The organism is Paenibacillus paeoniae (genome assembly GCF_003388735.1).
Lineage (GTDB): Bacteria > Bacillota > Bacilli > Paenibacillales > Paenibacillaceae > Pristimantibacillus > Pristimantibacillus paeoniae.
In genome coordinates this window covers 115,343-222,035 of the sequence record NZ_QUBQ01000007.1, presented here as the reverse complement: position 1 = coordinate 222,035, position 106,693 = coordinate 115,343, and the positions used below count along the sequence as shown (strand labels likewise).

Here is a 106,693-nt window from a genome sequence, read left to right as displayed (position 1 = left end):
CGTGTTACTCACCCGTCCGCCGCTAACTATCAGAAGTGCAAGCACTTCTTCAAGTCCGCTCGACTTGCATGTATTAGGCACGCCGCCAGCGTTCGTCCTGAGCCAGGATCAAACTCTCCATAAAAGTGTTTGACTTGCTCAATTCGTTACTAGCTAAGATGTCTTCCAATTGGAATCCATCGTATTGTTGTTTGGATTTTGACGTGATCCATTTGTTCAGTTTTCAAGGAACTTTCGTCACGCACGTTTGCCGTGACAAGATGTTATGTTATCAGCTTCCGTTCTTCGTGTCAAGCGTTTGTTTCACATTTTATTGTGGCTCATTCGGTTGATGCGATGTCTCAGAAGCGACAAGAAATAATATACCACATCGAAAAACAGAATACAACTTGTAGTTTTTTACAATTAACAAGTAATTAAAAAACCGGCCTCCCTACAGGACCAACCCTGCCTTGCTGGCAGGAATCAGTATCATATAGAAAGGAACCGGCTATACAAACTCATAGGTTATCTCTTATTCACCAAGCAGTCGCCGCAGCTCTGCCTCGTCATCAATGACGGTGACTCCCAGATCGCGCGCTTTGGTCAGCTTGCTGCCCGCACTGTCGCCTGCAACAACGAAATCCGTTTTCTTCGACACGCTGCCCGATATTTTTGCCCCTTGCGCTTCAAGCTTTTTCGCCGCTTCATCACGCGTCATCGTAGGTAGAGTTCCCGTCAGCACGACCGTTTTACCGCTGAATATACTGTCCGTCCGAACTTCAGTCAGTTTCTCCGCTTCCGCCTTTACACCGGCTGCTCTCATCCGCTCTATACTATTAATCATTATAGGATCTGTGAAAAACCCTACAATACTGTCCGCAACAATTCCACCTATATCAGGGAGTGAGACTAGCTCCTCTGCAGTTGCCTTCATGACTGCGTCCAGATCACGGTAGTGGTCCGCCAGCATTTTTGTCGTCGCTTTGCCCGTATTCGGAATACCCAGAGCGAAAAGGAAGGCAGCCAGCTCACGTTCCTTCGACTTCTCCAGCGCATCAAGCAGCTTCTGTGCTTTCTTCTCCCCGAATCGATCCAGCTTGATCAGATCATCAAAGATCAGCACATATAAATCGGCTGGGTCCCTGACCTCGCAATCAGAATAAAGTTGCTCGGCCGTCATAATACTGAACGATTCGATATCCATTGCATCCCGGGAAGCAAAATGTGTGATTCTCCCAATAATTTGCGGTCTGCAGCCCAGCTTGTTGTTGCAGAACAAATGCGCCCCTCTTTGCTCTAGCTCAGTACCGCAAGAAGGACAGGCAACAGGGAATTGGATTTCTACTCCAGGTTCTTCATCTGCTTTGCCTAATATTTCAGGTATAACATCGTTAGAACGGCGAATCGTAACCAGTGTGCCCAGCGCGTGCTTTAAGTTTTTCCGTTCAATATCTCCAATATTGTTCAGTGTACAGTTCTGCACCGTAACACCGGCCAGATCAACAGCCTCCACACGAGCGACTGGCGTTATCTTGCCTGTACGGCCTACTTCCCAAGAGACAGACTCCAGCACGGTGGAGGCTTCTTCTGCCTCGAATTTGAACGCAACCGCCCAACGCGGGAATTTGTCCGTATAGCCAAGCGCCTCCCGCGTCCGCATATCCGTCAGCTTCACGACGGCACCGTCGATCAGAAAATCAAAGAAGTCCCTTCGCCCCGCAATTTCGATTAACTCAGCAGCCACTTCTTCAATAGTATCCGAATACTTCACATAAGGGTTCACCTTAAAACGGTTATCCTTCAGAAATTGCTGCATCTCCCTATGGTCCCTAAACGATACATCTTCAGCGTAGCCAATATTATAGATAAAAGCATCCAGCTTGCGCTCGGCCGTAACGGCGGGATTCAAGTTGCGAAGAGCCCCAGCCGCCGCATTGCGTGCGTTCTTGAGCGGATCGGCAGCTGTCTCGTTATATTTGGCAAGGACAGACAGTCCCATGATGCCTTCGCCTTGCACTTCAATAAGGCCATCAGTGAACGGGATCGTCAGCGGAACGGAACGAATCGTACGCACTTGCGGAAGTATTCCCTCACCAATCGTGCCATTCCCGCGAGTAGACGCCTGAATAAGCTCACCGTTCTCGTAGGTCAGGTTCAGCGTAAGGCCATCGAACTTCAATTCGATGACATAGCTTGGCTGCGGCAACGGCTCCTGATCCGGGTTTTTGACGTTATAATCTGCAATGGCCCGCAGCACTCGGGCGTTCCAGGCTAGCAGATCCTCCTGATTTTGTGCTTTATCGAGACTCCATAGACGTGCTCTATGACGATGCGGCTCGAAGCCCTTGAGCAAATCCCCGCCCACACGCAGCGTAGGAGATTCCGGCAACGTCTCTCCGAGAGACTCCTCCAGCGCAATCAGCTCATCGTAAAGCTTGTCATAATCCGCATCGTTCAGCCGAGGTTCGTCCAGCGTATAATAGTAATAGTTGTGCTCCGTAATAAGAGCGACAAGCTCCTTCATCCGTTCCATGCCTGCGTTCACTTGCAAGCCTCCTTCATAGATCCTCATACTCGATTATGTTCAACGTCACCGTGCTTCATTCCTCTTGCCGGCAATCGAAACCCTACAATTTCGTCAACGGGGCAAAAGCAGCGAGCAGACGTTTGATGCCAACAGGCGCAGGGAATGCAATCTGCAGCTCCATATCATTGCCCGCTCCCTTCACGGACACAACGGTTCCCTCGCCCCATTTGCCATGCGCGACACGATCGCCTGCGGCAAAACCCGATGGTGACGATGCTGCTGCTGATGCACCTGCAGCAGAAACAGACTTGCCGCTTCGGGCAGCATCCAGCGGCGTACTTACACGTACGCCGGCTCCTGACGCCCGGTTGCTTCCCGCTCCGAACCCTGGACCGCGCTGAGCGCTGGAAGGGGATGGTGCTCCCGTCCCGATTCTTCCGCCTCCGGAACGCGCGTAGCCACTGCCGCCAATGCTGGTGGATACGCCTTCCCTTACATCCTCCGGTATTTCTTCAAGGAAGCGCGATGGCATGTTCATTCCTGTCCGGCCGAACAGCGTACGCATCCGCGCGCATGTCAGATAGAGCTTTTGTTCGGCACGTGTGATGCCTACATAAGCAAGACGCCGCTCCTCCTCCAACTCCTCATTGTCGGCGAGAGCACGGCTGTGCGGGAAGACAGACTCCTCCATACCAATAATAAATACCATCGGAAACTCAAGACCCTTGGCACTATGCATCGTCATCAGGACAACCGCATCGCTGGCCTTATCTTCCCCCTCTTCATCCTTGTTCATGGAATCAATGTCAGCGATCAACGCTAGATCGGTCAAGAAGGCTACGAGCGATTTGTCCTCATTCCGCTGCTCAAAATCCATCGTTACCGACAGGAACTCGTCGATATTCTCTACCCGGGCTTTGGATTCAAGCGTATTCTCGCGCTGAAGCTCTATACGATATTGGGACAGCTCCAATACCTTCTCTGTTAATTCGGTTACCGTCAAATAATCGACCATCGCCGTCAAATTGTAGATCAGTCCATAGAACTCGCCCAGCAGCGTGCGCGTCCGGCCGTTCACATCCAGATCACCCATGTCTGCAAGCACTTGATAGATCGAAGTTCCTCGGCGACCCGCCTCGTCAGCCAGCTTGCCGACCGTCGTATCGCCAATGCCCCGCTTCGGCACATTAATAATGCGTGTCAAACTAATATCGTCATCCGGATTGGAGATCAGCCTCAAATATGCTAGCAAATCCTTAATTTCCTTACGATCATAGAACTTGACGCCGCCCACGATCTGATAAGGAATATCCGATTTTATTAAAATTTCCTCGATTACCCGTGATTGCGCATTGGTACGATACAAGATGGCATGATCGGAGAATCGACGTCCTTTGCCTATATTTTTACGAATCTCGCCCGTTACATAATAACCCTCATCATGTTCCGAATCAGCCTGATACAAGGCAATCCGATCGCCAGGCCCTTGATCTGTCCATAGCTTCTTCGGCTTGCGTCCTGTATTGCGCTTAATAACCGCGTTGGCCGCATCCAAAATATTAGAAGTTGAACGATAATTCTGTTCCAGCATAATCGAACGAGCTTCAGGATAATCACCCTCAAAGTTTAAAATATTGGTGATATCCGCCCCACGCCAACGATAGATAGACTGGTCGCTGTCGCCGACTACGCAAATATTGTGATGCTTGTCCGCCAGCATATTGCATAGCATATACTGCGCACGGTTCGTATCCTGATATTCGTCCACGTGAATGTATCGGAATTTGTTCTGATAGAACTCCAATACTTCCGGCATCTCTTTGAACAGCTGGATCGTCTTCATAATTAAATCATCGAAATCGAGTGAGTTGTTGCTCTTCAGACGCTTCTGATACATCGTATACACCTTGGACACGATGCCTTCGAAATAATCGCCGACCTTCTCTTCATATCGCTTAGGGGTGATCAGTTCGTTTTTGGCTCCGCTTATCGAAGCTTGAACCGCTTTGGGTTCAATTTTTTTCGTATCGATATTCTGATCCTTCATGCAATTCCGGATAACGGACAATTGATCCGATGAGTCCAAGATAGAGAAATTGGAGGTGAATCCGATGCGGTCGATATCCTTTCGTAGAATACGCACGCACATAGAGTGGAAGGTGGACACCCAGATATCTCTGCCGGATGGCCCGACAAGCGAGCTGACCCGGTCTTGCATTTCTCTTGATGCTTTATTGGTAAATGTAATCGCCAGAATGCTCCACGGTGCTACCCGCTTCTTCTCAATTAAATAAGCAATACGGTGCGTAAGCACACGGGTCTTGCCGCTTCCCGCTCCCGCCATAATGAGCAAGGGACCGTCCGTTGCCTGTACGGCTTCGCGCTGTGGCGGATTAAGTCTCTGTACCGCTTCATCGATCCCGATTTTATTGAACATATTGAACATGCTTCTAACTCCTTTGTTCGCCATTTGTTCGCCTTATTTCAGTTTAGACAAGGACCCCATTCGTGTCAATTTGAGCTTTCTGATTATCGCTGGAAATTCGGCTGACCGCACGCACTTCTTTTGCAACAAAAAAACCGAAACCCCGCAGCAAGTGATCCTTGCTTCAGGGTATTCGGTTCATGCTGCCCTACTATTAGAGGCTGAGATTGGAGAGGACTCCCACTCGTCTTTAGCTTTGCAGACTGTCTACCGCAACAACCGTTGACAGCGCAGCAGCCAAATCTGTATAAATGACATTCCCGACCACGATCGTATGCGCCCACTCTGCTGCCTGTTTCGCTTTTTGGGCAGAATCGATTCCGCCACCGTAGAAAAGCCTTGCATCGCCGGATACCCCTCTAGCGCTGCGCAGCATCTCCATATCGCCGAATCTTCCGCTGTATTCTATATATATGACAGGAAGTCTCATCAATTGCACAGCCATGCGGATATGGGCAACCAGCTCATCTCTTTGGAGATCGGTCTTGGCACCCGTTAGCTTGGCTGCAGTGGCAGCTTCATTCAGAATGATATATCCTTGTGCAGCAGTCTCTTCCCATGGGATAAAAGTGCCGTACTCCTGCAAGCCTTCAATTTGCTTGCCGATAATCCATTCCGACCGCTGCGTATTGAGCACAAGGGGAACAAAATACCCGTCAAATCCCGGGACCGCTCCGTCCATGGTGGACACCTCAAGCACACAATCCAACTCATAGCGACGAACACGGGACATTAGATCCACCGTATTCTCAAAGGTTACACCACTGGAGCCGCCTATAATAATGACATCCGTACCAGAGGTGCATAAGGCATCCAGCGCTTCATCTGACAATTCCTTGTCCGGATCCAGCTTAAAGGCATGCCGCCACTTCCCAAACCACTCTTCCCTCATCTATAAGTACGCCTCGCTTCTTATTCTATCGGAATGCCGCAATTCGCTATTGTCCATCGTATGAACGTCTGCACAGTCGCTGCAGCTATATTCCTCTATGCTAAGACAGGGCATGACGTCTGTCAAACTTACTTCTGCTTCGAAATGCGTTCGCGGAGCCAATCCATAAAGGTATGATCCGAGTCCCATGGATCTTGAATGCGTTCCATATAGGACAGCGCTTCTCTTTGATCTCCATCTTCTGCCCCGATGCCTTGATCCGCCAACCTCGCCAATATGCGAAGCGCGTGATCATTGTCTCCTTCTCGCTTGTATGCTTCGATCGCTTCTTCATAGCGAGCCTCCATAACAAGCCGATCCCCTTTCTGGATATCAGCTTCCGCTACTCGAAAGATTGGCGTAACAGCATCCTCATGCAGGAAATAACCAGCCGAGCTAGACAGCTTGCGGTCATGCTCATCGTATGCATCTACCGACCAGGCAAACTCGCCGCCCGGGTAGAGCATTCCAAGCAACCCGGCTGTATTTAACGTAACTTCCCGATTTTGCCCGTAACTTTTTCCGATCATATTATTGTCTCGATTTAGTTCACGGATAGAGAATACAGCTTCATAACCGGTAAATCGATCTTCCGATATGGAGGTTGTCGTAGCCCCTGAGTATTTGCCGATCCGATCCCTGTGAATCGAGCTAATATTAAGCATGTAATAAGCCGCCCCTTCATAGGGCTGCCATTGAAGCCGAAGTTCATCACCTTGAATTATCTCTTTGCGCGCTGGAGATATCGCAATGACTTGCGGCACAAACTGCACGTTCTGAACCGCAGTAGCGGCGCCACCCACGACCGTCTTCTCGGCTTCCAATTCCGTCATGTAATATCCGCTTATCTGCTCCTTCCGCACTCCAACCCCTATTTGGTAATCACCGGGCTCTAAGTTATAGAAGCGATACTGTCCATTCTCATCCGTAATGGTTGCCGGATAGTAGGTTAACGGGGGGGAATAATAGGTCGTTAAATCGGCCCGTTGAACATATACAAATGCATTCGGCACAACCTTGTCTCCGATACGGACGACGCCTTCCAGGGACGCCTCCTCTCCCGCTCTATGATGTCTGGATTCCAGAATAGCCAAATACTTTTCAAGTTCATCGCTACTAAACCAACCCTCGTCCCCGCGACTATCAATCTCGCGCAACAATTGCTCCGCCCGATTCCAATTGCCACTCCAAAAATGCGTCAAAGCGAGTCTATAGGCGACATTAGATGTTTGTTGCGTATGCCCATATTGCGTCAGCAACTTCTCCAGCTTATCTATAGCGGCTGTTCGCTGCTCGAAGGCCAGCCTTTTGGATGATGAAGGTCCGCTGGACGATGCGCCTCCGGACGACCTAATAAAGATGTAATCCGTCTCCCCTCCCTCCAAATTTTGAATCATATCCATCGCAAGACGATTCATTGCAGGTCTCGCATTTTCATCATTCGGAAACCATTGCAATAGCGCTTGATAATACCCTGTATGGTACAAAAGGGACGGAAGTTCTCTATAAACTATCACCCCTAGCAGCAGCAGTGTGGCCAGCATTCCTGCCAATGTTCTTACTTTTAGCCGCATTAGCGATTCTCCCCTTCCAATTGCGAGGCGTAAAATACGCCTGCGGCCGATACGATAATTCGTTCCTCCTGCGAAGCGTCCTTCCCGGTGTTTTTAGCAACCATATCCGTTTGCATGGAATGGGCTTGCTGCCAGCCGTACGCCGGAATGGCGAGGATCAGAAGCAGCAAAGCTGCAATGAACGGCGTCGGAATTCGGACTTCCCGATTCCACCAAGAAGGCTTTGGCTCAGCTGCACGGCTCAGCACGGCCGCTTGCATCTCTTCATGGAAGACTACCGACTCCAGCTCTCCACGAAGCTGATCCCGTATTTTTCTATCCTCCCCAGCTTGATTCATATTCCCAGCCTCCTTCCTCCAACTGCAGTTTCAACCGTTTTCTCGCCCTATGGAGCTTGCTCTTCACTGTGCCCTCGGACTCTTCCAGCACAGCTGCGATCTCTGCGGTAGACATCTCATGAAAGTAATAAAGAACAATAACTTCTCGATAAATCAGCGGCATTCTTCCAATCTCTTCGCGTAGCGTCATCCTGTTCATCCAGCTTGCTGATCCAGGCTCCAGACTGTCCGGCCAAGCCGCATTTCCATCCAAACCCTGATCCACATCCACGCTCTCTCTCAAAAACAACCGTCGCCAGGACGCAAGCCGCATTTTGCTTCGGCACAAATTAATGGCAATTCGAAGAAGCCAGCCCCGAAGCGTTCCGTCCCCCCGATATTGATAAGCCTTCCGGAATGCCGTCAGAAAGGTTTCCTGACTTACATCCTCGGCCCAATAACGATCCTTTAGCAGCAACGCAGCCGTACGGAGCACATCGCTGCCATAGCGCTCCATCAGCCATGCCAATGCGGTCTCGTCGCCGCTCTTCAGTTGTTCGATCCGCTGCCGCTCCTCGTCCATCCTGTCACCTGCCTAACCGACCATGCCATATGGCAATCCATTATAGTGATTCAACGTTCGATAGAGGTGAATATTTCCAAGCACCCTCTCTACTCTATACGATGCATGGAGCATGCCGTCAGGTTGCATAAATATAAAAAAGAAGCCTTCCATCATCTCGGAAGGCCCTCTTTATCCTTGCTACTTCACCAATTGTCCGCGCGTTACACCAAGCTGATTCGTCGCTTTCAGGCTGCGCCATACTTGCGTACCGCTAATTCGTCCATCCAATGCATCGCGGTACAGAGCCAATACCTCAGTCACTTTGTCGCCGGATTCTTCAAGAAACTCGACACGGAAGTGCGATACGCCAAGGCCTACGAAATTGCGGATATATTCCGCACCTGATTGTTCAACCGCATTGTATACCGTGTTGCGGCAGCCTTCATCCACACGAATAGGGTGAGACATGCCAATACGATCCTGCAGGGACGCCCGATGCTCTTCGCAAGGTCTTCCGCAGTTTGTATAATCCGTACCTTCACTCATGAATGTACAGTAGACGCAATGCTCCATATGGAACATAGGCAAATGCTGATGGATAACCACCTCCAGCATAGACGTATCCGAACGCTCCAGCAGATCGACCATCTGCTGAATATTCAAGTCGTAAGATGGCGTGATCAGGTCAAGACCTGCCTCTGCAAACAATTTGACCGCTTTATGATTGGCCACGTTCAGCGAGAAGTCACCGATCAGCTTAGGGAACGGCTTGTCCGGGTTCATCGCACGTTCACGCAAATAATAATATAGCGCACCTGTATTCCGAACCAGCACCGCATCCGGCTGCAGCTTCAGAATATTGGCATGGTATCCATTCTCGCGAGGCATATGAATACGAGGTGTCGCCAGCGCTATCGGAGTACCCGCCTTACGCGCCGCTTCTACTGCCGCAGGGAATTGCTTAATAAATTCGAAGTCGGCATAAATATAAGACACACCTGCGCGAATCGCTGCTTCTACCTGTTCCAAGCTGCGGCATAGCGCCGTTAGTTGTACATTCTTTCCATTGCGGGACGCTACCAGATGCTCCTGACTATTCAGATGCGCGTCAGAGAAAGCATCTACCTCATGCTTTATATATTTTGGCGGCTTTGGCCGCTCTCCTGCCAGCAATTCCACTGCCTCACGACGAATTCGGTTCAACTCACGAATCGGCACGATGGAGTCGCCTTGCAGTCCAACCTCAAGCGAATCAAGCTGATAGACCGTTCCGCCCAGGCGTCCAAGCTGATCTTCCAGAAGAGCCGCATCCATGGGACGCTTCTGCGCCACTTCCAGCGGCATCTCAGAAACAACCTCTACTGTCGTTCCCTTCTGCACATCCGTCCATACGGTATGAAGCGGTTCGCCGACCGTTCCTGTCACACGGACATGAAGCGGAAATACGCGATACGGCTTCTCGGTCTCAAAGGTTGCTCGAAGACGCTTGTCCAGCGCGGGATCGCTAGTCTTCCATACGCGATCGCCTACATGGACTTTCCGCAAGTCGACATCATTGCGACCAGGCACAATCTCGATCAAGGCCCCTTCAGGCGCTTCGCCTTCCAGCTTGACACCTTGACGGCGCAAGTCGTAGATCCGTCCGCCCTCTTCCTTCTTCGTCGGGTCGCCCGCATCGAATACGATGCCGTCACCGCGCTTGGCCGGCGCATCTAGTCGAATCGTAACCGCGTCGCGCATGACGCGCTCTACTTTGCCCAGATAGACGCCGCGACTCTTCGGAAACGTTCCTTCCACAAGCTCCTTATTGTTCGTTCCACCCAGGAAGCCATGCGTAAAGCCGCGGGAGAAGCTCTGCTGAAGCTCTCGTACGTCTTCCTTCGACGGCTTGGAACGATCTCCGTCAAAATATTTGTCAATCTCCGCACGATACTTGCTTACGACATTCGCTACATATTCAGGACTTTTCAGTCGTCCTTCAATTTTAAAGGAGGTTACACCCGCCTCAATCAGCTCTGGTACAAGATCAATCGCCGCCAGATCCTTCGGAGACAGCAGATAAGCCACATCGCCCATCGGCTTATGCTCGCCATCTATCATCAGGTCATAGGGCAACCGACAGGCCTGCGCACATTCGCCGCGGTTCGCGGAACGTCCGCCCCACATCTCCGATGTCAAACATTGTCCGGAATACGATACGCAAAGTGCACCGTGTACGAATACTTCCATAGGAAGCTTCGCTTGCTCGCCGATCGTGCGGATTTGCTTCAAATTGTTTTCCCGTCCCAGCACGACACGCTCCATATCGAACGGCTTCGTGAACTCTACAGCCTCCGGCGATGTAATCGTCATCTGGGTGGAGCCGTGAATGGGGAAGTCCGGGGACAGCTCGCGAATCAGCTTCACCAGTCCAAGATCCTGGACGATGACGGCGTCTACGCCCGCGTCGATACACATCTCAATCAACCTCTGCGCATCCCGAAGCTCATCCTCGAATACGAGAATATTGAACGTCAGAAACCCCTTCACTCCATACGTATGAAGGAAGGACATAATTTCCGGCAATTCTTCGGAACGGAAGTTGTTCGCCCGCGCTCTCGCATTAAATTTCTCTACACCAAAAAAAATCGCGTCTGCGCCATTGGCCACAGCCGCTCGCATACAATCCCAATCGCCGGCGGGAGCCAGAAGTTCTATATCCGATCTTGTTATCATCTATTTTCGATTCCTCTCATCGCAAGATTATCTCTACTTGCGCTCCATCTTTCTTCTATAAGTATTGCCTTTTGCTTCTACTATTTTAACAAACAGCGCCATTTGATTCCACAACACATTGCTGCCAGCTCATTGCTGACATCGCTTTTGCCCAGTTATTATGCTATTTTGTCAAATATGATGTTGCACACATCTCTTGCACAATGGGAAATGCTATACTATACCTGACTTTGAATTTGATCCATTCATATGGATTTAGGAGGATAATCATTCATGAAATTAGGCGTATTTAGTGTACTGTTTTCGGGACGGTCTTTGGATGATGCGCTAGACTATATCGCTTCCAAGGGACTCGAAGCTGTCGAAATCGGGACAGGCGGATATCCAGGCAATGCCCATTGCGATCCTGACACGCTGCTTGCAGATGCAGGCAAGCTGAAAGCGTTTAAACATGCGGTAGAATCGCGCGGACTGATGATCAGCGCACTGAGCTGTCACGGCAATCCGCTTCATCCGCAGAAGGCGCTCGCCAAGGAGCATGATGAGCTGATTCGCAAAACGATCGAGCTGGCCAACCGTCTTGAGGTTGGTGTCGTCAACACGTTCTCCGGCTGCCCGGGAGATCACGAGGATGCCAAATATCCGAACTGGCCGGTCGCTCCGTGGCCGAACGAATTCCAGGAAATCCTGGCATGGCAATGGGAGAAAAAAGTTATTCCATATTGGTCTGAGATTGGATCGATCGCGACGAATGCCGGTGTCAAAATCGGTCTCGAGCTTCATGGCGGCTTCTCCGTGCATAGCCCGGGCACATTGCTTCGCTTGCGCGAAGCAGCTGGGGATGCCATCGGCGCCAACCTTGACCCAAGCCATATGTGGTGGCAAGGCATTGATCCGGTACAAGCGGTTCAAATTCTGGGCCGCGAGAATGCGATCCATCACTTCCACGCTAAAGACACAACCATCGATCCAATCAATGTGAATCGTCATGGCGTTACCGACATGCAATCCTACTCACTCATGCTCGACCGTGCATGGCAGTTCCGTACAGTAGGATTCGGTCACGACCTGAAGGTATGGGCGGATATCATCAGCGCTCTCCGCCTCGTTGGTTACGACTATGTCGTCAGCATCGAGCATGAAGATGGTCTCATGTCTATCGACGAAGGCTTCACCAAAGCCGTTCAAAACCTGCAGCAAGTGCTGATCCGCGAACCGGTTGGCGACCTGTGGTGGTTGTAAGTTCTTCAAAACAGAAAGCACCGCCGGAGCAATCCGGCGGTGCTTTCTGTTATTCTGTCCTGCTTAACCGATAACGCGGTACAGACCAATCTTGAAAATCATCACGTAGTCAATAAACAGAAACAATCCGAGTGCTGCAGCCGTGAAGCCGATAGCGAACACGTTCTTTCTCGGGCGTGCCATCAACAGACGCACGAAACCGATTGCAATGATTACTGTAAAGGCCAGCATAAAGTAATCGAACGGTTCGATTCCTTTGACAGCTTCTACTGCTTCTTCCGCCAGAAACATAAGGGGACCTCCTTTAGTCACACGTAACCTAATATTAATCTATGTTAGCCTCTTGACGCTCCCGATGCAAGTCTGAATCTATATTCGTAACAAGTTTGTCACGATTTTACTGGCTTATGTACCTTTTTATATCCTTACATCATCAATCAAGGTTTCCTGCTTTTATAAAATGTCCATCTGTTCCTCTATCTATAACGCGAAACGACATGTTTTTCGCATACGCTTCTCTTTTTGCATATTTGCAACATCAATCGACAGCACCAAAAAAAATAAGAAGCCATGAATAGAGAAATAACTCTTCCTACCCACGACTTCTTTTTACCTAAATACAACCTTCAATAACGAAGATGACTAACCTGACACATACAGCAAAATGAATTATTCTGCCGCTCCTGCGCCAACCCGTTCTTTATGGCTATAGCGCTGCTGCGTCCGCTCTCTATCCCGATCCAGGATCGGCTTCAAGTAGCGCCCAGTATACGATTGTTCGACTTTAACAACTTGCTCCGGCGTCCCTGTCGCAACGATCATACCGCCGCCATTGCCGCCTTCCGGCCCCAGATCAATGAGATAATCAGCCGTCTTGATTACATCCAGATTATGTTCTATGACAAGAACCGATTCTCCGGAATCAACCAAACGATGCAGAACCGTAAGCAAGCGATCGATATCATGCACATGCAAGCCCGTCGTTGGTTCATCCAGAATATAAAGCGTCTTGCCTGTGCTTCGGCGGTAAAGCTCTGCCGCCAGCTTCACACGCTGCGCCTCGCCGCCGGAGAGAGTCGTAGCCGGCTGGCCTAGCTTCATATAGCCAAGACCTACATCCAGCAGCGTCTGCACTTTGCGGTGAATACGCGGAATATTCTCGAAGAACGTACAGCCATCCTCAATCGTCATCTCCAGCACTTCGGAGATGTTCTTGCCTTTGTACTTCACTTCCAGCGTCTCCCGATTGTAGCGTTTGCCCTTGCAAATCTCGCAGGGCACGTAAACGTCGGGCAGGAAATGCATCTCAATCTTGATAATTCCATCGCCGCGGCAAGCTTCACAGCGGCCGCCCTTTACGTTGAAGCTGAAGCGGCCTTTCTTGTAGCCGCGAACCTTCGCTTCATTGGTGCTCGCGTACAGATCGCGAATATCATCGAATACACCCGTATAAGTTGCAGGGTTGGAACGCGGCGTACGACCGATTGGAGATTGGTCAATATCAATGACCTTCTCCAGATGCTCCATGCCTCTGAATTCCTTATAGTGGCCCGGACGTACTTTCGCTTTGTTCAAATCGCGCGCCAGCGTTTTATACAAAATCTCATTCACGAATGTAGATTTACCGGAACCCGACACTCCAGTCACGGCAGAGAACACGCCAAGCGGTATCTTCACATTCACATTGCGGAGATTGTTCTCCTTCGCACCTCGAACCTCGATCCACTTATCACCAGTCGCACGGCGTTCCAGCGGAACTTCAATGAACTTGCGTCCGCTAAGGTACTGGCCCGTCAACGAATTCTCGTCGTCCATGACTTCCTTCGGCGTTCCTTCTGCAATAATCTGGCCGCCATGAATACCTGCGCCTGGGCCGATATCAATAATGTAATCGGCCGCCAACATCGTGTCCTCGTCATGCTCCACTACGATTAGCGTATTGCCCAGGTTGCGCATATGCTCCAGCGTCTGAATGAGCCGATCGTTATCACGCTGATGCAGCCCAATGCTCGGTTCGTCCAATATATAGAGGACACCCATCAGGCTTGATCCGATCTGAGTAGCCAAGCGGATCCGCTGGGCTTCGCCGCCAGATAATGTGCCGGCCGCTCTGCTTAGCGTCAAGTATTCCAAGCCTACATTGACCAGGAAGCCTAATCGGCTATTAATTTCCTTCAAAATCAGGTGAGCGATCGTCTTCTCCTTGTTGGTCAGCTCCAAACCATCAAAGTAACGTTGGGCTTCGCCAATCGACAGCTCTGTTACATGCGAAATGTTTTGCGAGCCTATCGTAACGGCCAGCGTTTCTTTACGAAGGCGCTGTCCTTTGCAGCCTCCGCAAGGCTTCGCACTCATGTAATTGGCAATATGCTCACGCATCATGTCGGAAGCTGTATCGCGATAACGGCGCTCCAGATTATTCACGATGCCTTCAAAAGGCACATATGCTTCCTTACGGTGGCCAAAGTCATTTTCGTACAGGAATCGAACCCGCTCCCCGCCCGTTCCGTAAAGCAGCTTCTTCATCTGCTCCGTCGTCAGCTCCGACAATGGCACGTTTTGAAGAATGCCGTAGTGCACGCATACCGCGCTCAGAAATTGCGGGTAGTAATTGGACGTGCTTCCTGCCCATGCAAGGAAAGCTCCCTCTTCAATCGACTTACTGTTGTCCGGCACAAGCAGATCAGGATCGACAATCATCTTTGCCCCAAGTCCGTCGCAATCCGGACAAGCCCCGTAAGGACTATTAAACGAAAACATCCGTGGAGCCAGCTCTTCGATACTGAATCCGCACTCTGGGCAAGCCAGGTTGGAGCTAAATAGCAATTCCTCTTTCTCCATCACATCTACGAGAACGCGACCATCTGCAAGCTTCAAGGCGGTCTCCAACGAGTCCGCCAGACGCGCATGAATGTCCGGTTTCACAACAATCCGGTCCACAATCACTTCTATCGTATGCTTCTTGTTCTTCTCCAGCTCGATCTTCTCGCTAAGCTCTCGCAGCTCGCCATTCACGCGAACACGAACGAACCCTTGCTTCTGCACATCAGCCAGCAGCTTCGCATGCTCGCCCTTACGTCCCGATACAAGCGGAGCCATAATCTGAAGCTTGGTACGCTCCGGATACTCCATGATGCGGTCAACCATCTGCTGAACGGTCTGAGACGATATCTCAACACCATGATCGGGACAATGAGGCCGTCCGACGCGAGCGAACAGGAGCCGTAAATAATCGTAAATCTCCGTCACCGTACCTACCGTGGAACGAGGATTGCGGCTCGTGGTCTTCTGATCGATCGATATAGCAGGTGACAGCCCCTCGATGGAGTCCACGTCCGGCTTCTCCATTTGACCAAGAAACTGACGTGCATACGCACTCAGCGACTCAACGTAGCGGCGTTGTCCCTCTGCATAGATCGTATCGAAGGCAAGGGACGACTTCCCCGAACCGCTTAGGCCTGTTAGGACAACAAACTTATCGCGGGGAATCGTTACATCTATATTTTTTAAGTTATGGGCGCGTGCGCCCTTTACTACGATTTTGTCACTTGCCACTGGTTTCTCCTCCTACTATCCCATCTCGGCGCGAATTTCAAGCAATGCGTCGCGAAGCTCGGCGGCTCGCTCGAACTGCAGGCTCTTGGCTGCTTCTTTCATCTCGCTCTCCAGGCGCTCGATAAGCGACTGGCGATCCTTCTTCGACATCTTATCCGTTCCGGCTCCGGCCAAGTAATCAGCCTTCTGCTCGGCGACTTTCGTAGCCTCAATAACATCATGGACCCGCTTGCGGATCGTTTGCGGTTCGATGCCATGCTTCTCATTAAATGCGATCTGAATGGCCCGCCGACGTTCCGTCTCCTTAATCGCACGATCCATAGAATCTGTTATTTTGTCCGCGAACATTATGACGCGGCCTTCACTATTCCGTGCAGCACGGCCGATGGTCTGGATTAGTGCCCTGTCCGAGCGGAGGAAGCCCTCCTTGTCTGCGTCCAGTATTGTAACCAGCGATACTTCAGGAAGGTCGAGGCCTTCTCTGAGCAAGTTGATGCCAACCAAGACATGGAACACGCCAAGCCGAAGATCTCTTAGAATAGCAAGCCGTTCGAGCGTCTTGATATCAGAGTGCAGGTAACGAACCTTAATGCCTACTTCCTTCAAGTAATCCGTGAGATCCTCCGACATCTTCTTCGTCAGCGTTGTGATCAATACACGCTCGTCCTTGGCTATCCGGTCCCTGATTTCCTCCAGCAAATTATCGATCTGGCCTTTCGTTGGACGAACCTCAATAATGGGATCAAGAAGTCCTGTTGGTCTAATAATTTGCTGGATCATAGTCGGGCAATGCTCCAGCTCATAAGGTCCGGGGGTCGCAGATACGTAAATTAATTGCTTTGTTTTTTCCTCAAACTCCTCAAACCGAAGCGGACGGTTATCCATCGCAGACGGCAGGCGGAAGCCATGGTTGACGAGCATCTCCTTCCGGGCCCGGTCGCCATTGAACATCGCGCGAATCTGAGGCAACGATACGTGGGATTCATCGATGACCACCAGCATATCCTCCGGGAAATAATCAAGAAGCGTATACGGCGTCGCGCCCCGTTCCCTGAACGTCAACGGACCTGAATAGTTCTCAATCCCCGAGCAGAAGCCCATCTCCGCCATCATCTCCAGGTCATACCTTGTCCGCTGCTCCAGCCTTTGCGCCTCCAGCAGCTTGCCCCCTTCACGCAGCTCGGCCAGCCTCTCCTCAAGCTCCTGCTCAATATGGACGAGCGCCACTTTCATCGTCTCTTCTTGCGTAACAAAGTGAGAGGCCGGGAATATCGCTATATGCTCTCTCTCCCCTATGATCTCGCCAGTCAGCACGTCAATCTCTGAGATGCGCTCGATCTCATCGCCGAACAACTCCACACGAATGGCTCGCTCGTTATTGGCTACCGGGAATATTTCAACAATATCCCCTCTCACCCGAAACGTACCCCGCGTGAAGCTAATATCGTTTCTTGCATATTGAATATCGACGAGCTTGTGCAGAATCGCATCGCGGGACTTCTCCATGCCCACTCTGAGCGACAATACCAAGCTTCCGTATTCCGTAGGCGAGCCTAAGCCGTAAATACAGGATACACTCGCTACAATAATAACGTCGCGACGGTCGAACAGCGAGCTCGTTGCCGCATGGCGTAGCTTGTCGATTTCATCATTAATGCTGGAATCCTTCTCGATAAAGGTGTCAGTGGATGGAATGTAGGCTTCCGGCTGATAGTAATCGTAGTAACTGACGAAATACTCAACCGCGTTGTCGGGGAAAAAAGATTTGAATTCGCTACAAAGCTGTGCGGCCAGCGTCTTGTTGTGAGCAATGACGAGCGTAGGTCTGTTGAGTTCCTCAATTGCATTGGCAATCGTGTACGTCTTCCCTGTACCCGTCGCTCCCAGCAGCGTCTGATGGCGCTTGCCGGCCTTCACGCCTTCGACCAGTTCCTTGATCGCCCTCGGCTGGTCGCCCTGAGGTCTATATTCGGACTTGATCTCAAATAATCGGTCGCTCATTACCTTATCCGTCACTCCATGTCCCCCTAACCTTCAATACCTATCATCATTATAGTCAAATGCTCTTCCCAAAAATCAGGCATGGCATTATGGCATTCCATAAGAATATGTGTTCCCATTTATTATAGCGGCTAGCTTTTATTCGCGCAACGCATGATCTAACGTTATTTTTTCCAGATTGCTTTTTCCCAAGTGTCGGAAGATGCCAAAAAGCCGCTCGTATCCTCACGAACAGCTCTCTGCGCTTCTATATCCCCGCTTAAAGATTACTATCACGCGGTTCTCCCTTGCCTCTACGGTTCGCAGCCCGCATGCCGCGAAGAAGTCCGACCAGCGACGCCGGCCCGCTCGCTGCATAATAATTCGCTTGCTCATCAGGAGCCAGAATGACACCAAGCTGATGATGTTCCCCGGCATATCTGGCCTTCTGGGCAAATTTCAGCTCGCCTTCGATATTATAGACCTCCAGCTTGCAGAATGCCGAATTGATTGCCAAGGCGCTGTACAGTTCTTCTTTCGTCAACACGCGCGTCCCGTTCACTTTATGCAAAATCTCGCCTGCCGCCAGTCCCATAGCTTCGGCAGGCGTTCCCGGCACAATGCCGAGAATCCGCAATCCGCGCGTATCATGTACATATAGCGGCTTAAGCTTCGACTCTGCGAGCTTGCTGCGCCAGACGATAGCCTCATGCAGCAAGATCGCAACCGCTGCAGCAAGCGGCAACAGAATGGGCTGCCACCAAGCCGCAATGGCCGCTCCGGCCAGAAGGATACTGTATAGCAGCAGTCCTTGCGCTGCATGTCTCGCTTTGACCTGCGGAAGCATAGTCCGCGTCATCTCCGTAAAGCCGATAATCATCGGCAGTGCGACGAATGTCCAGCCTTGCGACCAATCCGCTCCGAATAGCGGCGTCCAAGGCAAAGCCGAGGTGGAGACGCTGCCGCTTGCCGAACCGGCTACCGGAACGAGCAGAAACAGGGGGACCGGCCAAAAGCCTTGGAGCAAGTAGCCGCCTACCAGCTTGCCGCGCTTGCCTTCCAGGAACAGAGGCGTCGCCAGTCGATCACCCTGCATCTTGACCAATATTGCCTCTGCGAGATGAAGCAAAGCTACAAGCAGCAGCAGGCCGACTGCATCCACTCCAGCGAGCGATACGGCCATGCTGCCAATCCAATCCGTCCGCTCCGCAAGCGGGGTGAAGGCGAGGACCCATTGCATAATGGCAATGATACCCGCGCTATAGGCGAAGCATAGGTACCGAATTCGAATCAGCATCAATATAGCCGCAACCACCCATAGCCATAGGACAGCCGAGGGCGTCAATGTCGTGCCGATAAACGCCCCTGCGATCGATACCGCAAGTCCTGCCAATAATCCGGTCAACATGGCCTTTGCGGTCAAGTTCACCCAACTATGCAGCTTCACGGCGAATAACTGCCGTTCCATTCTCATCTGCCTGCTGTATTGCAATATAATAAATAAGACCGCTATATAGTAAAAAGGTTGTATCAGCAGCTGCAACACCGATTCCGCAAGCAATTGCAGCATAGCTAGCGCCGTCTCCAAGCGAACACTCCCCCATCTATCCCTGTCTCCAATGAAAAAGGCTGACCTCGACTATGCGAAGCCAACCCTGTATTCATTCGACACACGCCACGCTATTTCCTGCTGACAGCTTTTACCGCTTCCAGAAGCTGTGCGTCGTTTTCTTTATTCTGAATCCACTTCACAACGGCTTGCTCCAGCAGTACGGCCGTCTTGGCGTCGATCTCGCCAGTCGCTGGAAGCTGGTGCTGAGCCTGAAATTTTTTCACAGCCTCAACTGTCTCCGTATCGAAGTAGCCATCCTCGCGTGAAGGTTCGAATCCAAGCCCATGCAACATGATTTGAGCGCTGCGAACCTGCTCGCTCAAGCTGTCGGCCTTAAGCGGCTCCTGCACGTTCATTCTGGCGACCGTATACATATCCGGCGGATCGACGATCTGATTCGGGGTAATGCCCTTTTTGTGAATCCAGTTGCCATTGGGCGTTAGCCACTTCGCAATTGTCATCTTGACCAGACTGCCATCGCCAAGCGCTTTGTTATAGCTGACTTGAACCGTTCCTTTGCCAAAGGATTGCTCGCCTATAACGGTTGCCCCAGCGGCTTCTTGCAACGCACCCGCCAAGATCTCCGAAGCGCTCGCGCTTCCTTTGTTGGTGAGTACCGCAATGGGATAGTCCTTCTGCGAGCCGCCCTTGGCCAGTGTCTTATCCCGCTTTCCATCCCGATATTCGACCTGGACGACAGTAGAGCCTTCTTTCATCATAAGCTGTGAAATCTCAACGACAATAGGAAGTACGCCGCCAGGGTTGTTGCGTACGTCCAGAACCAGACCTTTCAACCCTTCGCCTTCCAGCTTCACCAGCTCTTCCTTGAATCGCTTCGAGGTATTGAGCGAGAATTGCCGGATTTCAATGACGCCGATGCCATCCGGTCTCATTGTACTATGGACCGTCTCCACATCTATATCTTCCCGTATCAGCACAAGCTGAATCGGCTCCGCAAAGCCGTTGCGCTGCACGACAATTTTCGCCTTCGTCCCCTTCGGACCGCGAATCTTCGTGACCGCTTCCTGCAAGTTCAAGCCATTCAAGCTGACGCCATTAATGGAGATCAGCACGTCTTTGGCCAGCAACCCTGAACGTTCGGCCGGCGAGCCCTTGATGGGAGATACGACGATGATCTTTCCATCCTCCTTCGTGACTTCCGCACCAATACCGGTAAAGGAACCTTCAATGGATTCAGCGAAGTGCTGTGCAACTTCCTTCTCCATGTAGACGGAATACGGATCATCCAGCGCACTCATCATTCCGCTGACTGCGCCATCCAGCAATTCCTCGCGCTCGACATCTGCATAATACTTGGTCTCTATCAGCTCCAGCACGGCATTCAGCTTGGCAAGCTCGTCCGCATTCAATTGATAGCGGGCCTGATCATCCCCTGCGGCTGCTGCGACGACAGCGGATGAAGAGCGCTGATGGCCACCCTGCATCCATTGATCAGCAAGCGTCATCGTCACCAGTACGGAGGCAATTATCGTCACCATGACAAATGCAAAAACTGTACGTCCCTTGAAATACACCTCGGTACACCACCTTCATTGTTTTCCAGCTTACATGACCCCAATAGTATATGACAAGTGGAAGGCAATTATTTGCGGAAATGCCAATTCGAGATGGCTTTTTATTGAATAATAAGGGCAGCCCAATACTGGACTGCCCTTCCTGATGATGAATGAAAAATTACTTTAAATAGCCGCTCGGATTGACTGGCACTTCGTTCTTACGTACTTCGAAGTGAAGATGCGGGCCTGTGGAATTGCCCGTGCTGCCAACCTCCGCTATTTTCTGACCCCGCTTGACCTGATCGCCTACGCTGACAAGCAGTCCTCCGTTGCGAATATGACCGTATAGTGTCCATAGACCGTTGCCATGATCGATGATGATACAATTGCCATAACCGCTCCACAGCTGTGATACGATGACGACGCCACCCTCGGCAGCGAAGATATCCGTGCCTTGCGGCGCTCCGAAGTCAATGCCGGTGTGTGTGTGGCTCTTGCCGGTGATGGGATGATTCCGCGTACCAAAGTTTGAGGTTACGCGAGCACCGCTATTGATCGGCATACCCAGCTTACCGCCAGAATACGGGTTCTTGATCCGGTTTTTCTCCGCATTGAGCTTGGATACTTTCGCCGCAAGCGCGACGAGCAGCTTCTCTTGCTCCTCGCTAATGACTTCAAGCATTTCAAGCGTCTCCGTCAGTTCGTTCAAATTCTGGTTATAGGAAGCAACAAGCACTTCCTTCTCCGATTCTTTCTTGACCAGATCGGCCTGCTGCAGCTGAAGCTCATGGTAGATCGCCTCCAGCTCCGCATACTGCTCCTCAATGTCCACTTTCTTCTGCTCGACGAGCGCCTGATCCTTCTTATGAGCTGTTAGAATTTCGCGGTCCGAGCTCAGAATCGTCTGCAGCGCATCGAATCGATCCAGGAAGTCTGTAAAGCTTGTTGCGCTAAACAGGACATCTATGTAAGAAACAAATCCATTCGAATACATCATGCGCATACGAGTCTCCAGAAGAGCCTCGCGTTCCACAACCCGCTGAACCGCTTCTTCCAGCTCAACGCCCGTTTGGACCAATTCTCCCTGCTTAACTTCTTTCTCCCCTTGCTTCTTCGTCAAAGCAATAGCAACTTTATCGATTTCTTTATTCAAGGAATTAATTTCCTTCTGCAGCGTTTCCTTCTTCGTGGATATCGAATGCTTCTGAATCTCTGCATTTTTCGCATCCTTGGCCGCGTTGGCAGCCTTGCGCTCTGCTTCCCTGATTTGCTGATTAGCCGCCTTGATATCCTTCTCGATCTGAGAAAGCGATGCCGCCTTGACCTCGCTGCCGCCTGAAGGCTGTAACACAAATACGGCGAGTAGAATAACAGCTAAAATAAATGCGCTTATTTTTTTCATAATTGAACCATTCACCTACACTTTCAAATACTTTCGTACCGAAATGGTGCTGCCCCAAATGCCTATTAGTGTGCCGATTCCCATAATCAACATGGCCGTTGTCGTTCCTGCTTCCTGCAATGGAATCAGATTGAACAGCATGAGCGACAAGTCGAGCTTGGTAACTTTAATAATCTGTGCATAGCTTGCGAGTACAGCTGCGGTCGTCAGCACCGAACTGACGAACCCGATTAGCGCGCCCTCAATGAAAAACGGCCAGCGAATGAACGCGTTTGTCGCGCCTACCAGCTTCATAATGCCGATTTCTCTGCGTCTGGCGATTATCGTCATTTTTATCGTATTGGAGATGAGCAGCATGGCCGTTACGCCAAGACCAACCACAATAACAAATCCAATATTGCGAACGGTATTGGTTACTTTAAACATCATCTCTATGGTGCCTTGTCCATACTTGATCTGGTTGATCGGATTGGTCTCATCCGCCTTGTTGATGCCGTCAATCTTGGATGCCACTGTCCCAATCGACTGTGGATCATAGACTTCAACAGTATAGGAGATTGGAAGAGGATTGTTTTCGTTGTTAAAACCCTCCAGCCAGTCGCCGTTCTCCACTCCCATCGAATTTCGAAGGATATTCAATCCTTCTTCTTTGGAGACGATGATGACTTTGCTGACCTCTTCCAAGTTGCCGATTTTATTCTGAAGTTCCGTCACTTTGGCTTGCTCCACATCCGTCTGCAAGAACACTCTTATCTGAACCCTGCTCTCGATTTGATCCGCCATCGAGTTGACGTTCATCGCAAGCAGTACAAAAACACCCAATATAAATAACGAAATAAAGATAGAACTCATTGACGCAAACGACATCCAGCCATTCCGAATGATGTTTCTGGAGCCTTCACGAAGATGCCGGAGCAGCGTGCTAAATTTCATAACCGTACTCCCCTCTCGCCTCGTCACGGACGATCAGGCCATTCTCTATGGCAATAACCCGCTTGCGCATGCTGTTTACGATTTCTTTGTTGTGCGTCGCCATAATAATGGTTGAACCACGGAAGTTAATCTCTTCCAGCAAATTCATAATACCGGCCGAAGTCTCAGGGTCCAAGTTGCCAGTAGGCTCGTCCGCTACAATTACTGACGGATTGTTCACTATTGCCCGGGCAATCGACACCCTTTGCTGTTCACCGCCCGATAGCTGAGAAGGCAATGAATTATGCTTGTGCCTCAATCCGACAAGATCCAATACTTCCATCGTACGTTTCTTGATCACTCTGCGAGGAGCTTCGATAACTTCCATTGCAAAGGCCACATTTTCGTAAATCGTCAGCTTCGGCAACAGTCTGAAATCTTGAAAAATGACGCCAATGTTTCTTCTGACGTACGGGATTTTGCGGGGCTTTAGCTTACCAATATTAAAACCGTTTACCGAGAGCTGACCTTTGGTCGGCACCTCTTCCCGATAAATCAGCTTCATGAATGTAGACTTGCCGGCACCCGATGGGCCGACGACATAAACAAACTCATTTCGATCTATTCGAACAGATACGCCGCGAAGTGCATGGGTTCCGTCAGCGTAGGTCTTCCAAATGTCGTGCATTTCGATCACAGTATCACATCCTGTATGTAGTCAGTTCTAGTATTTCGACAGCGTGCGGCTAATTCCTTCAATAGAACAGCCTATTCCGCTTTTTTCATGATTCTCATTATCGATTTCCATGTCGAAAATCAATGAGCCACCCTCCAGTAAATGCAAGAAAATTTGCAGGGAGCTAGGCAGCATCTGAGAATATCCCTGATTGCAGAATCGCTAACTGTACGTGTGCTGACGCGCGGCATGAAGCATGATCAGGACGCATAGGTATGTAGGAATGTGCATATGCGGGGAAGGGTGTTAGAGCATGAGGAAGCTGCAATGGATTATTGGTGGATTGATTGCTGTAGTGTTGCTTACGGCAGCGGCAGGATTCGTAGTCGTGTGGAAGTACGCAAGCCAGGAAACCGTTCCGGATGGCGTAACAGCCGGCAAGCTGCAAATCGGGGGCATGTACATTGACGATGCGATTGCCTTATTGGAAAAGTATGAGAAAGCGTTAGAGAAGCGCAGCATTACCGTAAAAGCGAATCAGACCACAGAGGATAGCCGAAGCTGGATCGTATCCGAGCTTGGGTATCAAGCGGAATTCGCGGGAGCCAGAGAAGCTCTGTTGCAGCTGAAAAAGGGGAGTCTATTGGAGCGCGCCCGTTACCGCAATCAATTCCAGAACCACTACTCCTTGTCCCAAAGCTGGGAACGCCAGGCATTCGAGACCGCTCTCCGCAAGCAATGGAGCTGGGTGGAGAATAACGCCCCGCAGAACGCAATGCGGGAAATTAACCGACAGGATAAAGTTGTCTATACGCCACATACAGACGCCTACAGACTCAATCTCAGTGAACTGGTGAAGGAAGCGGACCAATGGATCATTTTGAAGGAAAATCAAGTTGGAGTAGATATCACGGGGGATCGCCTTGCCTTGGTTGCTGAGCTGTCCATCAGTACCATTCATCCTGATATCACGCTAGAGAAGCTGAAAGAGGAAGGAATCGAACGCCTCATCATGTCCTTCTCCACCGACTTCAGCACAAGTGCAGAGGGACGATCACATAATGTAAGTGTCACAGCGGACACGCTGAACGACTGGTATTTGAAGCCGGATGAAGTGTTCTCTTACAGCGAGCTTATCGCCAAAGCAGAGAAGGAGCATGATTACCGCGAAGCACCGGTTATCCTCAATGGAAAGTTCGTGCCCGGCATCGGCGGCGGCATCTGCCAAGTATCCAGCACGCTCTACCAAGCTGTGCTTCGTGCAGGACTTGGCATTGAGGAACGACGCAACCATTCACTGCCCGTCGCCTATCTCCCGCTTGGACAAGATGCGACTTATGCCACGGATGCTATTGATTTCAAGTTCCGCAACACAACAGGCAAGTCCCTGCTCATCCGTACATCCGTCGATAACAAAAAGCTGACCATAAAGCTATTCGGCACCATGCCCAGCAACGAAAGCTATGAAATCGAGTCGGTCACACTAGACACGATCTCCCCGAAAACCCAACAATCCGTCAACCCTGCTCTGCCCGTAGGAAAAACGGTTGTCGCAGAGAAAGGAAAACCTGGTTACATTGTAGAAACTTATCGTACCCATCTGCGGGACGGCAAGGTCGTCACACGCGAGCGTGTCTCCAAAGACACCTATCGCGCACAGCCCACAGTAATTGAGACAGGACCTGCTTCGCTTAAGGAGACACCTTCTCCGCAAGCCACTCCGCCATCGCCAGGCGATTCGCTCGTGGAAGATGGGTTGTGATTGTGAGGGACGAGTCGAGAGAATCTCCTCGCCGTTGCATTGGACGATGGCAGCAGAGGAGCGAAGTAGGCTGTTAGGTTGTGGTGCCAACTTGAAGAGAGCAGCTACGCGGGAGCGTGTACTTTTAGATCGATTTTATCGTCTTAATGGATCCAATCCTGGGGCGTGCACGCTGTAGGGCGATTCTACCGACTTAAGTGATCCATAACATAGGTATCTTACGCTGTAGGGCGGTTCTACCGACTTAAGTGATCCATAACATAGGTATCTTACGCTGTAGGGCGGTTCTACCGACTTAAGTGATCCATAACATAGGTATCTTACGCTGTAAGGCGGTTCTACCGACTTAAGTGATCCATAACATAGGTATCTTACGCTGTAGGGCGATTCTACCGACTTAAGTGATCCATAACATAGGTATCTTACGCTGTAAGGCGATTCTACCGACTTAAGTGATCCATAACATAGGTATCTTACGCTGTAGGGCGATTCTACCGACTTAAGTGATCCACTTCATCGGTACCGCACGCTGGAGGGTGGTTACACCGACGTAACCGATCAGCTTCCGGGGCTTTATATACTTGGGGGCATGTACATCCTTAACTGACAAAAAAAGACGGAAGCTTTAGCCCGCTCCCGTCTTTCTTTATGCAATAACACAATAGAATGAAGTGCATGCCGCACACACAACTTGACCGTTCATGCGATACAGTTAAATATTGCGACATGCCATAAATATCACTGTTACCTGCTGCGCTCCAAATATTCTGTGACCCAAGCCGCTGTCTCTGCAAGCGACACGTCGGCACGGCCGATTGCCGCTTCGACTTGCTGCTTCGCTGTACCGCCGTATACATTGCGGGCGTTGACGACTTGCTCCGGCTGAAGCACCGCGTAGATGCGGTCGTCGAATAAGCTGGAGAACTGCTTGAACTCCTCGATCGTCAGATCGAGCAAATATTTGTTCTGCTGGATGCAATACAGAACCGTCTTGCCGATGACTTCATGCGCTTGGCGGAACGGCATGCCTTTGCCAACAAGGAAGTCGGCAATGTCTGTCGCGTTGGAGAAGTCCTGGTTGACCGCTTGGCGCATCCGGTCTGTGTTGACCTTCATCGTAGCAACCATCGGTGCAAACAATTGAAGCGCGCCTTGCAGCGTCTTCACTGTGTCGAACATGCCTTCCTTGTCTTCCTGCATATCCTTGTTGTAAGCAAGCGGAAGCGACTTCAGCACGGTCAACAGACCGACCAGGTTGCCGTAGACGCGGCCCGTCTTGCCGCGAACAAGCTCCGGCACGTCAGGGTTCTTCTTCTGCGGCATGATGCTGCTGCCCGTGCAGAACGCATCATCCAGCTCAACAAAGTGGAATTCCGTGCTGGACCACATGATGAGCTCTTCGCTTAGACGCGACAAGTGCATCATAATGATGGACGCATGCGACAGGAATTCCAAGATGAAGTCGCGATCGCTTACCGCGTCCAGACTATTCTCGTACACGCGATCAAACTTCAATTGACTCGCCACAAAATGACGATCAATCGGGAATGTTGTGCCCGCCAAAGCGCCAGCGCCGAGCGGCAATACGTTGATACGTTTGTAGCTGTCTTGCAGACGCTCGATGTCACGGCCAAACATGGACACGTAAGCCATCAAATGATGAGCGAAAAGAATCGGCTGCGCACGTTGCAAATGCGTGTAGCCCGGCAAAATCGTATCGGTATTCGCTTTGGCCTGCTCAATCAGCGCGGATTGCAGTTTGTGAAGCATGTCTACAAATTCCACGACACGCTTACGCAGCCACAAGTGCATATCCGTCGCCACCTGATCATTGCGGCTGCGGCCTGTGTGAAGCTTACCGCCTACCGAACCTACGTCATCGATCAGCGATTTTTCGATGTTCATATGAATGTCTTCGTCGCCAATGGAAAACTCGATGTCGTTGCGCTTAATGCGCTGAAGAACACGATGCAGACCATCTTTAATTTTCTCTACGTCATCGGCAGGCAGAATGCCCTGCTTGCCCAGCATCGTGACATGCGCTAGGCTGCCTTGAATATCTTCCTCGGCCAACTCTTTGTCGAACATAATTGAAGCTGTGTATTCCTCTACCAGTTGGTCTGTCTTTTTTGTAAAACGACCGCCCCATAGTTTGCTCACTGTATCCAGCACTCCCTTCCGAATGCAAGGGAACGGAAGCCTCTCAGCACGCATGACGCAAGAAAGTTTGGCAGCTATCCGCTGCTCCCTTCCTCAGTCGTAGACCGAGACAGATGTACAGTCCCGGCCTGCATGCTTCATAAGCTTCCGCCCTTATCCGGCTATTAGTTTTTGCTTTGCTCTACGCCAGAAGAAACTTTCAGACGAAGTGCGTTCAGACGGATGAAGCCTGTTGCATCGCCTTGATCGTATGCTTGGGATGGATCTGCTTCCATCGTTGCGATATCCGGGTTGTACAAGCTGACCGGGCTCTTCACGCCAGCGCCGATTACGTTGCCTTTGTACAGCTTGAGACGTACTACGCCGCTTACGTTCTTCTGCGATTCTGTCACGAGCGCTTGCAAAGCAATACGCTCAGGAGCGAACCAGAAGCCGTTGTAGACGAGCTGGCTATACTTTGCAATCAGGGAGTCGCGAAGATGCATGACTTCGCGGTCCATTGTGAGAGATTCCATTTTGCGATGCGCAGTGAACAAAATGGTACCGCCCGGCGTCTCGTATACGCCACGGCTCTTCATGCCGACAAAACGGTTTTCGACCATGTCGACGCGGCCGATGCCGTGCTTACCGCCCAGATCATTCAAGCGCTCCATCACTTCAAGCGGGTTCATAGCCTCGCCGTTCAAAGCAACGCAGTCGCCTTGCTCGAACGTCAATTCCACGTACTCTGCTTGATCTGGCGCACGCTCTGGCGATACGCTCAGCACATACATGTCTTCGTTCTCCTCGGCGCTTGGATCGAACCAAGGGTCTTCCAGCATACCGCTCTCAAAGCTGATATGAAGCAAGTTGCGGTCCGTGGAGTAAGGCTTAGCAGCGGATGCTGTAACCGGGATACCATGCTTCTCAGCATAAGCGATCATCTCCGCGCGTCCAGGGAACTGCTCGCGGAATGCTTCCAGTCTCCATGGAGCGATAACGCCGATCTCTGGCGCCAAAGCGGCAGCCGTCAGCTCAAAACGAACCTGGTCATTGCCCTTGCCGGTAGCGCCGTGAGCGATTGCCGTTGCGCCTTCTGCACGAGCGATATCTACCATACGTTTTGCAATAAGCGGACGTGCGATGGACGTACCCAGCAGGTATTGTCCTTCATACAGCGTACCCGCTTGGAACATCGGGTAAATAAAGTCTTTCGCGAATTCGGCACGAAGATCGTCGATGTACACTTTGGAAGCGCCTGTTGCCAGTGCTTTTTCTTCCAAGCCATCGAGTTCATCCTTCTGTCCGATGTCTGCTGTAAAAGCGATAATTTCAGCGTCGTATGTTTCTTTGAGCCATTTTAGAATGACAGATGTGTCCAAACCGCCGGAGTAAGCCAGCACGATTTTTTCTTTTGCCATAATCTCCTCTTACATCCCTTCACTTATAAAATATCTATGCTATTAGGACATGATTGCCGCCATGATCGCTTTTTGCGCATGGAGACGGTTCTCTGCCTGGTCGAAAATAATGGATTGTGCGCCATCGATGACGCTTTCGCTTACTTCTTCACCGCGATGCGCAGGGAGGCAGTGCATGAATTGGAAATCTTTCTTCGCGTACTTCGCCAGCTCGTCATTCACCTGGAAGTTCGCAAAAGCAAGCTCGCGTTCCTTCTGCTCCGTTTCTTGACCCATGCTCGCCCATACATCGGTGTAGATGATATCTGCATCCGCAACAGCTTCCTTCGGATCATGACAGATCACAAGGCGGGAGCCTGTTTCAGCCGCATTCGCCTTCGTCTGTTGGACCAGATCGGAATCCGGCTCGTAGCCTTCAGGCGTAGCAATGGACATGTGCATGCCCAGCTTGGCTGCACCCATCATAAGAGAATGAGCCATATTGTTGCCGTCGCCAATGTATGCCATTTTCAGACCTTCGAGCGTACCCTTCTTCTCGTAGATCGTCTGGAAGTCCGCCAGTGCTTGGCATGGGTGGGACAGATCCGTCAGGCCGTTAATAACGGGAATCGTAGCGCCTCTAGCCAGCTCTACCACTTTGCGATGAGCAAATGTACGGATCATGATACCGTCAAGGTAACGGGACAAGGTCTGTGCTGTATCCCAGATGGTCTCGCCGCGACCAATTTGCAGATCATTGCTGCTCAGGAACAAGCCTTGTCCGCCGAGCTGGTACATGCCTACTTCAAATGAAACGCGCGTGCGCGTAGACGATTTCTCAAAAATCATGCCCAGCGTCTTGCCCTTCAGAATATGATGGGTTTCGCCGGCTTTTTGTTTTTTCTTCAGATCGATAGCCAGGTTGATCAGGTAATGCAATTCTTCTTTTGTAAAGTCAACCAGCATCAGAAAGTCGCGCCCTTTCAAGCTATGGGCCATTTCCTCATTCACTACTTGCATAATGTTCCCTCCTAAAAGGTTTGCGGAGCAAACCTTACTTCGTAAGCATTAGCTAAGGTTTGCGGAGCAAACCTTACTTCGTAAGCACAAAACTAAAATTCTAACTATCATTGCCCAAGACAACCGCTGCAAGAACCGATTACTATTCCGATCGCTGTTGCAATCTGCAAAGGCGAACACTTCGCTTCTCCATAATAATGGGCTCTTTCCGCTACCCTTGGTTTTAAAAGATTAATTATAAAAACGCATCGAACTTATCTAGCGTTCAAAAGCTCCACCAGAATAGACACTGCCTCGTCGATTTCTTCATTGGTGACAAGCAGATTAGGCAGTAAACGAACGATATTCGGTCCAGCCGTAATAACGAGCAATCCGCGCTCCTGCGCTGCGGTGATTACATCCGCTACCGGTCCGGCACACTCGATGCCAACCAGCAGACCTAAGCCGCGCACTTCCTTCACAAAGCTCGATCCTGCGAGCTTTTCACGAAGCTGCGACATCAGGTATTCGCCTTGCGCCGCCGCTCTAGCAGACAGGCTATCTCCTACAATCGTCTCCAGCGTCGCCTTCACAACCGCCGTTGCGATCGGCGTACCGCCAAAGGTAGAGCCATGGCTGCCTGCGCTGAAGCCTTCGCGCAGTTCCTCTTTCGCCACCATCGCGCCGACCGGGAAGCCGCTGCCGAGACCTTTTGCCAATGTGAAGATGTCCGGCTCGATCCCGAAATGCTCATAAGCGAACAGCTTGCCTGTACGGCCAATGCCCGTCTGAATTTCGTCGACGATTAGTAGAATGCCTTCGCGTTTGCACAATTCGGCAACCTGTCGGATATAGATCTGGTCAACCGGTCGAATGCCGCCCTCCGCTTGTACCATCTCCAGCATAATGGCTGCTGTCTTGTCACTAACAGCCCCCTCAAGAGCTGCAAAATCGTTATAAGGAATATATGTGAATCCTTCTGGCAAAGGAGCAAAACCTTCCTTTACCTTCGCCTGACCGGTTGCAGTCAATGTCGCCAGCGTACGTCCATGGAACGACTGCTCGAATGTTATGATCTCATACCGGCCATTGTTCTGTACCAGCTGCTGATAACGGCGGGCCAGCTTGATCGCTGCTTCGTTCGCCTCAGCTCCCGAGTTGCAGAAGAATACAGCGTCGCCGCAGCTATTGTCCGTCAACAGCTTGGCCGCATCCGCTTGATTCGGAATGTGAAACAGGTTGGACACATGCCATAGCTGATCCAATTGCTGTACGAGAGCTTCTTTAATGCGTGCTGGAGCATGACCCAGATTCGTAACGGCAATGCCGCTCATGAAGTCCAGATAACGCTTCCCCGTATCATCCCAAAGCCAGCTTCCTTCGCCCTTTACCAGCGTGAGGGGATATCTCGCATATGTAGGAAGCAATGACGCCCCAGCCGTAGCCGCTTTATTCTCGCTCATCTATCATTACACCTGCCTTTGCTTGCTTTGTACGATACGTGTGCCGACTCCGCCTTCGCGTACCGCCCGTGTCAACACGCCAGCCTCTTGCCCGCTCACGATGACAACTTCACGAACTCGGCCTTGAATGCACTGAATGGCAGCCCGAACCTTCGGAATCATGCCGCCGTATATTTCCCCGCTTGCAATCATTTCCTCGATCTCTTCAACTGTAACCGAAGGAAGCACTTGCTTCTCCCCGTTCACTGTCTTCAAGATGCCAGGCACATCCGTGACCACGATCATTCGCTCTACGCCCAGGTGGGAAGCGACCGCTCCGGCCGCTGTATCGGCGTTAATATTGTAGCGTTGTCCGCTCGCATCGATTCCGATTGGCGCAATTACCGGAATGTAGCCCATTCCCATAATGCCTTCGATAATGCCGGATTCGACATCCGTCACATCGCCCACAAATCCGATCTCGGACGCATTCGCAACGGGACGAGCCTGGATCAAGCCGCCATCTACACCTGACAAACCAAGTGCCTGAGCGCCATTCGTTCCGATTTTGCGTACGATTTCTTTATTGATGCGGCCGGCCAGCACCATCTCTACGACATCCAGTACATCGTCGTTCGTCTTGCGCAGGCCGTTCACAAATTCCGTCTCAATGCCAAGCTTGGTCAATGTCTCCGAGATGGCAGGTCCGCCCCCGTGTACGATGACCGGCTTCACGCCGGATTGCTGCAGCTCCCGAAGCTCCCCGAAAAAGTCGTCCGGCAAAGCCGCGAGCGTGCTTCCGCCGCATTTCATCACAAACCGCTGTTCCATTCGTGCTTCATCCTCCACCCTGCAGCCTTACAGGCTTCTTAAGTCCGATATGCCGCATTGATGCGGACGTAATCATAGGTCAGGTCACAGCCCCAAGCTGTCGCCGAGCCTTCCCCATTATGAAGATCGACAACGATCACAACGGTATCGCCCTTCAAATATTCCAGTGCCACTTCCTCGTCGAACGCAACCGGACGAGATTGCTGCAGCGTCACGATGTCCCCCAAGCGAATGTCGACAGTGGCCGGATTAACCGGCTGTCCCGCACGACCGACTGCCGCAATGATGCGGCCCCAGTTCGCGTCAGCGCCGAATACGGCTGACTTCACCAGGGAGGAGCCGATAACCGTCTTGGCAATAGCAGCAGCGGAATCATCGCTGACCGCACCGTGCACTTGAACCTCAACCAGCTTCGTCGCACCTTCACCGTCTCTCGCGATTGCTTTGGCCAGTACCTCGCACACATAACGCAGCGCAGCCGCGAATGCCGCCCAGCCATCATGCGCCGGCGTAAGCTCAGCATGATCCACTAGACCGCTTGCCATGGCAACCAACATGTCGTTCGTACTTGTATCCCCATCAACGGTAATCATATTAAACGTATAGTTCGTAGCCTGGCGTAGAAGAGCTTGCAGTGCTTCGCTGCCGATCTTCGCATCTGTCGTCACGAAGCCGAGCATCGTCGCCATATTGGGATGAATCATACCCGATCCTTTGGCTGCGCCTGCAACTGTTACGATCTTACCGTCCAGCTCCAGCTCTACGCATACCATCTTCTGCACCAGATCGGTCGTCAGAATCGCTTGGCAGAATCCGTCCGCTCCCGGTTGCCCGCCATCCAATTGGGAAGGCAGACCATCGATGCCGACGCGAACTTTGTCCATTTTCAAATTCTCACCGATTACGCCTGTTGACGCTACTGCTACATGGGCAGCAGGAACGCCTATAGCTTCAGCGAATCTAGCGCGCATCTCATAGGCATCCGCTTCGCCTTGCTGGCCTGTGCAAGCATTGGCGTTGCCGCTATTAACGAGCACTGCTTGCAGCAGACCCTCTGCTGCGATGCTCTCTCTTGTCACTTGCAAAGGAGCTGCCTGGAATACGTTCGTCGTGTAGACGCCCGCTGCCGTTGCCGGTACCTCACAGACAATCGCTCCCAGATCGAAGCGTGTTGTTTTTTTCAAACCGCAATGGAGTCCTCCAGCCCGGAATCCCTTAGGCGTCGTAATTGAGCCATTCGTTACCACTTTGAACGGAGTTGACGCAGTGTCCTGTCCCATCGTGAATCGTTTCTCCCTCTATATGAATGAAATATGATTACGGATAAGCAGGAACGAATTGCAGACCTGACGTCTCATCCCAGCCCATCAATAGATTTAAGTTTTGGATCGCTTGGCCTGCCGCGCCCTTCACCAGATTATCGATAACCGAAACGATCGTAACCCGATTCGTGCGTGTATCAACCGCAAAGCCGATATCGCAATAATTAGAGCCCCATACTTCCTTCGTCGCCGGCCATTGTCCTTCAGGACGAATACGTACGAAGCGACGTCCTTCATAGAACTCTTTATACAATTCAATAAAATCGCCAACACTTCTGTTGTCCTTGAGAGTTGCATACATCGTCGACATAATGCCGCGCGTCATCGGCACAAGATGAGTCGTAAACGTCGTCACAATCGGCGTGCCTGCCACATCGGACAGCACCATCTCAATCTCGGGCACATGCTGATGCTGATTGATTTTGTAAGCCTTAAGGTTCTCGTTCAGCTCCGAATAATGCGTACCCAGGGATGCCCCGCGGCCTGCCCCGGAAACGCCGGACTTCGCATCGATAATAATCGATGCCGGATCGATAAAGCCCGCTTTGATCGCGGGTACAAGACCTAGCAAAGTCGCTGTCGGATAACAACCCGGATTGGAGATGAAATCTGCGCCCTTCACGTTCTCGCCATAGATCTCAGCCAGTCCGAATACCGCCTTCTCCAAATAGACCTCATCCGCTGCAGGCTTCTTATACCATTGCTCGTACAATGCCGGCGACTTCAGCCGGAAATCGCCCGACAAATCAATGACTTTCAAGCCAGCCGCAAGATACTCCGGTGCCAGCTTGGAAGCCACGCCCGCCGGCGTAGCCAAGAATACGACATCCGCCTTGGACTTGATCGCTTGCGCATCCACGCCATCCAGCAGCTCCTCACGAATTCCCGCCAAATGCGGATAGCCATCCGTAATCGATGTTCCTGCACTGGACGAGGAAATAACCGACGTTACTTCCGCATAAGGATGCGCCTCCAATAGACGCATCAATTCCACACCGCCATAACCGGTCGAACCAACAATAGCCACACCCATCTTCTTGCCCATCTTATCTCTCTCCCCACTTGCGAGCCACTGCTTGGCGACGGGTCATTCCGTCATCTACAGGATATCGGCTCTATTCTTGGCAAGCCGATATCCGGCGGCAATCGCACGGGCTTCGGCTTTATGTATAGCGCTCTCCCTATCGTCACGAATGAATATGCATTCGGATGAATATAGAGAAAAGCCTGATTTTTATCTACAACTTCTAATTGTACATCATTCAGAAGTTCGTGAAAATATAAGTTCGTCGTGTATTATTATACAGTCATACTAATATTAATACAACGCCAATTCGCCGTCTTTTTCTGCCAGATAACAAGGCGAACGCTTTATTTATCAGGAAGCCTGGGACGAAACTCGACCTCCTAGCTGTTCTCCAGCTTAAAGCCTTGCCCCAGCACCTCAGCCGTATTGCTAATAATGACAAAAGCGCCTGAATCAATGGACCTGACAAGCTGCTTCAGCTTCGAAACTTCGTTCTGCCCGACAACGACCATCAATACGGTACGCCCTGCTCCTGTATACCCGCCATGACCATCCAAGCGAGTAAGTCCGCGGTCCAAGTCATGAAGAATGGCTTGAGCCACCTCTTCCGTATGTTCGCTAATGATGAATGCGACTTTGGAGAGCTGAAGGCCGTTTTGCACAAAATCGATCGTTTTGCTGGTCACAAATAATCCGATTAGCGCATAAAGCGATGTTTCCGGCGAAAAGACGAATCCTGCAGCAATAATGACGCATCCATCGAAGCAGACAACAGCCAGACTATACGGCAGACCCGTAAAGCGATGCAGCAGTTGCGCTGCCAGATCCAGACCTCCCGTTGAACCACCGCCTCGGAATACCAATCCAAGACCAAGACCGACCCCGATACCGCCATAAATGGCGGCCAATATCGGATTATCCGTCGGAGCAGGTACAGATGCCGTCAATAGTACAAACAGCGGGAGTACCAACGTGCCCAGCAGCGTCTTCGCGCCGAACTTTCGGCCCAACAGCAAAAGGCCCGCAATAAACAGCGGGATATTAATCGCCCACTGCGTCAACGCCGGGATTAAGCCCGTCAGCTTTTGTACTAGAATCGAAATACCTGATACGCCCCCCGAAGCAATGCCGTTCGGCATCAAAAACATGTTGAAGCTCAGCGCCACAATCATCGATCCCAGCAATAATTGCAGGATATTCCATACGATTTGCGCTTGCGGATTTCTTCGCTTTACTAGGTCACCGCGTCTCATCTTTCCCACTTCCACTCGTTTCATCTCCTTATTCCAAAAGAAAGAGTCCCCTCACCATTACAGTGTTGGAACTCTTCCTATAGGCTATGCAAAACAACGGACAAGTTACGGTTAAAATCCGTTATTCGTCCAAATCGACATTAGTCGTGACGGATCTGGCTGCGCAAGTATCCATTAATGAACGCATCCAGGTCACCGTCCATCACGGCGCCTACATTGCCGGTCTCCACCGATGTGCGGTGATCCTTGACCATGCTGTAGGGGTGGAATACGTAAGAACGAATCTGGCTGCCCCACGCGATATCCGATTGTACCCCGCGAATCTCGGCCAGCTGCTTCATCTGCTCTTCGATCTTGCGTTCATAAATCTTGGACTTCAGCATCTTCATCGCCCGATCACGGTTCGCGATCTGAGAGCGTTCTTGCTGGCAAGCGACAATGATGCCTGTCGGGATATGGGTAATCCGAATCGCCGACTCCGTCTTATTGACATGCTGTCCACCGGCACCGCTTGCGCGGTACGTATCAACCTTCAGATCTTCGGACCGGATTTCGATCTCAATGGTATCGTCGATCTCCGGCATGACGTCGCAAGAGGCGAAAGAGGTATGCCTGCGCCCCGCGGAATCGAACGGCGAGATGCGTACAAGACGATGCACGCCTTTCTCAGCCTTCAGATATCCGTATGCGTTATGGCCTTTAATCAGCATCGTGACGCTCTTGATACCGGCCTCGTCGCCGTCATGGTAATCCAGTACCTCGACCTTGAAGCCGCGCTTCTCAGCCCAGCGAGTATACATGCGGTAGAGCATCAGGCCCCAATCCTGAGACTCTGTACCTCCCGCTCCGGGATGCAGCTCGACGATAGCGTTCAGCTTATCATAAGGCTGATTCAGCAGAAGCTGCAATTCAAAGTCGCTCAATCGGCCCAGCAGTTGCTTGACACCTTCCGTCAGCTCCTGCTCCATAGACTCGTCATTCTCTTCCTCGGCAAGCTCCAGCATCATCTGGAGCTCTTCGTGATCGTCATTCAGCTTCGCATACTGTTCAACGACCGACTTCACCGCGTTCAGCTCGGAGATGACGCTTTGAGCACGCTCGTTGTCATCCCAGAAATCAGGCATCGACATTTTCTCTTCGAAGTTGGCGATGATCTCCTGCTTCAGATCTAAGTCAAAGAGACCCCCTGAGTTCTTGGAGACGCTTCGCCATTTCGCGCAAATCCTGTTTGACCGTTATGTCTATCATGGCTTTCGCTTCACCTCAAATTAGATTACTTGCCGTGGCACTGCTTATACTTCTTGCCGCTGCCGCAAGGACAAGGATCGTTGCGTCCCGTACGTTCTTCACGCTTCGCTGGACGTTTCTCCTGTGTCTCGCCGCCTCCGCTTGTCGATGTCGTCTGGCCCTTCACGACTTCTTGACGCTCCAGGTTGCTCTCGACGCGTGCCTTCATAATATATTTCGCGACTTCCTCTTGGATCGTCTCGATCATTTCCTTGAACATCTCGAAGCCTTCGAATTGATACTCGCGAAGCGGATCGGTACCGCCGTATGCGCGCAAATGAATACCTTGACGCAGTTGGTCCATCGCATCGATATGATCCATCCACTTGCTGTCTACTGCACGCAGAACAACAACCTTCTCGAATTCACGCATCGTCTCTGGTCCAAGAGCTTCTTCGCGTTCATTGTACAGCGCCACGACTTTCGCAAGCAGGAGCTCCGAAATCTCTTCCTTTTCCTTGCCCCAGATATCTTCCTTCTTCAGGGAGCCTTCATCAAGCAGATTCGCGTGGACATAATCCACAATGGCTTGCAAATCCCACTCTTCCGGAATATCCTCTGAACAATGCGCCTCTACGATACGCTCTACAACCGGCTTGATCATCTCCATGACCTCGCTCCGGATATCCGCAGATTCCAGAATATCGCGACGCTGCTTGTAGATAACCTCACGTTGCTGATTCATCACGTCATCATATTGCAAGACCACTTTCCGCGTATCAAAGTTGCTGCCCTCAACCCGCTTCTGAGCGGATTCGACAGCTCTCGAAATCATGCGGCTCTCAATCGGCTGATCTTCTTCCAGACCGAGACGGTCCATCATCGCCATAATATTTTCTGCACCGAATCGGCGCATTAGCTCATCTTCCAGCGACAGATAGAACTGCGAGGAGCCCGGGTCGCCTTGACGTCCCGCACGTCCGCGAAGCTGGTTATCGATCCGTCTGCTCTCATGACGCTCTGTACCGATAATATGAAGTCCGCCAAGCTCACCTACGGAGTCGCCCAGCAAAATGTCCGTACCCCGGCCAGCCATGTTCGTCGCAATCGTGACAGAACCAGATTGACCTGCACGCGAGATGATCTCTGCCTCTTCGGCATGGAACTTCGCATTAAGGACTTTATGAGTAACGCCTCTGCGCTTCAGCATCTCGGATAGCTTCTCGGAGTTCTCAATAGAGATCGTACCGACAAGGACCGGCTGCTTATTCGCATGGCGAATTACGATTTCTTCCACAACGGCTTTGAACTTGCCGGCCTCGGATTTGTAGACGACATCCGGTATATCCTTACGAATCATGGAACGGTTCGTCGGCACTTGAATAACGTCCAGACCGTAGATCCGGCGGAACTCTTCTTCCTCCGTCTTCGCTGTACCCGTCATACCCGCAAGCTTGCGGTACATACGGAAGTAGTTCTGGAATGTAATCGTTGCAAGCGTCATGCTCTCGTTCTGAACTTTAAGCTGCTCTTTCGCCTCGATCGCTTGGTGCAAGCCATCGCTATAGCGACGACCGGACATCAGACGGCCTGTAAATTCGTCGACGATAACGACTTCGTCTTCTTGCACGACGTAGTCCACATCGCGTTTCATAATAAAGTTCGCTTTCAGCGCTTGCTGAATATGATGGTTCACCGTTACGTTGGCATGGTCAAACAAATTCTCGATGCCGAAGGCGCGCTCTGCCTTCTCAACGCCGGATTCCGTCAGGATCGTATTGCGAAGCTTCACGTCGATCGTGAAATCTTCTTCTACTTTTAATCGGCTCACAAAACGATCCGCTGCATGATACAGCTCTGTCGACTTCGCAGCTTGTCCCGAAATAATAAGCGGTGTCCGCGCCTCGTCCACGAGAATGGAGTCCACTTCGTCAATGATGGCATAATAAAGAGGACGCTGTACCATCTGTTCTTTGTACAACACCATATTATCGCGCAGGTAGTCGAACCCGAATTCATTGTTCGTTCCGTATGTGATATCGCAAGCATAAGCTTCTTGCTTCTCGGAGTGAGACAGTCCATGCAGGTTGCAGCCAACTGTCATCCCTAAGAAGTTATAGAGCTGGCCCATGATCTCGCTATCGCGCTGTGCCAAGTATCCGTTGACCGTAACGACATGCACGCCTTTGCCAAGCAAAGCGTTCAAGTAAACAGAAAGTGTTGCTACGAGCGTCTTACCTTCACCGGTCTTCATCTCGGCAATCTTGCCTTCATGCAATACCCTACCGCCGAGCAGTTGTACGTCAAAGTGACGCATGCCGAGCGTACGCTTCGATGCTTCGCGCACGGTCGCAAAAGCTTCCGGCAATAGATTGTCGATCTCCTCGCCCTTCTCCAGGCGAGCCTTAAATTCATCCGTCTTCGCGCGCAGCTGATCATCTGTCAGCGCCGTGAACTTTGATTCCATGCTATTGATTTCATCAACTGTGCGTTGAATGCGTTTGACTTCGCGTTCATTCGCATCTCCGAATATTTTCTTTACCAGTCCGAGCATGGTTTTCCCCTCTTTCGGTAATAGGTCTATTTGTTTTAAATTGTAACAGTTTGTAGACCCTGCCGCAATGTACCCCGGGGACACGATCGTGAGGAACTGGAAAGGCTATTTCCCGAAAAGCCATGCCAGAGCATCCGGCACATACCGGACACCTTTTTCAAACGAGTGAACATCACTTTCATAGATATCCAGCTTAACCGTTTCCGGGGTCATATAGTATTGGCTCAAATACGCGCATAAGGTTCGATTGTTTGGCACCATCCATTGCTGGCCGTTGGTCCGCTCCGAACCTTCGGCATGACCCACATTCTGTATAGTCGCTGATTGGAAGGCTGCGGCTCCAGTTGCTGAAACCATTAGGAGAAGTGCCATTTGAATGAATTGCAGATGAAAGGCTTATGACCGTATACGACTTCGATAAGCCTCAGGACTACTAATGTACGTATAAAAGCCCCACTCCTTTCCAGAGCGGGGCTGTCGGTAATCAATATAAGGTAGTTAGTTATTAATGGAAGGAACTCAGCTTTGCTCGATTAATCCGTACTTTCCGTCATCGCGCTTATAGACGACATTCACTTCCTTATTGTCGGCATTCGCAAAGACGAAGAAGGTATGACCGATCATATTCATCTGAAGAATCGCCTCCTCCACATCCATAGGCTTGAGCGTAAACCGCTTGGTGCGAACAAGCTCCAGATCATCCTCTTCCTCAAGTACGCTAACTGCGGAGCCTTCTTCACGGAACAAGGCTCTCACTCCGCTGCCCTGTCTGAATTTGCGATTGACCTTAGTCTTATGTTTGCGGATCTGCCGCTCCAGTTTGTCGACTACGAGATCGATCGAAGCGTACATATCTGCACTCTTCTCCTCGGCTCTGAGCATAACGCCGACTAGCGGTATCGTAACCTCTACCCCGTGCTGGCCTTTCGTCACGGAAAGTGTTACTGTGATTTCGGAGGCGATTGGAGCGTCAAAGTATTTATCCAATCGGCTTAATTTCTTCTCGGCGTAATCTCTCAAAGCTTCTGTCACCTGAAAGCGTTGACCTCGAATGTTGTAATTCATGGGGCACTCCTCCTTTACATGCTCTTATTATAGCATATGCAGGAGCCTAATTCAAAAGAGTTTTTGTTTTATTGGGAATTTTCAGAAAACTGTCACATATTAGTTAAAGCTGCAATTCTTCTCTCAGAGGGAGCATAGCCATAGCTCGCAGCCTCTCGATAATAGGCAACCGCCTGTTGCGTATTCCCTGTCACCTCATGATATACGCCTAAGTTATGAAGGGCCGAAAAGCTTCCTGTTCCTATCACGCTATCATACCGATCCGTCTCGCCGAGCTCCAAGCACTTGAGATAGGATTGCTCGATACGAGGCAGCAAATGAACGTACTTCGCCGTATCGCTTAAGATGAGCTCCAGGTAATACTGCCCGGAGACAAAGTGAAAGTCCGGGAAGTCGTGGAGGCGCGCCGCTTCACTTTGGATAACCGCCAAACCTTCATCTAATTGTTTAGAGGAAATCATTGCATATAAGTAATCTACCACAGTATTAGAATAGTACATTTCTTTTTTTGTTAAGCCGTTGTATGCCTTCTTCAAGTGAAAATGAGCTTGCTCAAAATTCTCAATTCCATTGTACTCTTTGGCGATTTGATAGTGATAATAGGGATTATTCTGCTGGGCATCAATCTCCATTTGGAGCAGAGGGATATTGCGGTCAGATCTTGAGGCTTCATAATACCCGTCATGACCAACTTCGACCCCCAGTCTAACACGCGGAAGATCGCTCACCACTTGTTCGTGAATTCTACCTTCGTAACGCACCCCAGCAGGGAACAGGCGGGATATATAGCATTGGGCGTAGGCTACGCCTTCTTTATCCTTAAACTTATCTATTCGTTTTACTCGGCCGATACAGTTTCCCCGCTCCATTAGTTCGCGAATTGCTTTAGTGCAATCATTTGCAATATATTCATCTGCATCAAGCACCAAGTTCCAATCCCCAGTAGAGTGCTGAAGTGCATAATTCCGCGCATCCCCAAAGTGATGATTCCAGGTATAATGATGAATGCTTGCACCATACGCACGAGCTATTTCAATGGTTTGGTCAGTTGATCCTGTATCTACGATTACAATCTCATCCACCATACCTTTGACGCTGTCGAGACATCTCTTTATTACGGCTTCTTCGTTTTTTACGATCATAACCAAAGACAGTTTGTTCATGTAATCCTCCTGTTAGCCAAAACGGCTTCTAACTCCTATATCGACATGATAGAAACACGTCATTAATAAAGAACGGCCATAAACAGAAAAAAGCTCCGGTTTCCCGGAGCTTGAGTGTAATAGGCACTGTCAATGGAACCATCTATGCAGTGGCTATAATAGCCGGATGATTACAGTTTGACTACGTTTGCAGCTTGTGGACCGCGTGCGCCTTCTACAATGTCGAATTCAACCGCTTGGCCTTCTTCGAGTGTTTTGAAGCCTTCGGATTGAATTGCCGAGAAGTGAACAAATACGTCGCCGCCTTGCTCAGTCTCGATGAATCCATAACCCTTCTCTGCGTTAAACCATTTAACTTTACCTTGCATGTGCAAACATTCCCTTCATCTTCAAATACTGTGAGGCGTCGTAAGGTCTGGCCCACAATTTGACTATACCATCGTATTAATGGAATTGTCAAACAATTTCTTGAAAGCGGATACAACTGCTAAATATCTTGATATAGACTGCAATGATTCCTCGTGATAATTCTTTCAGATCCACATTCACATTTCTCCCTTGTTCCAACCAACGGATAAATCCCTGACGAGCAATATTAATGTTCGATGAGCAGTCACTCAATTTTTATTCTTTTCTTGTTGTTTGATGAGACTTACAGTAATACAGGATTTGCAGAAGTTTTTTCTTTTCTATTTCTATTCTAACATTACGACGTCAACCACTGGTTTTTGTTTTGAACCGTATTTTTAAAATCAAATCTAAATAATTCAAAAAAGATCTTCTAATGTATCTATTACTATTTTCGCTTCATTTCTGCAAATTTTATCCTGCTCTTTTGACTGAACTGTATATTTGCTCATATAAATGAAGTCTAAATTATGTTCTTTAGAAACCTCGAGATCTGACAGTGCATCACCAATTAATACTGCTTTCAAGCCTGGGTTATCCTCTAATATTACTGATACACATTCAGTTTTTTTCTTTGGAGAACCATAAATATTTATAAAGTAATTTATCAAATTTCTTTTCTCAAATACCTCAATTAATTCCTCTTCATCACTTCCCGAAGCAACAAAAAGTTTATACCCTGAATGATTCAGCAAAGAGAGCGCTCGTTCTACGCTAGGTGTTAAATCTGCTTCATGATAAAGTCCTTTACATAAATTTGCATATCTATTTAAGAATAATTGATATTTTGTTTCGTCAAAACTCTCAATAGCAAATTCATTAAAAAATTCTCTAAATTTCACATATCTTGATACCCCAAAGGTTTTTTTACAATGGTCAACAAAACTTTCAACTATGTTGTCTGGGTATTCACTAACTGACTTACCAAATGCTTCGCATTTAAATAAATTAGAATCAATAAGTACTCCGTCACAATCAAATATTACTAAATCATACTGTTTAAAGCTATTTAGTTTCATATTAATAGCTCCTATTTCCCGAGATGTTTTTATACTATACTTTAAGTTTATTTTTGGACCATAAGATTTCTGCAAGTTGAAAATCTTCTTCCCAATCAACATCCATTGCCTGAATATCGGTCAATTCATATAGATAAGGATTAACACCAACTCTATCTTTCAAATCGTGATATATTTCAGCATTACATAGAAAAATACCACTATTTATTTCGTATATAGGTTCCATTGTTTGTGTACGTGGCCATTTTTCAATAGAGCGATCATAGTTAATTGCCTTTCCTTGTTTGCTCCAAAAGAATTTTTGATGTTTAGTAACCGTGGTCAGCGAATCACATTGCTCCTTTGCCTTAATTTCTTGATACACCGTAATCACATCTGTATATATATTTGAAGTTATAAAGGGACTTGTAACATGTGTCCATAGTATTTCACCTTTTGGTATAATTTCACCAACGTATTGTATTAAGTCATCGGTTGAAGTTTCAGAACTTGCTAACTCTTTTGGACGATGATCAATCACATACTCTTTTGAGGAAGAACTTAAAACAGATTCACAAATTGAAATAACCTCTTGATCATCTGTCGAAACGATGATTTTATCTATTCTTTCACAATTTACCAGTTGTTCGATTTTTATTTTAGTTAATCCACCCTCAATACCCGCAAACTTACGAATGTTTTTATGTTTTACTCTTTGGCTACCTTTTCTACATGGTAGGAATGCTATTACTTGTGAACTACTCATATAATTAACTCACCCCAATCTGTAATTGGTTATTAATTTTATTTGCCATGAACTATTAATGAGTATAAAGATCTTACCTCGACATTATAATTTGAAGGTGTTAAGCTTATTAGTTTCTTATTTAATTCTGTATAGTTATCAATAATTGTTTGATTTTCATCCCTTAAAATTTTCGTTGTTTGTGTTTCTATGTCATAACCATCAAAACCAATTAAATAGATGTCACTTATATTAAGTATATCGGCAGCTTTTAAAGACATAAATAGAGGAGCATCTTTTATAATTACTTTGTTTTCAAGAAGGGAATCAATAGATGAAGTCTCAACTCTATAATAATTAGAATTTATTAGTTGTAAATCTATTTCAGCATCATCAGAAATTACAAAATTCAAGGATTTACTTTCACTAATATTAGATTTGATTTTTCTTACTTCTTCCCCAGGAAGGCAGACCAAATTATTTAATCCTGCTTCTAAAAACAGATTTAAGTGTTTTGTTGTAGATTGTATAAAAAGGACTTTAAATTTTTCGTCTAATATTTTCAGTCCATCCATGTGAAGAGGTACGGATGATCCTCCTCCAACTAATACAGAAAAATCATAATCATAATTTAATGTAATATTAGAGAGCCCCTGAATTTCACTAGATACGCTCCTTATCATTTCATTATGGATTTTATTCTTAATAATTTTTACGATATTATTAGTTGAAAAACGTTTAAGTGAAATAAGATCCATAACCTCTCCCTGTGGAAGTTTATTAAACCCTGAAATCATATAAGGTAATGATGTTCCCCATCCATAAACAGCTTTTAAACCATTAAATTTCTCAACCAGTTCTACTAAATTTGTATAATCTATGTCAATATCATTAGCAGCAGCCTTGTAAGAGCATATTATTTCAGTGCATAAATTCCCAGCCCCTCTACCCATTCCTGTTACAGTTGAATCAATTATGCTTACATCTGCATTTATTGCTTCCAAAGAGTTTGCATAAGCTAATTGTATATTGTCATGACCATGGAATCCAAAAGCTAAATCCTTATGTTCTTCTCTAATAGCCATAAATTTATCTCTAACTTCAGATGGTAAACAAGCGCCAAAAGAGTCAACTAGATAAAGAAAATCAATATTCGGTACATGGTCTAGGATATAGTTAACTTCATCGATAATTTCCTTGGAATCTTTTTGCGATAGATACATTAAATTCAATGCTACCTCAAGCCCAAGGTCTTTAACTTTTTCAGCAAATAATACGGCACTATGGATGTTGGTAGTGGAAACCGCAAATCTCACCATATCTATTTTCCCTATGCAATCCAATAATAAATGCTCTAATTCAACTACACTTGCAACATCTTTTGTGTTAAACATTATTGCTATTTTTATAGAGGAATTCAACTGCATCCTAATTCTATCTATAGTTTCAATTGGTGTATAAAAGTACTCACCCATGTACTTCTTTTTAGCAGGGCTTCTGTATCCAATTTCTATATAATCAATTGGCAATTGATTTATTGTTTCAATATACCTATCAACTAGTACTCTGTCGAAATCCCAGTTTGTATAATACCCACCATCTCGTAATGTGCAATCTAATATTTTTGTCATTATGTTATCCCTCTTTTCGACATTATTGAATCCCGTCACCTCAAGAGTACTCACTAGATTTATTCCAGTTTTGTACTTTAAGATACACTAATTTGCTCTGTAACATCTTACCTCGCTTGTGCAGGGCTTGGATCTGACCACGATTAATTGCTGAGAGATGTACAAAGGTTCATTGCTTTGTATTATTATGGGAGTGAGCCATTGGTGGTTCCTCCTGTTATGGATTGGTTTGCAAGATCTAATCCTTACATCGGTATTACCGTGGCTTTTGTTGATTTTTTATCTGTTGCATTTGATTCAAAATGAAGCTTAAAAAATATGATATGCACATTTGAAAATTTATACTAACGACTAAGCGGAGCCAATGCTGTATGCAGTGGCTCCGCTCCTTCAAACTTCTGTAAACCTGTTGATGAATTCTTTATTGTTCATAAAATATTTGCAGTTTGCCTTAATTTTCTCATCAGGCCAGTTCCACCATTGTATTTTATTCAAAGCTTCTATCTCTTCTGGCGCAAAGCGATACTTTATAATTTTAGCAGGAACACCGGCAACCACCGCATAGTCAGGAACATTTTTAGTAACAACCGCCCCTGCTGCAATAACAGCACCGTTTCCAATTGTAACAGATGGTAAAATGATGACGTTTGCACCCACCCAGACATCGTTTCCGATTATAACATCATCATTATTGGAGTTATCTTTATAATCCATAACTTCATCTTTTTCTAGTAATCCCGGTACTCTTTCCGGACTAAAAATTTCATTTTTATGTTTATATAGAAATGGATGTGTAGTTATAAAAGAAACAGGATGATTAGAGACAATTTGCGCTGTATCATTTATAGAACAATATGCGCCTATTCTAACCAGATTATTTATACCATTGCACAGTGCTTTATAACCGTATGAATATTTCCCCACTGTCACACCATTACAAATATGCTCCTTGGTTGTATCCGAGAATCTCCAACTTGATACAACTGAACAATAATCTACAAATTCTACCAATCCCAGAGCAGATAATTGCTTTGATATATCTACATAGTAATATGATGCAACTAGAATAATATCATTGCTATTGAAATCTGCTAACACTTCAGGACTTTTTACCTCTGTTCCGGAAATTGTCTGATTCCACTTGGAGCTATCGTTATCCAAGAAATAAACATTAGAAATATTCAATTGCTTTAATGCAAATAAGGTCATTTTCCCTCCCTTACTTACACCAAAAATGTAGACCTTCCTCTTCTTTCTTATTTCCTCCAGCAAGTCCATTAAGGAACATATTATTTCTTCATAGATCAAATGAGCTCCCCCCTAGCGATTTAAATATTCGGCAACATAGCTCCATATTTTCTCTCCGCTAGTACCATCAGCGTTTGCAATACTTGCACATGCTTCCTCACACTGCTTATTGCTCCAATCGCCTTCATCTGCCATACAGACCATATCAATAAAGGATTTTAACGGCAAACTCCGATTATCAAAGGTGCTTCTCAAATCTGCCCCCTCTTGAGGAGGATTCGGATACCGGCTAACAAGAAGTGTTTTTCCATCTTGCGATCTTGACAGCTTCACTTCTATTTTCTTTATTTCTCCTGTTATGAGATGGACGCCTAGCATAGCTGGGGCCGTAATCGGGCAGAACCAAATCCAATCCTTGTTAATAATCGCCCCCGAAAAAAGCTCTTGGTTAGCATTCAAAGCTCGATTACGCTCGATCGAATCAAACGGAAACGATGAATTAATCGCTGCCCAAGCCGATTTTTTCAGTTTAGAATATGCTGCAGTCATTTCTCCAGTGCTTGATGAAATTTTCATAATCATATTTGCATCACATGGAACCAGCCACACATTTTCACCATCAAAAACTGCACTGGAAAATGGCCGTTCTCCCTCTTTGAAGCCTTTAGGCCAGTCGTCAAATATAAATGTATCATTTGATTCCGGGTCCCACTTAATTACTTTAGGTGTTTGCGTAACTATCCATAATGCTTGTCCATCAGAAGTAATAGCGCTTATAGACTCTTGAAGGAAGCTTAGCTCATGAACCATCATTTCTCCCGAAATAAGATTCATTTGAATAAGTGCCTGTCTTCCATTCAGAGCGATCCAAAGATAATTATTATGAATAACACCATTCGAGCAAAACAATCCCTGATCCGCACTCATTATAGTATCTGAACAAAGCTTATAACCTGTCATCTCTCCTGTTTCCATATGAAGCCGTACAATCATATTGGACTGGGCAGGCAGCATCCATAAATAGTGATCATGCTGTATACCCGTAGTAAAATGATACTGCCCTTCACAGCGATAAGTTGATGGAAGGGAATACTCTTTCGTTTCTCCGGTTGTTTGATCGTAACGAAATACTTTAGAAGCCCTCTTAGGAACAAACCAAAGCGTATCCTGATATGCACAAGCTTTGGCATAGAGCTGAGGCTCCTTATAGATTTCTTGTGAAATAACTTTTGTAAGCCTCAACTGTTCCGATGCGAGGTCCAGCGCAAAAGCAGCGCCACGATTATTCGCCGGAAACAACAGCTCCTTATCGACGACAATACCTGGATTTACAGCGACCGGAATAGTCGTTTCTTCCTTATAGTCCAGCCAGGCAGGGCTAACCCCCCAATAGTCAAAACTTGATTTCATATTAGGCATTAGCTTTAATATTGGCTTTCCAGTTACAGCGTAGGAGGCAATTACTGAACTGAAGTCCCCGATATATGCATCAGAATGGATAATTGCTGTATACATATCCGAAGATTCATCGTAAACCGCATTTGACATTTTCTTAAATGCTTTTACAAGCGATAAGTAAGAATTAAGCAGATGAGGCTTCATCGATTTTATAGTTTGGATACTTAGCGGATGTGGACGCCAAATAATAGCGATATTTTTGTTTGTTTGAAAAGCGCGAAATATTTCCTGCATGCTTTTTATAATATCTTCGCGATCATTCATGATTCTTGCGATACTGGAGTTATATAAAAATACCTTTCGTCCGTTCAAAGCCGCTTTCCACTTTGCAGGCATCGGTGCATTGTTTTGTATTCTATTGTAGAGATAGTCCAGCTTGGGCGATCCCATAGAAACAACTTGCTCTGGCCGTATCTCTTTTGACTCCAGAATATCTTGACGGGCATTCTCTGATTGTACAAATATTTTCCAGCTATTTTTAAATGCCGGAAATCGTGCATGATCCGGAAATTTATCTGTCGAAATAAAATACGGGATATAGACTAGCTTGTCAGTGAATTTAATCAGATTTGAACTAAAGTATACCGGATGAACTCTTGTAACTCTGTTAAACTCATCATAAGGGTTATGAATAAAAATAACATCTGGATTTTGCAAGCTTAAATCATAATCTCTATAGGGAGTTATATCTACATAAGAAGGAAACCTGTCTCCTTCGTATTCATCAGTCAGTGCATTCAACTGCGGGTCGAGACTTTGATACGGTATCGGTATTGTACGAACAACACACGACGGATCAGCATGAGCAGCCCGCCATACACTATCAAGCGCATCCCACATATCAGCTTTATAAGGTAAGAACACAATTTCATAATGAATCTGCACTTTCTCAAATATCCATTGAGACAATGAGTCAGCCAATGTATAAGCCTTACCAAAATCCCCTTGTTTAATATGTATTTGGCAGGTCTCTGCCAGCGCTGCATATTCTTTATCTTCAACCTCTTCCATTACCGAAGAGACAGCCGAAATGCATGCCAGACAGTCATCCTGTAAAAAGCCTGCCGCACTTCCTGCAGGAGTGTTAAGATATTGCAGCGCTTCTTTTAATGTATCTACAAGCTCTATTGTTTGTTTTTTTCGTTCAACTCGCACAGGAAAACCCATCCTTTCTTTTTGTACTTATACGGTTCAATACTTAATTCAGACCTCCAAGTTGTCCGCACAGCGACAAGGAGGAACGGCATAAAGCACAAGCTCGTACGGATCATTCGAGTACTTTCAAACCTATAGCCGATCAGCAGGGAACTCTTTTAGTATGTAAAATGGAATTTCAAATAAATCTTCTGGTTTATGATAAATACATATTGCTAATATCGGAGTATTCTCTGATATGATCTGCTTTGCCCCGTAAAGAGAAGCCAGTTCACTACCTTCCACGTCCATTTTGATAAACGTAGGTCTCTCACTAATAATGACTTCGTCTAAAATACGAATATTCTCACTCTGAAGTCGGTCGGTTGTTGCCTTTAGCTTCTCAGGGGTCGGTTCAAATGAAGCTATTCCTCGTATATTGGGATAAGCTCTACAAAAGTTCTCCAGAGTATCCCATCGTACGCCCCACAGTCTACAATATAATCAGACTCTGTAATCGTAAACAAATCATTGGCCAGATATTGTTGCTTGAAACTAAAATAATGGGAATGATAAGTCTCTCCCGTCAATTTACTGCGAATATATTCATAGTACGATGCTTTGGAGAAATCGTCATATAGCATATCAATCACATTAAGATAATTTTCTTGATGAATAGCATACCTCATTTCCAATGCTATCGAATGAGGTACAGGTGCAAAATGGAGATTGAATTCCCATGATTCACATAACTTTATAAATTCAGTCTGAAAGTTAGAAACAGTGTTTAGGGATTGCGGGGTTACAACAAGATCTACTCGACCAGTCGTTTTTAATGCCAATTCCTCCAGTGAAACAACAGGTATTCCCCTTATGCTTCTCCCCTGCTTTTCGATACTTTGATCAACAAAATATTTAGGTGTGATCTTCATGTCTTCTATAATGTATTTTAACCACAGCCCCCCAAAATGAACGCTTCCATATATTGCTACAAATTCTTTATCATCACTAATCTGAGAATCCTTTAATGAGAGGGGAATTTGTTTTCTGTTAGCAATGAAACACTTGAAAACAGCTTTTGCAATTTAATATAATAACTCATTCTTTCATCACCCTGTTTCGACATTTTTTTATTCGGTTAGACGCATTATACCATAGAACGCGCAGCCTCAAGACTTATCCATCATGCAGCATCTACCTCATGTTAATAATATCCAAATGCATGTTTTAGCTAATACTTTCACTATATAATATCGATATATATAGAAGTGGAACTTAGGTTTTCCGCAAAAAAAATCAAAGGGTGAGTTTATTGTGATTATAACCAAGACTCCATTCCGTATAAGCTTCAGCGGAGGCGGAAGCGACCTGCCTTCTTTTTATGAAAAATATGGAGGCTGTGTATTAAGTGCTTCGATTAATAAATATATGTACATATCCATACATCCGTATTTTGATGCAAAATATACCTCCCTTAAATACTCGGAAAATGAAATTGTAGATGATATATCGAAAATAAAACATAAAATTCTTAATAGCGTATTAAATCAAAAAAATATATCTGGTGTAGAAATTAGCAGCACAGCCGATGTTCCCGCTGGAACGGGCTTAGGATCGTCCAGCAGCTTTACTGTAGGACTGCTTCACGCCTTATCATGCTATGAAGGTAAATATATATCAAAAGCGCAACTGGCAGAAGAAGCTTGTGACATAGAGATAAACAAGCTAGGAGCTCCGATTGGCAAACAAGATCAATATGCTGCTGCTTATGGAGGACTTAATTTTATTCGATTTAGTAGAACCGGCAGTGTATCAGTAGAACCTATTGTAATGAAGCCGGAAACCTATATGAAATTGCAAAGCAATTTGATGATGTTCTACACGGGAACGTCCCGCTCCGCCAACACGATCCTCACTGAGCAAAAGAAAAATATGAGTCAAGAAGACAAAACAAACAACCTCATTCAAATGTGCGGGCTGGCCGAGGAGATGAAGACAGCGCTTGAAGATAATGACTTATCCTCATTTGGTCAGATTATGAATCGGGGCTGGACTTTAAAAAAAACACTGGCATCAGGAATATCCAATCCTGATATCGACAGAGCATACGATATTGCAATGGAAAACGGTGCTCTGGGCGGCAAGCTTTTAGGTGCTGGAGGCGGAGGCTTCCTGTTGTTCTACTGCGAGCAGCATAATCAAGAAAAACTTAGAACAGCTATTGGCCTAAAAAAGATGAACATGAAATTCGAATATAATGGATCTTCTGTTGTTCATATTGGCGATGAGTACTGGGGTTAAATTAATGGGGAGGGACTTTATGCAATGAAGGTACTAATAGCAGGAGGCGCCGGATTCATCGGGAGCCATCTAGCCGATGCGCTGCTTGAGGAAGGACATAAGGTTGTGTGTATTGACAATTTTTTCATCGGCACAAAGAGAAATATTGAGCATCTTCAGACTCATCCTCACTTTCGGCTCTATGAGATGGATCTTTGCAATTTTGAAGCGCTGTCGAGTATATTCCAAGAGGAGAAATTTGATTTTGTTTTTCACCTTGCCGCTAACTCGGACATCCAAGCCAGTGCAAAAAATCCGCAAATTGAGTATGCTAACACCTACACAACGACCTTTAATATACTGGAATCTATGAGGATTTATCATGTTAATAAGCTGTTTTTCGCATCGACATCTGCTGTTTATGGCGAAAAAGAAGGCGCGCATGTAGACGAGAATTCCACCCCCCTCGAACCGATCTCGTATTATGGCGCTGCAAAACTCGGATCCGAGGCAATGATATCCGCCTACAGTTATATGAATCAAATATCTGCTTTAATTTTCCGGTTTCCAAACGTCATTGGCCCTAGACTGACTCATGGCGTCATTTATGATTTCATCAAAAAATTAAAGCATAATTCAAGCGAACTCTTGATTCTTGGAGATGGCTTACAAACAAAGCCTTACATGCATGTGTACGACTTGATACTTGGCATCATGTCACTAAAGGACAACCTTCCTGAAGGAATGTCTATCTATAACATTGGAGTAGATACGCAAACCTCTGTTACCAGAATTGCCGATATTATATGCGAAACAATGAAGCTTAATGAGGTAAAATATACCTACTCCGGCGGGCGCGGAGGCTGGAGAGGCGATGTCCCGATATTTGCATACAACCTTGATAAAATTCTTGCTACGGGTTGGCATGCGCGATGGACTTCTGATGAAGCAGTTGCTAAAACGGTTGAGGAGGTCCTCTGATGCAGGCTGTCATTATGGCTGGCGGCAAGGGAACACGTCTACACTCCATTACGAAAAACGAGATTCCAAAACCGTTGGCTCTTATAAATGATAGAGCGATTTTGGAATGGCAGATTGAGTGTCTAAAAGCCAATCAAATTTCAAAAATTATAATTGTGACTGGTCATCTGGGAGAAAAAATCGAAGCTCATTTCGGCAATGGAGCTGGATTTGGCGTAGATATCGATTATTATCGCGAAGTTCAACCGCTAGGCAGCGCAGGTGCTTTGCACTATGTAAAGGAATGGCTGACTGAAGATTATTTTTTGCTTGTATATGGGGATGTTCTTATCGATATCGACCTAATCCGAATGGAGCAGTTTCACATAGAGAAGCAATCGATGGCGACATTGTTTGTTCATCCGAATTCACATCCCTATGATTCTGATTTAGTGATGGCGGATGAAAGTCAGCGGGTAATCGGCTTCGACTCTAAGCATAACAAGCGAGATTACTGGTATAACAACTGCGTTAATGCCGGTCTATACATATTAGATAGTAAAATTTGTGATTTAGTAAACAAAGAAGAAACTGTAGATTTAGAAAAGGAGCTTCTATTTCCACTTGTTTCTAAACACAGTCCCATCTATGCCTATTCATCTCCTGAATATATTAAGGATGTCGGAACCGCTGATCGTTTTTCAGTTGCATCTGCCGAACTATCTAACGGCTTCGTAGCTGCAAGAAATTTAAAAAAGAAACAAAAATGCATATTTCTTGATCGCGATGGGACAATTAACCGCCATAAAGGACTTATCAGTACAGTGGATGATTTCGAACTCGAGGATTGTGCAATCGAAGCGATTAAGAAAATTAATCGTTCAGGTTACCTAGCCATCGTAATTACTAACCAGCCTGTAGTCGCGCGTGGACTTTGTGATATTTCTGAAGTTATTACTATTCATAACAAGATGCAAACTTTATTGGGTGAACATGGTGCAATTCTGGATGATATTCTATTCTGTCCCCATCATCCGGATAAAGGCTTTCCGGAGGAAAACATCCTCTATAAAATTCCGTGCAATTGTAGAAAGCCTGGCTTGGGGATGATCGAATCTTGTGTGAATAAATATAATATCGACCTTGCCGCCTCTTGGATTATTGGCGATACAACGATTGATATACAAACTGGAACAAACGCAGGAATGCATACTGCATTGGTATTAACCGGGGAAGCCGGCAAGGACATGAAGTATGATGTGCAGTCTGATCTAACGGGCAGCAATTTGCTTGAAGCGGTAGAGATTATACTTACTAGAGAGGATGAATTATTAAATGGATTATCGGGCAGACATTAAAACTTATATTGATCACGAGATTAATACATTGAGGAAATTAGATATTGATGCTATTAATGATGCGATGAACCTGATTTTTGAGACGTATGAGGCTGAGAAAACGATATATATTTTCGGGAACGGCGGGAGTGCTGCAACAGCTTCACACTATCAGAACGATTTCAACAAAGGAATCTCTGAGTATGTAGAGAAGAAATTCAACTTCTTATGTCTTAACGATAATATGGCAACCCTCATGGCGATTGCCAATGATATTGGATATGAGGAAGTGTTCCGATTCCAACTTCGCGGACGAATTAAACCAGGTGACCTTGTTATTGCGATTTCTGGGAGCGGTAATTCCAAAAACGTGATAAACGCAGTAGAGTATGCGAAAGAGCAGGGGAATAAAATCATTGGTCTGACAGGATACAATGGCGGAAAACTAAAACTTCTATCCGACTTGTCCCTGCACGCACCAATTAATAGTATGCAGATTACTGAGGATGTTCATATGATTCTCGACCATCTGATTATGGCTATCTTTTATAAAACACTTTGTGGGATCGATCATATTAAAGAATAATTAAACTACCAGGTATACCTTAATCGAGGAGGTCTTTGTTTGAAACGGCTTAGTCAAAATGAATGCGCATCTTCTGAGAACGACGAGCAGCTACTTGTGCTTATTCAAAATATGACCGGACACTGGGATAGATACGCATTCGCTGATATTCTTCAAGCATATCAGGAATTTGATTATTTACTCAAACGAAGCTTCCTGACATTAGTGAATAAAATGCCATCGGCGCAAGCGTATTCTATGCTCCATGAGATATGGGTAAGTGTTACAAAAGACATTCATCATTTTTTTGATGAGCATCATCTGTTCCCGGGAGCCAATGATTCGGTAAGGTTGAAAGATTTAATTGAGCTAAGCTTTTTTCAGGCAAAGGAGTTGCTTGTTAAAGGAACAGAACCAGTATCCATTACTCCTGTCGTTAGTGTCATACTTCCCGTCCATCGGGCGCAGCAGTACCTATGGGAAGCTTTGCGATCCCTTTACGAGCAGACATACCAGGACTTTGAGCTGATTATTGTGAATGGATATCAGAATGATGATCCCCTGGATTGTATACTATCTATTTTTAACGACAAACGCACGATAGTTGTTCAAGAAACTGCGAAAATTCGCCTGGGGGCCTCTCTAAATATCGGAATCAAGCAAGCTAGAGGCGAGTTTATTGCCCGGATGGATTCAGATGACATTGCCCATCCAGAACGATTTATGAAACAAATAGAGTTTTTCCTGATGAACCCGGATATCGATTTTTGCGGAACTCAATACCGTGCTTTTGGAACGACGAACAATTGGAACTACAGTCCTTTTCCACTAGAGCATAAAGAGCTCCAATGCCGGTCGTTAAAATATTGCAATTTTCTTCATCCTACAGTGATGTGGCGTAAAGCGAAATTTATGAAGAATAGTCTCTGGTATAATGAAGACGTTCTTGCTGAAGATACCGAATTATTTGCTCGCGTCGCTTTCTCATTAAAAACTGCGAATTTGGCGGAAGCTCTTCTGTTGTATCGTAGAGAAGGAACTAATCTTTCCATTACGAATCTTAAAGAAAAAAATCAAAACAATCAAAGCCTTGCGGTTGTACAAAGTATTCAGCTTGAGCAAAAAAATCTGGCTGCGCTCTATCAAACGCTTGATGAAGAGGAATTGCATCTGCTGCAGGGGAAAGAAAAGGATTCCTTCACTTATGGAGATGCGCTTAAAATATTTAGACGTCGGTTGGGGCGCGATGATTTATCGTCCTTACTGCCGCCTGATACAAACGAAGCTGCAGTCGTATTTCAGGTAAATGTAAAGGGCCGAACTCCTGTCATTTGGGGATACGGCTGGAATGGACAATTATTGGAGCATACTTTACAAAATCAAGAGTTTGATACATATCGCATTGTTGACCAGCGCATGCAGGAGCTTGGTATAAGACTTGATGCTCCTCAAGCAATGAGTATTGACGAATTAGATGGACAATCCGATTTATATTATATTCTTGTTTCAATGGACAGGCACTTTCCGGAGGTTACCAGTAGGTTGCAGCGGTATGGATATACATTGCAAAAAGATTTTGTCGAATATTTTCTTTAGGGAGCGACTCTTATGACAAAAGCAATCCTGATGGCTGCAGGCCGCGGTACAAGAATCAGCAGAGAAATTGATGGAAACTGCAAATGCACTTTAGATATTGGCGGTACAACATTAATTCGTCATACGGTTCAGATGCTGCTGGATCATGGAATCGAAGTGCATATTGTTGTCGGATACAATAAAGAACTAATAATTAATGCTCTTAAAGGACTGCCTGTAAATTATCATGTAAATTATTTCTATTTGGTAACCAACAGCCTGTCCTCTCTATGGTTTGCTAAGGAGCAGTTACATGGAGACTCCATTATTCTGGGCAATGCAGACGTTTTTTGGGAGAAAAACCTCCTCCCTCTTTTATTAGAAGACCCGCGTGACTGTGTTATGCTTTGTGACTCTAGCAGAGTTGAACAAGGTGACTATCTCTTTCGTGTTGAGAATGGTGCGGTACGTGAATTTGGCAAAGGCTTAGATAAAAATATAGCTAATTGCGAATATGTTGGACTTGCAAAAATTCAAGGCCCATTTATACGTGAATTTAAGTCAGAATTAGAATATATGATAGAAGCTCAGCGCCATAACGCCTGGTGGGAACAAATCCTTTATAATATGATACCGGCTCGCAACATTTGGACAAGTGATATTTCGGGTCACTTCTGGGCAGAAATTGATTACATTGAGGACTATCAACGTATTTTAGAATACAGGGAAAGGAAACTAGTGAAATGATAACGCCAAAAATCAGCATTGTGATCCCGGCATGGAATGCAGAGCAATATTTGGAACGTTGCCTGGACTCCATTAAGAAACAAACATTTACTGAGTTCGAGGTCATTATTGCAGATTCTGAATCAACAGACAACACCGCCGAAATTGCTCAATCGTATGCAAGAAGTGACGATAGATTTCGTTATGTAAAGCATGCCTTTGCCCCGCCTGGCATAGGCAGGAACTATGGCCTGGACATGGCCAGGTCACCGTATATTGCTTTTGCTGACACAGACGATACTTTAGAGCCGGATATGCTGGAAACTATGTATTCCGTAGCAATAACTGAGAATGCTGATATTGTGGTTTGTGATTTTAATATGATTTATCCTGATCATGATATACCGTCATTCTCATGTCTGGAGAATGATACGTTTATACTTACAGACGACAACTTTGCAAATTATTATTTCCAGTATAGTGCCGCTCCCAAACCAAACAACTATTTATGGTCTCGCTTATATCGAAGACAATTTATCCGCGATACTGGCATACGCTTCGCAGATACGAGATACAGTGAAGATCACTTGTTTAATCTTATGCTGAATTGTTATATGCCGAGAATATCACATATTGGAAAGTCTTTATACAACTATATTCAAAGAGACGACTCTGCTGTACGCCAAGGTGCGCGACTTGCCAATCATGGGGAGATTTTTTATACCGTCTTCGACTCTGCCAGAAAATATCTGCAGTCTGTCGGGAAGGGCTATGAAAAACCTATACTTGGAATTTATGCCTTTACCAGAATCAGGAGCATTGTTTTTTACGGACAATTGGCCGAGGTTTCGGCTGATAAGCTGCAGGAATCTATAACGAGCTTCCTATCTGGAGATAAAGTTGAGCATTACTTATCTCTTTGCTTGAAGGAAGGGTATTTAAACAGCTATTGTCGGATTCATAACATTGATGCAGCACAGGAGCAGCTATTTCATGAACTCATTGATTTATGCTTGAACAAAGAGAAGATTGCGCTTGACAGAGGATGGTTTTCATGACACCTTACGTAAGCATTATTGTGCCTATATATAATACAGAACGCTACCTACCCCGCTGTCTTGATTCTCTGTCTAGACAAACACTTGTTCATGCGGAAATTCTTCTTGTAATAGACAGAAAATCTAGTCAAGAAAGCTGTAAAATTGCAGAAGCCTATTGTGAAAAAGATAGTCGAATGAAATTGCTGCATTCCAACGTTCAAGGGGCTAGTGCGGTTCGTAATATTGGTCTACGTCATGCGACGGGTGAATATATCGGATTCGTCGATTCCGATGACTATGTAATGCCAGAGATGTTTGCTGACCTATATTCCTTTGCTTCTACTCATTCACTCGATATCGCAGTAAGCGGTATATGGAGAGACAATGCTGATGCAAAGGCATTGCAAGTCCACATGCTGTATCCTAATGAGATTACACGTATTCCGCAAACCTCGCGACAGGATTTTATGTATAAGTGGGTATTGTCGAATCAGGCCTACTTTGTTTGGAATAAATTATATCGCAAGTCGTTTCTGGATCAGCATGAATTGTTTTTTAATGAAAAAATAATAATTGGCGAAGACTCCGTTTTTAATGCGAATTGTTTTTCGCTAGCCGTGTCCGCTGGTTCTACAGAGAAGGCCTATTATATCTACTATAATCGCCAAAGCTCTCAAATGTATTCGATAGACACAAAACAACTTCAGCAAGATTTTCAGTTGCGTTGGGATGCTTTCAACAAATGTGCGGGTCGTATTTCTGAAGGCGATAACCTTATTGCCATCGCTTCACTAAGAATGGTTACCAATGCATTATTCATGTATAAAATTAAAAACCGCACTTTGGAAGAGGCCTGTGATTTCGTTGCTCAATTAATATCAAATCTTGAAATGCAGCCTTACATTGAAATTGCCTTGCAGCCAAATATACTAAGTGAATTTGCTATACAGTCACATATGGATGCGTCTGCTTTAAATAATTTCAAAAGATTTGCTGAATCCGTCTCCATGGGAAAAGACAAGCTGCTTGAATGGCAGCTATACTATAAAAATGTTATTGAAAAGAAGGGCTGACTTGTGAAGTATGCACTAGTTACAGGATCAACCGCCGGAATTGGACTTGCTATTGCCAAGAGGCTATTAGAGGAAGGCTGCTTTGTGTTTGTAAACTTCGCTCATAGTGAGGAAAACGCTCAAGCGGCAAAAAAGATACTTTCCACCGTCAGCAGCAATTATGCCATGATCAAGGCAGATATGTCCAAATTAGAGGGAGTAAATATTGTAGGTGAAGCTGTTTCAAAGCTATGCCCGCAATTGGACTATCTCATTCTTAACAGCTATGTGACAGATAAAACCGATTTTCTCCAAGTCACACCCGAGCAATGGCAGCATGTGATGGACATGAATGTAAATATGCCCTTCTTCTTAATGCAGCGCTTATATGATCACATGGCGGAGAGCGGTTCTGTTGTCTGTATTGGTGCGGTGATGGGCATTTACCCACATGCCATCTCAGTAAGCTATGGCGTTTCAAAGGCGGCCCTTCATATGCTCTGTCGCAGCATGGTTAAAATTTATGAGTCAAAGAAGGTAAGGATCAATGCTGTTTGCCCAGGGTTTGTAGAAACTCCCGCACAAGCAGGTAAAGCCCCGGATCATAGACAGCGAATTGAAAATAAAATCGCACTTCATCGATTTGCCCAGCCCAAAGAAATAGCGGATTTCTGTTTCAGCGTTTTAAACAATGGCTATATTAATGGGGCAGTAATTCCGATCGATGGCGGATATGATATGGCTTAAATAATTTAAAATGAGGGAACGAGCATGCACTATCGTTGGTATAAGGTAGCAATTCAGGAATGTCAGTCGATCATAGCAATGCTTGAAAATGAGCAATTAAACAGCGTTACGAGACTTTGGATCAAAGGAATACTGGCAGACCTACACCATAAAATTTCTGAAGACGAGATGCAGGATTCTATTGCGAAAGCACAACTTCTGAAGTGCTTGAACAAAATCCTGGGCTTTCTCGACACAGTATCATCATCATATTTGATTGGCTATGTCGAGCAGCTATTAATTACTATAAAACGTGACATACCTGTAAAGATAAGAATTGATTTGCTTTTTGCCAGACCTGTGTCTGCAGTTTACTGTTTACTTGTCTATGAACAATTAAAAAAATATGACTTTGTTGAATTGCGTATCGTAGCTACAGATTACTATCCCATGGATATTTATCACTCTAGCGGACAGCATGCGCAATTAGTCGAATATTTAAAGTCCTCCTGCATAGATTATATCCCGTACTATGAATACGAAGTTTTTCATATATTGCCTGATATGCTGTTTTTTTCGTACCATAATCATGTATTCACAAAGCCTTTACATTTACAACAGTCAACTCTAACATCAATTATTAATCGGACTATGTTTTTAGAATATACATTTAATCCGGACGATCTAATACGATACAACAGCCAATATACGATAACCCCATATACTTGGCTTCAATTCAGGACTTCTGAATTCTCTCGTAATAGCATTTCTTGGGGTCAACAAGATATCGTTACTGGTCACCCACTTATAGATCTATCTTATGGAATCTACTCGGGTGATAGCACAGTTGCGATTCCCGAGGAATGGGCAAAACCGGATGAGAGTAGGACAGTTATTTTGTGGAATATCAACCCAAAGACTAATGACGATACATCAATAAATAGAGCAGAAACTAGAAAAAAAATATCAAAGGTTTTACAGGTTATTTCCGACCTCTGTGACCGATACTGTTCCATTATCATAATATTAAGACCACATCCATTATGTTATTTGCCTGAGTTTCAGCCTTTCTTTGCGGAATTAAATGCGAGGGTTTTCTTGGATCAGAATCCGGACAGCTATCCTGCATTATCATTTGCTGATGCGTATATTGGCGATTACAGCTCGCTTTATCGTCAATACCTCCCATCCCAACGTCCTGCATTAATTTTCGACGCGCAGGAAGACGAACTCAATATTGCATTCTGGTCCCAGACAAATCTAGCCTCAGGACTGGAAGAAGCTTACCCATTTGTTGAGGCTTTAATTTGCAACTACTCAGCAATGATGCGCCCCGTCACCGAAACTGATAAATATTATCTGGGCCCGATGGACGGCAAAAGCAGCGAGCGAATCTCGTCCGCGATGATCAATAAATTTATTGAGGAAGAAGCTCCATTCATTCATCAGTATTGTCCTTTACTTGTTAATGGAACAATAGATAAGGAGCCAATGCTATGACTAGTGCATTACATACGAATATAAAAAGTGGAAAGAGTCCGTTTGAGAAACGATTTATTACAATTGAGGAGCTGGCAAAGCGGCTTATACCTTCTGATGCTCCCTTGATTATTTACGGGGCCGGGGCAACTTGCAGCGATACATTGAAGTCCTTATTTGCTGAAAAAATTCTCCCCCTTTGTATTACAGATAGCGACCCGACCAAGGCTGGTACATCAATTATGGATATCCCCGTGCTGACGCCTGAAGAGGCAATCCAAAAGGCTGGACCTCATGCTATTTGTGTGGTAGCGATTTGGTCAATAGCTACCTTTTACAAAGATTTTGTAACGCGTTTGTCCACAATTGGATATCGGCAAATATTTTTCTTGAATATCGATTTTCGTCCTCGCTCACTTCCAAAAAGATGGGTTGAGGATGTACAGCAGAATGAAGCGCGTTTGCTAATGACGCTGGACAAATTCTCCGATGACAAATCAAAAGCACGATTCGAGGATTTTATTTATTCCTTCCTCTCAAGCAAGCTAGACCATTGTAATATTCTTGGTAGTTATAAATCGTTAGACGGGGAAATCCTCAACAATGACCTTGTTCAGGCTGGAAACGAAGATTCTCTGATTCATTGCCGGTCCGGATTTCAAGATGATAAGGATACCTACTTAAACAAGATTTCACAATTAAAAGAAGCCTATCTGTTTGAGCCAACCTGGGTAGGTCGAATCAAAACGAAAGAGTATTTCCATAGTACGCAATCTTATAAAATTTTGATTTTTCCAAATCTTCTTTCAAACGACATGACAGAAACTGATTTTGACGAAAAGATTTTCTTTACAAGATTTATGGATCAAGAGGAATATAAGCCAGCACACGCAAATACAATCCCATTAGATATGCTGGTCGATGAGCTGCTCCCTACCATCATCCATCTGGATATGACCAGTGGGCATATTGAGGCTCTGCGTGGCGCATCTAAGATGATCGCTAACAACAATCCCACTATCCTCCTCTCTGGATTCCGTCATGCGAGCGAGATTTCGGATATTATTCAAACCTTTCCTCTTTATGAATTCCATATGCGTTATTTCGGGGGAATTACAATGCGAGAGGGCTATACACTGGTTATGAAGTCCCGTGGTCTAGAATAAATAACAGCACAGCGAAATTGACTTTATATTTTAAGTCAGTTTGGCTGTCTTTTTTAGAGGTGGTATTCTCACCCCCTCTTATCCTTTAATGGCTAACGTATTCCCCCAATATGACGATAATAAATGTATACTACTTTAAGTCAGGAGAATGACACACGTGGAAAAACTTCTCTCGTTATGTATGATTGTTAAAGATGAAGAAGAAACAATAGATAGATGTCTTAGCAGCATAAGTGGCTTAGCCGATGAGATCATTATTGTGGATACTGGATCAACAGATCTAACGAAGGAAATCGCTTATAAATATACTGAACATGTTTTCGATTTTAAATGGAGCAATGACTTTTCTGCAGCTCGCAATAAAAGCCTTAGCTATGCTACAGGTAAGTGGATTCTTGTCCTCGATGCAGATGAGTATTTAAACACTGATGACTGTGAGCGATTCAAGAAATTTATTGAGAACGAACAGATTGAGCAGAATAAGGTTTATTCTATCTCTATTATAAGCTATGTAGGCGAATCCATTCGGAATGCTAATGTTACGGAAAGCACGATGGTTCGTTTATTCCCTAATAACCAGGGCATTCATTATTTTCGTCCCATACATGAACAAGTAGTTGATGCTAATGGCATCCTTCTATCAACTACCGTTTCTCCCATCACGGTTTACCATACTGGCTATTTAAAAGATACGGTGCAGAAAAAAGACAAGCACAATCGTAATCAAGCTATATTTTCAGAGCTTAAACAAAGTAGCGGCTTTATCCCCTACGATTATTTTACAATTGGTAATGAATATGCAACAAAGGGAGATTATAAAAAAGCATTATACAGTTATGAAAGAGCATTTAAAAAAGCTGCTCCTAACAACCCATGGATTTTGGATTGCGCCAGTCAAATGTTCACCATCTATATGAAGTTTAACAGAGTACATGATGCCTGGGAAATTCTTCACCAAGTCTTCAGCCATTACCCGGATTATCCTGAATATCATGCATTCAAAGGTAGCCTCTATGAATACGCCGGCCATTACTCATTGGCAAAAGAATCACTTCTAACAGCGTTTCATAATGCTGAGGCTTTATCAAGGAAGACAGACCGCTTCTTTCTGATCAATCCGTCTTACGGGTCTATCGTACCGCTATCCCGTCTGCTAAAAATAGCTAAAGTAGAACAGAACAAAGAAGAGATTGTATATTATTGCATTAAAATTCTTCAAGCCAATTCACATGATTTTCAAACATTAAATACGTTAATCACCGTTTTGTTATTAAAGGAATCTGAATCTGCCGTCATAACGACAATAAATAAAATCATAATTAATCAAACACAACGGGACTTTATATTATTGCATAAGATATTTCTGTCTCATGGCAATAAAGAGATTGCAAAATATTATGAAAACAAAATTGAAAACAGATCATTAATCTCAATAGAGGATCTCCTGTTTTCGTCCATTATTAATAGTAGCGAGCAGCAGTTTAAGGAAGCACTTTTGAAACTCCAGCCGGATAACGCTGACAATCCCAAAATTAATCTAGCAATAATGATTGCCACATTAAAGTGGCAAAATCCTTTCATTGACATGTTAGTGTATAACGAAAATCAAATAAAAGCCGAACAACAACTGAGTATGTATCAAAAAATTATTAACAACACAATTGCCCAACAAGATATCGTCCAAAATGTAACAACGGTGCATACATTGCTATCCACTCTGTTCGAATTGAAACAGTTTGATTTATTCGATATCTACATTGATCAACTTAATCATCCGTTGGTCATCAGTTTGCTGGCTAATTATTTTTACCATAATTTCGAAACGAATTTGGCTGTCTCTTTTTATAATTTGCTGCTCGAACAAAATAAAATGGATGATTCGGGATATATTAATCTTGCACATCTTCATATTAATAGTGGATATTCCGCTGACGCTGTGCCTTTCCTTGAGGAAGCTATAAAGTTAAACCCTAATGGGCATCACTTATTTTCCTTAATGCTTATTCATGCAGATAATGAAGATATTCGCAAGCGCTATAGAAAGCAATATACAAGCCTTTTTGCCCAGCATGTAAAGCTCCCATTCATTAAACAATTGTAGAGAATTAAAAGCCGTGGATTCTATTGTTCATAGACGATTCCGCGGCTTTACTTATAAATAATTATTCTCTCATATCAACAAAAAAGCTCTCGCCCGTATACTGCGCTTCATATTTGTTTTTATGAATACGGGTCTTGGCTAACTTATTCAATGCCTGGGCAGCTTCATCCCTAAGCAATTCCATCTTGGACTGGATCGATGCATCATGTTCGCTAATTTTGAACAGTATTTCCTTTTGAGATGTGGATAGATTACCTTGCTGTTCTAATAAATGGATAACCTTCTCCCGTTGATCAACTAATGCAATTAACTCCTCGGCATTAACAGCTTCAGTCTTTTCAACCATATTCAAAGTTTCTTCGTACAACTGCTCCAGCTCATGCATCATTAGACACCTGTCTCTGCATGTGTCACCATCGAAGCATTGCCTTTAATAATTTGTTTCCATACTTCTCTAAGTTCCTCCAAATGAATAATCACCTCTGAAGCCAGGCTTGAATCCTTTTTCATATTGGATTGAATCAATTGATGGAGCAGGTACTCATAAATTTGCTTCAAATTATTGGAGATCTCATATTCATAGTCAAGTGAAGCAATCAGTTCATGAATAATCGCCTGGGCCTTCTTTAGATTGTTATTTGTTTTCCCGTAATCTCTAGTATGAATCCCCTCAATGCCAGCCTTCGTAAAACGTATGGCGCCATCATATAACATGATAATAAGTTGTCCACCATTTGCCGTTTGAACAGATGACTGTTTGTAAATTTGATGTGGCGAATTATACATACTGATCCACTCCTTTACCTAACTACATAAAACTTGATAATGATGAAGATTGGCTGTTAAATTTATTAATTGCTTTTTCCATTGCAGTAAATTGTTTGTAATACTGTATTTCCATCATATTAAGGCGTGTGAGCATCTGAGACTCTCGAGATTCCATACTTTTCAATTGTTCGCCTATTGTAGAGTTATGCATAAAGGTGAACGCAGTGTCGGAACTAGTAAGAGAGGTACCAGCAATTTTATTCAAATCTTTTAATGCTGACATTGAAGAATCCATCATCGACCTAAATACCCCATTACTGCCTGTAAATAGGGCAGTTACTTCCTCTGGATTCGAGTCTAAAGCACTGCGTAGCTTCTCCTCGTCCAAAACAAGTTTGCCTTTCTCCGTGTAACTGCCAGTCGTAATACCAACTGACAAATAACTATTCTCTCCTGTTTGAGCTCCGCCTACTAAAGCTGTAGCAGTTGATCTGAGATCAGAAATAAGTTTTGTCAGCGTTGTATCTCTACGTAACAAACCACTTCTAGCTTTTGACTCTAATAACTCTACTTCTTTTTCTGAGAGTGCGGATTTCTCATCCGTTGTGAGTGGCATGTAATTACGAAATTTTTCTTCGGACAGCTCGCCGTTAACCAACGAAATAAGTGAATTATATTCTGAAATAAAAGCTTTAATTGTATCTACGGTTTTAGTTGTATCCTTAGTAACCGATATTGTAGCACTATTATCAGATTCATCAACTGCTGTAAAATCAACACCATTAATAACAAATCGATTAGAGTTTTGTTCGTATCTCATGCCATTAATATGAACTACCGCCGTCTTCCCGGGATCGCTAGCAGCTGCATTACGGTTAGCAATGCCACTGACTAACATTGCACTGTCTATCGCTCCAGACTCTTTTGCTGTGATCGAAATTTGGCCGGTCTGCTCGTTGTATAATGCCGTCGCCTTATACTTACTGTTTCCATTAATAATCTTGGCCAATTGAGCGCCATTCATATCTCCATCCAAAGTTATCGATTCGCCATTGATCTGAACTTCACCTACTGCTAAATTTCCAGTACCGATATCAAATACTTCTCTAGTGTTAGTAGCTAGTTGCTCTACCTTCACCTCTAAACTCCCGGAGGCCGTTGAATTAGTAGCATTGATCCTAATAGAATTTGCAGCACCGCTGACATTAGAGGTCTTTGCATTAATAGCATTTGAGAGATTATAATTGGCTAGTTTATTATTTCTAAAATCTACGATTTTGGAGCTAATCGTCCGGTAATCTTCTCTCTTCCATTCTAACTGTGTTTTCTGTTTTACAACCTTATCATAGGTTGCCCGCTTAGCCTTCATCAATTCCTTGACCATTGCGTCAACATCAAGGCCTGATGCCAATCCAGAAAGTCTCATATCATTAACCTCCTTTCTAAACCTTTTGGTCTACCATTATCCCTGTAAGCTCGATAAGCTTAGCTGCAGCTTCTACAACCTTCTCTTCTGGAAATTGTCTAATAATTTCTCCGCTAGCTTTATCTCTTACTTTGTAAATAACTTGCTTTGTCACTTCATGAATCGACCGATCAATTTCTGTGTCAGGCATTTTGACAGCCTGCAATATACGGTCAATATTTTTTTTAACGAATTCATTCGTTAATGTTTCAGATTGTATATGATTTTGCGTATTTACTGGTAATTCTTCAGCTCCATTTTTCGGACTGTTGTTAGAATTCGTATCATAGGTAAATGCTGCCGTAGTGTTTATAGATGAAACCTTCATACTATGCCCACCTTTGCAAGATTATTTAATTATATTATCGGACAATTAATCCCTGTATGTTAGAGTATATTAATGATTAAAAAGAAAAGAGGCGCTTGGTAAAACCAAGGCCTCTTCCCTGTTGAAATAGATTAACGAAGTAAGGACAATACGCCTTGCGGTTGCGAGTTAGCTTGTGCCAACATTGCTTGCGACGCTTGAAGAAGAATGTTGTCCTTAGTGAGCTTAACCATCTCACTTGCCATGTCAGTATCACGAATACGCGATTCTGCAGCAGTTAAATTCTCTACAGTAGTACCCAGGTTGTTAGAAGTGTACTCAAGACGGTTTTGAGTAGCACCCAAGCTAGCGCGTTCCTTCGAAACCGCTGAAATAGCAGTTTCAATGCTGGAAAGTGTCGCAGAAGACAATGTGTCGAAGTTAGCTGTGGTAAATGTGAACGAAGTAGTCGAAACAAGCTTGATCGAGATCGATTGCTTATCATCGTTCGATTGAATCTTAACTTCAGACTGAGCTGTAGCGCCAGTTACGCCGGAAGCGATGTTGATGCCGTTGAACTTCGTATCGCTCATGATGGAAGAGATTTGAGCGCTAAGCTCTTCAACTTCAAGCGAGATGTTAGCCAAGTCACCAGAAGAATATGTTCCGTTCAGAGCCTGAACGTTAAGCTCTTTCATACGAGTAAGCATCGCACTAACTTCGTTCATAGCACCTTCAGCCGTTTGCACGAAGGAGATACCGTCTTGAACGTTACGTTGTGCCATTTCAAGACCACGGATCTGACCGCGCATTTTTTCGGAAACTGCAAGACCTGCAGCATCGTCAGCAGCACGGTTAATACGTAGACCGGAAGACAATTTCTCCATTGATTTACCTGCAGAAGCGTTGTTAAGACCCATGTTGCGGTGTGTGTTCAAAGCAGTAATGTTGTGATTAATACGCATTGATAATTCCTCCTTGAGTAGTTAGGTCCCACATCCATGTGGTGAGCTGTTCAGCTCTAACTTATATATCGGATAAACATCCCCAATATTTTATAGCTGTTTTTTGATTTTCTTGAATTGTTTCAATAGGTCTTCGTTACTGATTACTGCCGCTCCCGCATCACGATTCGTATTTTCAACGGAAGCATACAATTCCTTGCGTAGAATTCCAATATTTTTAGGGGCTTTGATGCCTACTTTCACAACGTCATTAGTTACATCCAGAATCGTGACTTCGATCTCACCGTCTATAATTAACGACTCTCCAACTTTCCTGCTTAGCACTAACATCTTATTGCCCCCCTTTTTTTGCTACTAAATCATTGAACAGAGGTTGATGTATAGCATACTGACCGTCCGGTAATATGTACTGCACAGCAAGCCTTTCTCTTGTATTAAGTACGATCGGAGCCCCCAAATTAATGGTTGCAGCGGACAGAACATCTCTAATATTAACGATGTTTACAATCTTAACATCGGTTTCATTTGTAAGCTTCAATTCCTCCTGGATATTCTGCGGCAGCGTAAATTCATATTGCTTAAAAAAGTCAAAGGGGGACGTTACGATAAATGATATATTCTCAATTGTGGTTGATTGTAAACACATAAACGGGCTTTCCTCTACTGTAATGAGCAAATAGGATTGTTCTTCTTTAAAACCTGGAATCCCTTGTTCAAAATAATAGATATCTTCTTCCGAGTAATCGATTACTCCAAATCTAGTTGTTTGCAGTTGCATATTCATCCACACTCCTATTTACTCATATTATCTATCATTGTAACCTTAGCTTTCTTGTAATAAAACAAAAAGAGCTATAGCATCGTAATCGATTCTATAGCTACTTGTACCTATCGTAAAATATCAATTTGTGGTGGTGTAATATGAACCGCTGGATATTGCGCCATCTGAATCTGAACGCCGCCACGTTGAAACTCGACTTGAGGTTTGTTTGGAACGGTTTCAATTTCGACCTTGCCAGGCGTGTAATTAATCTTCGGCGGTGAAACATGCGCTTCGAATGATATATTCGCTATCGATGCATCACCATAAATCTGCACCTTTGGAGGCTGCCTAAATATGCCCTGCAGCGCAAGTTCGGGAATCGGGTTTTCTTCCAGCGTCAAATCACCAATCTGATTATAAGTACTAACTGTATTTTCAATCGCATGCTGGACGAACTGCCCGAATTGATTGTATATCCGGTTCATGAAGCTAACCGGTTTTCCACCTGTAAGCGCATCCCACGTTTTGGACATGTCTATAGCGACGACCGGCGGCTCCGACTGTACATCCAGAACACCGGGTGTCGATTTTACATTCATCGTGGCATTCTTCTGTTGAATATTGAATAGCCCTTGCTTAGAGGAGATATCTAATCGTGCCGGTATTTGCTCAATTTGAATCTGCGGGAATCTCATCGGATTACCTTAAGAAATCAACCAGAGATTTGCTAATTACTTTGGCTCCAACAGACAGCGAAGCTTGGTAAATATTTTCGTTAATCTTCGTGTCGATTAAGAGCTTTTCGTAGTCGGCATCTTCAACCCTGGATTTCATATCCGTCAAGTTAATTCCGAGATCGGACAATCGATTTTGGATAAGTTCAACACGATTAACTCGCGCGCCAATCTCCGCTCTGACATTTAACATGCGGTCAATGCTGCTGTCAATGCCAGCAATTTCAGCTGCGACATCAGCATGATTGCCTGCGTCCAATGCCGATATGATACGATCTAGTACAGAGAAAACATTGTTGCCCGTACCTGAAGGATCGGCGTCTCCGAATACTTGACTCGTCGTAAAATTGATATCAAGCTGTGTATTCACTCCAACAGTATACTGGATTTTCCCCGTATCACCCTCTACAGCACTGGCGACCATCGTCGGATCAGAAGTATCGTAAGGAGCCTTATCGAATTGTTCTCCATTAAAGACATATTTCCCGTTAATCTTGCTGTTCGCAATATCAATTAACTGTTTTTTCAACTGCTCGACTTCACTTTTAAAATTATCAAGCGCTAGATCCGGGTAGGTACCATTGGCACTTTGCGTCACAAGATCCTTAACTCTGAGCAGCACATCGCCAGCTTGACCTAGGACGGTATCATTGAAATCAAGCCATGACAATGCGGAATCAACATTTTTCTGATACTGCTCAGTAGCCGATATTTCGGTGCGGTATCGTAGTGAATAGGTAATGCCTACTGGATCGTCAGAAGCCTTGTTGATTTTTCTTCCTGTCGTCGCTTGCATTTGGAGTTGCTCCATTTGCGTCATATTGCGGTTCAAATTCCTTGTCAACTGCAAATGCATCATTCCTTGCGTTACACGCAATGACATATAATCTACCTCCCTATTCTACGAATCAACGACCTACCATACCCGTTCCGTTAATGAGCTTCTCCAGCATCTGATCGAATGTGGTCATAAAGCGGGCTGAAGCGCTGTACGCATACTGATATTTAATCAAATCGGCCATCTCTTCATCAAGGGAGACCCCGCTTACAGACAGACGATTGCCCTGGATTTGATCCAACTGAGTTTGCGTATTCTTATATAGGCGGCTTGCTTCTTGGCTCTGTACACCAAGCGCGCCAACAACCGCACCGTAGAAATCGCCTACCGTGGCCTGCGTGATGCCGCCGCCTTGATCTGTTTCATCAAAACCAAACTTCACATTTTTGAGCTCTGACATCAACAATGCCAGTCCGTTGTTGCCCCTTATGACAGAGGTTACGCCGCCTCCGTCCGTGGTTGTGCGAAGAGATGTTGCGATTTTGTTCGCATCAGCTGCAATCGAAGGATTGAGTTCAATACTTGCGGCTGTTATGCCATTTGCACCCGCTTTGAATGTAAAGAAATCCTCACCCTCTGTTGCAGGGTCCGCGAGCGTGTAACCCAGTTTATGCAAACCGTTAATGCCTTGCACCGTCACAACTTCCGGCGCCGTTGTAGGCGTAGTTGTGCCCGGCTTCACCCAGCCTGCAGGAATCGTTACTTCAAATTCGCCGTTAGCAAGGGTATCCGCTAGTGTATCCAGTTGTTGCTGGAACCCGGCCACGAAAGTATCTCGCGATACAATCATGCCATGAATCTCGCCACCAACAAGTGAACCTGTCGCGTAAGCCGCTTCCGCATCAGCTGCAGTCATCGGAGTAATAGCTGCGCCTTGCAGCAAATTTATGTTACCAAGATTAATATTGTAGCCTTGATCGGTTTCTGTTACGGTAATATTGGCGATACGGGATAGCTTGTCTGTCATTAAATCACGCTGATCGCGAAGATCGTTGGCATTATCGCCTATCATCTCGCTTCTTCTAATCTCTGTATTCAAGGAAGCTATTGTCTGGAGAAGAGAATTCGCTTCTGACACTTTAACTTCAATATTTGATGTCAAATCTGCGTTTAAGTTGGACAACTGGCGGCTTAGGCCATTGAATGTTTCTACCAAAGCCATGGCATTTTCTTTCAGAATCTCACGGCCTGTAACGTTCTCAGGATCTTTGCTAAGATCGGACCAGGAATTCCAGAACTTCTCGAGTACCGCGCGGATACCTGTATCAGAAGGCTCGTTCACATAACCTTCTAATTTGCTAAGCGTGTCCGTCTGGATAGACAAACTACCGACTCCATAGTTCTGATCCCGGTATTGAGTATCCAGGAACGCATTCCGAATCCGTGTAATCGAAGTAAATTCAACACCCGTACCTAACTGGCCCGGCGCGTTGGAACGATTCATCCCATAGGCCTCAATCGGCCGAGCGGCTACCATGCTTACCCTCTGTCTGGAGAACCCCTCTGTATTGGCATTCGATATATTGTGACCGACTGTATTGATTGCTGCTTGTTGCGTGAAAATACTGCGCTTCGCCGTCTCCAGCGAGTGGAACGTAGACCTCATGCTCTCATCTCCCTATGCCTTTGAGTCGAACCATGTATTCCGTTTATTAGCCGCCATCTGATTCATGGGATGCTGATAAACGACATCTTCATTGGGATCCTCAATCATTAGGCCGATTGAGAAATTAATGAAGTCAAGCGACTGCTGAATGAGCTGTTGGTTCGATTCATTCACTTGCTTCAGACGCTTCAAAACATCCGTTAATTCATCATATAACCGTGTAAGCTGTTGCTTTTCCTCAGGATTGTTGACCGATTTAATCAGATCGGACAGCACGCCAGAGCGCATCCGAAAGCCGATTTCCTTAAAGTATCTAGCAGTCGATAATAGTCGGGTCGTCTCGAGTTCATCTGCTTGAGCCGTGAGCAGCTTTTCCTTTTGGGTAATCACGTTCAATTGAACAATTTCATTCTTCATGATTAAATCCGTCTTGCTCTCTTCACATTCCAATAGCCGTCCGTACAAGTTCAATTGCTGCTCCAAAATTTTCGTTATGTTCGAGATCGACATTTCAATAATCCTCCGCCCTTATTCTGACCGATTGGTATTGAGATAAGGCAGAAGCTTCTCTGCAATCTTGCCCGCTTCCACATGATAAGTGCCGGAAGCAACAGATTGCTTCAACTCGTTAATGCGTTCTGCGCGTTCAGCATGGCTGAGTTTACTCGTCGTAAGCATCTCCTTGGCTGCTGCCGAGATTTGGACCTCGTCCTTCTGGCGAGCCTTCTTGGCTGTGTCTGCACGGAATTCCGATTGCTTCTGATAGGGGTTCGTTCCGCCAATCCGATTCGTTTCGTTTATCTTCAAATTCTCCACCTCATTAATATACAGGAACTAAAAAAGCCGATGACCTTATACAAGTGTTATCGGCTCTAGTCAAGCATTATTTAATAGTATCGTTGATTTATCTGTCCTTATACTGATTAAGACCGCGGTAAGCAACATCCGTAGGCTTCAGCTTGTCCGATTCTGTCTTATGGCCTTCGTTCCCAGTCATACGCCTCGCGTCTTTCACTAACCGCATCCGGCAATTGTCACACAGATGATTATCCCGAATCAATGTCCCGCAAGACTCGCATGGATAAGACATATTCGGCGCGTTGACCATTGAGATACGACCCTCGCGAATAAACTTGGTAATTTGCTTAATTGAAACGCCCGTCTGATCCGACAGTTCACTAATGATTGCACCTTTATATTCTCTTAAATAGTCGGCGCAAGTCTGGTACTCTTTATCAATATCGCGTATGCACACCGGACACACATCTCTGAAGTTTTTGGCAAACAGCTTTCCGCAACGAGGACAATTATCTAAATTCATCAATCAGGCCCTCCTCATTTTCTCTATCTCATTTCTATCTATATTAACGGATTTCGGCGCGTTTTTCATTAATTTTATAGTGGTATAAAGCAAGGGTTCGCTGAATGGCGCCACAAAAGTGCATTATGATCTCGCCCACGTCAGCGTATACAGCTGAACCGGCCGATAAGCATAACGAACCAGCGCCGAAGCACAGGCCTCAGCCGTGCTGCCCGTTGTGTAGATATCGTCTATTAGAAGAATGGTGCACTCTTCTCCATTGGATGAAGAAAGGCTTCTCTCCAGCCTTCTGATTTGAACTTCATTGCCCGTAAATAGAGCCTCTGAATCGCGCTGACGCTCCACTCTTGTCTTGAAACTCATCTTTTCGGTATGCCGGTCGCGAATTAATAAATCATAGATCGGAATATCGAACCTATTCGACAAGTAGAGTGCCATTTGCTGTGCCTGATTAAATCCCCGCTCCTGCGCTCGTTCCCCGCTGATCGGCACATACGTAATCGCATCCCATGACCGGGATATCGATGCGTGAGGATTCCAAAGTTGATGCACCCACTTCCTTACTCGCTGAAGCCCGCCTCCGCCTTCTCTGCTACGTATCCCAGCCTGCCCCTTGCGATGGTTTATAATCAATTTCTCCTCTGTGAGTCGAATGAAGCTCGGCACCAGCATTTCTGCCAGCATAGGAGCAAGACGCTCGTTGCCTCGATACTTGTACATCGCAAGCCATTCTCGCATAACGGGACTATATCCGACCGCACTGCGATTGCAGACAAAATGGCGCTCTCTTCGCCGCAAGCAGTCGCCGCAGTTCACCCCCCGGCCGCATACAGGGCAAGCGATACGATCCAGCCATGGAATTGAAGCAAAGCAGCTTACACATAGCGACTGCCGAAGAAGACGGTAGGAAGCCATCCCCTGCTCGGCATATGCACTGCCCTGTTGCGGCAACACCTTTTTCCCGCATACGGTACAGCCGCTAAGGTCTGGAGACAGCCATTCCATGGATCGGTCGCCAGCAGACTGGAGAATGGATTTGAAATGGGTTATCCGTTGTCCCAAACCACTCATGCTCGCGCCCCCTTTTTCGTATACACAGGCAGCAGGTACCCACGCACCTTCGCCATCTTGTTCATGGATCGGATATGACGGACGGCCTGAAGCTGAGATTGATTTCGTTCTGATCCGAAAAAGTAGACCTTCCCTCTGGGGTCATCGGCAGACCGCCCAGCCCTTCCTGCCATCTGTACAAGCGAAGCCTCGTCGAACAGTCCTCCATCTGCATCCAGAATATAGACATCGCTCCTCGGAATGGTCACCCCTCTCTCCAGAATCGTCGTTGTGACTAGTAAGCGGATCTCCCCTTTCCGGAAGCTTATCACTTTGGCAGCCCGATCGGGGTCCTGCGAGGAGGTAGCATCGACATGGGGACATTGCAGCTTACGGCGCAGCAGGGCTGCCAGAGGCTCTGCTTGCGCAATTCGCTGTACGAACACAAAGATTTGCGCACCCCGGCTAAGCGAGCTTCTCAATGCCTTTGTAAGCGTTGCAGGAAGCTTATCCTCCTGCAACATGCCTTTCACAGTCGGCGCGCTGACAAGGCTGGGAACAGGCAGAGGATGTCGATGATAGCGCACGGGCACGCGTGCATGTGCAAGCTTTCCCTGCCTAGCCGCACGTTGAAGCTCGCGTGGTGGAGTCGCGGATAGAAGAAGGCGAGGAGCACCCGGCAGGCAGCTCTTGTCCGCAGCGTACTTCAGCATGGGGTCACCGTGATAAGGAAAAGCATCCAGCTCGTCAAGGATAACGAGATCGAAGGCTTCCTGAAAGCGAAATAATTGATGAGTCGTCGATAGCGTAATCTCTCCTCGTTCCCATCTCTGTTCACTGCCCCCATATAGCGTTACTACTCTTGCGTCGGGAAACGCACGTCTAATGCGCGGATCAAGCTCGAGAACAACATCCCTTCTCGGTGAAGCGATAAGCGCCCTGCCCCCTCGGCTTATAACGGAATCGACGAGCGGGAATATCATCTCGGTTTTCCCAGCCCCCGTAACCGCCCATAGCAGAAAATTACGTATATCCGTACGCTCCGCCGCAAGCGGAGCGCCCCACGACAACAGACGCACCGACCAATTTCGCCACCAGGAATACTGAAGCTGTTGCTGCCTCTCAGATTCCTTCGCAGGGTGAATCCCCGTACCTGCAACCTGGCCATTCCTTAAATGTGGTGTATGAGATTGAGCATGATGGCGAAGGCTGCTTCCCCTATTGTACAAGGGCTGCGACTCGACAAAACGCAAAGCTTCCGCCGCTGCTGCATGCTGGGCAGGACTTAACCCCCACTTCTCCAGTCGTTCCTTCACAGGCAGCACTTTGCATATAGATGATTCGCCCGCTTCCCTCTCAGATGCTTCATACCTCCCCAGCACCAGCAACTCACACTCCCGGCTCCTCCCCATCGTCAGACAGGCCTCGCAATATGCACAGAGCCTGCCGCACGACGCACAGCTCGTGCGGCGCAGCTGCTCCTCACCGCTGCCGCAGCGCAAGCAGCGGCTTCGTCGCCGGGCGTCCGCCCGCCCGCCACCATGGGCGGCGACCGCTCCGCTAAGGCGCACGCGCCCGAGCAAAGCCGCCAGCTGAACCGCTTCGCTCCAGCTGGCTCCTGCCACGGGCACGCTGGCGCCCTCAAGCAGGGCGCGCACTTCGCCGCTAAGCAGCGCGCGTCCCTGCAGCAGACCGGCGGCCATGCTCGCGGACGCCGCCACCTTCTCCATGCCTCTCTCCGCTGCGCTGCCGTTCGGCTTGCCGTTATCGTCTCGCGGCCAATACTCCGCTAGCCTGATCCGCTCGTTCGACGCGCTCCTACATCTCTCGTCGACTCGCATACGAGTGACTTTTGCATGCCGACCTGACGAATGATAGACGTCATGCATCCGCTCAATACTCCCCGCCAAATGAGAAAGCGCCTCTTCCGAATCAGCGATACGACTCGTATCCACTTTCCCTGAAACGTTCTCCCGCATTCTTTTTCTATCCGCCCGATAATCCCATCCTTCCACGATCCTGCAGGCCCAGCCTAACGGCAGCGATTCACTCCAAAGCCATCCGACTGCAGCCTGATCCTGACAGCCGCCTCCTTCGAACCAATACCAATGATCCACCCTCGGTGCCAGCGTCAATTTCGCCTCCCACTCGCTGCCGTTATGGACGATATATACCCATGCATTCATGCCGTCTCCTCCTCCAATCTGCCATTGAAACCAACAAAAAAAGCACACCCGATAACGCCAAGACGGCGTCTCAAGTGTGCTTCACTTTTGCTTCGTTTCTATAATGGGATTATAAGTTAAAAAGGCATCTTCGACAAGTCGGCCGGATTTTGCAGATCAACAAGCACCGCATGATCCAATTCCGAAACAATTCCTTCAGCCTGCAGCATCCATAAGAGATGCAGAGCTGTACCTCGCGATATTTGCGAGCGCTTACCACTGGCGTCGTCTCCTTGCATACGATCTTCCATCGCATAAGCATGTATCTGCACTTGTCTACCGCTTCTCTTCCACCGCTCCACAATAGCCAACGTCTCCTTCGATGCCCCGTCATCCACTACGGTCAAACGGATATCCCTGCCAATCCAGCGGGAGAAGGCATGCAGCATTCTTAAATACCATTCCATATTTTTTTGAGTCTGGCCCGCTATTAATACATAATGTTTCTCTGACCTTGAGCGCCTCCGTCCAATCCAAAAAGCCAGATGCACGAACAACGCCGCAATAGCGTAACATCCAATGATAAGAAGGATAAGTTCCATGTCGGCACCTCCTAATCGCTTTGCCATGCAAAACCATCTTGTCAGCATGCCCTTGCCACACTATATGCCAATAACCGCCCATCGGTTACGGCATTTAGGGACAAGTGGAGCACAATGTGCTGCATCGCACAAAATTCGACATAAATATGAGCCTTCTCACCAAAAATACACCCTTGCTCAATTACCAAAATATGCTATCATTTTTGTACACGAACAATCATAGAATCAATAAGATGGCCTACATACTGAAGGGAGAGTGAGAACGTCCTATAGCCCAAGCCGGGCTAAATCATGATAGATGTAAAGGAGAGTGAACGGATGAAGAAAATGAAGAGGCATTTATCAATCGCGTTAGTATTGCTTTTGATTTCTTCCTTAACACTCGGTTCCATTGTATTTGCAGAAGGACTAGATAATGTTCAGAAAGGCTCTGTGAAAGGGTTGGAGTCGCAATTGCTGCTAGAGGGTGCTCTGGCGGAAGAGGAGATTGCTGCATGCGAAAGCTATTCCAAGCATTTTGGATCCATCGACGAGCAACCAGGCGTTCCGTTTATCAAAAAAAATGGTGACGGCACCGCGACAGCAACGTTCAAAACGACGAAAGATTGCGTCGAAGTTACATTCTCAGCATATACCTATGTGGACTCGCCTAAGCCCTATGAGGATCAAAAGCATTATTCCAGCGACAGCGTTAAGTTGAACAAAGCCAGCAATTATTCACTTACCATTGAATTGCCCAAGTGCGGCTATAGCCAGCTCGATCTTTACGCGGGGCCAATCCAATTCAAGCTCAATCCAGAATACGGGCATGACCACTTAACGTTGAGAAACCACATCCTACACAACTCAGGAACGTGCGCGGAGCCTACACCGACACCTACGAACACGCCGACTAGCACAACGACGACTACTCCTACAAATACAACAACTCCTACACCTACGAACACGCCAACTAGCACGACGACGACTACTCCTACGAATACAACAACTCCTACACCTACGAACACGCCAACTAGCACGACGACGACTACTCCTACAAATACAACAACTCCGACACCTACGAACACGCCAACTAGCACGACGACGACTACTCCTACAAATACAACAACACCGACACCTACGAATACACCAACTAGCACAACCACTGCTACACCTACAAGAACACCAACTTGGACACCTACTACAACACCGCCAACGGACCAGCCTTCGGCCACACCAAGTGAAACATCAACACCTACTCCCGTAGAATCTGAAGCACCTACACCTACTCCTACACCGACAGATATAATAACGATTGAAGAGGAAGAGGTGCCAGCAGGCGGGGGGACAGATGAAGGGGAAGAAATCATCGATCAAACAACCGATGAGAATCATCCGGAAGAATCCGTTCCGATCGACAAGCTGCCCAAAACAGGAGACCATAGCGCTGTTCCTTATTATTTACTGGGTTCCTTTATTCTCGTAACCGGCGTAGCTACTTTACGGAAGAAAAAACGCACTAACGAGTCCTGATAATTCCGCAGGCCGAATAAAAAATCTGTATAATAGAACCACAACGAACAAAGCCCTTGGAGCAAGCTAAGCTTGCCTCAAGGGCTTTGTTGCCATTAAACATATGGATAAATACCTATCGTTAAAGCGTAACCCAGCCAAACTTAATAGAATTAATAACAGCTTGCGTGCGATCATCAACTTCCATCTTCTGCAGAATACTGCTGACATGGTTTTTGACCGTCTTCTCGCTAATGAACAAAAATTCGCCAATCATCTTGTTGCTCTTGCCTTCCGCCATCAGACGAAGCACTTCCGCCTCACGACGCGTAAGCGGGCTTTCTTCCGTCGCAATATACTTTACGCCAGGCTCCTTCGCGGCAGCCGCACCCGATGCAACACCCATCTCATCCAGGTAGGTCATGCGGCGAAGCTGGTTAATGAGCTTACCCGTTACCTTCGGATGAATGTAGGAATGTCCATGATGTACAGAGCGTATCGCATTAATGAGCGCTTCAGCCTCCATATCCTTCAATAGATATCCTGTCGCACCTTTACGCAGTGTCTCAAAAACATAACTTTCATCGTCATGAATGGACAGAATGATCACTTTGACGTCCGGGAACATCCCCTTCAATCGTTCCGTCGTGACAACTCCTGTCTCAATCGGCATGTTAATATCCATCAGCACGATCTCTGGCACCGTATGATTGCAAAATTCCAATACCTGTATGCCATCACCGCACTCGCCTATGACTTCTATGTCGTTTTCCATATTAAGAATGCGCTTTAAGCCTTCACGAAAAAGCTGATGGTCATCAGCCAATAGAATCTTAATCTTAGTGGAGTTGCTAGCCGATATCTGGTTCATTATTCTCATTCTCCTTTCTTTGTTCGGAAGTTGTTGGAATGTCTATTACAATCTTCGTTCCCTGCCCAGGCTTTGAGTCTATAATCATCCTTCCTTCGATCAATTCCACGCGTTCCCTCATGCCAACCAGGCCAAAATGGGAATTGCGGCTGGTAGGCTGATCGTCCAGGCCTACCAGAAAGCCATTCCCGTTATCCTGAATCGTCAACGTAATAAGCTGCGGGCTGTAGTAGATTTCCAGCGATACATGGGAAGCGTTCGCATGTTTCAGTACATTGGAGAACGCTTCTTGCACCATCCGATAAATGGCTGCTTCCATAGCGGAAGGCATCCGAATTTCCTTGCCCGTCAGCTCGAATACGGTATGAACCCTGGACTTCTCCTCGAAGTCCTGGGTGAATTTACGCAGCGTAGGCACCAGACCAAGATCATCTAGCGCCATTGGACGAAGGTTGAATATGATTTTGCGTATTTCTTCAAGTCCGGAACGTACTTGGCTCTTGAGATCCACAAGCTCATCCTGCACCAATTCGAATTGCTGCTTGATGAGCATGCGTTCCGCAATCTCGGTACGCAAGACGATGTTCGCCAGCGATTGCGCGGGACCATCATGAATCTCCCTCGCAATACGCTTGCGCTCTTCCTCCTGCGCCAATATAATTTTCAGTCCCAGAAGCTGTCTGGTCTTGGCTGATTCAATAATTCGCGTTACTTGATTAAGATCCCCGGACAAATACTCCAGCACCACATTCATTTGGGAGCCGATCATCTCCGCCCGCTCAATCGATTTCTCGACATTGCGTACCCGCTTTTGAAGGTCATCCCTGCGAGACTTCAAATAATTTTCTTTCTCGCGATAGACCATGAGGTCAAGTTGGATCTGTGTCGCCTTCTCGTATGCGGATTTAATGTCTTCTTCCTTATACCGCACAAAGTCTCGGCTGACTTCCGTCAGACGCATGCGCGCGCGCCGGTACTCCTGCTCCAATTGATCTACCTTGTCGATCGTCCGGACTGTCTCCTGAAGCACCTGCTCAAGCTCAGACTCCAGCGCCTCCAGCTCTGTTCGTGCCGATTCGCATATTTCATAGATTTGATATTTGCTATCCTCCATGACTTGAATGGCATTCGAGATTACTCTATTAATATCGACCGTAAGGTGATCCACTGCGGTTAGGCACTCCCCATCGAAAAAGGATATTCCACTTCATCATACCACACTTTAGCTATATTCCGTCTAGCTATTCTATGGTAACTTTTTTGACCTTCTCATCGTAGCCTACCTTAAAGCCCAGCTTTTCTGAGAACAAACGAACCGGAATTAGCGTTCTGCCATTGCGGGTGAAAGGCGCTACATCCGACGTATACCGCACGCCATTCAACATATAATCCTTCTGCCCAATCGTCATCTCGATCATTTGGCTTCCTCGCAGCACCGTGACCTTACGCGTCTTGTCATCGTAGAGCACCTCGGCTCCCATCGCTTCCGAGACAAATCTCAGAGGGACGTAAGTCGATCCTTGCTGGATAAGCGGCGCAGCTTCTAGTTTAATGCTTTTTCCGTTCACCGATGCATTCGAATTCCCGATCGTCATAGCAATCTTCGCTCGGGCCGGATCTTTCACTTCAGCTGCAGTGCGCAATACAATGTTATCAATGGCAATCGCACCGGATGCTGCTTTCTTGTCGCTGTTCTGATCAATCGTGACCACATAAATCCGCTTCAGCTTAGCCGGGAATGCAATACCTGCGCTTCCCACATCGATTTTGATGTTTTTCCAGCCATCCCAATTTAGCTCTTTGGCTACATCCAGCAGATGGGTTTTGCCGCTTGCGTCTACTACTTCAGCGCGCACCCAGTTTTTGCTGTTGTCGCTGTACACGTCCATTGTCATCGATGACGGCGAGCCGGATAGCGTCACGCCATTGGTGCCGAATACCGCATAGGAGGCTCTTGTTCCTGTTCCAGCTGAGAAGTCATACGAAATCTGAAGACCGCGGCTTGTCTGGCCTGGAAGATCGCTAATAAGTCTCACGCCGCCTTTCGTCGTATCGGCAGGCGTAACCTGCGAAGTAATCGCATAGCGCGATACCTCGAAGTCTTCCACGACTACAGCCTCTTCACCTTTCACGAACGGGATCATTGCACCATATCCGTCATAGCTGCCGACCGCATAGCCAGCTGTGGCTTTGTCGTCTACACTGTTAACAGTAATGGAACCGTTCTGATAAGTCCCCTCGAAACCAACGAATTCCCACTTCAGGGAATCCCCCGACAGATTGTACGTTTTGCCGTTTTTGAGCTTCACCGTAATCGGCACATTAATCGAGCTGCCTGGGGACAACATGCCCGCAGAAGTGTTGATCTTCATCGAGTCGATCTGATCCTTGCCAACGATCTCTACCTCATACTTGGCCTCGACATTGCCCGATTTGGCTGTAAGGGTTGTTTTGCCTATTTTGCTAGCTGTAAATGCGTTTTGCTCAAACTTGCCGACCGAGCCTGATGAGGCCCAGCTCAATGTCGTCGGATCAATCGTAATCGGATTGTAGTATGTATCATAGCCGCTTACCGAATATTTGACTGTTTGGCCGAGCAACATAACGTTGGCACCGCTGACGGACATGTTTCTGACCGAACCTTGAGGGGCAGTTGTAAAGACCCCAATGCCGTTCGATACGGAACGTTGCGAGCTTTCCTGTGTCGGATGAGCTAGCTGCAGATTGGTCGTACCAAGCGGACGCTCGGTCATTGTGGTCGAGCCGCCCCCATCCATATTGACGCCTTTATGTACGCCTAGCTGTACCATAATCTGTTGCAGTTCTCTCAAGTTTAGTCCGGTATTGCTTCCGGATCTTTCACTCGTAATCATGTACACCTTTGTTCCATCCTTGGAATAGCCAATTCCTGTACGAGAAGTAAAGGATGAACCGCTTACACCTTGGATGTCTCTGGAGAATGCAGAAGCTGCGCCATTGTCTACAAGAAGCGTATGTCCGCCTACCAGCATTTGCAGGGTCGAAGTATCGACGGGCTGCTTCGTCGTTTGCGAGACGAGGGAATAGTCCGACGTGACGGCTTGCCCCACCTGTACATTGGCTTTGATGAAGACAGCAGCTTTGCCATGTCCGCGCAGGATGTATCCATCCGCAGGAACGGAACCCGGAATGGGATCACTCTCGCTAATTTGCTCGACAACGCCATTGCGAACGAGAACCTCGGTCGCCTTTGTTGCCGAATTACGCGGACGCTCCGCTCCGCCCCATGCACTTGTGTAAATAAACAAGTTATCCACATGACTATAAGTCACGCCTGCAATCTCTGGTGTATAGGTGGATTGGTTCAAGCCTTCGATCGGGAACGTCTGGCCATTCTCCGCTGTTACCGTACCGCTAAAGGTAAATGCGTCAATCATCGGCTTACGGTCTGTCGTCATGGCGAAGGCATACATGCCATTAAGTTTCGATGGGCTGACCATAAGAGTTCCGCTCGTAATTTGAGCACCCAGCGGCGCTCCCTCATTGGCCATCACGAACACATCTCCATTAATCCCTGCGACTGCTCCACTTTCTTTTGTCATGTTCAAAATATTGTTTCGCTGTCCTACATTGTTATTCCTGCCGCTCATGGCATTTAATGTTACATGTGGATTCGTGAGATCCACTTCTATGACATGAACATCCGTTGAGACAGCCTTATTGCTTCTCGTTGTTTGCCATACATAATCCACTCGCTTGGCGCCCGCTGTAATGATCTGGGACTGCTTAAGCTTCAAAACAGGCGCTGCGCTTGCTGCTTCCGCCTGCGATACGATGAAGGATGCTCCATTACCCGGAAGTAACGTAGCTATAGGATGCGCCAACAGCGCTCCACTAACCGCGATAACGACGACTCGTCTACCTACTCTGCTCTTCTGCCGACCTATGCTGTCCGATCGCTTGCTCATAATACTAGCAACTCTCCCATCTCTATGTAACTACTTAATATAGACTACAAGAGTCGTATAAAAGTTCCGTCCATAAAAGACTGCTATCACTTTTTACCAAGCGATAGATATTAGCTATACACTTGTTTCCTTGTGGGTTATTAGCTGGCACAATCGGCCCTCACATAGAAAACAGGACCTTAGAACGAGGCATGATTGCCGCGGGCTAAGGTCCTGTCCCCTTCCGTCTATTGAGTCAAAAATTCCGCTTTCTCTAACATTCGCATAATCATAACAGCGCCCTCAGCCCTTGAAGCGTTCGTCGTGGGGCTAAGCGTTGTGTTTGTCTTTCCGTTGATAATACCCAGGTAGACAGCTTCAGCCATATTGGTCTTGGCATAAGAGCTTACCTTGTTACGGTCGGTATACTTCTGAAGATAGGAATCCGCCGAGCTTGGCAAGCTAACGCTCATGCCGGTTACCTTTGCCGCACGCATCATCATTGCCGCCATTTCCTGACGTGTGATGAAGTTGTTTGGTTTGAAGGCCGTGCTGCTCGTACCATTGACGATGCCCGCCGAGGCCGCTGCGCCAATGTAGGCACCCATAACTGTATCCGCATTGACGTCTTTGAACTTGGCTGCTGCCGTACGGTTGCCCGCCAAGCCTAATCCTTTGGCGATATAGGTAGCGAATTCACCGCGTGTAATCGGCTTGTCCGGCTCATAGTTGGAGGCGGTACGGCCTTCCACGATAAATTTGCGAGCCATCATCTGTACAGTGTCCGATGACCAGTGTTTGCCCATATCATTGAAGCTCTTAGTGTTCCGCACAAGTGCATAAGCGCTGTTGCCTTGCCGCTTAAATGTGGCTTTTGTCCATCCGCCTTCGTTTTTGAAGTTGGTAGGTACATACGACAGTGTGCCTGTAATCGGATCCAGCCATACAACGGCTGACTGGCTTTCGTTGACGCTGGAAGACGTCTTGAGCGTTCTGGAGACATATCCGTTAAAATTCGTCACTTCCTGCTTGTTAGAACCGTTCACAACCAGTACTTCATAATTGACTGGTCCAGCTATGATTGTCGCGCTAGAGCTATTCAATGCCGTCATCAACGGCTGCGTCTTGGAAGAGTTCCCTTTATCGATCGCCATTAACAGGTGATTGGTAGACGAGTTTCCTCCAAGCGCTCGAGACAGCTCCGAGAAGTTCAATGTCTTCAACGGAAGCTCGAACGTAGCATCTCCATGCTGAACGACAAAGGTAACGTCTCCACCCTGTCTGCTCGCCATCTCCAGTGCTATGACTGGTACAGCCACAAGAGCAGCATTCTCAAAGTCTGGCACTTTAAAGACGATACGAGGGCTTGTTAGACCAGCATCTCTGGACGTTGTAACAGCTGCGATGAACTTCTCGCTAACTAACGTATAACGATTAGCCGAGACACCAGCTGGTGAAGTATCGCTGGAAGCATTCGCTGCTGAAGGCAAGATGCCAACACCGCCTCCATCGGCGGCTTCGTAATCCCCGCTCAAGCTATCCAGTATGGTAGTCTGATTCGCAACATTAGCGTTATTGAACACATTGACTGTATTTCCCGCTATTGAACGAAGACCATTGGAATTGCTCAAATACGAGACTTCTGCTTTTTCGCCAACTTTGGCTGCGGAATCCAGGGTTAGGATGACCGTACTTCCTGCTACCTGCACACCTGTCACCAATCGAACCATATCTTTTATTCTCACTAAAAAGAAACTATTCGACGGCACGTAAGACGGATCAAGCGTCTCGTTGAAGGAAATCGTCAGCAAATTTCCTTTCAGAATGGCTCCTATCATCGAGATGCTGCCCGTATTGCCGCCTGATCCGCTTGTAATCGACAGATTATTGAATGACGCTGCCGCATTGCCGTAAATGTCCTTCGTTGTGCTGCTGCTTCCGTAATAGGACACTCTCATCGTCGACGGATTCGAAATCGTGGAACTCAGTGTCAGAATGATCGAATCGCCGGACAAGTTGACATTTGAAACGGAACGAGACTGATTATCAGCTTGTACGCTGAACTGGAACGCTCCCGGCGTTGTTGTTGTATTGAGCGCCCGATTATATCGGATCGATACCATATTACCTGAAGCCGATACGCTCTGAACTTGAGGAGCGCCTGTCGTGCCTCCCGAGCCGCCGCCTCCACTTCCCGCATTGGCAAGGAAACTGCTAAAGGAAGAAACTGAATTACCAGAGACACCGACTAACGGATAACTGATCGGACTATAAGATATACGTACTTGCTGTCCGCTAGGAATGGAGCTGAACAACTTCAGCTCAATCGTACTGCCATTATGGGTCAACGAATTGGCACTGTAATTGATCCCGCCCACATTAACCGTGAACTGACTGTATGCATAGGCATGAGGCTTCATCAAGTCCTCGCTGAACCTCATCGAAACCGTCGTCCCCGAAGCTCTTGCGCTGGAAATAACAGGGCTTGTATTTGAAGCTCCGTTCGTAATGCTAATATTGTTCAAGTTGCCTGCTGCATTGTCCGACAAATCGCGAATTTGCGGATTGTTAGGCTGCGTATATGACAATGTCACCTTTTGATTAACGGCTACGTTGCTAGCCAGGGTAACAAATACAATATTTCCTTCTACTTTCACCCCCGTAACGTTGCGTGGCAATCCCGCTACGGTCACATAGAAGCTAGCTGGTGACGGTTTTAAGTCTTCCTTCAGCGGCTCATTGTAAATTAATCGGATCGTCGATCCGGCAACATCTGAACTTGAGATGACTGGCGGCGTTTTATCCGCCCCTCTCGTCAAGAAACTCCACTGATATTCATTCAATATGCCTGAAAAATCATTACCAACCAAGTCGGTAATGGCTCCTTCATCAATGTTTACAAAATATCGGGTATCCAGAGACAGTGCAAATCTGCCAGGTTCGATAATAATGCTCTTATTGTCTTTAGGATCCACATAGTAGGACGCTACAATTGTACGGTATCCTTCTTGTACTTTAGTCACAAATCTGATTTGTTTCCCAGGATCGGTTGATGCCATAACTGGTTTATCGAAAGTAGCCTTGAACGTGTCATTTACATCCACTACGTTTGCGCCGTTCACAGGAGTAAGACTTACCAAGTTCGGCTTTTTGTCGTCCTGAGTAACCATGAAGGACCATCCTCCGTTTCCGGAGATGCCCGCGAAGAAATTGCCGGCTCCATCTCGGATTGCGCGGTTGCCGATCGTAACATAGTATCTTGTATTATTGACAAATGATTTGGCCGCATCACTGGAAGATACATGACTGGTAGCGTCAATCGTCAATTCCTTTGTTCCAGCGCCTTTCACACGTGTCGAAGTGATCGGAATAGAACGGAATAGCGTGCCGCTATTGGAATGACGGATTTCAATATCTCCGCTATTCAAATACACATCTTTGTTGAAGGTCAACGTTAACTTTCCATTCACGTTCGATAATGTACCGCCTCTGACAGGAGAATAAGTCGTCACGTTAGGAGGCGTGGTATCATTGCCAAATCCGGTCGTAAAATTCCAAACCGTAGCGGAGCTTATACCATAGAACCATTGGCTTGCGTTAGGGTTAGGTCTGGAGAAAGCACCGGGCTCAATCCATACGTAATAAGCCGTATTCGGCGCCAAAGTCGATGGTCTGATTGTTGCAGAATTGGAGTTAGAATCCAGTCTAACTGCAGTCGACGTAGCCAGTATGCGTTGAATCGTCACATTGTCGCTTACTCGGCGAATTTCAATGTATCTATTCGCATTAGCCTGAACTTGCTTGTCGAAGCGAATCGTCAACTCGGTTCCGGTAGGAACAAGAGTATCGTTTTTTGCAGGAGTAAACGGATTGCTGCTTGCCAGATTGACTGGCGCTTCCCCTGTGGTGAATGTCCAGTTCATGCCAGCAAAAGCGTTGCCCGATGCATCCTGGATGTTGCTGCCGGAAATACGAACACGGTATGTTGTCTTAGGCATAAGAGCTCCGTCAGGCGTAATCGTGATGGAGGATGTTCCGCTACCAGTCACACTGGAGGATGTTACAGGAATATAGCGATTATCCTCTGACGATTCCAGAACAATATCGCCGCTAGCGACGTAGACAGGTTTATTAAAAGATATGTTTATTGCGCTTGTAATAGAAATATCCTGCCCCTCGGGACTACGGAACGTATGCAACGGTCTTGTGTTGTCTTCCACAAGTACCGTACGGAAGCGCCAAGTCGTTGCATCTTGAATCCCCGTATAAGAAGCGCCATTGGAGTCGTTCACAAAAGCTCCTTGGTCGATCAATACAAAATATTCGGTGTCCAGTTCCAATCTGCCTCCGAGTGAACTATACGACGGAGTGATCGTAGCTTGATTGCCGGATATGGATACTCTTCCGCTCGTTACACCGATTTTCTCGACTAGAGCGTTATTTTCCGTCTTGTATATGTAAATGCTGGTTGAAGAAGCGCCCGTTTTGACATTCTCGTCGAAGGTCAGACGCAAGTTGGTGCGCACCGGCACACTGTCCAAGTTTTTCGCTGGGAAGAAGCTTGTGACAATAGGTCCTCCCGGCGCAGCCGTTACGGTCTGGGATGCCGACCACCCGGGCATAGCAAATTGAAGCAACATAGCAATAGATAGAAATAAGGACAACTTGCGCATACGATACATAATGTTCACTCCTCAAATATACACTCGTACCTTATTTTTCGGTCTGAATGCATGAAAATGTTAGGTTCGTACACTTTTTTGTGCCGTTAGCCCTATAGTCATAACAAAAATAAAAGCCGTTTCACCCATCTCTACAAGTTGACGGGTAAAACGGCCTTTATGTTGCGCATTAGCGCTACTATTTTCCAACTGGCAGTGGTATTACAGTCCAGCTCCAGCTTTCAGAAGCTCGGATTTATCTACACGCTCCCAAGGAAGATCCACGTCTGTACGACCGAAATGGCCGTATGCCGCAGTCTGAGCGTAGATCGGACGACGAAGGTCCAGCATTTTGATGATGCCCGCAGGACGAAGGTCGAAGTTGCTAGTAATTAGCTCAACCAACTTCTCTTCGGACACTTTGCCTGTACCATACGTATCTACATTGACGGAAACCGGCTGAGCTACGCCAATAGCGTAAGCAAGCTGGATTTCGCACTTGTCAGCCAGGCCTGCCGCAACGATGTTTTTCGCTACGTAGCGTGCCGCGTAAGCTGCGGAACGGTCGACCTTTGTAGGATCCTTGCCGGAGAATGCGCCGCCGCCATGACGAGCGTAGCCGCCGTACGTATCAACGATGATTTTACGGCCAGTAAGACCAGCATCGCCTTGAGGACCGCCAATAACGAAACGGCCAGTAGGGTTAATAAAGTATTTGGTTTGCTCGTCCAGCCACTCAACCGGAACAACCGGTTTAATAACATGCTCCATGATGTCGCTTTGGATTTGCTCCAGCGTAATCTCTTCCGCATGTTGAGTCGATACAACAATGGTATCAACACGAACTGGCTTGCCGTCCGCGTATTCGATTGTCACTTGCGTTTTGCCGTCTGGGCGAAGGTAAGCAAGTGTCTCGTTCTTACGCACTTCGGACAAGCGACGGGCAATGCGGTGCGACAATGCGATTGGCAATGGCATCAGTTCAGGTGTTTCGTTAGTAGCGAAACCAAACATCAGACCTTGGTCGCCTGCACCGATATCTTCATTCTCTTGCTTCATATCTTTGCCATCGCGAGTTTCAAGAGCAGCGTTAACGCCTTGAGCGATGTCAGCAGATTGCTCGTTCAATGAAGTCAGAACGGCACAAGTGCTGGAGTCAAAACCATATTTCGCGCGAGTATAGCCAATTTCCTTAATGGTGCGACGAGCGATCGCCGAAATATCAATATAATCCGCACGGCTGCTAATTTCACCAATAACAAGCACGAGGCCTGTTGCTACCGAAACTTCGCACGCTACGCGCGCATTAGGGTCTGCTTCCAGGAATGCATCAAGAACGGCATCCGAGATTTGGTCACAAATCTTATCCGGGTGCCCTTCCGTAACTGATTCTGATGTGAATAAGTGGCGTCCTTTAACCGACATCCATATCAACCTCCTACAACCTTAGTATTAAATAAGTGCAGATGTTCTACACAAAAAATGAACCTTTTCCGCGAAGGAAAAGGTTGTTAGACAACTCTTCTTCTAAAAATTTATGATACCGAAAATGTCGCTTGGTGTCAATGGACGCCTCATTTGCCAATTATAACTGGAAGCCCCCGTTTAACACCTGTTCAGCCTGAGAAACAAGGCGTCGCGTAATTTCCCCGCCTACAGATCCGGCTTGACGAGTAGAGAGTCCTGACCAGTGCACGCTTCCGCCCTGTCCAGACACAGCTCCCAGTTCCCCAGCAAACTCGGTATCTGCTCCAGCAGCTGAGTACCCGCCTGTCACCAAGCCAAATTCTGCTGCTATTTCATATTTCATTTGATTCAGTACGGCTTTGCAATTTGGAACGACTACTTTATTGGAACGGCTCATTTGAGTTGCACCTCCGAGAGTAATGGATTACATCTCTATTGTGTATCCATCCTGGCCGAATCAAGCGTATAACTTTTTGGAATGGGGAGCAGATTATAACAAGTAAAGCAAAATCAACAAACATTGTTCATAAAAAAACAAGCCACCCCAACACTCTGTTTGGGATAGCTCGCTACTCTGGCATTATTATTTGATTGTATAATTGCCTTTCACCAGTACGGTCAATATACCGGTTTCATTCGGATGACCTTTGATGCCGCGGCCCTCGCGTGGGAACCATATCAAGTGATTGGTCGGCACATCCTTGCCACTCTTGATATCTGTGCCGCCAGTAAGGTCTGAAATACCGTTCGTATCCGAGCTGAACGCTACTGCTTTACCTACGCGTACAACCACTTCGGCTCCAGCAGAAGCCATTAGCGTTTTGCCTACAGGCACTTCAACGACCTCCAGCTTAACGCTGGCGCCGGATTCGCCTGAGTTGCCGCCATTATTGCCTGTGTTGCCACCTGCGCTTAGCTTAGCAATTTGTTCGTCGACATAGCTTTTGGTTACCGCAGGATCTTCGATAGATCCAGGCGTAGCGGCTGAGTTTGCCTCGAGAGGGTTGGCCAGAACCATACCGGCCCAGACGCCAGCAGTCACCAATACAGCCGCGCCCATTACTTTCAACATCTTCTGTTTCACTCTAGAAGTCTCCTCTCCGTCTAGTATCCTATAAGGTATAGGATACTAGATTTCCGGGGGATTGGGTAGTTTATTCGTTAACTATACCCCATTGCATGTTTTGACTAGCGATCAACGTTTTGAAGCCTTGGAAGGAATCGTATACGTTGATGGTGTAGCCTTTTCCGTAGTCGTTTTTGTGGTTAACAATGTCATTTTGGAATAAAAATTCTTTCTTCAAATTCTTACCAACAACCAGTTCATCTTTTAAATTGTCTTTTCCAAGTGATAGCTCTTTAGAGAATGTCATTTGCTTATAGTCATTATCTACAAATTCAACAATGATTTTATGTTCTTCTGCGTACGCCCTGTCAGAGTCAGTATTCGGTGTAAGGTCATAATTAAAGGAAAGTTTAACACTATCTATTGCAAAACCATCCGATGCTTGGACAATGGCTACTGTTGATTTGATATCCAATACATTATTCATAAATTCGATGTTCTTCAGGTTTTTAGCCACTTCTATTTCCTTCAACACATAATCTGTAAACACCGGCTTAATGACTGCAGAACCAGCATCGTTTCCAAGCTTGAATGCTTCTCCGAAGTAGAACGAAATCTTATCTTTCTCGAAATTCCGCGGCACTTTTGTCCAAGCCGATAGAACGACCTTACCGTTAGGCATTACTTTTTCTTTGAATTCGCTGAATGTAAGTCCGATAATAGAATCGGTCTGATTTTGAACATACCCTGCTAGTTGTGCTGGATTAATGGCCCTACGCTCTTTGTTTGTGTATTCCACTTCAGCGTAGAAGAAATCACTGCTTGCTCCTTTATAAAGAGCAGACTTCACGAATTTTACTTCGGCTCGTTTACCAAGACTTGTAATTTGATAGGCTTCGTTACTTCCAAGTTGCTTGGCTTGAGTAGGTGAATCAACATAGAAGACATGGATTTGTTTTTCATTTTTCTTGTCTTTATCTGTCTCAAACATTACAAATTCAATTTTGCTAGTGACCTGCGTATAAGGGACCTCAGTATAAGCAACTACCTTATAACTTTGACCTGGTCCTATCGTTGTTACATCATCCAAAACCACGATTGTGGATTTGCTTGGATCAACTTTGACACCGTCTATAATGAAATGTCCGCTAAGCAAAAGTTTTGATTTCGCTTGAGCAGTTGTATTTTTGAATGTGAACTCTGCCACAATCAAATCCGCAAGATCATTAGGCGTACGCTGGATCGATTCCTGTCTTACCTCATAACCGCTATATTGGGCTACAGCGCTGCTTTGCTCGCCAGTCTGAGTTTTCACAGCTACTGCAAAATTGCTAAGAAAGCTACTCTTGCTATCTTCTCCGCCATTCTTATAGAAAACAACGATTTCGCTAGTTTTCAATATTCCACTATTCGGAATTTGTCCGGACAATTGAATGGATTGTTTAATCTTCGGCAGAAGAACCACTTCAGCGTCGGAATCTCTCGTTAGCGGGTATAGGTAACCTTCTTTGGTTTTCAAATAAAACTCAAGAGCAGGCAAAGGCAACTTTGTTGAACTTGTATTTTCCAATACAAATTGAGTGGATAACTGTTCATGGTTAGCCGCTAGGCTTACAAAGCTGTCACCTGCTGTAATATTAAGCGTATTACCGCCTAGATACAAAGCCTTTGTTACATTCGGCTTAACCGCTACTGTAGGCTTTAGGGCCGGAAGATCAAATACACCAATTGGCAAATTCGTTTTGCTTTGTTCTTCCGCCGTAGATAATACTAACGAGAATTTGCTCGAAAGATTTTTCAGCGGTATCGCTACGGATAACGTGATCATCTTTGTCTCTCGAGCTTTAAGAGTAATATTGGATGTATTTTTATCAAAAGCAAATACACTGCCACCATCAATTTGAGCGAAGTAATTGACTGAAGTTAAATCTACAGAACTCAGCGAGAGATTTTCCAAGGAATAATCTATCGTTAAATAACCATATTGGCTATCTTGATACAATGTATATTGTTTTACTTGACCTTTTAGCTTATTAGCTCCGAACAACATTTCTTTCACACCGTACGAAGCAGTAGCACCAGTTCCTGAAGCATTGAGAGTACCTAATGTACGTTCATAATTAGCACTAGAAAAATCCCATTTAATTAAATCAATACTCAAATCAGCTAACTTGCTGTCCTTATCTACAGAAGCATAATATGTAAGATAAGTAGTGCCTTTTGATGGTGCTGTTACTTTTGTTTTATCCGCTTCCTTTAATTTGGTCGGATACGTTTTACCCGATTTGGATTTAATTTTTGCCCAATAGTCCAATAATTGAAGACTTGCAGAAGAATCATTTTGGATCGCGATTGTAAAGGATGCTAGTTTTCCTTGTTCTTGTGTAACAAGCTGTGCATCGTAGAGAATTGCTTGAATGTTAGAGGCAATAGTTGCAGTTGGTTTCTTTGATGTTGCAGTAGCTGCTGCTTCAATGCGATTATTTGGTGCAATCGTATATCCAATCAGCAGAGTAAACACTAGACATAACTGTATGACTCGACTGCGCTTCTGAAAATAATGACTCAATGAGACCCCTCCTAATCTTGTTAATAGATTAGACGCAATTGAATACTGTATTGTTGCGTTCAGTTATACAAAAATATAGAAAAACCCTCTGGCTTAAGCCAGAGGGTTTTTCTATATTTCAGTTTTAAAGACTACTCTTGAACTTTAACTTGAATGTGGTAAACTTTACCAGTTTCAATCACAAGAGTAATAGTAGCTGTACCAACACCAACTGCAGTTACAGTTTTCTTTGTTGTATCTACGGATACAACCGCATTGTTATCTGTGAAGAATGCATAATCGGATCCTTCATTGATGTCGATTTTGTCGCCGTATTGATCATAAGCAACAAAGACGCCATCTACAGAAGGAGTTTTTTGACCGATAAGTTTAGTAGTAAAGATACCATCGACAGTTTTTACGTTCAGCGAGTTGTTGTTTTGTGTAACCGAAGTCAACACTGGAGAAGTTTTCACAACTGTGAAAGCTAGTGTAGCAATACGAACATCGTTTACAGTTACATAAACATTTTCAGTACCTACTTTACCACCTTTAACAATGGTAGGGTCTGGAGTAACAGTATCAGCAATTACTACTTTTTTGTCATCACTGAACTTCAATTCGAAGTTAGTAATTTCATCTAGGTAGTTGCCATTTGTATCTTTAGTGTAAACTTTAATTGTAGTTTGTTCTGGACCTTTACGTTTCTTATCAGTGGCTGTAGGGTTCAAGTCAAGTGTCGTGTGCTCTGGAACCGCAACATAACCAGCGAAGTTTCCGGCTTCAACAAGAGAAACCGCTACGTTTTTGCTAAGGTTGCCGAACGATACTTTGATTGTAGCAGAACCAGACTTAGTGTTACTACCTGCTGCCAAAGAAAGATTTGCTTCGCCATTAGTAAATGATTCCTCTTTAAAACCAGTATCACCTTTAAGGAAACCAGCTACGATGCCGTCAGCATTAATTGTGAACTTAACTTTTTCTGCTGTTGGAGGTGTAAAGAGATCTCCGTATTGGTCACGCAATTCAACCTTCAGGTTTTGTGGAACATTTTTATTAAGAACCAGTCTCACGCTACCAGGAACAACGTTAAGCGTAGTTGCTTTAGCTTCTGCTTTAACAACAACATTTACAGTTTTGCTGATAGTTCTAGATGTTTGGTACACGTCTGTAGCAGTAATAGTAACACTTGCAGTACCTGTGCCAATTGGAGTCAGGTTACCTTGTTGGTCAACAACCAACAAAGTTGGCGAATTGGATCTGTAAGAAAGTTTGAAATCAATATCTTTTGCAAGAGGATTGCCGTGTTGATCTTTCACTTCAACTGTAAACAGTTTTCCACTTGTTTCGTTTGCGAAGATAGAAAGTTTATCTTCGGATTGGTCACCAATCGCGATTTTGCTGAATGTAGTAACAGCGTTAAGTGTTTCTTTAACATCAATAATAGTGTTTCCAGTTTCAAGTTCGGAATCAACCAGTTTCAAGTTGACTACGGAGAAACCTTTAACAAGCGCTTTGATTGCTCCAACGCCATTTTCTCTACCAACTACGTGTTGTTGGGAGGATTGAAGCTCCACAGCAGTGTTAAGATCATAGTTAGGAGTAATGTCGTTGCCATTAGCATCCTTAATAACAATCTTCACTGTATCGCCTGCTCCATAAACAGTAGCGCCAAAGGAGATGGAAGTAGCAGTTGTTTTGTTGTAAGTGAATTCTTTAGAAGCCGAATCCAGTGTGAAGTCGCCAGCTTTGTTTTTCAGGCCGCTAACAACCACTGTGTATTCTTTTTCGTTAGCTAGAACATCATTCAATGTCAGTGTAGCTTTTTTGCCGTCAACTGCAACTTTGTCAATTGTTCTAGTAGCGAATTGATCGCCTTTTTCGTGAACTTTGAAGTTAGTTGCTTTAGCATCACCAAGTTCAGTGTTGAATTCAACAACAACTGTTGCACGGTTAGTAGCTTTTACAGTCTCAACAGTCAGTGCAGTGATTTCGAAACCTTTAAGGCCCAGAATCGTGCCCAGTTTCTTGCCAGTGCCAGTAACTTCTGTGTTCAGAGCTGTTACGATAACTTCGTAAGTAACACCGCGAAGAGCGTTAGCTGCGAATTCAGTGCCTTCAGCAACCAATTTCTTTTCAACAGCTACTTTAGGAACGTCAGCATAGTCAGCTTCGATTTTAAGAGCACGAAGAACTACTGCAGCGAACTGTTGGTTAGTAAGCGGTTGGTTGTAACCAAATTTGTTGTCGCCTTTACCTTCCATCAGACCTTGTTCTTTAGCCCAAGAGATGTAACCGTCGTAGAACGAGTTTGTTACATCAGTGAAACCGTGGTTGTTAGCATGCTCGGAAGCAGCTTTCTCTACGCCCAGAAGACGGGACAGAAGAACTGTTAGATCTTCACGCTTCCACTCTTTGTCTTCGTTAAGATTTCCTTCAAGATTACCTTTGATAACGCCGATTTCTTGCAGATACTCACCAGCAGTTTGTTTCTCTGCTGCAGATGTTACAGCTGCGAACATGGAGAATACCATTGCAATCGCAACTAACAGGGATAAACTTTTCTTCATAACCTTTTTTTCTCCTCCTCTAAATTGCTTCGGTTGTTGAGAGTTTTGTTTGGATAATGAATTGCTCGTTTCCCTCATAGCCGATTCACCCCCTTCCCAGAGTAGAGCAGTAATTTGTATAAATGATGTCTACGCATGATCAACCCTATGTAATCTCATGTCGTAGAAACTTGTAAACCATGAAAGAATAGATGCTAGACTATCTGCATCACTATAACATTATACAATGGGCTACTCGTACCGTAAAGAGGAACTTGTGAATTCATTCCAATTAAAAACTTGCCGCCCTCTCGATAACGTCATGTATTTAAACGTATGTCGTTGTGAAAAGTTGCGTTTCTTTCAGAAAAAAAATTGTTGGCTTTTTTTGGGACAAACCCGCGTCCTTATCACGTTGTTAGTATAGCTTGTTCTATGCAGAGAGTCGATGCAAAAGATTTTCCATGGATAAAGTTTCTCTCTATTACTCTTGTACAAGCCCAATCACGCACTATTGCTGAAAATTTTCGTAACATTGCACAAAAGAGGGGTTGGCATGTCGCCAACCCCTCTTCCAAGACAGTAATTAATTGTATATCTTAGGCAGCTTCTTCATGTCGTTCATGACACGGGCCATAATAATGGCCGCATCGCTGCGGAGCAATCTTGCTTTCGGATCGAATACCGATCCTTCTTTTGGATCCGCCGGATTGACCAGCTTGCCTTGAATAAAGTTTTTCTTTTGAATCGCCAACACGGCTGGTATGGAATAGAAATCGAAGTTGCCGGAATCCTTGAATATCTTATCCAGTGATTTCTTCGCTTTCGTCGAATCTGGCTCCATTTTCAGTTGAAGCGCTCTTCCCAAAATAACCGCCGCTTCTTGACGTGTCAGTTCCACATCCTCATCGAAGAAGCCAGGACGCTTGCCGTTGACGATACCCGCCCTTGCAGCTGTCTCAATATAGCGGTAGTCATAGATGGAGCTTGACTGATTGGCGTTCGTAATCGTCTCCGGATAGTAAGAGAAGTGAAGAGCGCCCTGATAGTTCAGAGGCAAGTCCATCGCTCTTACGATCATACGAGTGAACTCACCGCGTGTGACGTAACGATCCCCGCCAAACATACCAATTGGATCAATTGCGTTCATAATGCCTTTGGAGAAGATGGCTTCCATCGCTTCGCGAGCATATGGATGATCCGTAATGTCGTTAAAGCCGCGTGTCAGCTTAACAGCTACGTAATAACCGAATTTCGTAAATGGTACAGTAATCGTGCGTTTCTTCTCGTCTACAACGCCGCCGATGTTTTCCCACTTGCTGTTATACGGGTCAAAACGGAATACCGTAATCGTCGTTCCCGCGCTCTGTACAACATTAGAATCATAGGTGAGCGTCAGTGAGCCTGGCGAGCTCGGCATCAATTCACGATCGAATTGTCCCCAACGTGCCGCAAAATTGTCCGTATATTTGTTCAGCAGATTTGGGAATGGAAACGGATCTTGTCCGGTCGTAATTGGGTCGTAGGCTGGACTGCTTGGATCAGGATTGTCTGCCAGGCCTCCATCGATCCAGAACAACGGACTTGCTTTAATAAATTGTCTAGCCTCATCTTGGAATCTGTATCCGATATGAAGGTTGCCGGCTGCTTGACTCGTTGCCGAGTAATTCGGCGGTTGTCCTTCATACAGATGACGATCTACAATGCCGTCATTCGGATTTGCAATTGCAAACAAGATATCATTATTATTGTAGACCTGTGATGCATGTCCGGTAGATGCGTTATGATCCGGTCTAATTAATTGTGTATTTTTCTTAAATGTCAATGTCAGCGCATTGTTGAACAGTTTATGCGAGGAAGACATCGTTTCCAGCATCTGAGCGCCTGGAATATTCGTCGGTACGTATTTGACGGTAAGCTCCTGCTTGATTGTATCGTCACCGCGCGTAATCTGGAACGGTATCTTGGTATCTCGACCAGCTCTCAGGTCCTTTACAACAGCTCTAAAAGCCTCGACATATGCTGTTCCGCTATCATTTGCCCCGTGGTCAACATAGGTTACCTTCTCCGCCTTTTCCTTTCCAATGATAATGGAATCGGCACCTGGCGAGCTAATGATAACCTCTACGAAGTTGCGATTTGTAACCCTCTCTTCTTTTACAGGCAATTTAATGCTGTACGGAATCGAAATTGGGTTGATTTCCAGTCGATGCGTCGCACGAGGTCCGTTGACGCCAGCATTAAATACGGTAATAACATATACCGTAGAGCTTCCGTCTGCAGGCATCATTTGGCCATTAATGGTAAAGAAGAAGTTCTGTGCATTTACATCGTAATAAAATTGGACAGATGCATCTGGCGTAGATGGTTTCTGACCTGGATTAATAATAATCGGAGGCCCGTCTTTACCGCCAGTTTGAGTTAGAATGTTTCTATCCTTGTCCACAAGATAGAATTCTTGTCCTAAATTCCAGCTTACAGGACTCTTCCAGTTCGGCGAGTCAATAGTAACAATGTAATCCTGTAGAGTCAATCTCGATAAACTGGATTGTACATTACCTGGAACCGTACCTAAGTCTACAAAGTCGAATGTGCCATACACATCAAAATCAGCTTCACGTGTCGTGTATACAGATCCTTGTTTATTAAAGCTGGAGTCCGCAGACACCGGTGGCCATTGACCTCGTGTATACGGATAGACTCCGTCCGTATTAGGAGCCGGGACTGTAGGCAGATTGGTTGGCACAATGCTGAACCTTAATGTGTATTCATAATTATTGCTTTTCGAAATAAACACAAATTTGATGGTATTGCTACCTGCTTTATTCAAAATGCCAGAAATGAATGCCGGCGTGCCTTTGGAGCTAGTACTAGTACTATCAAGCTGAAACTTCGTTAAAGTCCCCGCATCTTTCAAATCCACGGCAACATTATTAATGTATAAGAAGACCGATTGATCCGTACCTGAATATTTAATTTCGCTATCATTCACAACATTGAATAACTGACCATTAAAATTGCCTAATTGACTCAACAAGCTTTCTGGCGTGCCGTTAACAGAGTCAAACCTCACGTCCATCCCATCCACAATGGAATCAAATTTCATGTAAGGTCCATAAAGCAGTCGAGCAATGATGCTCTTGGTTTCGTTAGACGCGCTGGAATGATTCAATTGGAACGTGATTGTATTCGATCCCGAATTTGGCAGTTTTTGAATCTCCAGAAACACACGAAGGTAAGAAACTTGCTCGTTGTTTACATTTTGATTCACAATCTGACCCAGTGGCTTCTCATTTCCATCCACTACAAGCTTATACACGATGGGATTTGTGGGGTTGACAGGAACCGTTTTAAGCAAAATATTATTAATTAAGTTAGTAATATTCGCCATATTCTCTCCAGCAAGAGTTCCGTAATTGCCAATGAGTAATTCTACACCCATAGGAACAGAGTATACATCTACTCCTCCACTTGGAATATCCGTGCTCTGCAAACTCAACACACGACTAAGGTCCTTAGCTTTAACGATGCTGGGCTTATTCTCAATTGGCTCAGTCATCGAACTATCAAAGCCCGTCAAATAGTTAATGTCGTGGATAAATGCTTTCGTGTTATTTCTGAGAGTAAAATCGATCCAGCTCGACCAATCGTATTGCCTTAAATTTGGCGCTCTAAAACGAATACTGTTCTTAGTATCAAACGTTAAAGGTGCCAAGTTATACGAGAAGTCAACGGTAATGAATTTGGTTGTAGCATCAATCACAGTTGGTGTATAGGTTACGGTATCCGGGGCCACCTCTGATGCCCCGCCTTGTACACTTAATGCTAGCAAATCCTTCAGTTTTGCCCCAATATTTGCCGTAGGAACTGTATTGTTCGGATCAACCTTCAAATCATGCAGTGGCAATGGGATAATAGCCGTTCCGGATATTTTAATACCTGTTCCCGAACCAGTAGAGAAGTCTGTATTGTTTTGCAGATTGGATGATTTCGCAGCATCGCTGATCTTAAGGTTGTAGTATGTAACCTCACCATTGTAGAACGCTACTTGACGTGTAGTTTCTACAACTTGACCACCGTTATGAACTCTAAATTTAATATTGTTTATACCCTTATCGATAGTCAGCTGCGATGTGCTGAACCGGTTATTGTTATTGCCGGTGGACACATTGAAGTCATAACTGCGGCCGTTGATATCAATCGTTACTTTTGTTGCATTAGGCGCGCGACCTGTAATAACGATTTGTCCTTGTTGCGTAATATTCGGAGAATTGGAATAGAGCATGGTAGGCTCTGTTTCCTTCATATCATAGTCCTGATTTTCGAAGGTTACTTTAAGGTCATACAACATTGGGTTGTCACGGTATTCGATATAGATGGATTCCGAGACCATGGATGTGCCTGCAATGCCTTTGAGCGTAATTTTGTTCATGCCCGGAAATAGAATAAGACTGTTGATGCTGATACGGTTATCGCCTGTAGTTGTGATCCCCGTTGTAATTTCTTCCGTCGTATTCAATACTTCCTCTAGTCCGGTGGACGTCACTTGCTTGACATTGTAGCTGATGGAGCTGCCGACAACGCCGTTAATGGTGCCACTGATTAGGATAGTCTTCGTGGAGACAATTCTTGCATTGGCTCTTGTGTCATTCTCATTTGGGAACAGGAAATAGGCTCCTGCGGCGTTTGCCGTTTGCGGTGCCATGTAGCTCGGCAATAGGGTGACGATAAGCGCGAATGTTAAAAGTAGGGATAGTGCTCTTTTCAAAACGGTGTTCCTCCTTTATGCGAATCTGTTCTTAAGCTGCGCGTAAGTCAGCTGGACCACTTGGACCATCAAGAAATAGGGCTATAGTCATTGGATAGCTCGTCCATAGGATGATGACTGACTTATAATTGTTCCTCCCTTTTCCTCCATAGTCAGATATTCTCTCTTCCTGTAATAGACGCGCTGACCCAAGAAAAGTTCTGTATGTTTTTTATCGGCGATTAAATCACAGATGTTTAGACAAGCTGGTAAATTACTGGCGCAATTAGGCTTATACTCCTAGTGTTCAGGTTTCCAGGCATATAAAAAGCCCCACATCCGGGTGGATGCGAGGCTAAAGAGAATAAGTCCGAGTTACTTGCCGCGCGACTGCTGCGTATCTACCTTGGCTATGCGAACGCCGATGCGAGCCAGGAAATTGATAAGCGGACGTCTGGTTTTGTCGACGATGCCTGTCAACTCCGCACCAAGCTGCAAGAAGAACATCAGCAGGCATATTACCGCAAAGGTAATCCAGTTTGCTGCGCTCGATTGCACGACAGCGGATTGAATAATGGCCAGGACGCCAAAGATTGCGGCAATCCCCCAAATAATCAATACCGTGCGACGATGGCTGAAGCCAAGGTCCTGAAGCCTATGATGCAAATGTCCTTTATCCGGTGCAAAGATCGGCTTCTTGTTCACCCAACGGCGAACGATAGCAAAGAATGTATCCGAAAGCGGTACGCCGATGATAAGCAGCGGCGTGACAAAGGATACGATGGTTACCTGCTTGAATCCAAGCATGGATAAGGTCGCCAAGCTGAAGCCCAAGAACAGCGAGCCGGAGTCACCCATAAAGATTTTGGCAGGGTGAAAATTGAATACAAGAAAACCGATAATGCCGCCTAGCAATAGCGTGCTGAGCAGAATGACAGGCTGGAAGCCCATCAAGGAAGCCATGACAACAATAGTCGCGATGGAGATGCCCGATACACCGGCAGCAAGGCCATCCAGACCATCAATTAAATTGATGGCGTTCGTCACGCCAACGATCCAAAGAATCGTAAGCGGGATACCAATCCACTCCGCAATCGGCTGCATCGTCTCGCCGAACGGAATATTCACGAGATCAATTCGGACATTGAAGCCGAATACAACGACGCAGGCAGCCGCGATTTGACCGAGCAGCTTAACCTTGGCCGACAACTCAAAGCGGTCATCCAGTGCGCCGAGAATGATAATAATGGTTCCGCCTACGAGCAGCGCATTAATCATGTTCACGTCGCGCGGGCGAAGCAGTCCGTCCGGGATAAACGGCGAGACGGCTAGAAACGCCCCCACGAATGCGATATAAATAGCGAGTCCTCCGAGACGCGGCATAATGCGCGTATGTACTTTCCGGTGGTTCGGTTTGTCAATGGCGCCAATCTTGAACGCAAATTTCTTCACAAGCGGCGTCATGGCAAGTGCTAATAAAAGAGCGATAATAAATCCCATCGTATACAAGAAGCCAACTGGCATGTGTACAACTCTCCTTTTCTGAAAACATAAGCAGTCTTGCCCATGAGCGAGTACTCTGCTTATATTTCACCGGGAAACGGTCCCTTATTCGGCAACTGCAATCACCTGGGCAACCATTTGCTCCGAAGTGAATTATACTCCGATCGAAAAAGAATTACCAACACCGTTTTCAACCAATTTTCATGAAAATACCCACATTATTGCGCCTCAGGACGTGGTTTTGTCACGTTTTCTTTGTTGCGAAGCACTTTCACTACGAATTTCGGCAGCGCAAGCATCCGCTTATAGCGGGAAGGCTCCTGAAATAAGCGATAAAGCCATTCAATCCGAAGCTTCTGATAAATCATCGGAGCGCGCTTCAGCTTACCGGACACAATGTCGAAGCTTCCTCCGACGCCCATAATAAACGGCACGCCGAGACGCTCTTTGTATTGCGCGTTCCAAGCTTCCTTATCCATGCCGCGCGCTACGAACAGAAGATGAGGCTTGAGACTGCGAATTTCTTCTACAATGGCCTCGTCTTCATTGGGGCCAAAAAATCCGTTGCGATAGCCCACAATTCGGACTTGCGGATATTGCAGTTGCAGTTTCTCGGCGGCTGCCTCAATAATTTCCTGGGAAGTCCCCAGCAAATAAGCGGTCCATCGCCGCTTCTCTCCTTGCTCCATGAGCCGGTGCATCAGGTCAAAGCCCGCTACACGCTCGGCGACAGGATTGCCTACCGTCTTCGCAGCCCATACAACACCCGCGCCATCCGGCACGATCAGATCAGCCTTGTGTAATACGGCAGCAAATTCTGGTTTGTCCAAAGCTTCCATGACCATAATCGGATTCGCTGTTACGACATGCGTCAAGCATCCATCCTCAATAGCCTCTGTCAAGTAGTTAACCGTCTCGTTCATGCTCATTTTCGAGAACGGTACGCCGAAGATCGGCACGGTTGTTAGTTGTTTCGACATGAGGAAATCACCTCGATCTATATTGACGCAATATTTGCAAGATTTGTTGCGCGGGATTTTTTGCTTGTTGTTTTAGCGTCTCAATTGCAGGGCCGTGCTTGCTGCGCCATGCCTCAGGCGCGCCCAGCAGAGCGCATGCTTCATCTGCGAACGCCTCCGCATCAAGCGATTCTGTCGTCCCTATGGGACGCAGATTCAATCGGTTCAAAAATTGATCGATCTTGGGGTCGTACGACAGCCCAAGCATCGGAATTTGTTGATTGGCGGCGTAAATAAGCGCGTGGAGGCGCATGCCGAACAAAGCGTCGCAGCGACTGACCTCCAGCAGCATCGCCTGGGGGTCGTCGCCCGGGGCGGCCAGCTCGGCGGTGCTTCCTTCGCCGAGCCGGCCGCTCAGCCGTTCCATCACCTCTTCCGACGTTACCCGGTCGGAAGGGGTGTGGAACGGCAAGAAGCGCAGCCGAACCGGCCTGCGCTTCGACAGCGCGACCAGCGCCTCGGCGGCGCGCACCATATCGGCGCCGTCCTCGCGCCAACGGCGCAGCGAGACGCCGATAACCGGCGGCGTCTCGTCCGCGCCTGCGCGCGGCTCTGCTGCCGGTGAACCCTCCGGCAGCGGGAGCCCCATCACCGGATCGGGTACAACATCGATCCGGTCCAGCGGCATGCCGATCCGCCCAAGCAGAGCGGCGGATTCAGCATCCCGCACCGACACATACTTGCTCCGGCGCATCGCGCTCCGGATCATCCAATCCATGGAGCGGCGATTGATCGGCCCTATGCCTTGCGCATAGGCAAAGGTTGGCTTACCCAGCCACTGGGCAAGCTTCATGATTCCGATATAATATGGAATCGTCTTCCCGCTCGTCACGTCCTGAAGCAAGCTGCCGCCGCCGCTAATCAATCCGTGGCTGCTACGGATCGCACGAAGTACGTCGCCTGGCTTCATCCGATGGACAGCCTCTACGCCATACATCGCGGTCGTCCAAGCAGGATCGGCGCTAAGCACGATTGGCTCGACGCGCATGCCTTGTTTGTCTCCCTCTTCCTTCAGCGCCAACAGAATGGAACGAAGCACCGCTTCGTCGCCGCTATTGCGGAAGCCGTAATAACCAGATATGGCTATGCGGAATGTTTGCGAATCATTGGTGCCAGCCATTTGCGCCATGCTCCTTCCAATACGATCCAAACCGCGATGAAGATACCGCCAATGATAAGACCTGCTCCAAGACCAAGCAGCGTGCGTACGATTGAAATGTATAGCGGCGTATGAATATGGGTGAACGTGCTGACCATAGTCAGCTGTCCAATGATGCCCACAATGATTAATACCCAAGCTGCGCGGTAACGAATCGCAAGGAACAGTCCTAGCAGCAACGGCGGATGTCCAAGCATAAATTCTTTAAAGCGCGGACGAACACCAAATGTCGATTCCAGCCAATTGCGGATAATCAATTCTACCCAAGTCACTTGTCCTGAATTGCCTGTACGCGACAAATAGTAGAAGCCTACAGCGCCCACGATGGCCGCAATAACGACCCACATGACCAGAATCGGCTGACGGAGCAGCTTGACAGCGCGTCCGAACACGCCACGACCTTCGCTGCTTTCATAAAGCAGGATGTAAAGCGTAATCAGCGCAATAGGGCCCAGATGAAGCAAGCTTACGCCTCTGAACTGCTCCAACACCAAGCTGTACGTAATGTTGTTCAACAAGCCGAATACAAGCGGAACAGCTGTAAGCGAGATGCATGTCGCCACGACAAACCAGTTCAAAGCAATGCCAATTCGTCGGCCGATGGAAACGCTAGGGAATACCCACTGCGTCCGTCCATCAGATTCTTGAGCAGCATTTCCGACCGTCCATTCCTCGCCGCCAACCATGCGTCGTTCGCCGATGGTACGGGAATAGATGCGGTTCATGACCCAGATCAGCGCCAGCGTCGGTCCGCTTACCGCTGCGCCAAGTGCAAGAGCTTGCTCCATAAGCGAGCTGTTCAGAACGAACAAACCTGCCGAACCAATGAGACCAAGCAAAAATACTAGAATGGAAATATGCGGGATAAACGCGCTAATCAACAATGTAATGATCGCAATCGCGCCGAGAGCTACGACGCCTCGCAAAGGCTTCTCCCACGCAGGCTTATCGAAGGAGAAAGGCTGCGCCAATCCCGTCGTGTATCCGGCCGCTTCCAATTGGGCGACCACGCCGTTTGGTCCGCTCATTGCTGCTGCGAGCTTGTCCACCGAATGATTCAGCAGCCCAGTGTCCGTGCTGCCTTGATTCATCGTGTTCAGGAAGAACATCCGAATATTGCGATCTTTCGCTGCCAGCAAGAAGCGATCGACGATACCTTCCTGCGTCATCTCGATGCTGTCCTCTGGAGACAGCGAGTAAAGCCTTGTCACATTATAATCTGTTACATAAGCCAGTTTATTTATGCCTTGCTGCGGTTTTTTCAAATTCTCAATCGCAATGAGACCGATATCGTATTGCTTTAGCAATTCGCCGAAGCTGTCCAAGCTATTCAGCGCCGATTGGTCAGAAGTGCCTTTAGCCTTCTCTCCATCGAACAATATACGCGTCACACCATACGACTTGAGTCGTTCCAACTGTGCTGCCGTGCGCTCCGAATCGTAAGGTACAACCCGATCAGAGAAACGAGGTAAGATATGGAATCCTTTGTCCAAGAGCTCTTGTATCGTCATAGGATCAAAGTCGAGCGTCTTCAGCACAGCTGCGGACAGCGATTCTTCGATAATGAGGCCTGGCCGTCCATCAAATGACCAATTGCGGATCGGAACTTGCATCCGACCGTACGCCTCGCGCAGGATCGGACCGATCTTATCTTCTTCCTCACGTCCGTTAAAAAGAACATACGTATAGTTAACCCGCTCGTCAGGCAGTTTACCTTGCAGCAAAGCGGCTTCTTTTTCATTGTAATAAGTTAGTCTGCCGGCCTGCATAAGTTCCTTTAGCGAGCTTTCATAGACCGACATCGTCGAAATGCCAGACTCCTTGAGCAAGTCCACCTTATCACTCAGAAATTGTTTGGGATTAGAACGAAGCTCTGCGACCTCCACAATATCCCTATGATCAAATACATACTCGATCGTATTCGCAGATTTCTCCATCGCTATCCGCGATATACCAAGCGGCATAGCCGCCACCACGCCTACAAGCGTAATGACCCACAGCCATAGCTTTGCCTTCCGATTCCAACGCTGCCAACGCATGAGCACGTTACTCCTCCGTTCTATTCCTTGTTAAGTCAGTCCGTCCACACGGGACATAACCGTTTGCCGCAATTGCTGCAGCGCAGCTGCGGAAGCATCCGCCGACTCTTTCTTCACGCCAAAATAAACTTTAATTTTGGGCTCCGTGCCGGATGGTCTCAAGCAGAACCACGAACCGTCTTCCAGTTCGTATTTCAATACATTTTCAGGACGAAGCCCGTCCAGACTATTTCCATAATCCTGAACCGACTTGATACG

General features: G+C 46.5%; 82 protein-coding genes, 1 rRNA gene and 1 pseudogene (1 of these 84 only partly in view). 15 read left to right on the top strand and 69 right to left on the bottom strand.

Annotated features, from left to right (window positions below; translation table 11 throughout):
* The 8 genes from DX130_RS24265 to DX130_RS24230 form a co-directional block, all read right to left on the bottom strand.
* Positions 1-124: ribosomal RNA gene (locus tag DX130_RS24265) — 16S ribosomal RNA — on the bottom strand; the annotation flags it as partial.
* Between the two features lie 390 nt (positions 125-514).
* A complete protein-coding gene (ligA, locus tag DX130_RS24260) occupies positions 515-2,515 on the bottom strand; it encodes an NAD-dependent DNA ligase LigA (protein ID WP_116049803.1) in 2,001 nt (666 codons plus the stop codon).
* A 94-nt stretch (positions 2,516-2,609) separates the two neighbouring features.
* Positions 2,610-4,946, bottom strand: coding sequence for a DNA helicase PcrA (gene pcrA / locus DX130_RS24255; RefSeq protein ID WP_116049802.1), 2,337 nt, complete (start codon positions 4,944-4,946; stop codon positions 2,610-2,612).
* 238 nt (positions 4,947-5,184) lie between these two features.
* Positions 5,185-5,886, bottom strand: a complete 702-nt coding sequence (gene pcrB, locus DX130_RS24250; RefSeq protein WP_116049770.1) for a heptaprenylglyceryl phosphate synthase — start codon at positions 5,884-5,886, stop codon at positions 5,185-5,187.
* A gap of 128 nt (positions 5,887-6,014) precedes the next feature.
* Positions 6,015-7,499, bottom strand: coding sequence for a carboxypeptidase-like regulatory domain-containing protein (locus DX130_RS24245; RefSeq protein ID WP_116049768.1), 1,485 nt, complete (start codon positions 7,497-7,499; stop codon positions 6,015-6,017).
* Positions 7,499-7,837, bottom strand: coding sequence for a hypothetical protein (locus DX130_RS24240; protein ID WP_116049767.1), 339 nt, complete (start codon positions 7,835-7,837; stop codon positions 7,499-7,501). Before DX130_RS24240 ends, DX130_RS24245 begins: the two co-directional genes overlap by 1 nt.
* Positions 7,815-8,399, bottom strand: a complete 585-nt coding sequence (locus DX130_RS24235) for an RNA polymerase sigma factor (protein WP_116049765.1) — start codon at positions 8,397-8,399, stop codon at positions 7,815-7,817. The genes DX130_RS24240 and DX130_RS24235 overlap by 23 nt, the downstream gene beginning before the upstream one ends.
* Positions 8,400-8,579: 180 nt before the next feature.
* Positions 8,580-11,096 (bottom strand): U32 family peptidase, encoded by a 2,517-nt coding sequence (locus DX130_RS24230; protein WP_116049763.1) that lies wholly within the window; start codon positions 11,094-11,096, stop codon positions 8,580-8,582.
* A gap of 273 nt (positions 11,097-11,369) precedes the next feature.
* On the opposite strand from DX130_RS24230, the gene DX130_RS24225 reads away from it, so the two are divergent.
* Positions 11,370-12,338: a sugar phosphate isomerase/epimerase family protein gene (locus tag DX130_RS24225; RefSeq protein ID WP_116049762.1), complete on the top strand. Its 969-nt coding sequence runs from the start codon at positions 11,370-11,372 to the stop codon at positions 12,336-12,338.
* Between the two features lie 63 nt (positions 12,339-12,401).
* Here the strand turns inward: DX130_RS24225 and DX130_RS24220 are convergent, their stop codons facing one another.
* The 9 genes from DX130_RS24220 to ftsE all read right to left on the bottom strand — a co-directional run bounded on the left by DX130_RS24220 (position 12,402) and on the right by ftsE (position 24,013).
* The gene (locus tag DX130_RS24220) at positions 12,402-12,629 is read right to left on the bottom strand and encodes a hypothetical protein (RefSeq protein ID WP_116049760.1); all 228 of its coding nucleotides are present in this window, start codon (positions 12,627-12,629) and stop codon (positions 12,402-12,404) included.
* Positions 12,630-13,007: 378 nt separating this feature from the next.
* Positions 13,008-15,893, bottom strand: a complete 2,886-nt coding sequence (gene uvrA / locus DX130_RS24215) for an excinuclease ABC subunit UvrA (RefSeq protein WP_116049759.1) — start codon at positions 15,891-15,893, stop codon at positions 13,008-13,010.
* 15 nt (positions 15,894-15,908) lie between these two features.
* Complete coding sequence (gene uvrB, locus DX130_RS24210; RefSeq protein ID WP_206098885.1) at positions 15,909-17,894, bottom strand: excinuclease ABC subunit UvrB; 1,986 nt, start codon at positions 17,892-17,894, stop codon at positions 15,909-15,911.
* A 259-nt stretch (positions 17,895-18,153) separates the two neighbouring features.
* The gene (locus tag DX130_RS24205) at positions 18,154-19,341 is read right to left on the bottom strand and encodes a PDZ domain-containing protein (protein WP_240644686.1); all 1,188 of its coding nucleotides are present in this window, start codon (positions 19,339-19,341) and stop codon (positions 18,154-18,156) included.
* Complete coding sequence (locus DX130_RS27145) at positions 19,307-19,477, bottom strand: hypothetical protein (protein ID WP_240644685.1); 171 nt, start codon at positions 19,475-19,477, stop codon at positions 19,307-19,309. Before DX130_RS27145 ends, DX130_RS24205 begins: the two co-directional genes overlap by 35 nt.
* Positions 19,478-19,553: 76 nt before the next feature.
* A complete protein-coding gene (locus DX130_RS24200) occupies positions 19,554-20,984 on the bottom strand; it encodes a S41 family peptidase (protein ID WP_116049800.1) in 1,431 nt (476 codons plus the stop codon).
* A 196-nt stretch (positions 20,985-21,180) separates the two neighbouring features.
* The gene (locus DX130_RS27300; RefSeq protein WP_165861442.1) at positions 21,181-22,404 is read right to left on the bottom strand and encodes a murein hydrolase activator EnvC family protein; all 1,224 of its coding nucleotides are present in this window, start codon (positions 22,402-22,404) and stop codon (positions 21,181-21,183) included.
* Between the two features lie 15 nt (positions 22,405-22,419).
* On the bottom strand, positions 22,420-23,337 hold the full coding sequence (ftsX, locus tag DX130_RS24190) for a permease-like cell division protein FtsX (RefSeq protein ID WP_116049754.1): 918 nt from the start codon (positions 23,335-23,337) through the stop codon (positions 22,420-22,422).
* The gene (gene ftsE, locus DX130_RS24185) at positions 23,327-24,013 is read right to left on the bottom strand and encodes a cell division ATP-binding protein FtsE (protein WP_116049752.1); all 687 of its coding nucleotides are present in this window, start codon (positions 24,011-24,013) and stop codon (positions 23,327-23,329) included. Before ftsE ends, ftsX begins: the two co-directional genes overlap by 11 nt.
* A gap of 292 nt (positions 24,014-24,305) precedes the next feature.
* On the opposite strand from ftsE, the gene DX130_RS24180 reads away from it, so the two are divergent.
* Positions 24,306-25,754 (top strand): VanW family protein, encoded by a 1,449-nt coding sequence (locus DX130_RS24180; protein WP_116049750.1) that lies wholly within the window; start codon positions 24,306-24,308, stop codon positions 25,752-25,754.
* Between the two features lie 744 nt (positions 25,755-26,498).
* Here the strand turns inward: DX130_RS24180 and argH are convergent.
* The 21 genes and pseudogenes from argH to DX130_RS24075 form a co-directional block, all read right to left on the bottom strand.
* On the bottom strand, positions 26,499-27,914 hold the full coding sequence (gene argH / locus DX130_RS24175; RefSeq protein ID WP_116049797.1) for an argininosuccinate lyase: 1,416 nt from the start codon (positions 27,912-27,914) through the stop codon (positions 26,499-26,501).
* Positions 27,915-28,078: 164 nt separating this feature from the next.
* Positions 28,079-29,314: an argininosuccinate synthase gene (locus DX130_RS24170; protein ID WP_116049749.1), complete on the bottom strand. Its 1,236-nt coding sequence runs from the start codon at positions 29,312-29,314 to the stop codon at positions 28,079-28,081.
* Positions 29,315-29,356: 42 nt separating this feature from the next.
* On the bottom strand, positions 29,357-30,313 hold the full coding sequence (argF, locus tag DX130_RS24165) for an ornithine carbamoyltransferase (RefSeq protein ID WP_116049747.1): 957 nt from the start codon (positions 30,311-30,313) through the stop codon (positions 29,357-29,359).
* Between the two features lie 254 nt (positions 30,314-30,567).
* Positions 30,568-31,755: an acetylornithine transaminase gene (locus tag DX130_RS24160; RefSeq protein WP_116049745.1), complete on the bottom strand. Its 1,188-nt coding sequence runs from the start codon at positions 31,753-31,755 to the stop codon at positions 30,568-30,570.
* A gap of 6 nt (positions 31,756-31,761) precedes the next feature.
* Complete coding sequence (argB, locus tag DX130_RS24155) at positions 31,762-32,565, bottom strand: acetylglutamate kinase (RefSeq protein WP_116049744.1); 804 nt, start codon at positions 32,563-32,565, stop codon at positions 31,762-31,764.
* A gap of 38 nt (positions 32,566-32,603) precedes the next feature.
* Positions 32,604-33,845 (bottom strand): bifunctional ornithine acetyltransferase/N-acetylglutamate synthase, encoded by a 1,242-nt coding sequence (argJ, locus tag DX130_RS24150; protein ID WP_116049742.1) that lies wholly within the window; start codon positions 33,843-33,845, stop codon positions 32,604-32,606.
* 37 nt (positions 33,846-33,882) lie between these two features.
* A complete protein-coding gene (gene argC, locus DX130_RS24145) occupies positions 33,883-34,932 on the bottom strand; it encodes an N-acetyl-gamma-glutamyl-phosphate reductase (RefSeq protein WP_116049740.1) in 1,050 nt (349 codons plus the stop codon).
* A gap of 362 nt (positions 34,933-35,294) precedes the next feature.
* Positions 35,295-36,167, bottom strand: a complete 873-nt coding sequence (locus tag DX130_RS24140) for a YitT family protein (RefSeq protein WP_240644689.1) — start codon at positions 36,165-36,167, stop codon at positions 35,295-35,297.
* Positions 36,168-36,307: 140 nt separating this feature from the next.
* A protein-coding gene (prfB, locus tag DX130_RS24135; protein WP_116049737.1) for a peptide chain release factor 2 occupies positions 36,308-37,415 on the bottom strand; the annotation gives its coding sequence in 2 pieces (ribosomal slippage) (positions 36,308-37,342 and positions 37,344-37,415; 1,107 coding nt in all).
* Between the two features lie 25 nt (positions 37,416-37,440).
* Entirely contained in the window at positions 37,441-39,948 is a 2,508-nt protein-coding gene (secA, locus tag DX130_RS24130) for a preprotein translocase subunit SecA (RefSeq protein WP_116049736.1), read from the bottom strand.
* A gap of 105 nt (positions 39,949-40,053) precedes the next feature.
* Positions 40,054-40,305: a hypothetical protein gene (locus DX130_RS24125; protein ID WP_116049734.1), complete on the bottom strand. Its 252-nt coding sequence runs from the start codon at positions 40,303-40,305 to the stop codon at positions 40,054-40,056.
* A 162-nt stretch (positions 40,306-40,467) separates the two neighbouring features.
* The gene (gene hpf, locus DX130_RS24120) at positions 40,468-41,013 is read right to left on the bottom strand and encodes a ribosome hibernation-promoting factor, HPF/YfiA family (protein WP_116049732.1); all 546 of its coding nucleotides are present in this window, start codon (positions 41,011-41,013) and stop codon (positions 40,468-40,470) included.
* A gap of 92 nt (positions 41,014-41,105) precedes the next feature.
* Complete coding sequence (locus DX130_RS24115) at positions 41,106-42,176, bottom strand: glycosyltransferase family 2 protein (protein ID WP_240644683.1); 1,071 nt, start codon at positions 42,174-42,176, stop codon at positions 41,106-41,108.
* Between the two features lie 170 nt (positions 42,177-42,346).
* The gene (locus DX130_RS24110; protein ID WP_087569424.1) at positions 42,347-42,544 is read right to left on the bottom strand and encodes a cold shock domain-containing protein; all 198 of its coding nucleotides are present in this window, start codon (positions 42,542-42,544) and stop codon (positions 42,347-42,349) included.
* Between the two features lie 399 nt (positions 42,545-42,943).
* Positions 42,944-43,603 carry an HAD family hydrolase gene (locus DX130_RS24105; RefSeq protein ID WP_165861441.1) on the bottom strand — a complete coding sequence of 220 codons (660 nt, stop codon included), beginning with the start codon at positions 43,601-43,603 and terminating at the stop codon, positions 42,944-42,946.
* A 34-nt stretch (positions 43,604-43,637) separates the two neighbouring features.
* Positions 43,638-44,348: an acylneuraminate cytidylyltransferase family protein gene (locus DX130_RS24100; protein ID WP_116049729.1), complete on the bottom strand. Its 711-nt coding sequence runs from the start codon at positions 44,346-44,348 to the stop codon at positions 43,638-43,640.
* A 38-nt stretch (positions 44,349-44,386) separates the two neighbouring features.
* The gene (locus tag DX130_RS24095) at positions 44,387-45,958 is read right to left on the bottom strand and encodes a hypothetical protein (protein WP_116049727.1); all 1,572 of its coding nucleotides are present in this window, start codon (positions 45,956-45,958) and stop codon (positions 44,387-44,389) included.
* A 515-nt stretch (positions 45,959-46,473) separates the two neighbouring features.
* Positions 46,474-46,633 (bottom strand): annotated as a pseudogene (locus DX130_RS27535) (DapH/DapD/GlmU-related protein); the annotation flags it as partial.
* 645 nt (positions 46,634-47,278) lie between these two features.
* Positions 47,279-49,819, bottom strand: coding sequence for a CDP-glycerol glycerophosphotransferase family protein (locus tag DX130_RS24085; RefSeq protein WP_165861440.1), 2,541 nt, complete (start codon positions 49,817-49,819; stop codon positions 47,279-47,281).
* Positions 49,820-49,951: 132 nt separating this feature from the next.
* Positions 49,952-50,155 carry an FkbM family methyltransferase gene (locus DX130_RS27495; protein ID WP_476703830.1) on the bottom strand — a complete coding sequence of 68 codons (204 nt, stop codon included), beginning with the start codon at positions 50,153-50,155 and terminating at the stop codon, positions 49,952-49,954.
* Positions 50,156-50,223: 68 nt separating this feature from the next.
* Positions 50,224-50,730, bottom strand: a complete 507-nt coding sequence (locus tag DX130_RS24075; protein ID WP_116049722.1) for a hypothetical protein — start codon at positions 50,728-50,730, stop codon at positions 50,224-50,226.
* Positions 50,731-51,112: 382 nt separating this feature from the next.
* On the opposite strand from DX130_RS24075, the gene DX130_RS24070 reads away from it, so the two are divergent.
* From DX130_RS24070 to DX130_RS24015, 12 genes are all read left to right on the top strand, one after another.
* Positions 51,113-52,099, top strand: coding sequence for a GHMP family kinase ATP-binding protein (locus DX130_RS24070; protein WP_116049720.1), 987 nt, complete (start codon positions 51,113-51,115; stop codon positions 52,097-52,099).
* A 24-nt stretch (positions 52,100-52,123) separates the two neighbouring features.
* Positions 52,124-53,059, top strand: coding sequence for an NAD-dependent epimerase/dehydratase family protein (locus DX130_RS24065; RefSeq protein ID WP_116049719.1), 936 nt, complete (start codon positions 52,124-52,126; stop codon positions 53,057-53,059).
* On the top strand, positions 53,059-54,396 hold the full coding sequence (locus tag DX130_RS24060) for an HAD-IIIA family hydrolase (RefSeq protein ID WP_116049717.1): 1,338 nt from the start codon (positions 53,059-53,061) through the stop codon (positions 54,394-54,396). The genes DX130_RS24065 and DX130_RS24060 overlap by 1 nt, the downstream gene beginning before the upstream one ends.
* A complete protein-coding gene (locus DX130_RS24055) occupies positions 54,374-54,961 on the top strand; it encodes an SIS domain-containing protein (protein WP_116049715.1) in 588 nt (195 codons plus the stop codon). Before DX130_RS24060 ends, DX130_RS24055 begins: the two co-directional genes overlap by 23 nt.
* 39 nt (positions 54,962-55,000) lie before the next feature.
* Complete coding sequence (locus DX130_RS24050; RefSeq protein WP_116049714.1) at positions 55,001-56,536, top strand: glycosyltransferase; 1,536 nt, start codon at positions 55,001-55,003, stop codon at positions 56,534-56,536.
* Between the two features lie 12 nt (positions 56,537-56,548).
* Positions 56,549-57,262 carry a phosphocholine cytidylyltransferase family protein gene (locus DX130_RS24045; RefSeq protein WP_116049712.1) on the top strand — a complete coding sequence of 238 codons (714 nt, stop codon included), beginning with the start codon at positions 56,549-56,551 and terminating at the stop codon, positions 57,260-57,262.
* Complete coding sequence (locus tag DX130_RS24040; protein WP_116049711.1) at positions 57,259-58,299, top strand: glycosyltransferase family 2 protein; 1,041 nt, start codon at positions 57,259-57,261, stop codon at positions 58,297-58,299. Before DX130_RS24045 ends, DX130_RS24040 begins: the two co-directional genes overlap by 4 nt.
* On the top strand, positions 58,296-59,354 hold the full coding sequence (locus tag DX130_RS24035; RefSeq protein ID WP_165861439.1) for a glycosyltransferase family 2 protein: 1,059 nt from the start codon (positions 58,296-58,298) through the stop codon (positions 59,352-59,354). Before DX130_RS24040 ends, DX130_RS24035 begins: the two co-directional genes overlap by 4 nt.
* A gap of 3 nt (positions 59,355-59,357) precedes the next feature.
* Positions 59,358-60,080 carry an SDR family NAD(P)-dependent oxidoreductase gene (locus DX130_RS24030; protein ID WP_116049707.1) on the top strand — a complete coding sequence of 241 codons (723 nt, stop codon included), beginning with the start codon at positions 59,358-59,360 and terminating at the stop codon, positions 60,078-60,080.
* Between the two features lie 24 nt (positions 60,081-60,104).
* A complete protein-coding gene (locus tag DX130_RS24025) occupies positions 60,105-61,559 on the top strand; it encodes a CDP-glycerol glycerophosphotransferase family protein (RefSeq protein ID WP_116049705.1) in 1,455 nt (484 codons plus the stop codon).
* Positions 61,556-62,704 (top strand): nucleoside-diphosphate sugar epimerase/dehydratase, encoded by a 1,149-nt coding sequence (locus tag DX130_RS24020; RefSeq protein WP_116049703.1) that lies wholly within the window; start codon positions 61,556-61,558, stop codon positions 62,702-62,704. Before DX130_RS24025 ends, DX130_RS24020 begins: the two co-directional genes overlap by 4 nt.
* Before the next feature lie 157 nt (positions 62,705-62,861).
* Positions 62,862-64,805, top strand: a complete 1,944-nt coding sequence (locus tag DX130_RS24015) for a glycosyltransferase family 2 protein (RefSeq protein ID WP_165861438.1) — start codon at positions 62,862-62,864, stop codon at positions 64,803-64,805.
* Between the two features lie 61 nt (positions 64,806-64,866).
* Here the strand turns inward: DX130_RS24015 and fliT are convergent, their stop codons facing one another.
* The 16 genes from fliT to DX130_RS23935 form a co-directional block, all read right to left on the bottom strand.
* The gene (fliT, locus tag DX130_RS24010; protein ID WP_133297970.1) at positions 64,867-65,190 is read right to left on the bottom strand and encodes a flagellar protein FliT; all 324 of its coding nucleotides are present in this window, start codon (positions 65,188-65,190) and stop codon (positions 64,867-64,869) included.
* A gap of 2 nt (positions 65,191-65,192) precedes the next feature.
* Positions 65,193-65,591 carry a flagellar export chaperone FliS gene (gene fliS, locus DX130_RS24005; RefSeq protein WP_116049698.1) on the bottom strand — a complete coding sequence of 133 codons (399 nt, stop codon included), beginning with the start codon at positions 65,589-65,591 and terminating at the stop codon, positions 65,193-65,195.
* A gap of 22 nt (positions 65,592-65,613) precedes the next feature.
* Positions 65,614-66,999 (bottom strand): flagellar filament capping protein FliD, encoded by a 1,386-nt coding sequence (gene fliD / locus DX130_RS24000; protein WP_116049697.1) that lies wholly within the window; start codon positions 66,997-66,999, stop codon positions 65,614-65,616.
* A gap of 16 nt (positions 67,000-67,015) precedes the next feature.
* Complete coding sequence (locus tag DX130_RS23995) at positions 67,016-67,366, bottom strand: flagellar protein FlaG (protein ID WP_116049695.1); 351 nt, start codon at positions 67,364-67,366, stop codon at positions 67,016-67,018.
* A gap of 131 nt (positions 67,367-67,497) precedes the next feature.
* Entirely contained in the window at positions 67,498-68,310 is an 813-nt protein-coding gene (locus DX130_RS23990; RefSeq protein WP_116049693.1) for a flagellin N-terminal helical domain-containing protein, read from the bottom strand.
* A gap of 90 nt (positions 68,311-68,400) precedes the next feature.
* Positions 68,401-68,640: a carbon storage regulator CsrA gene (csrA, locus tag DX130_RS23985; protein ID WP_116049692.1), complete on the bottom strand. Its 240-nt coding sequence runs from the start codon at positions 68,638-68,640 to the stop codon at positions 68,401-68,403.
* 1 nt (position 68,641) lies between these two features.
* Positions 68,642-69,088: a flagellar assembly protein FliW gene (gene fliW / locus DX130_RS23980; protein WP_165861437.1), complete on the bottom strand. Its 447-nt coding sequence runs from the start codon at positions 69,086-69,088 to the stop codon at positions 68,642-68,644.
* A 110-nt stretch (positions 69,089-69,198) separates the two neighbouring features.
* Positions 69,199-69,768, bottom strand: a complete 570-nt coding sequence (locus tag DX130_RS23975) for a DUF6470 family protein (RefSeq protein ID WP_116049688.1) — start codon at positions 69,766-69,768, stop codon at positions 69,199-69,201.
* A gap of 4 nt (positions 69,769-69,772) precedes the next feature.
* Complete coding sequence (gene flgL / locus DX130_RS23970) at positions 69,773-70,690, bottom strand: flagellar hook-associated protein FlgL (RefSeq protein ID WP_206098881.1); 918 nt, start codon at positions 70,688-70,690, stop codon at positions 69,773-69,775.
* A gap of 25 nt (positions 70,691-70,715) precedes the next feature.
* The gene (gene flgK, locus DX130_RS23965; protein WP_116049686.1) at positions 70,716-72,251 is read right to left on the bottom strand and encodes a flagellar hook-associated protein FlgK; all 1,536 of its coding nucleotides are present in this window, start codon (positions 72,249-72,251) and stop codon (positions 70,716-70,718) included.
* A 12-nt stretch (positions 72,252-72,263) separates the two neighbouring features.
* Positions 72,264-72,761 (bottom strand): flagellar protein FlgN, encoded by a 498-nt coding sequence (locus DX130_RS23960; RefSeq protein WP_116049684.1) that lies wholly within the window; start codon positions 72,759-72,761, stop codon positions 72,264-72,266.
* An 18-nt stretch (positions 72,762-72,779) separates the two neighbouring features.
* Entirely contained in the window at positions 72,780-73,076 is a 297-nt protein-coding gene (gene flgM / locus DX130_RS23955; RefSeq protein ID WP_276310912.1) for a flagellar biosynthesis anti-sigma factor FlgM, read from the bottom strand.
* A gap of 79 nt (positions 73,077-73,155) precedes the next feature.
* Entirely contained in the window at positions 73,156-73,572 is a 417-nt protein-coding gene (locus DX130_RS23950) for a TIGR03826 family flagellar region protein (protein ID WP_116049681.1), read from the bottom strand.
* Positions 73,573-73,695: 123 nt separating this feature from the next.
* On the bottom strand, positions 73,696-74,643 hold the full coding sequence (locus DX130_RS23945) for a ComF family protein (protein WP_116049679.1): 948 nt from the start codon (positions 74,641-74,643) through the stop codon (positions 73,696-73,698).
* Entirely contained in the window at positions 74,640-76,808 is a 2,169-nt protein-coding gene (locus tag DX130_RS23940; protein ID WP_240644681.1) for an ATP-dependent helicase ComFA, read from the bottom strand. The genes DX130_RS23945 and DX130_RS23940 overlap by 4 nt, the downstream gene beginning before the upstream one ends.
* Positions 76,809-76,924: 116 nt before the next feature.
* Positions 76,925-77,389, bottom strand: a complete 465-nt coding sequence (locus DX130_RS23935) for a hypothetical protein (protein WP_116049677.1) — start codon at positions 77,387-77,389, stop codon at positions 76,925-76,927.
* A gap of 318 nt (positions 77,390-77,707) precedes the next feature.
* Here DX130_RS23935 and DX130_RS26760 point away from each other — a divergent pair, with 318 nt between their 5' ends.
* Entirely contained in the window at positions 77,708-78,901 is a 1,194-nt protein-coding gene (locus DX130_RS26760) for an LPXTG cell wall anchor domain-containing protein (protein ID WP_116049675.1), read from the top strand.
* Between the two features lie 121 nt (positions 78,902-79,022).
* On the opposite strand, the gene DX130_RS23925 is transcribed toward DX130_RS26760, so the two are convergent.
* The 15 genes from DX130_RS23925 to DX130_RS23855 all read right to left on the bottom strand — a co-directional run.
* Complete coding sequence (locus DX130_RS23925) at positions 79,023-79,751, bottom strand: response regulator (protein ID WP_116049673.1); 729 nt, start codon at positions 79,749-79,751, stop codon at positions 79,023-79,025.
* Positions 79,732-80,919, bottom strand: coding sequence for a sensor histidine kinase (locus tag DX130_RS23920; protein WP_116049671.1), 1,188 nt, complete (start codon positions 80,917-80,919; stop codon positions 79,732-79,734). Before DX130_RS23920 ends, DX130_RS23925 begins: the two co-directional genes overlap by 20 nt.
* Before the next feature lie 73 nt (positions 80,920-80,992).
* A complete protein-coding gene (locus DX130_RS23915; protein ID WP_116049669.1) occupies positions 80,993-83,698 on the bottom strand; it encodes a stalk domain-containing protein in 2,706 nt (901 codons plus the stop codon).
* Positions 83,699-83,925: 227 nt separating this feature from the next.
* Positions 83,926-88,359, bottom strand: a complete 4,434-nt coding sequence (locus tag DX130_RS23910) for an Ig-like domain-containing protein (RefSeq protein WP_116049667.1) — start codon at positions 88,357-88,359, stop codon at positions 83,926-83,928.
* A gap of 201 nt (positions 88,360-88,560) precedes the next feature.
* Entirely contained in the window at positions 88,561-89,763 is a 1,203-nt protein-coding gene (gene metK, locus DX130_RS23905; protein ID WP_116049665.1) for a methionine adenosyltransferase, read from the bottom strand.
* 160 nt (positions 89,764-89,923) lie between these two features.
* A complete protein-coding gene (locus tag DX130_RS23900) occupies positions 89,924-90,202 on the bottom strand; it encodes an alpha/beta-type small acid-soluble spore protein (RefSeq protein ID WP_116049664.1) in 279 nt (92 codons plus the stop codon).
* A 186-nt stretch (positions 90,203-90,388) separates the two neighbouring features.
* The gene (locus DX130_RS23895) at positions 90,389-90,889 is read right to left on the bottom strand and encodes a hypothetical protein (RefSeq protein WP_240644680.1); all 501 of its coding nucleotides are present in this window, start codon (positions 90,887-90,889) and stop codon (positions 90,389-90,391) included.
* 70 nt (positions 90,890-90,959) lie between these two features.
* On the bottom strand, positions 90,960-93,440 hold the full coding sequence (locus DX130_RS23890; protein ID WP_116049662.1) for a hypothetical protein: 2,481 nt from the start codon (positions 93,438-93,440) through the stop codon (positions 90,960-90,962).
* Between the two features lie 131 nt (positions 93,441-93,571).
* Positions 93,572-96,067, bottom strand: a complete 2,496-nt coding sequence (locus DX130_RS23885; protein WP_116049661.1) for an S-layer homology domain-containing protein — start codon at positions 96,065-96,067, stop codon at positions 93,572-93,574.
* Positions 96,068-96,554: 487 nt separating this feature from the next.
* On the bottom strand, positions 96,555-100,736 hold the full coding sequence (locus DX130_RS23880) for an S-layer homology domain-containing protein (protein ID WP_116049659.1): 4,182 nt from the start codon (positions 100,734-100,736) through the stop codon (positions 96,555-96,557).
* Positions 100,737-101,090: 354 nt separating this feature from the next.
* Entirely contained in the window at positions 101,091-102,239 is a 1,149-nt protein-coding gene (locus DX130_RS23875) for a glycosyltransferase family 4 protein (protein ID WP_116049657.1), read from the bottom strand.
* 197 nt (positions 102,240-102,436) lie between these two features.
* A complete protein-coding gene (locus DX130_RS23870; protein ID WP_116049655.1) occupies positions 102,437-103,198 on the bottom strand; it encodes a WecB/TagA/CpsF family glycosyltransferase in 762 nt (253 codons plus the stop codon).
* Between the two features lie 7 nt (positions 103,199-103,205).
* Positions 103,206-104,357, bottom strand: a complete 1,152-nt coding sequence (gene csaB / locus DX130_RS23865; protein WP_116049787.1) for a polysaccharide pyruvyl transferase CsaB — start codon at positions 104,355-104,357, stop codon at positions 103,206-103,208.
* Positions 104,321-106,435 (bottom strand): DUF5693 family protein, encoded by a 2,115-nt coding sequence (locus DX130_RS23860; RefSeq protein ID WP_240644679.1) that lies wholly within the window; start codon positions 106,433-106,435, stop codon positions 104,321-104,323. The genes csaB and DX130_RS23860 overlap by 37 nt, the downstream gene beginning before the upstream one ends.
* A gap of 30 nt (positions 106,436-106,465) precedes the next feature.
* Positions 106,466-106,693: the end of a phospho-sugar mutase gene (locus DX130_RS23855; protein WP_116049652.1), read on the bottom strand. It continues 1,497 nt past the right edge of the window; the window shows 228 of its 1,725 coding nt (coding positions 1,498-1,725); its start codon lies off the right edge, out of view; the stop codon is at positions 106,466-106,468.

Coding starts and splice junctions, on each gene's coding strand:
- ligA (WP_116049803.1), bottom strand. CDS start 2,515: ATGGAACGGATGAAGGAGCTTGTCGCTCTTATTACGGAGCACAACTAT.
- pcrA (WP_116049802.1), bottom strand. CDS start 4,946: ATGTTCAATAAAATCGGGATCGATGAAGCGGTACAGAGACTTAATCCG.
- pcrB (WP_116049770.1), bottom strand. CDS start 5,886: ATGAGGGAAGAGTGGTTTGGGAAGTGGCGGCATGCCTTTAAGCTGGAT.
- DX130_RS24245 (WP_116049768.1), bottom strand. CDS start 7,499: ATGCGGCTAAAAGTAAGAACATTGGCAGGAATGCTGGCCACACTGCTG.
- DX130_RS24240 (WP_116049767.1), bottom strand. CDS start 7,837: ATGAATCAAGCTGGGGAGGATAGAAAAATACGGGATCAGCTTCGTGGA.
- DX130_RS24235 (WP_116049765.1), bottom strand. CDS start 8,399: ATGGACGAGGAGCGGCAGCGGATCGAACAACTGAAGAGCGGCGACGAG.
- DX130_RS24230 (WP_116049763.1), bottom strand. CDS start 11,096: ATGATAACAAGATCGGATATAGAACTTCTGGCTCCCGCCGGCGATTGG.
- DX130_RS24225 (WP_116049762.1), top strand. CDS start 11,370: ATGAAATTAGGCGTATTTAGTGTACTGTTTTCGGGACGGTCTTTGGAT.
- DX130_RS24220 (WP_116049760.1), bottom strand. CDS start 12,629: ATGTTTCTGGCGGAAGAAGCAGTAGAAGCTGTCAAAGGAATCGAACCG.
- uvrB (WP_206098885.1), bottom strand. CDS start 17,894: ATGAGCGACCGATTATTTGAGATCAAGTCCGAATATAGACCTCAGGGC.
- DX130_RS24205 (WP_240644686.1), bottom strand. CDS start 19,341: ATGGAACGGCAGTTATTCGCCGTGAAGCTGCATAGTTGGGTGAACTTG.
- DX130_RS27145 (WP_240644685.1), bottom strand. CDS start 19,477: ATGGGGGAGTGTTCGCTTGGAGACGGCGCTAGCTATGCTGCAATTGCT.
- DX130_RS24200 (WP_116049800.1), bottom strand. CDS start 20,984: ATGGTGACGATAATTGCCTCCGTACTGGTGACGATGACGCTTGCTGAT.
- DX130_RS27300 (WP_165861442.1), bottom strand. CDS start 22,404: ATGAAAAAAATAAGCGCATTTATTTTAGCTGTTATTCTACTCGCCGTA.
- ftsX (WP_116049754.1), bottom strand. CDS start 23,337: ATGAAATTTAGCACGCTGCTCCGGCATCTTCGTGAAGGCTCCAGAAAC.
- DX130_RS24180 (WP_116049750.1), top strand. CDS start 24,306: ATGAGGAAGCTGCAATGGATTATTGGTGGATTGATTGCTGTAGTGTTG.
- DX130_RS24170 (WP_116049749.1), bottom strand. CDS start 29,314: ATGGCAAAAGAAAAAATCGTGCTGGCTTACTCCGGCGGTTTGGACACA.
- argF (WP_116049747.1), bottom strand. CDS start 30,313: ATGCAAGTAGTGAATGAGGAAATGGCCCATAGCTTGAAAGGGCGCGAC.
- DX130_RS24160 (WP_116049745.1), bottom strand. CDS start 31,755: ATGAGCGAGAATAAAGCGGCTACGGCTGGGGCGTCATTGCTTCCTACA.
- argB (WP_116049744.1), bottom strand. CDS start 32,565: ATGGAACAGCGGTTTGTGATGAAATGCGGCGGAAGCACGCTCGCGGCT.
- argJ (WP_116049742.1), bottom strand. CDS start 33,845: ATGGGACAGGACACTGCGTCAACTCCGTTCAAAGTGGTAACGAATGGC.
- argC (WP_116049740.1), bottom strand. CDS start 34,932: ATGGGCAAGAAGATGGGTGTGGCTATTGTTGGTTCGACCGGTTATGGC.
- DX130_RS24140 (WP_240644689.1), bottom strand. CDS start 36,167: ATGAGACGCGGTGACCTAGTAAAGCGAAGAAATCCGCAAGCGCAAATC.
- secA (WP_116049736.1), bottom strand. CDS start 39,948: ATGCTCGGACTGGTAAAGAAAATATTCGGAGATGCGAATGAACGCGAA.
- DX130_RS24125 (WP_116049734.1), bottom strand. CDS start 40,305: ATGGTTTCAGCAACTGGAGCCGCAGCCTTCCAATCAGCGACTATACAG.
- hpf (WP_116049732.1), bottom strand. CDS start 41,013: ATGAATTACAACATTCGAGGTCAACGCTTTCAGGTGACAGAAGCTTTG.
- DX130_RS24115 (WP_240644683.1), bottom strand. CDS start 42,176: ATGAACAAACTGTCTTTGGTTATGATCGTAAAAAACGAAGAAGCCGTA.
- DX130_RS24110 (WP_087569424.1), bottom strand. CDS start 42,544: ATGCAAGGTAAAGTTAAATGGTTTAACGCAGAGAAGGGTTATGGATTC.
- DX130_RS24105 (WP_165861441.1), bottom strand. CDS start 43,603: ATGAAACTAAATAGCTTTAAACAGTATGATTTAGTAATATTTGATTGT.
- DX130_RS24100 (WP_116049729.1), bottom strand. CDS start 44,348: ATGAGTAGTTCACAAGTAATAGCATTCCTACCATGTAGAAAAGGTAGC.
- DX130_RS24095 (WP_116049727.1), bottom strand. CDS start 45,958: ATGACAAAAATATTAGATTGCACATTACGAGATGGTGGGTATTATACA.
- DX130_RS24075 (WP_116049722.1), bottom strand. CDS start 50,730: ATGAAGATCACACCTAAATATTTTGTTGATCAAAGTATCGAAAAGCAG.
- DX130_RS24065 (WP_116049719.1), top strand. CDS start 52,124: ATGAAGGTACTAATAGCAGGAGGCGCCGGATTCATCGGGAGCCATCTA.
- DX130_RS24060 (WP_116049717.1), top strand. CDS start 53,059: ATGCAGGCTGTCATTATGGCTGGCGGCAAGGGAACACGTCTACACTCC.
- DX130_RS24055 (WP_116049715.1), top strand. CDS start 54,374: ATGGATTATCGGGCAGACATTAAAACTTATATTGATCACGAGATTAAT.
- DX130_RS24045 (WP_116049712.1), top strand. CDS start 56,549: ATGACAAAAGCAATCCTGATGGCTGCAGGCCGCGGTACAAGAATCAGC.
- DX130_RS24040 (WP_116049711.1), top strand. CDS start 57,259: ATGATAACGCCAAAAATCAGCATTGTGATCCCGGCATGGAATGCAGAG.
- DX130_RS24035 (WP_165861439.1), top strand. CDS start 58,296: ATGACACCTTACGTAAGCATTATTGTGCCTATATATAATACAGAACGC.
- DX130_RS24025 (WP_116049705.1), top strand. CDS start 60,105: ATGCACTATCGTTGGTATAAGGTAGCAATTCAGGAATGTCAGTCGATC.
- DX130_RS24020 (WP_116049703.1), top strand. CDS start 61,556: ATGACTAGTGCATTACATACGAATATAAAAAGTGGAAAGAGTCCGTTT.
- fliT (WP_133297970.1), bottom strand. CDS start 65,190: ATGCATGAGCTGGAGCAGTTGTACGAAGAAACTTTGAATATGGTTGAA.
- fliS (WP_116049698.1), bottom strand. CDS start 65,591: ATGTATAATTCGCCACATCAAATTTACAAACAGTCATCTGTTCAAACG.
- fliD (WP_116049697.1), bottom strand. CDS start 66,999: ATGAGACTTTCTGGATTGGCATCAGGCCTTGATGTTGACGCAATGGTC.
- DX130_RS23995 (WP_116049695.1), bottom strand. CDS start 67,366: ATGAAGGTTTCATCTATAAACACTACGGCAGCATTTACCTATGATACG.
- DX130_RS23990 (WP_116049693.1), bottom strand. CDS start 68,310: ATGCGTATTAATCACAACATTACTGCTTTGAACACACACCGCAACATG.
- csrA (WP_116049692.1), bottom strand. CDS start 68,640: ATGTTAGTGCTAAGCAGGAAAGTTGGAGAGTCGTTAATTATAGACGGT.
- fliW (WP_165861437.1), bottom strand. CDS start 69,088: ATGCAACTGCAAACAACTAGATTTGGAGTAATCGATTACTCGGAAGAA.
- DX130_RS23975 (WP_116049688.1), bottom strand. CDS start 69,768: ATGAGATTCCCGCAGATTCAAATTGAGCAAATACCGGCACGATTAGAT.
- flgL (WP_206098881.1), bottom strand. CDS start 70,690: ATGTCATTGCGTGTAACGCAAGGAATGATGCATTTGCAGTTGACAAGG.
- flgK (WP_116049686.1), bottom strand. CDS start 72,251: ATGAGGTCTACGTTCCACTCGCTGGAGACGGCGAAGCGCAGTATTTTC.
- DX130_RS23960 (WP_116049684.1), bottom strand. CDS start 72,761: ATGTCGATCTCGAACATAACGAAAATTTTGGAGCAGCAATTGAACTTG.
- DX130_RS23950 (WP_116049681.1), bottom strand. CDS start 73,572: ATGAATTTAGATAATTGTCCTCGTTGCGGAAAGCTGTTTGCCAAAAAC.
- DX130_RS23945 (WP_116049679.1), bottom strand. CDS start 74,643: ATGAGTGGTTTGGGACAACGGATAACCCATTTCAAATCCATTCTCCAG.
- DX130_RS23940 (WP_240644681.1), bottom strand. CDS start 76,808: ATGAATGCATGGGTATATATCGTCCATAACGGCAGCGAGTGGGAGGCG.
- DX130_RS23935 (WP_116049677.1), bottom strand. CDS start 77,389: ATGGAACTTATCCTTCTTATCATTGGATGTTACGCTATTGCGGCGTTG.
- DX130_RS26760 (WP_116049675.1), top strand. CDS start 77,708: ATGAAGAAAATGAAGAGGCATTTATCAATCGCGTTAGTATTGCTTTTG.
- DX130_RS23925 (WP_116049673.1), bottom strand. CDS start 79,751: ATGAACCAGATATCGGCTAGCAACTCCACTAAGATTAAGATTCTATTG.
- DX130_RS23915 (WP_116049669.1), bottom strand. CDS start 83,698: ATGAGCAAGCGATCGGACAGCATAGGTCGGCAGAAGAGCAGAGTAGGT.
- DX130_RS23910 (WP_116049667.1), bottom strand. CDS start 88,359: ATGTATCGTATGCGCAAGTTGTCCTTATTTCTATCTATTGCTATGTTG.
- metK (WP_116049665.1), bottom strand. CDS start 89,763: ATGTCGGTTAAAGGACGCCACTTATTCACATCAGAATCAGTTACGGAA.
- DX130_RS23900 (WP_116049664.1), bottom strand. CDS start 90,202: ATGAGCCGTTCCAATAAAGTAGTCGTTCCAAATTGCAAAGCCGTACTG.
- DX130_RS23885 (WP_116049661.1), bottom strand. CDS start 96,067: ATGAGGGAAACGAGCAATTCATTATCCAAACAAAACTCTCAACAACCG.
- DX130_RS23875 (WP_116049657.1), bottom strand. CDS start 102,239: ATGCCAGTTGGCTTCTTGTATACGATGGGATTTATTATCGCTCTTTTA.
- DX130_RS23870 (WP_116049655.1), bottom strand. CDS start 103,198: ATGTCGAAACAACTAACAACCGTGCCGATCTTCGGCGTACCGTTCTCG.
- csaB (WP_116049787.1), bottom strand. CDS start 104,357: ATGGCTGGCACCAATGATTCGCAAACATTCCGCATAGCCATATCTGGT.
- DX130_RS23860 (WP_240644679.1), bottom strand. CDS start 106,435: ATGCGTTGGCAGCGTTGGAATCGGAAGGCAAAGCTATGGCTGTGGGTC.